Below are 107495 nucleotides of genomic sequence, written 5' to 3' on the forward strand. Positions count from 1 at the left end.
GCCCAGGCCACCGCCCGAGGAGGCACCGCCCGCTTGCCCGGCGCGCAACAGTTGTTCGAGTAGATCGCTGGTGTTCATGGTGTCACCCTCCGAGGGCGCAGTGTTGGCGTCTAACAACCATAGCCCGCGCCTGCCGGAACACCATGACCGCCGGGCGGGCACAGCTTATGATGGCGCCACCGCGCCTTCAGGGGAAAACCCACGTGAACCGGATCGAGCACATCGCGCTGATGGCCCGCTACAACCAGTGGATGAACCGCAAGCTCTACGATGCCGCTGGCACACTGAGTGCTGCGCAGCTGGCCGTGGATCGCCAGGCGTTTTTCGGCTCTATCCTCGGCACCCTCAACCACTTGGCCCTGGGCGACACGGTGTGGCTCAAGCGCTTTGCCCGGCACCCCGCACGCTACACAACCTTGGCGGCGCTGGACGGGGTAGCCACACCATGCGACCTGAAACAACTGGCCTTTGCTGATCTGCGCGAACTCACTGCTCGACGTCGCTGGCTGGATCAGATGATCATCGATTGGGCGCACACCGTGCGTGAGCCCGATCTCGATCACCGCCTGCATTACCACAACATGCGCGGCGTGGCAGCGGACAAGGATTTCTTCAGCCTGCTGCTGCACTTTTTCAATCACCAGACCCACCATCGCGGCCAGGCCACCACCTTGCTGTCCCAGGCCGGCGTAGATGTGGGCGACACCGACCTGTTGGCGTTGATTGACTAGCGTCAGCGCGCCTTGAACACCGCGTAGGCTTGCAACAATCGCGGGAAGTCCTGGGGCTCGGGCAATTGCGCAAAACTTTCGACGGCCGGGGTCGTTGCCCAGGCCAGCTTTTCGCAGGTCCAGGTCTCCATGAAGGGCGCGTAGCCACGGGTGTTATCCAACAAGGTCGCGCGCACGTTGACGAACTCGTCGATGCCATGGGGGCGTGTAAACAGCCAGCTCATGCAATGAGGGCAAAAGTAGTGGCGATCGACCCCGTGCAACCCACCAATGACCGGGCAACCCTGGGTTACGGTGAAGCCGCTGGCGGGAACCAAGGCACTCAGGGAAAACGCGCTGGAGGACATTTTCTGGCAACCGGTGCAGTGGCACGCCATGGTAATCACCGGTTCCAGGCCCAGGCTGAAACGCACGCGGCCACAGCGACAGCCGCCCTCTTGCGGCAGGGTTTCGACGCTCATCATTGCTTCCTTTTTATGATTGGGGGCGTGGCAGATTAACCCCATGCCCAAGGGTTGAACAGGCCTACCCGTGCGTATCGAGCGACCTTGGAGTCACGCCAAAAATCCTTTGTAGATCACTGATCTACCGAGGTTTTTTCTGGCCTCTCGGGTGTAACAAACCTGCTATTCGAACTTGCACCGAAGCGTCCGGAGCTATATATTCCCAACCCTGCTGCAACGCGCTACCGCCCGAATGGCGAAACTGGTAGACGCATGGGACTTAAAATCCCCCGCTCGTAAGGGCGTCCCGGTTCGATTCCGGGTTCGGGCACCATATATATCAAGGGCTTGCATGAGATACTTCATGCAGGCCCTTAGTGTTTTTGTTCCGCAATTTCTGAAGCTGTTCCGCAATTCCTGCCATCGGCGTCCTGCCGACGAACACCAACCCACAAACCTGACACATCCTGCGTTCGCTTGTAGAATCGCCCCGCTGTCGCAGGCAAGGCAGGCCGGCGGAAATAACCAAGCGCCATATAGAAGGCGCCAAAAGGACGGATCAACAATTGCTCAATAACATCCAGGTTCTGCGGTTTGTTGCGGCCGCGCTCGTTGTAATCGCCCACGGCGCCATTGCGCCATTTGGATTGCCAAACGAGTTTTTCAACGTCGGCCGATTTGGCGTAGACATCTTTTTCGTAATCAGCGGATTCATCATCCCGTACATTCTGTTCGGCGGTTCCCACACGGAAATGTCGAAGGTCAAGTTGTCCGGGTGGTCGTTCTTCCTGCGGCGGGTCGCCAGGATCTGGCCGATGTACTTCCTGGTCACAATGCTCGTATTCGTGTGCGTGTGGATCGTGGGCAGCGGATGGTTCAAGCCAAACCCCGACCTCGCATTTGCATTCAGCGCGGCCAAGCTGAACATGAAACTGCTTTTCGAGTCTCTGACCTTCACTCACTCATTCGTTGCGCCGACACTTAACGTTGGCTGGACGCTACAGTTTGAGTTCATGTTTTACACCATCATCGCGGTACTGATGGTGGCGGGCGTTAGACGGCTGGAGACGTTCATCATTTCCACCACCGCCATCATGCTTATCTCTCTGTTCATACTGAACTCAGCAGCAAAGCCTTACCTCGACTGGATCGCGCCGGTGAAGTTGATTGGCTCGTCCATGATGTTTGAGTTCTTGTTCGGGCTTGTTCTGTATCGGGTTCATTCCGCCGGTGTACACCTGGCAAAGGTTCCATCCATCCTGATTCTGGTATTGGCAATCCCGCTACTACTGGTTGTCCAGCTGAACAACCTGCTGCCGGGTTTCAATGGCCAGGCGTTCTATCGACCCGTCGTTTGGGGCAGCCTGGCATTTATGATGCTGTGGGCGGCGCTGAGCCTTGAAGGTATCTATTCGCCCCCTAAATTCTTGATACTGCTGGGTAACGCCTCATACAGCTTGTACTTGATCCATTGGATCTTGATGCCTTGGGTTGCTCACTTCTTCGACACTTACGGTCTGTACAAGTACGGCGTGATTTTCTTCTTCGTCATTTATCTTTCCATATGCATCGGGGCCTCAATTGTTTTGTTCAAGTACGTTGAAAACCCAATGAACACAGCAATAAAACGACGCCTACGTTGAGGAAGAAAGCCCGGCCTGAGCCGGGCTTTTTTCGTTAGAGCTTTCGGCTCTGCTCAAATCAAACTCCACCCGTTTGCAGTATCCTCAGATGCAACTCTGTATGCGCCCTTGGCGCTGCCCCTACTGACACGTGACTACGGCTGCCACTAACTGGCGCTCATAGCCCATCCGCTGCCGGCGCTCCGCCAGTAGTGCGCGCACCTTCACTTCCAGGCTGTCGGACTTCCTCAGGCCCTGCGCCGCCCACGGCGGCACCGCCACCGTCTTCGTCTTGCACGGAACCAGCACCGGCACATCAACCCGCACAGTCCGCACCTCGGGCTCCCTGGTCGCGCACCCGGCCAGCATCAGGGCCAGCATCATCAGCAGATACCTCATAAGCCCAACTCCTTGTCGATGATGTCCCCGGCCGCCTGGGCAGGGTCGCCCCCTGTCCGCTCCCGCAGCAATTGATTGGCTGCGGCATAGTCTGGCTGGGCCTCCTGGCTCGCTTTCTCCTGAGCCAAAGCGGCATTCCGCTCCCGCAAGTCGCCAGCCCGCGCCAGTTCGCCGAGCTTCCTGCCCTGCTCACCTGCCAGCGCTTCCAGGTTGTCGCGCGCTGCCTTGGTGCTGACCAGCTCGCCGTTGGCCGTGTCGAGCAGCGGCCTATAGTGAGCAGCGGTACGCCAGACCCCGATGCCAGCGCCCAGGACCAGCAGCAGCGCCACGGCCAGGCTCAGCCCGATCAACTTCCCCAGCGGAGTCATCATTCCTCGTCCTCCCAATCAGGTAGGTCAACGGTCTGACCTGCCAGCCTATGCGTGCAGTCGTCCAGGTACTGGATTCGACCGTTGGTTACGAATGAGTGGCAGACCTTGCCGAAGCGACTGGAAAAAACCGCCTCTCTTCCACCCTTGGCATATATGGCGTCGTATTCAGCCTCATCCTCAGGCGTCATTACACTGCGTCCGTCAGGGGCGCCCGTGGTTCGAGCCAGCACCGACGGCGTGAATGTAGGTGCCTCGGCATTGCCGTTGTAGCCCCAGCGTGGGCCAGGCCCATTTCCAGTGGAAATACCATGCACCATGTCGCAGCCTGGGCACTTGAAGAAGAGATCGCCCTCCTTGGCCTGGGCCAGCACCCGCGACAGCTTGGTGAATCCTGTGCCGCTCATGCCAGCACCTTCAGCGCCTTGTCGTACAGCGCTTGGCGGTCGTCCTGGCCGGTGAGTCCACCATTGATGCGCCGGGTGATCTTCACGAAATCGCCCTGGTCCGCCAACGTGTTCAACCCGCGAGTGGACCAGAACCAGGCCGCCGACATCGTGGCGTGCTGTGGCAGTTCCAGCAGTTCAGGCTGACTGATCAGGTCCAGGCCCAGCGCCTCCCCACACGTCGCATAGTTCGCCCGCCCGGTGATCTGGACCAGGCCACGGCCACGGTACTTGAATCCATCCCCCTTCTCGGTGTTGCCAAGATCGGCACGCCCCTCATACCCGGCCTGCGCGGCGGTGGGGCCCCAGATTTCACGCACATAACGCAACTGGCCAGACTCGTGGCCGATTTGGGCGATGAACGCAGCGATACGCAGACGGTTACACGTCGCTCGCCAACCCATGCGCGGGCATCAAGGGGAACAAGGAGACCGGCCGGGACACCTACGTCGAGGACGAAATGCTAGCGGCTGTATACCTGCACGCCGATCAACCGCTCAAAGACGCATTGGATCTGTTCTACCTCACCGCCCAACGCATTGGCGACACCCTGAAGATGGATGAGCGCCACTTGCTGGATGATCAACTGCTGATCACGCAGGGGAAGACCAGCATGAAACGACGAATCGAGGTTGTTGGGGAGCTGAAGGTCGTGATCGACCGCATACTGGAAAGGAAGAAGGGGCACAAGATTCGATCAACCAGGCTCGTTGTAATGGACAACGGCCAGCCGATGACAGCAAGCATGCTGAGGGGGAGATTTGACGCGGCCAGGATGAAGGCCGGGATTGAAAAGTCTGCGTTTCAGATGCGCGACCTTCGCGCTAAAGCTGCCACGGACAAAGAGGAATCGACAGGTAGCATTCGTGACGCTCGGGACCAATTGGGCCACACGACCGTCGGGATGACAGAGCAGTACATTCGGCGTCGCAAGGGCCTGAAAGTGCTCCCAACCAAGTGAAAATCCGTTCCGCAATAAAAATGGACCCCTTGAAAACAAAGGGCTACAAGCGAGCCATTGCAGAACTATTGCGGACCGGAAATAGCCATAAGCTATTGATTTAAAGCACTTTATGGCCGGACTTAAAATCCCCCGCTCGTAAGGGCGTCCCGGTTCGATTCCGGGTTCGGCACCATATATATCAAGGGCTTGCATGAGATACTTCATGCAGGCCCTTAGTGTTTCTGTTGCGCAATTTCTTAAGCTGCTCCGCAATTCCCCTTCCCCGGCGTCCCGAGCTTTCTGCCAACCGCCGGCGCGAATCGCTGCCTGATCGGCTGGATGCTGGCGGCACTGGTCTGTTCACACGCCCTCCTTGAAGATTCTCAAAACGCGCACGCCGGGCTATTGAGGCACCGTCTAGCGTCGGGCACACTTGCGTGGACTCATCGCCAAAAAAGGAATTTACGATGCCGTTTTCATCAGATGAAAGGACCGCTTTGCTCGCGCTCAAAGGCGTAGGACCAACCGTCATTACACGGCTTGAGCAAATGGGTATCGAATCGCTCGCAGAACTCCGAAAATCAGATGTTGGTGACATCCTGGCTCAAGCATCATCGGCATTAGGCTCGACCTGCTGGAAGAACAGCCCTCAAGCCAGAGCGGCCATCACCGCTGCAGTGGCGCTCGCGAGGCGCTCTGCAGAGCAAATCCCGGCCAGGTAGGTTCGTTCGATTGTCTCCCAGTCGGGTTGCTTGAATGGTCGAGCACGTGAACTCCCCCACTCTGATTGAATCCATTACAGCAATGGAAACTCAGACAACTGCAATCACGGAAGAACCGCCTTTGAAACTTCGTCTTTCAGTCCTCCTTTTCAGCATCGCTCTGTGTGCTGAGGTGCAGGCTGTGCCAAGCCCCGAAACCGAAGCTGTCTTTGAACACGCAATGCTGTTAGGTGATGCCATACAACAACGAGCCGATCAGCTGGTTGAAAGAGAACAGCAGGGAAAAATTGACAAGGGCACACTGAGCCAGTCAATACAGGAGGCAACCAAAGGGCTTGAGACTTATGAGGACGAGCTGCGTAAAGCTAGCGCCGGAGGGCACGGTGTAGCGACTTTCATGTTGGCGAATATGCAAGAGGTTAAAGCGGCAACCTTTTTAAGTGGCTATAAGGCTATGCATGTAGAGGCTTGCGCGCTTTACCAGAACGCCGCGGATCAAGGCTTGGTTGCCGGAGCGATAATGGTGTTGCGCGACTGTGACGAGGCATTCCTGCGATTCAAGCTCGATGACCCCGAGTCTCTTCGCAAGTATAGCCAGCTAGCCAGTGCTCTAGAGCAGCCGGATCTGTACGCTGAGCATTATCCACTGCCGGCAGTACGCTCGTACTGCTTCAAAGATTCACTGAAAGCCGAAGCCAACCGCGAACTACCGTTGACCACTATGAGGGAATTCCTCAAGCCGGTTTCTCTGAGCCTGGAACAGTTTCGCGCCGACGGGTATTACCTGTTAGCGCTCAAGGGCGATTTCGCGAACCCGAAAGTTCAGGCCTATTTCAAGCAGTCGCAGACGATAGCACCTGACTGCCTAGACCCTTCCAATCTCAAGGCACTGTTCAAAAATAGAGAGGGGAAAAACCACTGACGTTAGCCCTCTTTCAACACGATTTGGCACATTAGAAAACGTGGCGCTGATAAACGTAGCGGCCGGCAGCGACTCCTAGTCAGACGCCTCTGAATCCAAGGGTATCGGTGTAGGTATTTGCCATGCGGGCTTTGTGTGATCCTGACTGTCGAAAATACGCCGCGCTTCACGAAAATCCTCAACGTTCTCGACAACCCAAGTCCAGATAGGCGACGTGCGGGTCAACAGGCCCATCCCCAGTGGCGTCAGCTCATACTCGACCCGTGGTGGAACTTCCCCGAACTCGCGCCGAACCACGAGGCCATCGCGCTCCATGGAGCGTAAGGTCTTGGTCAACATCCGTTGAGTCACCCCGGTCATCTGCCTTTTTATTTCGGCATGACGCATGGTGCCGTACACCCCCAGGGCATGCAGGATACCCAACGACCAGCGGCTGCCTGCGTGAGCAAGCACTTCCCGCCTGACGCCATCATCGTCTTCCCTAAGCGTTCGGCAGATTGTCTCTGCCTGGCGGAGAGCCTCCTGAGCGGTCATTTCTATCTCTGGTATCACAGGTGTGCCTTCTTACGAGCGGTGCTGAATCGTGCAAGCATTTGGTCATCTTACAGGCAACAGATCTCAGGAGAAATCATGACCGAAGTGACCCAGTCCGCCCCCCAATCCATTCTCGTTCTAGGCGCCGGGGAGCTTGGGCTGCCGGTTTTGCGCAATCTTGCGCGAGTGGCAAAGCGCGCTCCCGGTTCCACCATCAGCGTGCTGCTCAGGGATTCGACCATCAATACTCAGGTGCCCGAGAAAAAGCGCGAAATCGATGAGCTTCGGGGCCTCGGCATCCAGATGGTGGCCGCAGACCTTGTGAATGACTCAATCGATCAGTTGGCTGCAGTATTCGCACGTTTTGATACCGTAATCGGCTGTGCAGGTATGGTGGCAGGTCGGGAAACCCCGATGAAGCTGGCTACCGCTGCACTGAAGTCCGGGGTGAAGCGCTACTTCCCGTGGCAGTTTGGCGTCGACTTCGAAGTCATCGGCCGGGGCAGTCCTCAGGATCTGTTCGATGCCCAGCTTGATGTGCGCGAATTGCTTCGGGCCCAGGATAAAACTGAATGGGTCATCATCTCGACGGGTATGTTCACCAGCTTCCTTTTCGAGCCTGTATTCGAGGTGGTGGACTTCGAAAACGATACCGTGAACGCGCTAGGCAGTCTTGAGACCAGCGTGACGCTGACGACTCCAGACGACATTGGCACGTTGACAGCACAAATCGTTTTCTTCGAGCCTCGCTTGCGCAATCAGATTGTGTACCTCTCGGGAGACACTGTGACGTACGAGGAGGTTGCGAGTCTCCTCGAACGTGTACTGGGCCGCCCATTCAAACGGAATGTCTGGACGGTGCCGTACTTGCTCGAAGAATTGCACAAAGACCCCACCCATCACATCAAGAAGTACCGCGCTGTGTTCGCTCAGGGCAGAGGTGTGGCCTGGCCTAAAGCAGATACCTTCAACGCGCAGCAGTCGATTCAGGTCACGACCGCTGAGCAATGGGCCCGGGCCAATCTGACCACCTCTGATGAATAACAACCGGTTATTCACCGGCCCGTTCAGCGCACCTCCTGATGAGTGAGCAAGAAACGATCGAGCACATTTTTAGTGATCATCACGGTGTAAGTGTCAGCTTGTATGAGCCCATGTACCCATTCGCACGTGGCGGCGGTAAAGACCTCACCTCGGCCCTTGTGGAAGTGCACCACCATACCGGCCCCACGGCTGTGTAAAGCGATGCTGGCGTCACTAAGGTCAGGCGCCAGGATGGAAGCCCGAAACCGGGCATCGCCATCGCCGAGCATGAATGAATAGGCATCTTCGCTGCGGCCATGCTCGGCATTGGTCGCCCAGCCCATTGCGAGGATTTGCAATCGGCAAGGCGCACCGTCTGTGCCGAGCGGTTCTGGGAGGCCATCGACGAACGTGTACTCGAGGCCATCGACTTCATAGCCAAAGATGTTGGCTTCGTCTCCGAACATGTCCGCGTAGCCGAGGCCTGTTCCCATAAACGCCCAGTGCTGAGGCCTGAAGACCGTGTATCCGCGCGGGTTGCGCGGTGCCATTGCGCCAAAGCTAGCGTATATCCCACGCAGAGCATTCACCCCGAACGTCGATGCTCCGGGGTGATTGACCCTCGGATCTTCCCAGGCCCCCGTTAGCCGATGAGGCTCGGTAGCCGCCACAGGATCGAGTGCACCGGCATCGTACTTGTAGGCCACCTGCCGCCGGCCCTCCTCCTCCAGGCGAATCTGCCACATGAAATTGCCGGCGAAGCGCGCGACCTTGCCGCCCTCCTCGACAAAGGCGTCGACGTGGTCGCGCATTTCTCGCGTCCAATACTCGTCGTGCCCGGCAAAGACGGCGCAGGCGTAGCCCTCCAGCGCGTGCGGGTCGTGATGCAAATCGTCCTGGGTCAGGATATGGACCCTATACCCCTGCTGTTCGGCCCAGACCACAAAAGGCCTCTCGAACGAAGCCCAACCCGCCAAGGCGTAGTACTTGGCATAGCCGTTAAGAGCGGCCCATTCGATGAACTCATAACGCGCCGGGCCTGGCTTGCGGGGCCGGGTCGTGTTGACGCAACGGGGTGCACCTTCCGGCAGCCAGACCTGCCCACGCGCCCAGGGCCGTTGTGCCGAGAGTAACGGTGAGCGGCCACGCGGCGTGCCGGGGTGAAGGCCAAAGTAATGATTGGCACCGCCCCAGTCGTTATAGGCGGCCCAGGTCGATGTGGCTGCAACGAGCACCAAGGCATCGGCGCGCTTGAGCAGCGCCTTGACGATGAACAGATGATGCCCCAGCACGCTGTCAGCGCCATCCCGTACTTCGACCATATAGCCACCCGGCTCGGCCTCCACCGGGATTGTCCATCGCATGAAGACTGGCCACTGGCAGCCATGCTCATAGGCACGTTCGGGTATGGGGTGGAAGCAAGCATCCAGGCTGTCGGTGGTATGCACCGTACAGGTGTTGGCTCCATCACGATAAATCCGCAGTCTTACTTGCGCGCAGTTCGACGACAGATACAGGCAAACCGTATCACCCGGGCTATAGGCACGGCGGTCCGAGTAGCACCAAGCGGCAGCCGGGCCCGACTCGCAAGGAACTTCCACCCAGGTCTCGCGTGCGGCCTGACGTGGGCCCGAAGCCTGGCTGACGGTCACATTGGCGCCCGGGCGTTCACCTCGGGCAGCGGCGTTTTGCGGGGCGGCTGAATTCATTGAGTCATACTCCTTGGTTCGGCGGATGCTGCGGATCGGGCAGCCAATGCATTTACGCGGACTCGCGCGCCAGGCGCCCCGATATGCGCAAGGTCAATGCCCGCCGTTTCTTCGATAAGAAACCCAGCCAGGACGGTGACAACGCCCAAGCCAATGACATAGCTGACATACAGGTAGCCAAGGTCGGCGCCGCTGAGATAGTTATGTAGATAGGGGGCGGTGCCGCCAAAGATCGCCACCGAGATCGAAGACACCAGGCCGACGCCCTGCGCCCGTGCCTGGGTCGGCACTTGTTCGGACAGCACCGCAGGGAAAATCGCCGCGATCAGCGACCAGGCGCCAAGCCCCAGAACCTGGGCCAAAAACAGCGTGTAGGGCTCAGTGGTCACCATTATCGAGATGGGATAGGTCAGCAGGATCACACCCAGGCCCCAGGCAATGACCATGGGCCGGCGCCCTACCCGATCAGACAACATTCCGCAGACCGGCAACCAGCACACACAGAGGACCTGCGCGAGAAGACTGGCCATGTAGGCACCCGTGGCGTCCATACCCTGGGCGATCGCGGTCGAAGCGCCGAACGTGACCCAGGCGTAGTAAGTGACATTGGCGGCCGCGGCCAGCATGACGATGTTACGCGCAACGCGCAGCATCTCCGCCGTGGACAGCTTGCGCGGCGGCCGCGCCTGCCCCTGCTGCGCTACAAATACATGAGATTCCTGCGCACCGCGGCGCAAGAACAGTGCGTAAAAACCAAGCACTCCCCCCATGGCAAAACCGATCCGCCAGCCATAGTCACCCATGGCCTGCGCGCCCAGCAGCCAGGTCAGCGCCGCCGCCACCGCCGTCGCAGCCATGACCCCTAGCGTCACGCCCACATAGACAGAACTCGACCACAAGCCACGGTGTTTGCTCGGGGCGATTTCGGCGACATAGGTGTAGGACACCCCGGTCTCGCCACCATGGGCGAGCCCCTGCATCAGGCGGAAAAACAGCAGCGCGACCGAGGCGTACAGGCCAATGCTCTGGTAGCTGGGAATCAGCGCGATGCCCAGGCTGCTGATCGCAAGCAGCAGCATGGTGATCACCATGATGGTCCGACGCCCCAGTCGGTCGCTCAGCCGGCCAAACAACCAGCCGCCGACCGGGCGTGCAACAAAGCCGACCGCAAACACAGCAAGGGTCGCGAGCATCGCCGAGCGCGCATCGGTCTTGTCGAACAGATTGCTTGCCAGGTACACCGAAAAGGTTGCGTACAGGGTCCAGTCAAACCATTCCAGCGCATTGCCGATACTTGCCGCGCGCAACGATTTGAGGCGTCCTTGGTGAGACGTCGTATTGTTCATGGAGTATCTCCTGGTTACGGAAGGGATCGCGGTTTGGCAAACCGGATCAAAGGTGCAACGCGGGCTTGGGCTGGCCTAAACCCTGGGCAACCGGGACGCGGACACGCAGCGCAATCAGCAACGCGGCCAGCAGCATGAGCACGGCCGCCGCGATGAATACGCCTGCGCTGCCACCGAGGTTGAACACGGCACCGCCAGCGGCGGCGCCGGTTGCGATAGCCGACTGCACAGATGCCACCACCATGCCCCCGGCGCTTTCGGCCTGATCAGGGACTGCGCTGGCAACCCAGTTCGACCACGCCACCGGCACACCACCAAAGGCCAAGCCCCAGATGCTCAGCAGTACTGCCTGCCCCGCAATCGAGGCCGGCAACAGCACCAACGCCAGTGCTGCAACGCCGACCAGCGCGGGCATCAACACCAGAGTGGCCAGCGGGTAGCGCTCCAGCAGCTTTCCGGCCAACAGCGTGCCAACGAAGTTCGCCACACCGAACCCCAACAGCATCAGCGACAGCCCCTGCGTACCGATGCCGGTCGTCCCCTCAAGAAATGGCCGAACATAGGTGAACATCGCGAAGTGCCCGCTGTGCACCAGCACACACCCGAACATCCCCATGGCGATGCCCGGGCGCTGCAGCACGTCGAGGATGGTGCGCAGACGTGCCGGCCGGCGCGGCGCCAGGCGCGGCAGAGTGAACGACTGGAACGCCAGAGTGGCCATGCCGACCGCTGCCGCCGCAAAGAATGCACTGCGCCAGCCATACAGCCCGCCCAGGTAGCTGCCCAGCGGCACTGCTACGACGGTGCCGATGGCAATGCCGCTGAAAATGATCGAAAGCGCCCGTGGCAACAACGCACTCGGTACCAAGCGCATCGCGACCGCCGCCGCCATGCTCCAGAACCCGCCAAGGGCAATGCCCAGCAAGATACGCATCAACAACAGCACCGCGAAGCTGGAGGAAACGGCGACCAACAGATTGGAGGCGACCATCAAGGTGGAAAACCCCAGCAACACCCAACGGCGGTCGATGCTGCGGGTCAGGCCCGGGACCAATAAGCCCGCGAACAGCGCCACTACCGCAGTCACTGTGACCGCTTGGCCCGCCAGCGCTTCGGACACTCCCAGGTCGTTCGCCATCAGCGTCAACAAGCTCGCCGGAAGGTACTCGGCGGTCAGTAATCCGAACACGCCCATTGCCAGCGAAAACACGGCCATCCACGCGGGGGTGGCAGGCTCCACGTCCGGGACGACGCCGGGATGGCGGTCGGATACGGAATTACACACACAGTCAGTCATTGCACGGATCTCCCAATCTTCATGGCGATCCGCAGTCTAGGCGCGGGAATCCGGATGATCTATGATCTAAAGTCTCTACTTTTTGACCAAAACACCTGAACAATGCCTACAGATCAGTTTGCGCTCTCCTCGGACCTCATCACCGAACTGTTACGCGGCATGCGCCTGCGCGGCGTCGAATACCGGCGTATTCAAGCGGGACCCACCTTCGGGTTGGGCTTTGCTGAAAAACCTGGGCATGCCTGGTTCCACTTCATGGCCGTCGGCAATGCGGTGCTGCGGATGGAGGACGGAACCACCTACGCGCTGGGTGCGGGCAACGCCGTGTTCATTTCCCATGGCGCGGCCCATCAACTGTTTTCCGATCCTCACGTGCCTGTTCAAGACATCGACCTTCTAGACGGCGCCCCCCTCGGCGAAGCCGTCAGCGCGGTGGATACCGGAACCGGTGGCAGCCCCACGCCGAGCACTATTGTGTTCAGTGGCTGCATGGAGTTTGAACTGGGCAGTCTCCACGGCCTTGGCCGGCTGATGCCGGGCCTGATGTTGATCGACGCCGGCGGCCAGCGTTACCCCGGACTGGTACCTATCCTGGCCACCATGGAACGCGAGGTCAGCGCTGCACGTATCGGCTTCGCCGGTATCCTCGCGCGCTTGGCCGACGTGGTGGCGGCCATGGTCGTGCGCGGCTGGGTGGAGTGCGCCTGCGGGAATGCCTCTGGCTTGGTCGCCGCCTTGCGCGATCCACGCTTGGCCGGCGCCCTGCTTGCACTGCACCAACAACCGGGCCGTGACTGGACCGTTGCGCAGTTGGCAGAACAATGCAATACCTCACGCTCGGTCTTCGCGGACCGCTTCCAGGTAACGATCGGCATGAGCCCGCTGCGCTATGTCACCGAACTGCGAATGCGCCTTGCAAGCCAGTGGCTGACCCTCGAACGGCTGCCGATTGAAGAGGTAGCGCAGCGTTTGGGCTACACCTCCCAGGCCGCGTTCAGTCGCGCCTTCAAACGCATTACGGGCAACACACCTGGCTTGAGTCGCAAGGTCAGGTAGGCGACTGCCCGTTGAAGCCGAGCGCACGCAGTCGCTGATCCGTGGCGCTGGCTTATTTACCACCCGTCACGTCGAGAAATGTGCCGGTGACGAATGATGCCTGCTCGCTGGCAAGCCATAGAATCGCCTGTGCCACTTCCTCCGGCTGGCCACCCCGCCCCATGGGGATCGAGTCCTTGACCCGATCGACCCGGCCCGGCTCGCCACCACTGGCATGCATGTCGGTGTAAATATGCCCGGGGCGAATACCGTTGACGCGTATGCCTTCCCGGGCCACTTCCTTTTCAAACCCAATGGTAAACGTCTCCAGGGCGCCCTTTGAGGCCGCATAGTCGATGTATTCATTAGGGCTGCCGAGACGCGCCGAGGCCGAAGAGACATTGATCACCACGCCGCCCGGGCCGTTGTGACGGTAAGACATGCGCTTCACCGCCTGCTGGGCACAGAGTATCGGCCCAATGGAATTGACCGCAAAAATGCGCTGCATCCGCTCGAAGCCAAGGCCTTCCAGGCGTGACTGAGGCGCCAGCATCCCGGCGTTGTTGACCAGTACGTCAATACGTCCGAACGAGCGGTCGATGGCTGCGAACAAATCGGCCACCTGTTGCGGGTCCGCACTGTCGGCGCGCACCGCCAACGCCCTGCGCCCCAGTGCTTCGACATCCGCAACCACTGCCAGCGCGGCGGCCTCGTGGGCGACGTAGCTGATGGCGACGTCATAACCGCGTGCGGCAGCCAACCGGGCGGTGGCCGCCCCCACGCCACGACTTCCTCCGGTGATCAGAATCAGCGGTGCCTTTGAGACGTTGATCATTGAACCTACCTCCTGGCCAGTCGGCCGTATCAGCCGATAATGAGGGTACCGCTGGCGATCACGACGCACGCCAGTATCCGGCGCGCTGTAAGCGTCTCGCCGAGGAACACATAACCGATCAACAACGCAAACAACACGCTGGTTTCGCGCAACGCGGAGACCGCGCCCAGGGGCGCTTCGTTCATGGCGTAGATGACCATTGCATACGCAAGCAAAGAGACCAGTCCGCCGCCCATGGCGGTAACCATTCCTGGCCGAACCGAGAACAAGCTGCGCGGACCACGCAGACCGATGTAAACCACCGGCATCAGCACGCCCCACAGGGCGCACATCCACACGGCGTAGGACAACGGTGCACCGGATAGCCTGGCGCCTATGCCGTCGACAACGCTGTAGGCCGCAATGAAGCAGCCTGTTCCCAGCGCATAGGGCAAGCTGGGAACCGACAGACTGCGCCCTTTGAAGGCCAGCGAAACAATCCCGCCTGACACCAGCGCCACACCGAGCAACTCGCCAGGGCTGATGCTTTCTCCGGCAAAAACCGCGGCCCCCAAGGTAATCAGCACCGGCGACGATCCGCGTGAAATCGGATAGATCTGCCCCAGGTCGCCAACTCGGTAACTGCGCACGAGGAACAAGTTGTATCCCACATGCAGTAACCCCGAAAGCAGCGCGTAGCTCCAGCTTTCCATGGCCGGTGGGACCATGAAGGCGGCGGCGACGGCACAGACTATTGCAATGGCAATGCACATCACCGTCATGGACCACAGGCGATCGTTACCACTGCGCAGCAGCGCATTCCAGCTTGCATGCAGGAGCGCGGCGAAAAGAACCAGCAAGACGATATGAATAGGCATGCGCCACTCTAGGCAATCCGTTTTCGAGACAAAAGCGAAGTATCCTCATTGCAGCATGAACGGATACTCATGCATTACGCTTGCACTCGTTGTACTTTCAGCGCTTCGCTGACTAGCCATTGGCGAAAGCTGGCGACATGCGGTTGCGATTCGATGCCCTTGGGGCAGACGAAGTAGTACGCAAGCGGCGATGGAAGCGGCACGTCGAACAGCCGAACCAAACGGCCATCGGCGATTTCGTTCTCGACATGCCCGCTGCGCACCAACGCCACGCCTTGGCCGAGCAAGGCCGCCTCGACCGTCATGTTGGTGTCGCCAAATCTGACGCTTTCCTTGAGCGGCAAATAGGCCAGCCCGACGGCTTGAAACCACGCCTCCCATTTAGGTACCAGCTCGGCACCATCACGCGTCAGCAGTGGAAAATCCAGCAACTGTGCAGGGCTCTGCGGTGTCCCGACGCGTCGCAGCAGTTCAGGGCTGGCCACAGGAAATACCTGCTCTCCAAACAAAAACTCCGAATACAGACCTGGGTAAGCACCCTTGCCGAGCCTGATCGCAACATCCGCCTGGCCGTGAGAGAAATGGATGATTTTGTCCGTGGTATCCAGCGAGACCAACAGCTCGGGGTGCTGGCGAGAGAGCAGCGGCAAGCGTGGCAGCAGCCATTTGAGCGCGAAGGAATAGGTGGTACTGACGCGCAGTCGAACCCGGCCTTTTTGCTCGCGCAGGTGGCCCAAAGTCGCCTCCAGGCTGATGAAGAATTCGCGCACGATGGGCGCCAGCGTTGCCCCCGCGGCCGTCAGGCGTAACGCCTTGCTACGTTCGAACAACTGCAGCCCCCAAAGCGCCTCAAGATGCTTGAGCTGGTGGCTGACGGCGCTCTGGGTCACATGCAGTTCCTGCGCGGCTGCGGTGAATGTCGGGTGGCGCGTGGCAACTTCGAACGCACGCAATGTCGCGGTGGGCGGCAAATCTCTCATAGGGGCGGTATCCGGCGAAGTATCAGAAAGACGCTTGCATGAACGCTAGCTCATAAGGGCGCTGAATTCACTCTAACCGTCGCCGCCCTGCCGTGACAGGGGTGCACCGGAAACTGGCAGCTCAACGACGCCCAGGCTTCTCGATGGGCTGGGTGGGTGAGTCGTTGCGCTTGGAAGCAGCGTCTTGCCGGGGAGCTGTCTGTTGCCGGTGTTGTTCTTTATGGAATGCCTCATGCCACCGCATCAGTGCTTCCGCGCCGTCAGAAGCCAAGGCCGAGAGTGGCGCGCAGGCTATCCACGCGGTTGCCATTACGAGTGTCAGTTTTTTCATTACGTATCACCTGGGTTGGTTGAAATCCAAATAGTCGGCGCGCAGAAGCCTACGGCGCCCGTGTGGTGCCATGCGGTCATGCCTGGGTGTATGACTCAGGGCGTGGAACGCGCGAGCTGCGCGTATTGCTCCAGCAGCCAGGCCAAGTCGTGGTAACAGGTCGCTAAAGCGTGCGCGCCAAGCCTTCTCATCGACCTTGATGTGCGGCGAGCCTGCGCCGCGCAGATCGCCGGGTCACCCGCCCAGCGAGCTATCCGCCGGGCGCCGCTTTGTGCGCAATGGGCGACGGGCGAGCCCGGCTCAACACGCTTCGCCTTAGCCTGTAACCGGCGCAATTGCTTACTCAATTGCAGGGACAAGTAGCCCGCCCGGTAATCGTGCCTGTTATCGGCGCCGAGCAAATTGATCAACGCGACGATTCGAGATTGCTGCCTGGCCTGCCATTTAGCGTGGTCGATCGTGCTTGCAAGACGAAGTAGCTGGCGTGTGTGCTTATGCAGTGAACGTTTCAACGCCCGAATATGTTTGACCGGATCTCTGGGCAAGATCTGGAACGCCAATAAGCAGATCAGCATTGCAACAATCCACGCCAGCGCCTGGTTCGCAAAGTCGGCGAAATCATAGGAGGCGATGGCACCCGTGCTCACCAGGGTGTTGAACCCGATCAGGTAGGCGATGCCTTGCAAAGCGTGACGCGGTTGGCTCGTCGCATGGATCCCGAACGACCAGAACGCCGCCAGCAGCATAAATAACAGCGGGAAACCGTTGATCTGTGGCATCAACAGGAACTTGCACAGCGCGGCAGCCACAATGGCGTAGAGCGTGCCACGTATAAAACTGGCCATACCCTGCGCCGGCGCCGCGGCCGTGGCCAGCAGCGTGCAACCTGGGCCCAAGACTGCCAGCAGCGTCGGCCCTTGATTCCAGCCGCTGAAGTACCAGACCGCCCCCGTGGCCAGGGTTGCGAGCACGGCCCGGATGCCGTTTCGTGCCGCGTCCGCGTAATGGCGGTGGTAGCCCACGGCGCGGACCTGCGCCGGGCGTCGCTGATCGAGGCTGGAGAAGTTCAGCAAGGCCTCAGTCAAATCTGTCAATTGCTCGTGCAAGCGTTCGCTGAACAACCGCGAGCCTTGAGTTGAGTCTGCATGCTCATCCGCCAAGCGACGCAGTTGCCCTACCGTATCGGCCGCCACCTGGAAGGTGCAGCGGCTGCCCGCCAGGCGCTCACTCAGTTGCAGTAGCGCGCTGGCATTGTCCGCCAGCAGCACGGGATCGGCGCCACGGGCGGCATCGTCCAGGTGCACGTCCAGCACCGCCGATTGCAAATGCGCCAGGCCTGCTTGAATCGCCAGTTGCCGGGAGCGAATCAACTGGGACTCCCCACGGGCGAGTCCCAGTTGATCGTCCACCTTGCCGATGTCCATCGCGAGCTGGTGACGTTGTGCCGTCAACGCCGCGATAGGCTCGCCGGTGAGTCGCGCGGCGAGCAGTCGGGCACTGCGGGCACAGATGCCGACCAGCGCGCTGCGCACCTTGTCCTCCATGGTCTTGGCACTGAACAGCGTGACCACCAGGCTCAAGCTCAGCACCCCCAATGCGACCGCCGTACCACGGGTGATGATGTGCTCAAACCCCAGTTGCGGCGCAACGATTGCAGGGCCCAGCGCCAGGCAGACGGTATAGCCCGCCACCACCGCCGCCGTGGCCTGATAATGGCGCAAAACGGTCATTGCACTGACGCACAGGCCCAGCCACAGAGCGATACCGAGCAGGAACAACAGCATCTGTTGTGCGAACAGGCCTGTCAGCACTACCGCCGCGACCAGGCCGACCAGGGTACCCAGCATCCGGTAGACACCCTTGCCACGAACCGCCCCCTGGATGGGCTGTAGCAACAACAACACGGTGGATGCGCCCGCGAACGGGGCGTCCAGATGCAGTTCAAAGCCAAGCCACAGCGCCAGACCTGCAGCCAAGATACTGCGCAACACGTAGAAGAACGTGACGGACGTCCAGGGCCGCGCAATGCTCGCGAAAAGGTGTGTCAGCCGGTTCGTCATCACAGGAACGCCTGCAGCCATTGGGTGAGCCGCCAGCGTGGCGCAGCGTTCGACTCCTTGACTTCGACACTGGCGGTCATGCCCGCCACCAATTCCACGCCCTCCGGCACCTGATCCAACTCAATGCGCACGGGTACGCGCTGGGCCAACCGAATCCAGCTGAAGGTCGGGCTCACCTCGGGCAAGCCGTTGGCATTACGCACTTCATTAACATCGGCGATCCCCCTGCCCATGCTTGCCACGTGCCCTTCCAATAGTGGGGCAAACCCCATCAGCTTGATGGAGACCGGGGAGCCGACCCGCACGGCCGGCAGCTTGGTCTCCTCAAAATAGGCCGTGACCCAGAAACTATGGCCATCGACGACGAACAGGTTGGTAATGCCAGCCTGTGCGTAGTCACCGGGTTGCAGGCGCAGTTGAGTGACGTAGCCGTCTACCGGCGAACGAATGGTCGTGCGCTCCACGTCGAGCTGCGCTTGGGCGACCTGGTGGGCAGCTGCGTCCAGGCGCGCTCGGGCAACGGCCAGGTCGCGGGCGGCGTTATCAATCTCTTCCTGGGCGATGGCCCCGGCCAACTGGGCTCGCCGCTTGAGTTGGGCGCTGCGTTGCTCGAACACGCTGCGCGCCTCGGCAAACTGCGCCGTGCGCTGCTGTAGGGCCAATTGATAAGCGCGCGCATCGATGCAATAGAGCAAATCGCCCTTTGCCACCCATTGATTGTCCCTGGCTGGCAACCGATCGACTTGGCCGGACACCTCGGGAGCGATACGGATAACCTGCGCACTGACCCTCCCGTCACGCGTCCACGGGGCCAGGACGTACGCCCGCCATAGTTGCAGGCAGAACACCAGGGCCAGCAAACCAAGCAACAGGGTAAGCGCCGGTTTGAGGATTTTGACGATAGACATGACCTGCCCCACTCAACAATTGACGACCATCGTCGACAGGACGATGAGCGAGACAAAAAAACGCGCCAGTGCCGGGTGCCAGGCCCAATCCAGCCAGCGGCGGGTCAGGTTCTCGATAAGCGTGTAGGCCAGGACCGACACGCCCAGGTAGATCAACAAAGGTGGGAAATACAGGTTGGCGATGGAGACTTCGCTAAACATGGCAAATACCGGGTTCAAGGGGCTGTAGCATCTCCCCTTCCTACAGGGGGCTTGTTGATGATGCTAAGCAATTACCACCACTGCCGATATTGAGTAGACTGCCAGAATATAATCAAATCCAGACAACCTCACGATTGCATGCCATGGCCGAAATCCAACCTTTACACGTCGATCAGTTCGAGTACGACACGCTTGTTCAACCTGCCGTCGCACTGAGGCTGGAAACACAACGCAACGACAGTGAGTCCGCGGTACACAAGCACCGCAAGGGGCAACTGGTCGTGGCGTATGGCGGTGGCATTGTGTGTACGGGCGAGGACGGCGTGTGGATGGTCCCGTCGGGTTTTGGCGTGTGGATACCAGGGGGCGTGGCCCACAGCAACCGTGTGACGGCCAACGGGCAGGTGTGCTTTCTGTTCGTAGAGCCCGGCGTTGCGTTACTGCCAGACCACTGCTGTACGCTGGCGCTGTCGCCCCTGATCCTCGAGCTGATCCTCCACCTCAGCGACCAGGCCCAGAATTACCCTCCACACTCGCGCACTGCGCGGCTGGCCAACGTGTTGCTGGAAGAGCTTGAGCTGGCCCCCACCGAACAGCTGTACCTGCCGTTGCCGGCATCAACCGCGCTTCGCACAATCGCTAGGGCGCTGGCGCAAGATCCAGCCAACCGCGCCACCATGGCGAGCTGGGCGCACCATGTGGCCATGAGTGAACGCTCGCTGTCGCGCCTGGTAAAAGGTGAAACGGGCCTGACCTTCGGCCAGTGGCGCAAGCAGTGGCAGATCATTGTCGCGCTGCAAAGCCTGGCCGAGGGGTTGTCGGTACAGAGGACGGCCGAAGCCCTCGGCTACGAGTCAGTCAGCTCGTTTATCTCCATGTTTCGTAAAACCCTGGGCACCTCTCCAGCACGCTACCTGCGCAACACTGCTCTTCCCGCCAAGAACTCCGGTCATCGCGCTTCTGCCGTTGCGTCGGTTCCCAGGTGATCAACCTTACGTCCCACTTTTGACCTTGCTCCAGACCCGCATACGCACGCGCGCTCATTTGAGGAGTGGAGAACGTGCACGAAGTCTAGGTTGCGAGGCAGCCGGTGACGATAACCCGCTGTTGTTACCCCGAAAGCGTTAAGCTACGCCCCCCGAGCGACGGAGCCCCCGGATGACACAATGGCGAAAACAAGGCACATCGAGCAAGGCGTGGACCTATGCACTCCTGGCCTGCGTGCTCCTGTTTACCTGCTTCACGGGGGCGATCTGGCCGGACGGCTACACGTCCAATCGCAAGCGGGTGTTCACCCCGGGCTTCCTGGTGGTCTGCACGATGGTGGCGGTGGTTGAGTTGTTAGTGCTGAACCACTTTTACGGCGTGCGTTAAAACCGCTGGGCCGAGCACTCTGATGAAATCCAGCCTCAGGCGGTGGTACTGACCAACGTACCCGACGTGTCGCTACCCTCAGCGGTCACTGCCTGCAACAACGCTGCGGTAGCGGTCTGCAATGCCGCCGTCGTCGCAGCAATCTGCACCTGGGCCGCGGCAACCGCAGCTGCCTTGGCCTCTTCACTTAGCTTGGCGGACTGGGCTTTTTGCAGCGCCTGCTGCTGGGCCTGAAGTTGCTTTTGCAACTGTTCAATCTGTTTTTTCAGTTGTTTGACGGTGTCGGACGTTTGCGTCGATGAACTGCCGGAAGCCCCGCCACCTGCAGCAGTTGCGCGTTTGCTGGCACTGGTGGCGGTAGTCGCGGTGGTGCTGCTCGACGACTCGGCAGTCGTGTCTGCGCTCGCGGGACTGGTGGCCGCTGGCGTGGTAGGGACTGCGCTTGGAACAGTGGCGACATTGACGATCATGTTGAGTACTCGGTTGCGACTGGAAGAGCTGCTGCGGATATTTCAATTTGTTTCTGGGCCCTGCAGGGCAACTTTATACGCCGCACTGCCATCATCACGCCAGCCCTGTTGGGCTGAACTTGGCGTAAGAAGGCCGTATCTCTGATTCAGATCAGATTCTTGCCCCGCCGGTGGCGTACAAAAGAAGCGTCTGCAGGGTGTGCTGTGCGCGCCCGTGTTTTAACCGAACAGAGGGTTTACTCATGCTTAGCGTCAAAGAGCACAACGAACGGGCCGCCACGATCTATGCCACGAGCACCGGCCAACACTGGATTGAAGCGCTCACGGACGGCCGCCACGTGCTGATCAGGCCCTTGAGCGAAAAGGATCGGGAGCGTGAATACGCTTTCATCAAACACTTGTCACCCGAATCGCGGCACATGCGTTTTCTGGGGCAGATCAGCGAGCCGTCCGGGACCTTGCTTAATCAATTGATGGACACCGATAACCGGCTGCGCATGGCCTACGTGGCGTTGGTGCATGACAATGGTCAACTGATCGAGATCGGTGTAAGCCGCTATGCCGCCACCGGCGAGCATGAATGTGAGTGTGCCGTGACCGTCGCGGATGAATGGACGCATCTGGGGTTGGGGACGTTGCTGATGAAGCACCTGATCAAGGCGGCGCACAACAATGGTATGCGCCGGATGTATTCAGTCGATGCCGCCAGCAATGCGCCCATGCGCGACCTGGCCCAGGCGCTGGGCTTTGCGCGGCACGCTGATCCTGCAGACCCCCACCAGGTGATTCACAGCCTACGCTTGTAACGTCTGGCCCCGACGAGCGTCGGGGCGCTCGCCGGCTGCGGCCGCTATAGCCCTCGGCCCGGCTTGATCGCCAACAGGCTACAAGGCGCACGGTGCAGGAGCTGTTCGGCAGTGGTGCCCAACAGTTTGCTCAGCCCTTTGTGTTGCACCGTACCCGCCACAATTACATCGACTTGGTGTTGTTCGACGAATTGGCAAATGACCGGCACCGGCACACCCTCGATGAAGTGACGGCAGTCGGCCGCAACGCCATGGCGCTCGGCTATCGCCGCGAACGCTTCACGCTGTGCCACGCCCTCGGCTTCGTAAATGCCGGTGGCCAGGGGTAAGGCGCCGAAGCCCATGTCCATCGTGTACGCAGCCGTCCAGTCGTACGCATGCAGCACTTCAACCTGAGCATTGCAGACCTCGGCCAGTTTCGACGCGGCGGCGAGAATCTGATCGTTGAATACCAGGTCCTGGTCTTCGCTGCGCAACACATCAATGATCGCCAGGATACGACGGGGGTGCGGGTTCTGGGCGTTGGTCACCAGGTGCACCGGGACCGGGCAATCCCGCAACAGTTGCCAGTCCAGTGGGGTGTAGAACACCCGTTTCAGCACCGACTCCTCGCGGGCATCCTTGATGATCATCGTCAGCGGCATTTCCTTGATGAAGTGCAGGATCTCCGCATACGGATCGCGCACCCACACCACCTCGCTGGTGACCGTGACACCGTATTCGCGCATCCGGCTCGCCTGTTCTTCAAGCCAGTGGCGGTGCTTTTCCAGATACGCATCGCGGACCGCGGCGATCTGTTCGGGCGCGAACAGGTCGGCCACCGCCAGCGCCTGTAAATAATCAAACGCCACGATATGCAGGGGTTGTCGCAAGGCTTGCGCCAACGCCGCTGCACGTTCGAAGGCCGGCGTATGGGTCATGGCTGACGGGGCGATCAAGAGTAAACGCGGTATCTGTGACATGGTGCACCTCGGCACTTGAGCGATGGCTGGGAATACTCCAAGGCTGATCCCCTCGCCCGACGACCCACTTGATCTTTGTCAGTCATCGGGCAAATCATCGTTCAATGCACCAGCAGCGCGACCCACATGGCCGAGGTCAGCAGAATCTGCCCGGGGATGACATACGTGGCAAAGCGTCGCCCACCGCTGATCCAGGCCAACAGGCATTTGCTCACCGCATTGCTGCTGACCGCCAACAGCACGGGCGGGGCAACGGCGCTATAGGCCAGGTGCCCGCCTTTGGCCAGCGAGGCAATCGAGGCCGTGGACGAATGGGCGTCGGCGAAGCCGCTGAAGATGGCCGTGAGCATCACGCCCGCCTGACCAAAACGATCAAGCATCAGTGACGATAAAAACGTCATTCCGGCCATGGTCAACGTGACCGCCAGCGCAAGTTTGAGGTTGAACGCACCGCCGACCTTGATCGGCCGGCTGGCGATACCCGCGGTTTTCGGGAAGAGCAGGCAAGCGCTGAACAGCAGCGTGACGCCAAGCCCGGCCAGCAGCGGCCCCCACACGTACGGCAACAAGGCGGTATCGACCGCGCCGAGGATCAGCGCAACCTGGGCCACCGTGGCCAGATTCGACAGAATGGCCGCCGCACTCAATACCTTGAGGTTATCCGGCTCTTTGCGCGCAATGTGCCCCATCGCCGCGATGGTCATGGTGCTGGAAGCAAAGCCGGAGGCGATGGCGCTGACGACATAGCCGTAGCGAACACCCAACGTGCGCACGGCGATATGGCCAATGGCCCCCACCGCCATCAGCATCACGGTCAATGTGCACAGGGTGCGCAAGTTGAGCGCCGAGTAGGGACCGATGAAGCGATCAGGAGTCAGCGGCAACACCACCAGCGCAGCGATCAGCAACACCAGGCCGTCGCGCATCTCGGCTTCGGTCAACTGGCTACGGGCAAAGTGATGGAGTTTCTCTCGGTAAGCCAGCAACCCAGCCATCACCACGCCAATGGCAATCGCCTGTTCCGGTGCTGTACCGCACAGTGCGCCAAGCAACAACACAGTGAGCAAGGCCACTTCGCTGGTCACGCCCGGATCGCTGCCCAGGCTGCGCCAATAGGCCACACTGACCAGCAATGCCAGGCAGCCGCCCACGATCCCCAGCAATAGCGCTCCGCCAACCTGCATCGCCACGTAACCCAGCAACGCTGTGATCGCAAACGTGCGCAACCCGGCACAGGCACGGCTGTCGCCCCGACCTTTATGCCGTTCACGCTCAAGACCGATCAACAGCCCGATCCCCAGCGCCGCGGCGGCGCCCGCCAGCCCCGGTGTTTCATGCATGGCGGCGCAACCCCGGCGGTTGCGTCGGGCCGGGCGTGGCATTGGCCGAAAACCGTCTGCGCGACGTCCTGGTTATCAACATTCACCTCCGGCTGATGCTCGTGTCTGGCCCATATTCAGGGCGCCCAAGACGTTTGCTGCAAGGCTATCCCGCTGATCCAGACTGCGCCGGGCGACGTTGCCGGGAGTTGATCATGATCAACAATCCGGGTGGGACACCCTCACGTCCTGGATGACGACGTGCGTCGCGGCGGCCCGAAAACACCGCGTGTTTACACTTTCTGACTTAAATCAAACGATGGCTGAGGGTTCACGGGGACATTGGAGCCAGCATTCACACCACCCTACGCGGTGAGTGTAGAAACCCTCGTTTCGTGGAGGCTTCTATGACTACGCACCTGCAAGACACCCACTCAACCCTTCCTCCCGCAGGGCAACCCATCGCAGGCAGTTTGCAAAGAGCCGACTCCCGGCGGCTCTCCCTGAGCCTGCTGGTGGCCCTCGTGATCGGTTCGATGATTGGCAGCGGCATTTTCAGCCTGCCGCAGAACATGGCCGCCCATGCGGGTGCCGGAGCGATCCTGATAGGTTGGGTGATCACCGGCATCGGCATGCTTTCGTTGGCGTTGGTTTATCAAACCTTGTCCAACCGCCAGCCGGCGCTGGACAACGGCGTATTCGCCTACGCCCGGGTCTTGGGGGGCGAGTTCCTCGGGTTCAATTCCGCCTGGGGCTACTGGATCAGTGCCTGGATCGGCAACGTCAGCTACCTGGTGATTCTGTTTGCAGCCTTGAGTTACTTCTTCCCGATGTTCGGCGAAGGCAATAACGCCGCCGCCGTTGCCGGCGCCTCGATACTGCTGTGGTCGCTGCATTGGATGATTTTACGAGGCATGCGCACCGCGGCCCGCGCCAATGCACTGACGACGCTGGCCAAAATCGTGCCCTTGTTGCTGTTCATCGGCCTGGTGATCGTGGCCTTCCGGCGTGAAACCTTCGCCGTCGGCTTCTGGGGCTCGCCTGATTTGGGCAGCACCCTCGATCAAGTCAAAAGCACCATGCTGGTGACCGTTTGGGTGTTCATCGGGATCGAAGGGGCCAACGTTTTCTCGGCGCGTGCGGCCGAACGCAAAAATGTCGGGCGTGCCACCGTGATCGGGTTCGTCATCACCTTGTTGCTGTTGATTGCGGTGTCCCTGTTGTCACTGGGCATCCTCAAGCAACCCGAGCTGGCGACCTTGAAGAACCCGTCCATGGCCGGTGTGCTTGAGGCTGCGACCGGCCCTTGGGGCGCGGTGTTGATCAGCATCGGCTTGATCATCTCGGTGGGAGGTGCACTGCTCGCCTGGACGCTGTTGGCCGCCGAGTCGGTCTTCACGCCGGCCAAAGAGAACGTCATGCCTGGGATGCTGGCAACGGAAAACGTGCACGGTGTGCCCAGCCATGCGCTGTGGATCACCAACGGCTGCATTCAGCTGTTTCTGTTGCTCACGCTTTACTCAAGCGCCAGCTATCTCGCGCTGATTTCCCTGGCGACCTCAATGATTCTGCTGCCGTACCTGTTCAGCGGCCTCTATGCCTTGAAACTGGCCTGGCAAGGCCTGACGTACGAGGGCCATCCTGGCCTGCGAGCCCGTGACGCGGGCATTGCCTTGGTAGCCACGGTGTATTGCGTGTGGCTGCTGTATGCCGCCGGCCCCAAATACATGCTGCTCAGTGCCTTGCTGTACGCGCCAGGCTCATTGATTTATCTGGCCAGCATGAAAGCCCGTCAGGGCCAACCCCTCAACGGCGCCGAAACGGGCCTGTTGATCATCATCTGGGCCGCCGCGGCCTTTGCCGGCCGCATGTTGTGGACGGGGGCACTGACCTTGTGAGGAGCGCGCTCACACCGTGTTTTTTTTCAGGGCGGCCTGGCGTACCGGGAGTGTGCCGCCTGCCCTTCACCCAAGAGGAGTCGTCAAGATGAGCAATTCCGAGAAAAAAATGCCGATCCCGACCGAGGCCAAGTCCAATCAGCATCCCTTGTCGTCAGACCTGTGGCAGCCCTTTGAAAAACTCCGGCAGCAGGTCGATCACCTGTTTGACGATTTCAATCGCGGTTCAGGGCTGTCGCCCTTCAGTCGCGGCTTGTTTGATCTCGAACCGCTGTGGCGGCACGAACGGATCGGCCAGCGCCGGCCCGCCGTGGACATCACCGAGAAGGACAAAAGCTTTGAAATCAGCGCCGAACTGCCCGGCATGGATCAGAAGAGCATCGAGCTCAAGCTGTCCAACGGCAACCTGATCATCAAGGGGGAAAAGAAAGCGCAGAAGGTTGAAAAAAACAAAGGCTACCACCTCAGCGAGCGTCACTACGGCGCCTTTGAACGGGTATTCAGCCTGCCCAAAGGCGTGGATGCCGAGAAGATCGAAGCCAGCTTCAGCAATGGCGTACTGAACATCTCGTTGCCCAAGAAGCCCGAAGCCATGAAGGCGGACAAGGTCGTACCCATCAAGGCCGACTGAGGCTTGGCCCACTTGCCCCTGCCGGAATAACGACAGGGGTTTTCTTTGATCACAGGGTTCACGTCATCATCGGAGGACCGTTCGTCGCTTTTTATTGAATTAAATTGAACCAAACGAACGTATAAACTTTTGCGCCGCTACTCTTAACTGACTTTTACAGGGGGGGCGCAAGGTCAGCCATGTCTGAAGTCAACTATCAGCGCCGCTCCGTCAAGGCGGCCTGCGCCAATTGCGGCGTGCTGGAGTTGTGCCTACCGCTCGGGCTTACAGGGCAAGAGGTCGAACGCCTGGACCAAATGATCTTGCAGCGCATCAAGGTCAAAAAAGGCAATGCACTGTATCGCACCGGCGACCCATTCAGTGCGCTGTACGCAGTGCGCATCGGCTCCTTCAAAACCACCGCACTCACGGTTGATGGTCGCGAGCAGGTCACGGGCTTCCAGATTTGCGGCGAGATGCTCGGCCTGGATGCCATCAGCAGTGGTGCACACGCCGGAAATGCCTTTGCCTTGGAGGACAGTGAGGTCTGCCCTATTCATTACCGGCATCTGGATGCGACTCGCGCGGGACCTGCCTTCGCTGCAACACAACCTGAACAAGATCTTCAGCCGTGAAATCGTTCGCGATCACGAGGTGCTGATGATGCTGGGCAACATGAGTTCAGATGAACGCCTCGGCGCTTTTCTGCTGAACCTGTCGCAACGCTTGAGTATGCGCGGGTACTCGTCCAGCCATTTTGTGCTGAAAATGTATCGGGAGGACATCGGTTCCTACCTGGGCCTGCGCCTCGAAACCATCTGCCGGAGCATCGCTCACCTGCGTGAACTGGGACTGGTGGAAATAAGCGGGCGCGAGGTCAATATCCAGAATATGGAGGGGCTCAGACAACTGATCACAGGCTGCCATCATCTGCGCTGACAGCCGATGCGGCTCACTCAACGACGCAATCGAGTGAACCGCACGTCGATGCCACGCCCCCGGTTCACGGCGTGATTGCAACTTTCATGACCCCGTCTCGCTGATGTGCAAACAGGTCGTAGGCCGCTTCAATGTCGTCGAGACGGAATCGGTGAGTGACCAGCGGCGACAGATCCACCAACCCGCTACGCACGACGGCCATCAAGCGGCGCATACGTTCCTTGCCGCCAGGGCACAGCGTCGTAACGATGCTGTAATCGCCCAGCCCTGCCGCAAAGGCATCGAGCGGTATGTGCAGGTCTTTGGAATACACGCCCAGGCTCGACAGGCGACCACCGGGACGCAACACGCGCAACGCCGATTCAAAGGTGCCCTGGGTACCGAGCGCTTCGATCGACACATCCACCCCGCGCCCGTCGGTCAGGGCCATGATCTGTTCGACCACATCGCCGTCCTTGAAGTTGACCACATGGGTAGCCCCCAATCCACGCGCCACCGTCATGCGCTCGGCCACGGCATCCACACCTATGATGGTACTGGCGCCTTTGAGCCGGGCACCGGCAATTGCACACAAGCCAATCGGCCCCAGGGCAAATACCGCTACGGTATCGCCGATCTTCACTTCACCTCGCTCGGCGCCGGAAAAGCCGGTGGACATGATGTCCGGGCACATAAGCACCTGTTCATCACTCAGGCCGTCGGGAATCGGACACAGGTTGGCCAACGCATCAGGCACCAGCACATATTCAGCCTGGCAGCCGTCGATGGTGTTGCCGAACTTCCAGCCGCCGATAGCCCGAAAACCATGGCGAGTATCCGGGCCATCCTGGGAACCACAGCCACACAGGCAGGCGTAACTCTGGCCGCTGGGGGTGATGGCGCCGGCAATCACGCGCTGCCCTTCCACAAACCCACGCACCTGGGACCCCAGCCGCTCGATGATGCCCACCGGCTCGTGACCCACCGTCAGGCCCTTGGCCACCGGGTATTCGCCTCGCAGGATATGCACATCCGTACCGCAGATGGTGGTGGTGGTTATTCGAATCAATGCGTCCAGCGGGCCGACTTCCGGAATCGGCTTGTCTTCGAGCACGATGCGATTGTTTTCGACGAATATCGCCGCTTTCATAGTGGCCATTACCTTCTCCTGGTGGGTTCGACGCTTGGCCCAGGCTGCACCGGACTGCGTGGCCCGGGTTTGATAATGATCAATAAAGCGTGACGTACCGCCGGGTGGACCACCTGTCAGGCCACCGGATGCGGGTATGCGTTGTTTGACAAACATCAAGCACCCGGATCGCGCCAGGCGCAGCCTGTTGGCATCGACTCGACACACCTTGCCAAGGGAGCTTCGCCATGTCCGGACAACCGCGTTTCATGCTGATCATCTCACCGCTGATGGAACACAGCCCCGCCTTGGATCGGGCCGCGGCACTCGCCAAGGCGTCGGATGCGGCCCTGCATATTGTGGCTTTCGACTACCTTGACGGGCTGGCGACAGCCGGTATGGTCAACGAGCAGGCACTGGAACAGATGCGCATCGGCTACGTCGAACGTCATCGCCAATGGTTGGAAGACCAGGCACGGCCACTGCGCAACATCGGTATCCCCGTCACCACCGAGGTGGTCTGGGTGGAACGAGCGCTGCAGGAAATTCTCACTCATCTGAGGGAGCAGCCCATGGCGGTGCTGATCAAGGCCTTGGTTCCGGAGTCGTTCATGTCGCGCCTGATGTTCACGCCGCTGGACATCCACTTGTTACGCGAATGCCCGGTGCCGCTGCATTTTGTCAGCCACGCCAAGCATGCCCTGCCGCGCAAGATCCTCGCCGCTGTGGACCCGTTTCACCGCGACGGCCAATACGCCGACCTCAACGACAGAATCCTGCACGAAGCGGTGAAACTGGCCAGCGCCTGCAATGCTGAGCTGGAGGTGCTCTACGCCCATGACCTGTCATCGAGCAGCGCCAATGAACTCGGCATCGATAAGGCCATGGCGTTTTTCTCCTCAGGTGCCGCCAAGTCACTGTTGGATGCCCAGGCCGATGCTTTGCGCACGCTGGCCGAACGCAACGGGATTCCAGAAGAACGCCGGCACCTGGTCATGGGCAACCCGGCCAAGGTGCTCTGCAACTACGCCGCCAGCTACGACATCGACATGGTGGTCATGGGTCGGGTCGGCCACCGGGGTATCAGCCAGTTGATCGGCAGCACGGTGGAACGTGTGTTGTACAAAATGCCGTGCAGCGTATGGGTAGTTTCACCGCAACCCCTGTCGGACTGAACATCCAGGCCCCTACTAAGAGCGCTCACGCCGACCCAGCATGCGGTCCAGGGTGTTGTCCCGCACCCAATAGTGATGCAGCAACCCTGCCGCCGCGTGCAGGCCGATCAGCCAATAGCCCGCACTGCCAAGCCATTCGTGCCACCCCTTGAGCTGCTTGGCCAGGTCGGGGTCGACCGCCACCAGCGCCGGCAGATGAAAGCCGAAGTACGGAAAGGCTTTGTCGCCGGCGGCGAGCATCAGCCAGGCCAGCACCGGGGTGACGATCATCAACACATACAGGGCCAGGTGCATCAGGTGCGCGAGTGCGGTCTGCCATGCCGGCGGTGTCGGCGTGATCGGCGGGCGCGGCGACAGGCGTGCGAGCAGGCGAACCCATACCAAGACGAAGATGCTCGCGCCAAACACCCCGTGCAATCCCATGAACAGGCTTCGCACCTCGCTGCCTCGGGGCAGCAAGCCCTTGATTTCAACGCAGGCATAGACACCGACAAACAACACCAGCATCAGCCAGTGCAAAGTGATCGACAGTTTTCCATAACGGGTGACAGCGGTGTCGCGGGTCATAATAGCCTCGTGATGATCGTAAGCGACGGCCGATTCGTTCGGCAGTCTCGAGTCGGTTGCCACCCTGCTCTGATAGTCTTAAGACAATCTGAAGATCGACGGTTACGTCGGTTTTTTTTACCTTCAGCCTTGGTTAAGAAATGGCCCGGATACTCCACGCGCCGCCTCCCTTGGGAGCGGCGTTGCGCCCATGGCCGGTGGGCGTGAACAACAATCCCGACTCAAAGGAGTCCGTGTGCGTCTATTACTGATCGAGGATGATGTGGCCCTCGGCGAGGGCGTTCAGCAGGCGCTGGGGCGCGAAGGCTATACCGTCGACTGGCTCAAGGATGGCGCCAGCGCGCTGCACGCCTTGCTCAGTGAAACCTTTGACCTGGCGGTACTCGATCTCGGCCTGCCGCGCATGGACGGTCTCGACGTATTACGCCGCCTGCGTGACAGCGGTTCAAACCTGCCGGTGCTGATCCTCACCGCCCGTGATGCCACCGAAGACCGCATCGCAGGGCTGGACGCCGGCGCCGACGACTACCTGATCAAGCCCTTCGACCTCGCCGAACTCAAGGCCCGCCTGCGCGCCTTGCTGCGACGCAGTGCAGGGCGCGCGCAGATGCTGATCGAACACGCCGGTATCAGCCTCAACCCCGGCACCCAGCAGGTCAGCTACCTCGGCCAGCCGGTGGTGCTCACGCCCAAGGAGTATCAACTGCTGCACGAGCTGCTGTCGCCACCGGGCCGGGTCATGACCCGCGATCAACTGACCCAGCTGCTCTACGGCTGGAACGAGGAAGCCGAAAGCAACACCCTGGAGGTGCACATCTACCACCTGCGCAAGAAATTTTGCGCCGACCTGATCCGTACCATTCGCGGCGTAGGCTACCTGGTGGAGGAGCGCCCATGAGCTCGATCCGCCGCCGTAGCCTGACCCTGGTCATCGGCCTGATGCTTGCCGGCCTGGCAGTGCTCAGCCTTTTCAGCCTGCACGACAGCAACCACGAAATCGCCGAGGTCTACGACGCGCAATTGGCGCAGAACGCGCGCCTGCTGCAAGGCGTCATGCGCATGCCGTTGGCCGGGCAGGAACGCGCCAACCTGTATCAAGCCTTCAACTCGGCGCTGGCTGAAGCCGTGCCTCGGGGTGATGGCCATCGCTACGAAAGAAAGATCGCCTTTGAGGTGTGGAGCCCCCAAGGCGAAGTCCTGGTGCGCACCGCCAGCGCACCTTCCTTCTCCACGCCACCCGCCCAGCCCGGCTTCAGTGATGCGCTAGACCTGAACAAGCACCACTGGCGGTCCTTCCTCCTGGAGGATAAACAGAACGGTTTGCGCATCTGGGCCGGCGAACGCTATGACGTGCGTGCGGAACTGGTCAGTCGCATCGTCCGCCATACGTTGTGGCTGAACCTGATCGGCAGCCTGGTGCTTGCCACAATGATCTGGTTCGCCATCGGCTGGGGCCTCAAACCCCTGGCCAACATGGCCGCGACCCTGCGCGCGCGGCACAGTGGCGCCCTTGAACCGCTGCAACTGACGCCGCTGCCCAGCGAGCTGGAGCCGATGCAGACCGCACTCAACCGCATGCTCGCGCAGATCCAGGAGGTGTTGGGGCGTGAACGGCGCTTCATCGCCGATGCCGCCCACGAAATGCGCACGCCCCTGGCGGTACTGCGGGTTCACGCGCAAAACCTGCTGGAGGCCGGCACCGAACAGGAGCGCCACGAGTCACTCGAATTTCTCATCGCCGGCGTCGATCGTACCAGCCGCCTGGTCAGTCAATTGCTGACCATGGCCCGACTCGAACCCCAGGCCACCGCGCCCGCCTACAAACCCATCGACCTCGGCGAAACCGTCCGCAACAGCCTGGTGCAGCTCACGCCATGGCTACTGAGCAGACACCTGGAACTGGCTTTTGACGTCAGCGACCACCCCTTCAACACCCTCTCCGATCCCATTGCCATCGACATCGCCCTGAACAACCTGATTAGCAACGCTGCCAACTTCTCCCCGGAACATGGCGTGATCACTGTGCAACTGACCCAGGCTGACGGGTTTTACCACTTGAGCGTCGACGATCAAGGTCCAGGTATCCATGAGGCGGACCGGGCGCGGTTGTTCGAACGCTTCTACAACCGGGGCAACCCTAAGGGCGCGGGGTTGGGGCTGACCATCGTCAACACCATCGCAACCCGATTGGGTGGGCGAATCGAGCTGGCTAACCGAGCAGAAGGCGGCCTGCGGGCGACACTGTCGATTCCGATCAACGCGTAAGCCGCCCCTACGCCGCTCAGGGAACAATACGCCAGCGCCGCTGGGGTGAACTTGGCATAAGAAAGCCTTAACATGCGGCGTTCGGCTATACACCCCAAGGAAGAAATCACTGATGAGCACGACCGTTTACTGGCTACGTCTATTGGCCTCCATCCCGGTTTATGGCTTATCCATCTTGGTGTGGGTCCAAACCCCCAGGTCTATCCTGGATGCCATCCGGCTATGGCGCCGGGGCTACCTGAGTTCGTACGAGATCGGCCTGACGATTGGCTATGTGGCCGGTAGCCTGTTGACTGCGGTGGTTGCCTACGGCATCTGGCGATTGGCGCGCTACTTGCGCACTGCCTACTTCAGGAAACAACCCAAACCCGCCCCAACCCCCTGGCCCTAAACCTCGTAGTGAGCGGGCTTGCCCGCGCCGGGGGGGCGAAGAGGTGTGAGTGTGGGCGACCTGTTGTAGTGAGCGGGCTTGCCCCGCGCTGGGGGGCGCAGCCGCCCCAAATCCAGGCACCTCGGTCTTTCTGATGCACCGCGGCGTACCGTTTGGGGCGGCTTCGCCGCCCAGCGCGGGCAAGCCCGCTCACTACATGGGGGTAGTGCTGACGATTCGTAAGGCCAAGCCTTCGTATGCATCCAGGGTAATGGTGAATTCACCCTCCTGCGTCAGATCCCCCTCGACCCGTTCATTGATAATGTCCACCACCGGCCCTGGCGCAATGCCGGGCAGGCGCAGGGTTTCGGTAAGCGGTGTGGCGCCGAAGTTGAGCGCGGTGATCTGGGTGCCTTTGCCCGCCGGCAGTTCGTGGACCATGATCAGCAACCCCGGGTGCTGCACATCCGGCACCAGGATCTGGCGGCTCGCGGCAATGTCGTAAGCGCGGCGCACCGCGAGGATTTTTTGCAACTGCGAGGCAAACGATTCAGGGTCCTGCAATTGGCTGTTCAGGCTGCCGTACAAGCTGTGCGCACGGGGCATGTGCCCGGCCGACTGTTCGGCGGCGGGGTTCAAGTCCACCAGGTCGTAGGCGCCACGGTGAATCCAGCGCGTATCACCATCGCCCATCAAATGCGCCACCTCATCCGCCGGCAACGGCAACGCCCCCACCAGATCCCAGCCGGACAAGGCAAACACCCCCGGCTGCATGGCGTTGTACATCACCAGCAGCAGATGGATCTGACGGATTTGCTCCACATCCTGCGGCGTAATCGCCGCCAAGTCGCGAATCCCCAGCGCCGCCGTGATGATGCTGGCCGTGGTGCAGGCCACGCCATTGGTGACGAACTTGAGGTTGTACGGCGCCTGTTCACCCGTCAGGCGTTCATACATCTGCTCGCGGATGTGTTCGCGCAGGCTGTTGCCGGGAAAGGTCTGGCCCTGGTAAACGAAGCTGTCGTGGGCATGCAACGTCCAGAAGTGCACCAGTTCCAAGGTCAGTTCATCGTGGTTTTGCAGCGCATGGATCAACGAACCGGGGTCTATGCCCAGGCTGTGCATCTGGCGCAGCATCAGGCGCAGGAACTCGGTGTCCCCCATCAGCAAGGCGTGCTGGTAGGCAGGCCGGGTAATGAAATCGTAGGACAGGTCCGCACCGCCATGGGACATCGCTGCAATGTCGTCCACGGTCAGGTTCAGCTCCTGGAAACTGAAACCACCGGCCTTGCGGATCGCGCCGCCGAGCAATTGGTTGCCGGTGATCGACAGCGGATGGCTTTCCGACCAGGCCGTGCCGTCGGCCTTGCGCTCCACGCCAAGGAAACCATTGGCGTCGAGGCGCAGGATCTTCGCGCCCATTACGTCGATGGCATGCAAGGCGTCGCCGATGATCATCTGCTGCGCGGCGAAACTGGGGTCCAGCCAGTTCAACGACGGCTGGCCTGCCTTGAAGTAATGCAGGTACACCCAGCGACGCGGTTTGCCGTCCACGCCGATGACCACGGGCGTGGCGCTCCAGTCGGTTTCCTTGACCCCAGGCTCGAAGAAAATCACCCGCTGCAACTGGCCGACGATGTAGTGCTTGTCGCGGAGTGCATCCACCTGCAGCGGGCTGAGGTTGTGCGCATCCTGGCCGTCGACGACCTCGGGCAGCAGTGGCCAGTCTTCTTCGCGGATCTCCACCATGTGGTACAGCCCGGGATAGTCCTCGTAGGCCATCTCGGCCAGGCGGAAGTCGGCGCCTTTACCGGTGTGGGACGGGATCACGTCGTCGATGATCACCGCATTGTGCGCAGCCGCCATGCGCGTCAGCGCCTGCAACTGCGCCTCGCTGCCCAGTTGCGGGTCGATCTGGAAACTGATGCGATCGAAATTGCCGTCGATGGTCGGCGTGTGCCGTGTGCCGCTCAAGCCGCCGGACATCTTCAGCGGGCCGTTATGGATGCCCTGGATGCCGATCTTCGACAGCGCCTGCCACAGGCTTTCATCGCCCAGCGCCTCGAGCACCGTGCCGCCCTCGCGCGTCACGATCGACGCCGGGTACGCGGTGAACCACACCGACGACAACGCTGATGCATCCCGTGGCCGGGTTTGTGCGTAGGGCTGTTGCCACAGGCGCCCGTGCCCGGAATAGAGCCGCGCACGCTGGCGTGCCGCGTGCAGCATCGACTGTTCAACCAGCCAGTTCACATGATCGTTGTCCGGCGCCGTCATAAGCTCAGTCCCTGTCGTGGTGAAATGTTGCTTGTAGACATATGAGGGGGCTGCGCGCCAATCGTTGCATTGCGATGCGCAGTTCGAAATCGGGCGGGTGTTGTTGCGATGCGCAATCACGCGCGGCGATCAGCCTGTAGCCAATACACACGGTCAACAACACCAATACGCATAGTCAACACACTGTAGTGAGCGGGCTTGCCCCGCGCTGGGTGGCGAAGCCGCCCCAAATCCAGGCAACTCGGTGCATCAGAAAGACCGAGGTGCCTGGGTTTGGGGCGGCTTCGCCACCCAGCGCGGGCAAGCCCGCTCACTACAAGCCGTCGCGGTACTGCCGTGGGGTGAATCCGGTGGATGCCTTGAACTGGCGGGTGAACGCGCTGTGGTCGGTGTAGCCGCACTGCAAGGCCACTTCGGTAATCGGCAGGTCGGTGTGCAACAAGCGGTGGGCGTGTTCCAGGCGCACTTTCTGGATCATCTGGCGGGGCGTGAGGTGGAACACGCGCTTGCAGTAGCGCTCCAGTTGCGCCACGGAAATCCCGGCGATCTGAGTCAGCTCACCCAGGGTTACGCGGCGGTTGAAGTGCGTGCGGATGTATTCGTCCACCGCAGCCAGGCGCTGATACGCCGGGTGGGTTTCACTCGCCGATTGCAGGTCCACCGAGATACCGCCAAGGCCGATGATCGCGCCCTCGTGGTTGTACAGCGGCCATTTGTGGGTCAGGCACCAACCCGGTTCGCGAGTGCCGTACAGGTGCAGTTCCAACTGGTCTTCGAGGACAAATCCCTGCTCCAGCACGCGGCGGTCCTGTTCGGTGTAGCCCGGCCCCAGTTGTGCGGGAAACACTTCGGCGCTGGTCTTGCCGAGCAGCGGTTGCAACTGCTTGAGGCCGCAACGTTGCACCAATGTACGGTTGGCGAGCACGTAGCGGGCCCTGGTGTCCTTGATGAAAATCGCCGCATTGGGGATCACATCCAGCATCGGCAACAGTTGCACCATGCCGGCCAATAACTGCTCGATGGTGTGGGGACGATTCACCTCACTGCCTTGGCAAAGGGTCGCAAACGCGGTCGGCATCATCTGTGTTTATCCCCTCGTTGAACCCCTCGACGCGTAGCAGATTGCACCATGCCTGGAGCGCTGTCGAGCGACGCCAACTGTGCCGATTTCGTCATTCATGCACGCAAAAAACATCAATCGCGCCGCCCCTCGTGAGTTCACGCTATGGCCACTGCATGCCTATCCAATAACTCACAAGAAGGCGACGCTATGTCAGGTCAAGGCAAGTTCAAGAAGCAACTTTCACTGATGGATCTCACCTTTATCGGCTTGGGGGCCATCTTCGGCTCCGGCTGGTTGTTTGCGGCCAGCCACGTGTCGGCCATCGCCGGTCCTGCCGGAATCATCTCCTGGCTGATCGGCGGTTTCGCGGTGCTGCTGTTGGGCATTGTGTACTGCGAACTCGGCGCCGCCCTGCCCCGCGCCGGTGGCGTGGTGCGTTACCCGGTGTATTCCCACGGCCCGTTGCTGGGCTACCTGATGGGCTTTATCACGCTGATCGCGTTTTCCAGCCTGGTGGCGATTGAAGTGGTCGCCTCGCGTCAATATGCGGCGGCGTGGTTTCCCGAGCTGACCAAAGCCGGTTCCAGCGACCCGACCACCCTCGGCTGGTTGGTGCAATTTGCCCTGCTGTGCGTGTTTTTCATCCTCAATTACCGAAGCGTGAAGACCTTCGCCATCGCCAACAACCTGGTCAGCGTATTCAAGTTCATCGTGCCGCTGTTGGTGATTGGCGTGCTGTTCACCTTCTTCAAGCCGGCGAATTTCCAGACGCATGGCTTCGCGCCGTTTGGCCTGTCGGGTATCGAGATGGCCGTGTCGGCCGGTGGGGTGATTTTCGCTTACCTGGGGCTGACGCCGATCATCTCGGTGGCCAGCGAAGTGAAGAACCCGCAACGCACGATTCCCATCGCGTTGATTCTCTCGGTGCTGCTGTCGACGGCGATCTACGTGCTGCTGCAAACCGCGTTCCTCGGCGGCGTGCCTACCGAGATGCTCGCCGATGGCTGGGCCGGGATCAGCAAGCAATTGGCCCTGCCGTACCGCGACATCGCCCTGGCCCTGGGTGTCGGTTGGCTGGCGTACCTGGTGGTGGCCGACGCGGTGATCTCCCCCAGCGGCTGCGGCAATATCTACATGAACGCCACGCCGCGGGTGGTCTACGGCTGGGCGCAGACCGGCACGTTTTTCAAGATCTTCACGCGTATCGATGAAAAGTCCGGCATCCCGCGCCCGGCGCTGTGGCTGACGTTCGGCTTGTCGGTGTTCTGGACCCTGCCGTTCCCCTCCTGGGAAGCGTTGATCAATGTGGTCTCCGCCGCGCTGATCCTCAGCTACGCCGTCGCCCCGGTGACCGTCGCCGCGCTGCGCCGCAATGCCCCCGATATGGCGCGTCCGTTCCGGGTCAAGGGCATGGCAGTGCTGAGCCCGCTGTCGTTCATCATCGCTGCGTTGATTGTGTACTGGTCCGGCTGGAGCACGGTGTCCTGGCTGCTGGGCCTGCAAATCCTGATGTTCGTGGTGTACCTGCTGTGCGCCCGCTGGGTGCCGACCGCGCACCTCAATCTCAAGCAGCAAGTGCGTTCTTCCGCGTGGCTGATCGGCTTTTACGCGGCCATGATCCTGCTCTCCAAACTCGGCAGTTTTGGCGGCATCGGCGCCATCGGTCACCCCCTCGACACCGTTGTGGTCGCCGTCTGCGCCCTGGGCATTTACTACTGGGGCGCGGCGACCGGCGTACCGGCGCATCTGGTGCACCTGGAGTCCGACGACGCTGAAAGCGAAACCGTCGGCGACGCTCACTACGCCACCCCGCTGGCCCCAGCCACTCACTGAATGGAGGCTTTTATGAAGCGCTTGCACGTCATCGACTCCCACACCGGCGGCGAACCCACGCGCCTGATCATGGACGGCTTCCCGGCCCTGAGCGGCAGCACCATCGCCGCGCAGTTGGACAACCTGCGCAGCGAGCACGATCAATGGCGTCGCGCCTGCCTGCTGGAACCGCGCGGCAATGATGTGCTGGTCGGCGCGCTGTATTGCGCGCCGGTCACACCCGGCGCGACCTGTGGTGTGATCTTCTTCAACAACGCCGGTTATCTGGGCATGTGCGGCCACGGCACCATCGGGCTGGTGGCGTCGTTGCATCACCTGGGGCGCATCGCCCCCGGCGTGCACACCATCGACACGCCGGTCGGCCCGGTCGCCGCCACGTTGCACGCGGACGGCGCCGTCACCCTGCGCAACGTACCGGCGTATCGGCATCGTCAGCAGGTGGCGGTCGATGTGCCGGGCCATGGCCGGGTCCTGGGCGACGTCGCCTGGGGCGGCAACTGGTTCTTCCTGGTCTCGGAACACGGCCAACGCTTGCAGATGGACAACGTCGACGCCCTCACCGACTACACCTGGGCGATGCTCAAGGCCCTCGAAGCCCAGGGCATCCACGGCGCCGACGGGGCGCTGATCGACCATATCGAACTGTTCGCCGATGACGCCACGGCCGACAGCCGCAATTTCGTGATGTGCCCCGGCAAGGCTTACGACCGCTCGCCCTGCGGCACCGGCACCAGCGCCAAGCTGGCATGCCTGGCCGCCGATGGAAAACTCGCACCCGGTGAAACCTGGCTGCAAGCGAGCATCACCGGCAGCCAATTCGAAGGCCGCTACGAATGGGACGGCGAACGTGTGCGCCCATTCATCACCGGCCGCGCCTACATGACCGCCGACAGCACCTTGCTGATCGACGCGCAAGACCCTTTCGCCTGGGGCATCTGAGGCCCCATCCACTTGAACGTTCCAAGGAGTTAGAACAATGAGCGACAACATCTTCACCGGCTGCATTCCCGCGCTGATGACCCCGTGCACCGCTGCGCGCAAGCCGGACTTCGACGCGCTGGTCGCCAAGGGCCGTGAGCTGATCGACGCTGGCATGAGCGCGGTGGTGTATTGCGGCTCGATGGGCGATTGGCCGCTGCTGACCGGGGCCGAGCGCCAGGAAGGCGTGGCGCGCCTGGTGGCCGCGGGCGTACCGACCATCGTCGGCACAGGTGCGGTGAACAGCCGTGAGGCAGTGGCCCATGCGGCCCACGCGGCCAAGGTCGGCGCCCACGGCTTGATGGTGATCCCGCGTGTGTTGTCCCGCGGCGCGTCCGCCACGGCGCAGAAAGCGCACTTCTCGGCGATCCTCAAGGCCGCGCCCAACCTGCCGGCAGTGATCTACAACAGCCCGTACTACGGTTTTGCGACCCGCGCCGAGCTGTTCTTCGAACTGCGTCGTGAACACCCGAACCTGATCGGCTTCAAGGAGTTCGGCGGTGGCGCGGACCTGCGCTACGCGGCGGAACACATCACCTCCCAGGATGACAGCGTGACCTTGATGGTCGGCGTCGACACCCAGGTGGTGCATGGTTTCGTCAACTGCAACGCCACTGGCGCCATCACCGGCATTGGCAACGCCCTGCCCCGCGAAGTCCTGCAACTGGTGGCCCTGAGCAAACAGGCGGCCAAGGGCGATGCCAAGGCCCGGCGCCTGGCCCGCGAGCTGGAGGCCGCACTGGCGGTGTTGTCATCCTTCGATGAAGGTTGCGACCTGGTGCTGTACTACAAGCACCTGATGGTGCTCAACGGTGACCAAGGCTACGCGCTGCACTTCAACGAGACGGACGTGTTGAGCGACGCCCAGCGCCGTTATGCCGAGAACCAGTACGCACTGTTCCGCCAGTGGTACGCCAACTGGTCGGTTGAGCAGAACTTCAACTGAAGCCTTGTGCGCCGCTGTGCTTTGCGCAGCGGCCAACCCTCTTTTTTTCAGGACGACCCCATGACTCTGACGGGCACGATGCTGATCGGTCAGCACTCCCTTTGCGGCAATCGCGATGCGATCCGGGCGATCAACCCCGCCACCGACACCCCCTTGGAGCCGGCCTATGCCGGTGGCAATGCTGAACAGGTGGCCCAGGCCTGCGCGTTGGCGTGGGCCGCCTTTGATGATTATCGCGAAACTTCACTGGAGGCGCGCGCCCGTTTTCTGGAAGCCATCGCCGCGCAAATCGAAGCGCTGGGCGATGCCTTGATCGAGCGCGCCATGGCCGAAACCGGCCTGCCGCAAGCGCGTATCAGCGGCGAACGCGGGCGCACTTGCGCGCAGCTGCGTACCTTCGCCCGCACCGTGCGTGCCGGGGAATGGCTGGATGTGCGGGTCGATAGCGCCCAGCCGCAACGCCAACCCCTGCCGCGCCCGGACCTGCGCCAGCGGCATATCGCGCTGGGCCCGGTGGCGGTGTTTGGCGCGAGCAATTTCCCCTTGGCCTTTTCGGTGGCGGGCGGCGATACCGCCTCGGCATTGGCCGCCGGTTGCCCGGTGATCGTCAAGGCCCACGGCGCCCACCCCGGCACCAGTGAGCTGGTGGGGCGTGCCGTGGCCCAGGCGGTCAAGGACTGCGGTTTGCCTGAGGGCGTGTTTTCGTTGCTGTACGGGGCCGGGCGCGAAGTGGGAATTGCGCTGGTCACCGACCCACGTATCAAGGCGGTGGGTTTTACCGGCTCGCGCAGCGCCGGCGTGGCGCTGACCCAGGCGGCCCAGGCGCGGCCCGAGCCGATTCCGGTGTATGCCGAGATGAGTTCGATCAACCCGGTGTACCTGTTTGCTGCGGCCCTTGAGGCACGGGCAGAGAACTTGGCCAAAGGGTTTGTGGCGTCGCTGACCCAGGGCGCCGGGCAGTTTTGTACCAATCCCGGCCTGGTGGTGGCCGTCCAGGGCCCGGCGCTCGAGCGCTTCGTCAGCACCGCGCGGGCCTTGCTCCCGCAATGCCCGGCGCAGACCATGCTCACGCCCGGTATTTTCCAGGCTTACGAGGCAGGTGTCGGCGCCCTGGCTGAACACGCCGAGGTGGTTGCCAGAGGTCTGGGGGCGACTGGGCCGAACCAAGGCCAGGCGCACCTGTTTGTGACCCAGGCGAGCGAGTTTTTGAGCAATGCGCAGTTGCAGGCCGAAGTGTTCGGTGCGGCGTCGCTGGTGGTGGTGTGTGCCGACGATGAGCAGGTGCACCAGGTCAGCGAACACCTGGAAGGCCAGCTCACCGCGACCTTGCACCTGGATGAGGCCGACCTGGCACGTGCCAAGGCCCTGCTGCCGGTACTTGAACGCAAGGCCGGGCGCCTGCTGGTCAATGGCTGGCCGACCGGCGTGGAGGTGTGCGACGCCATGGTCCACGGCGGGCCCTTCCCGGCTACATCGGATTCGCGCAGCACGTCGGTGGGCACCGCGGCGATCCAGCGGTTCCTGCGCCCGGTGTGCTACCAGGATTTTCCCGACGAGTTGCTGCCCAGCGCGCTCCAGGCAGGCAACCCGCTGCTGTTGCGCCGCCTGCTCGACGGTTCGAGGGAGGTCTAGGCCATGCCCGAACCCGACATCATAGTGGTCGGCGCCGGTATCGTCGGCGTCGCCTGTGCCCTGCAACTGGCGCGTCAGGGCCAGCGTGTGGTGGTGGTCGACCAGCAGGCACCGGGCATGGGCGCCTCGTGGGGCAACGCCGGCCACTTGGCGACCGAGCAAGTCTTCCCGATTGCCGACGTGTCGATCCTCAAGCGCCTGCCCGCGATGTTGCTGGACCCCATGGGCCCGCTGCGCCTGGACTGGAAATACCTGCCCCGCGCGCTGCCGTGGTTTATCCGCCTGCTGCTCAACCTGCGTCCGGCCAGCTACCGGCGCACCGTGGCGGGCATCCGCGCGCTGAACGAAGGCAGCCTGGGCGCCTGGCAGCGTTTGTTGCAGAGCATCGAACGCCCAGGGTTGTTGCATGAAAATGGCTCGTTGCTGGTATTTGAACGCGCCGAATCCCAAGCCGCCCTCGACGCGCTGCAACAGCGTATGCAACAGCAAGGCGTACCTGTGCAGGCGTGGACCGGCAGTGCCATACGCGAGGCTGCGCCGCAGTTGAGCGAGGGTATACGCGGCGGCTTGTTTTTCCCGGCGACCGGGCACTTTGTAGACCCTTATCGGGTGGTGTGCGAGTTGGTGGAGGCGGCCAAGGCCAGCGGTGTGACGTTTCTCCAGCAGCGTGTAATGGATGCCCGCCTTGAAGGCGCAGGCGTCGCGCTGCTGACCGACCAGGGCAAGCTGACGGCGCGCCAGGTGTTGATCGCCTGCGGTGCGCATTCGGCCAAACTGACCGCGGCCTTGACCGGAAAACACGTCCCGCTGGACACCGAGCGTGGCTATCACCTGATGCTGCCCCAGGAAGCGCAGCGCCTGCCGTTTGCGGTCACCTCGCTGGAACGCAAATTCATCATGACGCCGATGGCGGGCGGCTTGCGCCTGGCCGGCACGGTGGAATTCGCCGGGCTTGATCGCCCCGCGAACATGCAGCGCGCCTGGCAGTTGCATCGGTTGACTGACGGGTTGTTCCGCCAGCCACTGAGCGTGACGGATGCCACGCCGTGGATGGGTTTTCGGCCTTCGCTGCCGGATTCTCTACCGATTATTGATCGGGTGTGTGAGGGCAAAGTGCTGCTTGCGTTTGGGCATCAGCATTTGGGGCTGACGCAGGCGGCGGTGACGGCGGAGTGGATGGTGAAGCTGTGGAAAGGTGACTCAGCGCAGTGTGGGGCTTACCGGTTGGGGCGGTTCTGAGGGGGATGTATTACCTGATGCATCGCTTTCGCGGGCAAGCCCGCTCCCACAGTTGATTGGTGTTGCTGGGCTGTCAGCGCTCGGCTGGAGATCGCCCAGACACTGCTGGTCCTCTGTGGTGTCGAGCTTTAGCGAGGCTGCGAAGGCGGCGGTACCGTTGGTAAAGACATTTCCCTTCAACCATGGAAACTGCAACATCTGCTCTACTTGACCAGCCGCTTCTCCTTGGACGGGCGGTAGCCAAAGTAGGAGCTGTAGCACTTGCTGAAGTGGCTCGGCGATACAAACCCGCACGCCACCAACACTTCCACCTGGGACAACTCCGTGTGCTGCAGCAACCGCCGCGCCTCGGTGACGCGCAGTTCCATGTAGTAGCGCTGCGGCGTGGTGCCCAGTTGTTCCTTGAACAGGCGCTCCAGCTGGCGTCGCGAACGACCGGCGTAGACCGCCAACTGGTCGAGTTCCAGGGGCTCTTCGAGGTTGGCGTCCATCAGCTTGACCACCTCGCGCAACGGTGCGCTGACGCTGATGTTTTCAGTCGGCTTGATGCGCCGGTAGCGTGACTCTTCAAACGCCAGGATGTCCTCGATACCTTCGACCAGCGCTTTGCCGTGCAGGCTTTTGATCCAGTCCAGGGCCATGTGGAAGGCCCCCGAAGGGCTGGACGCGGTGAGCCGGTCGCGGTCGATCACAAAGGGTTCGCTGGTGACCTGCGCCGCTTTCGACACTTCCGCCAACGCGGGACGGTGCTCGGGGTGGATGGCGCAGTGATAGCCCTGCAGCAATCCCGCGCGGCCAAGGAACCACGAGCCATTCCACAGTCCCGCCAGACCCACCCCGTGTTCGGCAGCCGTGCGCAACACGTGGATGAAGTCCTCGCCAGCCTTGAGTTCGGTGCGAAAGCCACCGCAGATAACCAACAATTCCAGGTCGTGCAACGCCGCCACATCCAGGCGCGCATCCGGGCGGATCACCAGGCCCAGGTCGCTGATCACTTCGCCGTCGCCCCAGCCAAAGGTGCGTGAGGCAAACAAGTCGGGGCGCAGCAGGTTGGCGGTGACCAGGGTGTCGAGGGTCTGGGTGAAGGCCGGCAGGGAAAAATGTTCGAGCAGCAAAAAACCGACGCGGGTGACCGGCGACGGCTGTTGGGAGGGGTCATTCAGGTAGCGCAGGTTCTTGCCTTTCATGCCACCGCTGAACTGGCGTCTTTCCATCGAGGGTTAGCCCACTTTTATTGTTGATGCAGTGGGCGCCATCTTAGAGGATTGGCGCACCAAAACGGCGAAATCGTGGCATCCAGTGATCCAGGATCTGCGCGGACGCCAGGATAGGCTGCGCGCGGCCGATCAGCAATCGGCGCGGTACATACAACGATTTAAACAGCCGGTTTATGCCTGATCTTGAGAAAACCGCCTGCCCGCAAAACCCGAGGCCGAGCGCTCGCAAGTGCATCTGATACGGTTTTTTCTTTGCTATCTGCCTCTGTATCGAAAGCGCCTGCGAAGAGACAATGGCGCCACTCCCGACACCCTTGTCGAGCACGGCAGGACTCTTCCTGACGCCCCCTTCCCTTCGGAGGCCTTATGACCAAGATGGCAATTTTCCTGTTCGGCTTTTTAGTGCTGACCATCGGCATCGGCCTGTTGGCGACTATATCGCCGGTCTAATGCGCTCAGCTGGCAAACAGCATCGGGTACAACGACAGCACCAGCAGCCCGGCCATTGACCCGTTGAACACCCGCAACAGGCGCGGCTCGCGCAACACATTGCGCAGCCCGCTGCCGCAGACGACCCAGACGCACACACTGGGCAGGTTGACCACGGCAAACACCAGGGCAATCACCAGCACGTTGGTGACATAGCCCTCCGCTGGCGTGTAGGTGGTGATCGCGCCCAGCGCCATGATCCACGCCTTGGGATTGACCCACTGAAACGCCGCGGCGCCGAGAAAAGTCATAGGCTTGCCGTGCTCGTCATTGCTTTCGGACATGCCGCCGGACGTCGCAATCTTCCACGCCAGGTACAACAGGTACGCCGCGCCCACATAGCGCAGCAACGTGTACGCCCACGGCAACACCTTGAACACTTCCCCCAGCCCCAGGCCGACCGCGATCACCAGCAACATGAAGCCAATACTGATCCCCAGCGCATGGGGCATCGAGCGACGAAAGCCGAAGTTCACCCCCGACGCCAACAACATGGTGTTGTTGGGGCCGGGTGTAATCGAAGACACAAAGGCGAACAGCACAAAGGCTGACAGCAGGCTGGTAGACATGAACATGACAGAGCATCCAGGCGCGGGGTGACAGGCCTGTGACAGTAGAGGTTTGCAGCGCCGACCGCCCCGTACAGCTGGGGGTGGATCGGGGAATACACTTTGGTCACATGAAAAAGGGAGCAAGCCATGACAGCTTGCTCCCTTGACTGGCTACTTAACGCGGACCACCACCACCCCCAAAACCTGGGCCACCATGCCCACCACCTTGACCGTGCCCACCACCACCACCACCACCACCACCACCACCTGGTGGTGGCATGAACATCCAGCAACCCGATAACGTGGACAACAAGGCGACCACGACGGCGGCCTTGGTCAGGTAATTCAACTTCATGACAACACTCTCACTTGGCAATATTTGTTTCGCGAGTGTTATGACAACCGCAAGTCGAGGGCGTCACGGCTATCGTGTAACGCGTTGGTAGGGTTTGTATTTGAATGAATACAGGTGGTTCAGGGCTCCCTGTTCGGGGGTGGCTATGTTGCGGCGATAGAGCTTTATCCAAGGCAATAAAAAACCCCGTAGACGCTAATCTACGGGGTTTTCAAGAGTGGAGGCCGAGGTCGGAATCGAACCGGCGTAGGTGGATTTGCAATCCACTGCATAACCATTTTGCTACTCGGCCTCAAACGATCAATGCCCTGAACACTGGCACTCACCGCATGCAAACTTGAGTGGGCTAATGAAGCCTGCCTCTACTCTAACTCATTGAATACATTGAAGTTTTTAATGCTTCGTTGCGTTCGATGGGCGCCATTATGTACGTATTTACCAAAGCGTGCAACCCCTTGATTTCAAAAATATTTCGCAGCGCTATCAAGGGGTTGCGCGCCTGCCCTACTCCTGGATCAGTTGTTGCCGGTACTGCGGGTCGGCCTTGATCTGAGCGTCGGTGAACGGCAGCGGGCTGAGTTTTTTCTGCGAGAAAGCCTGGGTCTGGTCCTTGGCGTACGTGGATGCAGGGTCGCTGGACAGGGAGAACGCGAGCAAGCCCTGGGCATGGGGGCCGGTGTCGTCGAAGGTGACGATTTGCAGGTAGCTGCTGCCACTGACCACTTCCCGTTTGCCATCGGCGCGCGGCACGGTTTGCATGGCGTTGTAGATGCCCAGCACCTGGGGGCCGCCGTGGATCGGGGTCTGCCCGCTGACTTGCACATCGCCCCAGCGGCTGTTGGCCGTCAAACCGAGCTTGGCCACGTCGGCGGTGGACGCCAGCATCGCTTCGCGCAGCGCCGTGGCGACGGGTGCACGCTCGATGGCCACGCCGCGGGGCGTGGTCAACGGCTGCGTCGGGTCAAAGGCGACGCGCCAGGCGTCGGGGATCTGCTGCAGGTGTTCCATCAGGTTGATGAAGTGCACCAGGCCCACGCCGCTGTCGAGGTTGGCGTGCTGGTCCCAGTTTTTCAAGCTGGTGCACAGCGGCTGCAAGGCCACGGCATCGGCGCCCAGGTGTTTGGCGCAAAATGCCATCAGGTCGGGCATCACCTGGCCGGCCAGGTACACCTCATTGTCCATCACCATATGTTGCAGGTCAGCGACGCCGATGGGCTTGCTCTCCAGCGATTGCAGGCGTTGCACGGCGAAACGCGCACGCGGGCCGAGGCCGATGTGGTCCTGGCTGATCACTGGCGAAAAGCCGCTCAACGGCGCCTTGGGGTTGGCCAGCCAGGCCGAGTCATTGGAGTGCTGCACATAGTCGCTGCGTTCCAGTTGCGGCAGTTGATCGGCGGCGAAGATCCCGGCCTGGGCTGCACGCGGGTCGATGTCCCAGGCGCAGGCGCTGTGGGCACCGTCGAGCACGATCAGTTGCAGGCCGGCACGCGGATCGCTGCATTGGGCGAGCTTGGCCTGGCTGACGTTGGGTACTACCGACAGGTTCATGTACAGGCTCTGACCCTGGTCGTCCGCCGCCACCGTGTTGACCCACGGGATACCCTGCAGGGTATGCACCGAGGTTTGCAGTTCCTTGAGATTGGCGGCGCGGTTCATCGCGTACCACTGTTGCAGCACGCGATCATTGCCGAGGTTGGCATCACGCAGGCTAAAGGCGTGGTGCTGGTCCCAATCAAGCTTGCCGGGCCATTGCACCACCGGGCCGAACTGGGAACTGTAAAGCGTCTGGGACACGGCCTTAAGGCTGCCATCGGCCTGCCTGGCCTGCACGGTTACCGTCGTTTTATCCAGCGCGACCGATTTGCCATCCAGCAAATAGCGCGTCGAATCCTTGGGGTCCAGGGTCAGGCGATACAGGGTGAAGTGCTTGGACGTGTCGACCGTATGGGTCCAGGCCAGGTGCTGGTTGAAACCGATATTGATCAACGGCAGGCCGGGCAATGCTGCGCCCATCACGTCCAGTTGTCCGGGGATGGTCAGGTGCATCTCATAAAAACGCATGCCACCCACCCACGGAAAGTGCGGGTTGGCCAACAACATGCCGCGGCCATTGAACGAACGGTCACGGCCGACCGCTACCGCGTTGCTGCCACGGTCCAGGGCAAAGCGTTGTTGATTGGCGGCGACCCGCTCAAAGCCCAGGGCACGGGTCTGAATCCCGGCGGTCACGGCAGGCGGCGTGGCACCCGCCAACGCTTCGGCAAACTGCCCCACCCCACCTTCGACCAGCAAACGCCGGGTGAGCTTCACCACGTCTTGCGCGGTGATCGCCCGCACCCACGCCGCCTGGCACTGGGCCGGCGCACCGTGCTCTTTCAGATAACGGTTGTAGCCCGCCACGTACCCCTCGACCCGCTGCCGGATCTGCGGGGTTTGTGCGTTCCAGAAGGCCGCGACGGCCTCTGGCGTGTTCAGCCAGGTGAAAAACACATCGCTGGCCAGGTTGTTGCGTTCCTCCAGCGTCGCCTGGTCCGGGCCGAAGAAGCGTGACCGCTCGCCGTTCACCGTGACCACTTCGTTGGCCAGCAGGCACAGGTTGTCCTGGGCATACGCATAACCGATGCCGTAGCCCAGGCCACGTTCATCATTGGCACGGATATGGGGCACGCCGTACCCGGTACGCCGGATCTCTGCCGACGCCGGCGTCACCGCCTCCCGTGCCGATGCCGCCAGGCTCAACCCCAGCAACACCCCTGCCACACATACCCTGGACAACCCGTTGGACATAATCACGCCGACTCCACAGTCAAATTGAACACCCTCGCAAGGGGTAGTTACCCCACCGTAAGGACGCAAAAAACCCGTGACAATTTAGGCGACAACGAGGTTTATCGAAGAAGGCCGTAGTGTGACAAAAGCGATACCGACAAAATTTCTACATCTGGAACTTCATGATTTCTGTCGCTCGTACGTCTTATTAACCAAGAGCGCTCATTTTCCTGATCAGGCTCTGATAAGGAGTTTTATTGCATGTACAACTCGCAACTGCCCACGGATGGACATTCACCCGCCGCCGATGCCTCGTTCGGCCGCGGCGGCCAAGCGTTCGGCAAGGCGCCCGAACAGCACGGCAACCAGCGTATCCGCCACTTGCTCAAATATTTTGGCCTGCGTACCAGCCTGATCCGGCTGAAGGTCATCGACGCCCTGCTCACCGCTGCCGACAACCAGCGCACCCTCGGGGTACGCGGCGTGCACAGCCATTTGCTGGAGTTGGGCATTCCGCTGTCTTTTCTCAGCGTGCGTGAAGTGCTCAAGCGCCTATGCAGCGAGGGCGTGATCACCCTCAATGCGGACAAGAGCTACAGCCTCCATGAAGAGGCTGCCAAAGTACTCGAAGGCCGCGCCTGACTCAGAAGTTGGGCTTGACCTTGCGGCGCATGATGCCGTTGATCACCACCACGGTGACGGCCACGCCGATCGCGATGTACTGGAACGTCTTCTCGCTGATCACCCCAGTGTTCTGCAAGTAGGACAGGCCAAACATCGTCCCCAGCACCACCAGGGAAATCAGAATCGAATATTTCAAGCGTTGCTTTTGAGTCATGACAGTTCCTGAATCTTGAGAATGTATCCGCGGTGTATCACCACACATGCCCACTCGCGGGCATAGGCCGCAGTTAGCAGGACACCATGTTACAGGCGATGACAGGCTTTGGCATATCGGCTGCCTGATTGATGCACCTGAGAGCCCTTCAGCCTGCGCCCCCGCATCAAACATTCGAAACGCCTTCTGACCGTTTGCGCGGAACCGTCCTCCCTCCTGCACTCACCTAGCTAGAGCCCATCACGGAAAGAAGCTACACACTCCAATCCCACGGATGTTTGGGCACTACGCCATTGAGTCATCCACATGATCCTCTTTCCCCTCTCTCCGTACAGTCCGGGTGTTATGACGAACGCCGCAGCGTCAGCCCACCAACCGAACCGTGCACAGTCTCCCGTCCGCCACGCCGATACACCGACCCACATTCCGCCCGCAGAAGGCTTTAAAATCGCAGCCGCCGACCAGGAGAACCTGCGCCAACTGGCCAACCACATCCGTGGTATTGCGCTGCTGTGGACCGATTCAACCTCCGCGCAAACCATATCCAGTGCGTTGCACAATTGGACGATGCCGATTGCCCCCGACTCGTCCTATCCCGACAAACCGCTTTCCAACCCCAGCGTGGCGCAAGTCATCACCCGCCTGGGCTTCCAACTCCCGACCAGTCTGGCGCAGGCCATTGCCCTGCGAGACAGTTTGGATCAAAAAGCGCTGGCCCCCTTGGTAGGCAATGCCGGCGGCGGCCTGTCCTGGCCCGTGCCGCTGGATGCCGCCCAACAACAGGCGATCAGCGACACGATAGACCGCAACAGCGCCGGGCTTGCGGGCCTGCCCCTGGCCGACCGACGCAAAGGGGCGCTGGATTACTTGCTGGAGCAGACGCCGCTCTCCAGCCAGGAGCTGCAGGACCCGCACAACGCGATCGAAAAACTGCTCAAGTCACCAAGGGCCGAGGCGCTGGGCCTCGCGATCCAGACAAAGTTGGGGGGTATTGCCACCCCTGACAGCCTGTCCGAATACGTGCTGAGCGCTATCCAACTGGGGCTCGATCGCGAGTCTGTCCGCCAGCCCGACAGGACCCGCGTGGCCGGTTTCGACTGGGCACAAGAGCAACACTGGGGCAAGCCGGTCTCGAGCGTGCTTGAAGGCCTGAAAAACCACCTCGTTGCCACCGGCAAAGCCACCCCTGCCACGGCACCGTTGGCCGCACACCTGTTGCTCAGCCGCGTTGCGCCGGCATTTCTGGTCAAGGACATCCCCGATCAGATCGTATACGGCAGCCAAGCCCACGCCACGTTCTGCATGGCGGTGGCAAAGGTGGAGCAAGAAGCGCTTGGCGCGTCGGCAAAGATGACCTACGCGCAGGTCATGCAGCGCGCCGATCAAATTCCCGGGCCCGCCCCCGAGCATGCGCTGCAAGCGAACTTGATCGAGTGGGGAATAGTCAGCGGCGTGTTGCAAAAATCAGTCGATGGCGTTTACACCCCGCAGCAACTGGAGAGGGTCAGGGCCGCCTTCGATGACCAGCAAAACCAGCGCCTGGCCGCCAGTGAGTCAATCAATACCGACCTCCCCACGCGCAAAGGGGTCGCGCTGGCAAAGCTGAAGCAAGCGTTTCCCGAAATGGACCCGGCACTGTTTGAAAAACCGCTCCTGCAACTGGACGAAGCATACAAGCATGGCCCACAGCCACTTTATGACCCCAACCGGCGGCCCGTAGGCCTGTATTTTTCAATGCTCGATGTGGCTATGGGGCAAAGCCCCCTGGGCAAATGGAAGACCTCCGATAAGCGCATCCCGCTCGAAAAGTTCAACAATAGCCCGGCACGCAGTTCGTTCCAGGCGTTCGACAGCGAGTTCACCAAGGCCATCGACACGCGCAAAAGTGCGATTGCCACCACGGTACGCCACCTGATTTCACAACTGCCACTGGAAGACCGCAAGCGACTGGAGACGGGAAACATCAGGTTTTTCCACGAGTCCACCTACGACGGCAACAAGGTGACAGCCAAAAACCTGGTGCTGAGTTTCAAGGTCGAGCAAGAGGGCCAACGCTCGATTTACCAGTTGGACATCCAGAACCTCAAGATCACGCGCAAAGACAACTACATCGACTTGAAAGAGGTGACGTGGCAAGACGGCAACCGGCGAATCCGGCAAACCGAGTTCAAACCCAAAGCCGGCGGTGACGTCGCGCAAGCTGAACGCCCCTCGACAGGACCTGCACTGCCTGACAGTTTTTCCAGCGCCCGCAGCCACCTCATCGCCAATGCCTTTGTCGAGCACCTTGACTACGACAACCCCGCAATCAAACAGGAAGCGATGGGCACAACCCCCCACGAGCGGCAACTACAGGCACAAGACAACGCGCGCGAGTTCTTTCTGAACCTGATCCCGTTCAGGTCCGCGATCGTCAACTTTTCCCAGGGCAATATCGCCGACGGCGCATTGGATCTGGGCCTGGACCTCTTCAGTTTCTTGACCGCCGGTGCGGGCACTGTGGGCAAGTTAGGCAAGTTGGGGTCCGCCGCCGTGTCTGCCGGTACGAAATATATCAAGGGCGCGAAGGTGATCGGGGCCGCGGCCATCGGCGCCCTCAACCCGCTGGATGGCATGGGCGACCTGCTGATAGGTGCCGCACGAATAACCGGTAAAAGCGGCAAGCAGTTGTTCAAGGGCGCGCAAGCGCTGGGCAATGCCACCGGAGCATTGGCCGAAAAAACCATGAGCACACTCAAAGGCGCAAACGGCAGTTACGATTTGATCAAGGCCAGCCAGGCCCATGGCGCGGCCTCAATCGGCACGTTCAAGTCGGCCGACCGAACCATTGAAACCGTCGCGATTCACCGCAACGACAACTGGTACGCCTATGACCCAGTAAAAAACCAACCCTACGGCGGGCCGATCCAGGACTTCCAGCCCTCGTACACACTGGCGCCGTCGCCCGTCGCCTCTCCCCCATCGCGCAAACACCGCGTCACGCCGTACAGCTTCAGCCAACGCCCGCCGCGTGCCAGGAAGCCGTTACCTGTCGGGGAATACGCCACCGCCATGAAAGGCAAGCTGGAACCTGATCACTTCAAGCCCGATACCAAGTTCGAAACGATGAAAAAGTTCGTCGAGGAGCTGTTTGACCATTACGCCAAGATCGGCACCAACATGCCCCCGCGCCCGCCTATTCCAATGGTCACCAAGCCGATACCGCCGGCTGAGCTGCTCTCGCAAGCACTCAAGACCTCGAACGGCGTGGTACTGGGCGAACTGCATCACGAAATGGCCAGCTTCAAGACGCTGTTCGATAATGCGCAAACGTTGAAAAAAGAGGGCGTCAAGCGCGTGTATATGGAAGGGCTGCTGTCTCGGCCGAATTTTCCCGACGGCCTTCAGGATGACGGTATCAGCATGCTCGGACGCACAGGCAAGCCGCGTACATCGCCAAGCTTCAAGGAACTCAAGGCCAAGTTGGAGGCCAACGGCATCGAGATCGTGCCACTCGACCACTATTACCTCACCCGGCACAAGGATGTTAAGGCACTTTACGGCCCCACCCAGACCGGCTTCGGCTCTGAACAACGGCTTCGAGAGTTCAACTATTACGCGACCAAAACCATCGAAGCCACGTCCAACGGCGAAAAATGGGTGGCCCTGGTAGGCATGTCGCACATGAAGACATCCGAAGCGGTGCCGGGGCTGGCCGAAATGACGGGCAGTACGGCGATCGGCGTGTTCAATAACGTCAAACCCATGCCAAGCATGGGCTACGCCGCGAAGGTTCCAGCCCCTGACCCGAGCAAGCCGTTGGGCCACAAGGACTATCCAGGCGACTTGCGCATATTCGTGTAGCCGCCAGCGGCGCCGGAGTCATCGCCTCAGTCCAAGGCCTGGAGTGGCGCATAGCTCCACCAGCCAATCCACAAACACGCGTACCCGCAGCGACAGCTGGCGGTGCGGCGGATACAGCGCCGTCAGTGCCATTGCGGGTACCGTCAACCGGGGTAACACCTCGACCAGCCGCCCCTCGGCCAATTGGCGCAGGGCATGGTAATGCGGGGCCTGGATCAAGCCATACCCGGCCTCACATGCCGCAAAGTAACCGTCGGCGCTGTTAACCGAGACGCTCTTGGCCAGATTGATCGGGCGCAACTCGGTCCCCACTTCAAATTCCAGGCCATAGCGCTTGCCAGTGGTGCTCGATACGTACTCGACCATCTGGTGATGCATCAGGTCTTCAACGCACTCGGGCACGCCCATGCGCGCCAGATAAGCGGGGCTGGCCAGGGTTACCTGCTCGAGCATCGCCAAGGGCCGCGCCACCAGCGACTCATCCAGCGCCGGGCCACCGCGCAGCACACAGTCCACACCTTCACGGATCAGATCCACCGGGCGATCATTCAGGCCGATTTCCAGTTCGATACGCGGGTAGCGCGCCGTGAACGTCGGCAACGCGGGAATCACGATGCAGCGCCCAATGCCCGACGGCATGTCCACGTTCAAGGTGCCGCGTGGGTCTTGCCGACGGGTGGAAAATACCGCCTCGGTCTCCTCCAGGTCGGCCAGCAAACGCACGCAACGCTGGTAATACGCAGCGCCGTCCAGCGTGGGGCTGACCTGGCGCGTGGTGCGTTGCAACAGTTGCACCCCCAGATACGCCTCCAATTGCTTGATCAGCACCGTCACCGAAGCGCGCGGCATTTGCAGGCTGTCTGCGGCCTTGGCGAAGCCGCCCAGTTCGACAATCCGGGTAAACACGCGCATTGCATTAAAACGGTCCAAACCTGGGCCCCTCGCTGAGGATTATTTAGATAATCCGAATAGTGATAACTGTTTTAGCCGGTTTATCCCAATTCTGTCGAGGATAACAATGGAGCCCTTCCCACCCCAGGCGTTTAACACATGCACACACGTCAACTCGGTAAAAACGGCCCCCACGTCTCTGCCATCGGCCTCGGCTGCATGGGCATGACCGATTTCTACACCCCCGGCACCGACACTACAGAGGCCACCGCGACCCTGCATCGCGCCCTGGAGCTGGGGGTGAACTTCCTCGACACCGCCGACATGTACGGCCCGCACACCAACGAAGCGCTGATCGGCAAAGCCATCGTCGGCAAGCGCGACCAGGTGTTCCTGGCCAGCAAGTTCGGCATCGTGCGTGACCCGGCCAACCCGACGCTGCGCGGTGTCGACGGGCGCCCCGAGTACATCCGCAACGCCATCGATGGCACCTTGCGCCGCCTCGGCGTGGAGACCCTCGACCTCTACTACCAACACCGCATCGACCCCGAAGTGGCCATCGAAGAAACCGTCGGGGCCATGGCTGAACTGGTCAAGCAAGGCAAGGTGCGTTACCTGGGCCTGAGCGAAGCGTCGGCGGCCACCCTGGAGCGGGCGCACAAGGTCCACCCCATCAGCGCCCTGCAAAGCGAATATTCGCTGTGGAGCCGCGACCAGGAAGACAACGGCTGCCTCGCCGCCTGCCAGCGCCTGGGCGTTGCGTTTGTGCCCTACAGCCCGTTGGGCCGCGGCTTTCTCACCGGCGCACTGCAAAGCCCGGACGATTTCGACGCCGACGACTATCGCCGCCAAAGCCCGCGCTTCCAAGGCGAGAATTTCGCGAAGAACCTGCAACTGGTGACACAGGTGCAGGCCCTGGCGCGGGACAAGGGGGTCAGCGCCGGGCAGTTGGCGCTGGCCTGGGTGTTGGCGCAGGGCGACTACATCATCCCCATCCCGGGGACCAAGCGACGCAAGTACCTGGAAGAGAACGTCGCGGCGCTGTCGGTGCGCCTCAGCCCGAGTGAATTGGCGGCGCTGGAGGCGGTGTTTGCGGCCGATGCCACAGTCGGCCTGCGTTATCCCGAAACGGTGATGGCGATGCTGAACATCTGAACACCCCGGAGCGCCCAGAAGCGGCGCTCCAACTTTCTTGTACGAACGTACCTAAAGCTCTGGATCGCCAAGCCGATAGCCCGACGAAGCTCTAATAAAGCCGCGTGAATAACAAACGCTTCGTAAGGACGATCCCATGCCCCCACTGCGCTCTATCCAAGCCCGCTATACCGTGTTTCTGGTGCTGTTCGTCCTGGTGCTGTTTGTGTTGACCATCGTCGGCATCGGCCAACTGGTCGCACCCACGCTGCGCCATACCGAAGAACAAGTGGTGCTCAACCGCATCAGCGAAGTCGCCGAACAGATCCAGGGCGAGCTGAACAAGGTTCAGGCCCAACAACGCAGCATCACCCAAACCATTCCCCTGCTCGACAGCGATGCCATCGACAAGGTCCTGCCTGGCCTGGTCGACCAGTACGGCGAGCTGAAAGTCTTCGGTGGTGGCATTTGGCCGCTCCCCAACCAGCGCACCCCCGGGCGCAACAAACACAGTACGTTCTGGCACCGTGATGCTTCGGGCAAGCTGACGGTCAATACCTTCTGGAACAGCGACCCGGCGCCCAATTACTACGACCAGAGCTGGTACAAAGGCGGGCTCGCTTCACCTCGCGGCCAGTGCGCCTGGGCGGCGGCCTACAAGGATGATGCCAGCCAGGAGCCACGCACCAACTGTGCCATGGCGATCCAGCGCGACGGTGCCGCCTATGGCGTGGCGACCATCGATGTGACCCTGGGCTTCTTCAATGAGTTGGTCGCCAGCAAGGAAAAAGACATCGGTGGGCAAATGCTGATCGTTGAAGGCGACGGCAAGATCATCAGCAACAGCTCGCGCATCAGCGGCCCGGTGGTGTTGAAAAACATCAGCGAGCTGACTGGCACGTCGGCCTTCGCCGCCCAGGTCAGCAAAGCCCTGGCTCAGCGCAACCAAGCCTTGCAGCGCAGTGAGTTCGACAACGGCGGCGTCGCCAGCACCTTTTACATGCGCCCGATTGAAGGCACCCCGTGGTTCCTCGCCACCGCCCTGCCCACCTCGCTGATCACTGCCCAGCGCGATGATGTACTGGGCACCCTGGCCCTGCTGCAAATCCCTATGGTGTTGCTGCTGGTGCTGCTCGCGGTGTACGCGATCCGCCAATTGGTGCAGCGCATGACCACGCTGAAAAGCAATATCGATGCATTGTCTGCCGGCGACGCCGACCTGACCCGACGCATCACCATCCGCGCCGAAGACGAACTGGGCGCCATCGGCCACTCGGTCAACCGGTTTATCGTCTACCTGCAAAACATGATCGGCGAAGTCACCCAGGCCACGGGCGCCATGTCCTCGGGCCTGGAGCAATTGCAACAGACCTCGGTGCAGACCAACCAGATCCTGCTGCGACATGCCTCGGAGACCGACCAGACCGTCACCGCCATCACCGAAATGAGTTCCACCGCCGACACCGTCGCGCAAAACGCCGCCGAAACCGCGGCCTTTACCCAGCGTGCCAACGAACACGCCGACCGTTCCCGTGTGGTGGTGGGTGAGGCGTCCAACAGTGTCAGCGCGTTGATCGGCGAAGTTTCCAGTGCCACCCAGAGCGTGGAAAACATGCGCCAGGACGCCGCGCGTATCACCGAGACCCTGGGTGTGATCGGCGCGATTGCCGGCCAGACCAACCTGTTGGCGCTCAACGCCGCCATCGAGGCGGCGCGGGCTGGCGAGCAAGGCCGTGGGTTCGCGGTGGTCGCCGACGAAGTGCGCGCACTGGCGGCACGGACCCAGGCCAGCACGTCGCAGATCAACGAGATGCTGGTGCGCCTGACCACGGGGGTCAGCACGTCCGTCGCGGCCATGGAAAACACCCAGGCCAGTTGCCAGTCGGCCGCCGACGCCACGGCGCGGGTGAACACCGGCCTGGACGAAATGGCGGGCTCGGTCAGCCACATCAACAACCTCAGCACCCAGATCGCCACGGCCGCCGAGCAGCAAAGCGCAGTGACCGAGGAGATCAACCGAAGCATGGTGCACATTCGTCATATGGTCGAAGAGTTGGTGCAAAGTGGTCACGCCACCGAAGCCAATACCCAAAGCCTGCTCGACGCCAATGGCCGGGTTATTGCACTGATGAGTCGCTTCAAAGTCCGTTGATCAACTCGCCAAGGTCTCCCGTGCAAAGCGCGGGAGTCGGACTATTCTGACAGCTCAAGGTGTTTAGCCACGCCACACAGGAGGTGTGTCATGCGCGCTGTCGAGCAGTCGGTCCGGTTGGAGCGGATCAGTCAGGAACGCTTTATCCAGGCCCCGACCGAGGCCGTCTACGACTACGTGACCCAACCGGACCGCTGGCACGAATGGCACCCCACTTCCCTCGGCGCCGAGACCGGCACCTGCGGTTCCCTCCCCGTCGGCGCCCGCTTCACCGAATTCATCGACCTGTTGGGCATCCGCGTCCCTATGAGCTATCGCGTGCAGATCGCCCGACGCCCCGACGAATTCAAGACCGTGTTTACCTCCCTGGCCGTCGACGGCTCGATTCACTATTTCTTGCAGGCCCACCACGATGGCACGCTGTTCAAGCGTGTGCTGATCTACGAGACCGAGTTGCAGCTGGCCAGCCTGCATGAACGCATGATCGAGCTGTCGTCCGTTGCCCTGGACCAGCTCAAGCAACGACTGGAAAACCCACCCTCTGTATAATTTAGAAACATTATCGCCGCGTACCCTTGCAAAAAGCAGGGAAAATGCCGGGCTTACTGCTCGGAACCGGATGACAACCCATGAAGACCCCATTGCGCGTGGCCCTGCTTTCGGCCCTGTTCACCACCACCCTGGCCCAGGCGGCCGACCTGATCCCTATCGACGTGCACCGCGACGCCAATTGCGGCTGCTGCAAGAAGTGGATCAGCCACCTGGAAAGCAACGGTTTCAAGGTCAATGACCATGTGGAAACCGACATGAGCGCGGTCAAGCAACGCCTCGGCGTCGCCCCACGCCTGGGTTCGTGCCACACCGCCGTGATCGACGGCAAGTTCGTCGAAGGCCACGTGCCCGCCGAGCAGGTACTGGCTTTGCGCACACGCGACGACCTGCTCGGCGTCGCCGCACCGGGTATGCCCATGGGCTCGCCTGGCATGGAAGTCGAGGGTCGCAGCGAAGCCTTTGAAGTGATCGGTCTGACCCGTGATGGCAAGGACGTCGTGGTGGCTGAATACCCGGCGCAATGATCGCGGGTTACCTGGGACTGTTCGTCGCGGCGTTTGGCGCCGCGACCTTATTACCCCTGCAATCGGAAGCGGTGCTGGTCGGCCTGCTGCTCAGTGGGCATTACAGCCTGTGGCTGCTGCTGGGCGTCGCCACCCTCGGCAACGTGCTCGGTTCAGTGGTGAACTGGTGGCTGGGGCGCTGGGTGGAGCACTTCAAGGGGCGACGCTGGTTTCCGGTCAATGACCGGCAACTGGACAAGGCCCGGCGGCATTACCAGCGCTGGGGGCATTGGACGCTGCTGCTCAGTTGGCTGCCGGTCATCGGGGACCCGCTGACCCTGGTCGCCGGCGTGATGCGCGAGCCCCTGTGGCGTTTCTTGCTGTGGGTGACCGTGGCCAAAAGCCTGCGCTACGCCGTGCTCGCCGCGCTGACCTTGCACTGGGTGTGAATCCCTGTTTAATTTCTCGCCAACATTAAACGCCGTTTAATCCAACCTTTTTCGGGGCACTCGTTGATGTCGGTACAGATCGCAGTGATTGATGATTGGCAGAACGTGGCCAGTGGCGTGGTGGACTGGTCGCCGCTTGCAAGCGTCGGCCAGGTGCACTTCCTGCACGATTACCCGGCGGACACCGCCACCATGATCCAGCGCTTGCAGGGCTTCGAGGTCATTTGCGTGATGCGCGAACGCTCGACCTTCGACAAGGCCCTGCTCCAGGGCTTGCCCAGGCTCAAGCTGCTGGTGACCGGCGGCATGCGCAACGCGGCCATCGACATTCCCGCCGCCAAGGCACTGGGGATTCAGGTGTGTGGTACTGACAGCTATAAACAGGCAGCACCGGAATTGACCTGGGCATTGATCATGGCGTCTACCCGCAACCTGCTGGCCGAAGCCAACTCGCTGCGCGCCGGGGGCTGGCAGGTTGGCCTGGGGGGCGACCTGCATGGCAAGACCCTGGGGATTCTCGGGCTCGGCAGCATCGGTCAAAAGGTCGCCCAGTTCGCCCAGGTGTTCGGCATGCGCGTGATCGCCTGGAGTGAAAACCTCACGCCGGAGCGCGCGGCCGAGTCGGGGGTGACGTGGGTCAGCAAGCAGGCGCTGTTCGAACAGTCCGACATTCTCAGCGTGCACTTGGTGCTCAGCGAGCGCAGCCGAGGCCTGGTGGATGCCGAGGCGCTGGGCTGGATGAAACCGTCTGCGCGCCTGGTGAACACTGCCCGCGGGCCGATCGTGGATGAGACCGCGCTGGTGCAAGCGCTGGAAAGCGGGCGTCTGGCCGGGGCGGCACTGGATGTGTTCGCCGAGGAACCCTTGCCGCACGACCACGCGTTCCGGCGCCTGCCCAATGTATTGGCTACTCCGCACGTGGGTTATGTGAGCGAGCAGAATTACCGCCAGTTCTATCAGCAGATGATCGAAAACATCCTCGCGTGGGCCAACGGCACGCCCATTCGCGGGCTCGCCTGACGCACTTGTAGTGAGCGGGCTTGCCCCGCGCTGGGGGGCGAAGCCGCCCCAAATCCGCACACTGCGGTCTTCCTGATACACCGCGGCGGGCCATTTTGGGGCGGTTTGCCCCCCAGCGCGGGGCAAGCCCGCTCACTACAAACACCTATCCGCGTACTTTCTGGGCATGCTTTCAAAGCGGTATAGGGTTACAAGTTTTTTGTCCTACAAAAATTTCTCACAAACCCTACGGGCTCTGGGATCTGTCCTAGACTGATGACCGATGGGTCCGTTTCAAAACAAAAACCCCGCAAAAAATCGAAACTTTCCAACTCTGCCGTAGGTCCAGTTTTAAGGTGAGGCGAGCACGTGGAGTTCATCCCCAATGCCCGTCCATCCAATCTTTTCGAGCCAAATGTGCATCTGGCATACGCCTTGCCAGTTTGTACAGTGCTTGTGCGCCTGACCGCAGGAAGCGGTCATCGGAGCTGATGGCAGCGGGCCATTAGCCAACCAACATGTGGGAGTGAATTATGATCAATGCCGCTGTAGTTGTTCAGGGAGAGCGTGTCAGTCAGCCGGTAGGGGGGCCATCATTGGTCGACCTGCCCACCACTGTGCGGCAGGTCGTGAACGAAAATCCCAACCGCAAGAAAGTCTTGTTTGTCACCTCTGAATTCGCCGACCTGGTCAAGACCGGCGGCCTCGGCGACGTGTCCGCCGCCCTGCCCCGCGCCATGGCCCATCTGCACGATGTACGCGTGTTGATCCCCGGGTACCCACAGGTGATGGAAAGCGATAACCCGATTCATATCGTCGGCGAGCTGGGCGGCCACGCTGCGCTGCCGCCGTGCAAGATCGGGCGCATGGACCTCAAGGACGGCCTGGTCATCTATGTGCTGATCTGCCCCGAACTGTACGAACGTGAAGGCACGCCCTACGGCGCCAACAACGGTCGCGACTGGCCGGACAACCATATCCGCTTCGCCCGCCTCGGCCTGGCCGCCGCCGACATGGCCGCCAACCTTGCGCAGATCCACTGGTGCCCTGACCTGGTGCACGCCCACGACTGGCCCGCTGGCCTGGCGCCGGCCTATATGCACTGGCGTGGGTCACGCACGCCGACGCTGTTCACCATCCACAACCTGGCCTATCAAGGCGTGGTCAGCCTGGCCTCCACGCCGGAGTTGGGCATTCCGCCCCACGCCCTGCAACAGGAAGGCATGGAGTTCTACGGCAAGATGTCGTTCCTCAAGGCTGGCATGGCGTATTCCAGCCATATCACCACGGTGAGCGCAACGTACGCCCAAGAGATCACCACCCCCGAATTCGGCTGCGGCCTCGATGGTTTCCTGGCCAGCAAGACCCAGCAAGGCCTGCTCAGCGGCATCCCGAACGGCATCGATGAAAGTTGGGAAACCTCCACCGATACGCACCTGCAACATAATTTCAATATTGGCGACTGGAACGGCAAGGCCATCAACGCCGGCCACGTGCGCCGACTGTTCGGCCTGCACGACTCCAAAGGCCCGCTGTTCGCAGTGGTCTCGCGCCTGGTCTACCAGAAAGGCCTGGACCTCACCGAAGCCGTAGCCGGCTTTATCGTTGAAAACGGCGGCCAGATCGCGATCATCGGCCGTGGCGAGCCGGAAGAAGAACAGGCCATGCGCGAACTGGCGCTGCGCTTTCCCGGCCAGGTCGGCGTGCGCATCGGCTTCAACGAAACCGACGCCCGGCGCATGTTTGCCGGCAGCGATTTCCTGTTGATGCCCTCGCGCTATGAGCCGTGCGGCCTGAGCCAGATGTACGCGCAACGTTTCGGCTCGCTGCCGGTGGCGCGCAACACCGGCGGGCTCGCAGACACCATTGAAGATGGCGTCACCGGCTTCCTGTTCAATGAATCCAGCGTAGAAAGTTACCGCGAAGCCCTGAGCCGAGCGTTCAGGGTCTTCGCCTTCCCGGGCCTGCTCAATGCCATGCGTTCGCGCGCCATGACCCAACCCTTCAACTGGTGCCAGGCGGTGGAACCCTACGCCGAACTGTACGAACAGCTTGTGGCCAAGGCCCTGGGGAAATCCGCCAATAAATAGACATGGGAGGTCTCTGTAGATGCCGTCACGGACTCTGGAAACCTGGCCCCACGGCGCAATCATGCTGGACGCGCAACACACGCGTTTTGCCTTGTGGGCGCCAGACGCGTATTACGTCAGCGTTGAATTGGAACACGGTAAGTCCGTCGCCATGCTGCCCCAGGCAGATGGCTGGTTTGAAACTGAAATAGCCTGCCCGGCAGGCACGCGCTACCGCTTCAATATCGATGGGGAAAAGGATGTCCCCGACCCGGCGTCCCGGGCCCAGGCCACGGACGTGCATGGCTGGAGCCGGGTCGTCGACCCCCTCGCCTATCAATGGCGACACAGCCAGTGGCACGGCCGTCCGTGGCACGAAGCGGTGATCTATGAACTGCACGTCGGCGCGTTGGGCGGTTACGCCGCCGTAGAACAACACCTGCCGCGCCTGGCCGAGCTGGGCGTGACTGCGATCGAGCTGATGCCATTGGCGCAGTTCCCCGGCGAACGCAACTGGGGCTACGACGGGGTTTTGCCCTATGCGCCCCACGCCAGCTACGGCACGCCCGAGCAGCTCAAGCACCTGATCGACAGCGCCCATGAACACGGTCTGGCGGTGATCCTCGACGTGGTCTACAACCACTTCGGCCCCGACGGCAATTACTTGGGCCAATACGCCCAGGGTTTCTTTCGCGAAGAGGTGCACACGCCTTGGGGCGCCGGCATCGACTTCGAACGCCGTGAAGTGCGCAACTTCTTCCTCGACAACGCGCTGATGTGGCTACTTGAATACCGCTTCGACGGCCTGCGCCTGGACGCCGTGCACGCCATCGACAACCCGGGGTTCCTCAAGGAGCTGGCGCAACGGGTGCGCCAGCAAGTCGATACCGGCCGCCACGTGTGGTTGGTGCTGGAGAACGAATTCAACCAGGCCAACCTGCTCGAGCACGATTTCGACGCGCAGTGGAATGACGACGGCCACAACGCCCTGCACGTGTTGCTCACCGGCGAGACCGACGCCTATTACAGTGACTTCGCCACCGACACCACGGCCAAGCTCGCCCGCTGCCTGGGCGAAGGCTTCATCTACCAGGGCGATACCACCCGCCACGGCCACACACGCGGCGAACCCAGCGGCCATCTGCCGCCGACCGCGTTTGTGCTGTTCTTGCAGAACCATGACCAGATCGGCAACCGCGCCCTCGGTGAACGCTTGCATCAACTCTGCTCACCCCAGGCACTTCAGGCGGCAACCACGTTGCTGCTGCTGTCACCGATGATCCCGCAGCTGTTTATGGGCGATGAAGTCAACGCCAGCGAACCGTTTCTGTTTTTCACCGACCACCACGGCGAACTGGCCGAAGCGGTGCGCGAAGGCCGACGCAATGAATTTGCCGACTTCGCCGCATTCAACGAACCGGCGCTGCGCAAACGCATTCCCGACCCGAACGCCCTGCGCACCTTTGAACACTCGACACCGACCTTCACCGACCACCCCCAGGCCCGGCTCTATCGCCAGTTGCTCAGCCTGCGCCACCGCCACTTGGTGCCGCACCTGCCCGGCAGCGTCGCATTGGGCGCACAGGTGCTGGCCGAGGGCGCCGTCAGTGCACGTTGGCGCCTGGGCAACGGCAGCCTGCTGCAGATCGACCTCAATCTGAGCGCCACCGCACTCGCGTATCACCGCGCCGAACACCTGCTATTCGAAACGCCTGCCGACCAAGGCGCACAACTGCCGCCGTACAGCGCACGCGTCACCCTATCCCCTGTTGGAGAGCACTCTTGAGCGAAGCGAACCTGGAAATCCTCGCCAGCCGCGCGGGCCTGGCCGTCGATTGGATCGACGCCAACGGCCGCCCACAACGCGTCAAACCCGAGGCCCTGCGCGCCGTGCTCAAGGGCCTGGGCCACCCCGCCGACAGCGACGCCGAGGTCGACGCCAGCCTGCTGCAACTGGAGCACGCCCAACAGGACAGGCAATTGCCGCCCTTGATGACAGTCGACAGCGGCGACAGCCTCAACCTGGCGCATTACTTCGAACCCGACACCCTGTGCCGGGTCAGCCTTGAAGGCGGCGACACCCTGGAGCTGCGCCTCGACGGCAATGCGCTACTGCCCGGCGTCATCGCCGTCGGCTATCACCACGTGCACATCGCTGGCCAGACCTTCACCCTCGCCGTCGCGCCTACCCACTGCTACAGCGTGGCCGAAGCGGTGCATAGCCAACCCGCGCGTGCCTGGGGCATCAGCGCCCAACTCTATGCCCTGCGTCGCTTGGGCGACGGCGGCTTTGGCGACACCCTGGCCCTGGAACACCTGGCGCGCGCGGCCGCCGAACGCGGGGCCGATGCCTTGGCGATCAGCCCGATGCACGCGATGTTCAGCGCCGATACCGGGCGCTACAGTCCGTATTCGCCGTCCAGCCGCTTGTTCCTCAACAGCCTGTACGCCTCGCCCGCCTGCATCCTCGGCGAACGCGAAGTGCGCAGTGCCATCGAGGCCCTGGGCCTGACGGAAGAACTGCACGACCTGGAACAACACAGCCTGATCGACTGGCCCAGCGCAGCCAAAGCCAAGCAACGCCTGCTGCGCGCGCTGTATGAAGACTTCCGCCACGGCCATCACCCGCAACACGCCGACTTCCTCAGCTTCCGCCAGGCTGGCGGCGAAGCCCTCGAAAACCACTGCCGCTTCGAAGCCGTACAAGCCGCGCGCGCCGCAGCCGGTGAGGATCTCGACTGGCGCCACTGGCCCCAGGATTGGCGCGACCCACAAAGCCCGGCACTGGCACAATTCGCCGCAGAGCACGCCAGCGAGATCGGTTATTTCGCCTTCAGCCAATGGCTGATCGCCCGTTGCCTGGAACGCGCACAACAAGCCGCGCGGGGCAGTGGCATGGGCGTCGGCCTGATCGCTGACCTCGCCGTGGGCGCCGACGGCGGTGGCAGCCAGGCCTGGAGCCGTCAGGATGAACTGCTCGCCGACCTCACCGTCGGCGCACCACCGGACATCCTCAATCGTGCAGGCCAGGGCTGGGGGATTTCCGCGTTTTCTCCGGAGGGTCTGCAACGCAACGGCTTTCGCGCCTTCATCGAGATGCTGCGCGCCAACTTCGCCCACGCCGGCGGCTTGCGCATCGACCATGTGATGGGCCTGCAACGCCTGTGGGTGATCCCCATGGATGCCTCGCCACGGGACGGCGCTTACCTGTATTACCCGGTGGACGACCTGCTGCGCTTGCTCGCCCTCGAATCCCACCGCCACCAAGCCATTGTCCTCGGCGAAGACCTCGGCACCGTGCCCGATGGCCTGCGCGAAAAACTCATCGGGCGCTCGATCCTGGGCATGCGCGTGCTGCTGTTCGAACAGGGTCACGACGGCCAGTTCAAGCCGATCCTCGACTGGCCCGACAACGCCCTGGCCACCACCAGCACCCACGACCTGCCAACCCTCAACGGCTGGTGGCACAGCCGCGACATCGAGTGGAATATCCAGCTCGGCCTGGTCGACGCGCCCACTGTCGAGCAATGGAGCGAACACCGCCTGCGCGAGCGCCAGGCGCTGCGTCAGGCCTTGAGCCAGGACCCGCAGAATTTCGTCGATGAGATTCGCAACGAAACCGACCACATGATCGACGCCAGCGTGCGTTACCTGGGCCACACTCGTGCGCCGCTGGTGCTGCTGCCGCTGGAAGATGCCCTGGCCGTGGACGAGCAAGCCAACCTGCCGGGCACCATCGACACCCACCCCAATTGGCGCCGACGCTTGCCGGGCGAAGCCTCCAGCCTGCTCGACAACGCCGGTGCCGCACGCCGCCTGGAACTGCTGGCCGTGGCGCGCAACCAGGCCTACGAGCGTGACCGATGAAAACACTGCCGCTACGCGCGACCCAACGCCTGCAATTTCATCGCGGCTTTACCCTGGATGATGCGGTGCCGCTGGTGCCGTACTTCGCCGCGCTGGGAATCAGTCATCTGTATGCTTCGCCGCTGCTCAGCGCCCGCGCCGGCTCCATGCATGGCTACGATGTGGTCGACCCCACGCGTGTCAATCCCGAGCTGGGCGGTGAAGCGGCATTACGGCGCCTGGTGGCCGCTTTGCGCGAACACGACATGGGGCTGATCCTCGATATTGTCTCCAACCACATGGCCGTCGGCGGCGCCGATAACCCCTGGTGGCTGGACCTGCTGGAGTGGGGGCGCTTGAGCCCCTACAGCGAGTTTTTCGACATCCAGTGGCACTCGCCAGACCCGTTGCTCAAGGGCCAATTGCTCATGCCGTTCCTCGGCAGCGATTACGGCGAAGCTTTGCAGAGCGGCACTGTGACCCTGCAATTTGATGCGGCCCACGGCGCGTTTTACGTCGCGCATTACGAACACCACTTCCCGATCTGCCCACGGGATTACCCCGCGATCCTCGGCGCCGACCCATTGCTCCAGCCGCTGGCCGAGCGCTTCAGCGCCCTCGCCTATCAAGACGACGCCTACCACGAGGCCGCACGGCTCAAACAGTTACTGGCCGAACGCGCCAGCGAGGACCAGGTCCTGCGCGCCATCGAGCAACAGTTGGCCAGGTTCGACTTCGACCGCCTGCATCATCTGCTGGAACAACAAGCCTACCGCCTGGCCAGCTGGCGTACGGCGGCGGACGACATCAACTGGCGGCGCTTCTTCGACGTCAACGAGCTCGGCGGCCTGCGTGTCGAACGCAGTGCGGTGTTCGAAGCCACCCACGGCAAGATCTTCGAACTGATCAGCGAAGGCCTGGTGGACGGCCTGCGCATCGACCATATCGACGGCCTGGCCGACCCACGCGGCTACTGCCGCAAGCTGCGCCGACGCGTGGACTCGCTGGCGCCCGGACGGCACTTGCCGATCTTTGTCGAGAAGATCCTCGGCGACGGTGAAACCCTGCGTGAAGACTGGCAGGTGGACGGCACCACCGGCTACGAATTCATGAACCAACTGTCGTTGCTGCAACATCACCCGGACGGCTTCGCCCCACTGGCCGAGCTGTGGACGCGCCACAGCGAGCGCCCGTCGGCGTTCATCGAGGAAGCGCGCCTGGCCCGCCAGCAAATCCTCAACGGCTCCCTCGGCGGCGACTTTGAAAGCGTGGCCCAGGCCCTGCTGCAAGTGGCCCGCGACGACGTGATGACCCGCGACCTGACCCTTGGCGCAATCCGCCGTGCCTTGCAGGAATTGATCGTGCATTTCCCGGTGTACCGCACCTACATCAGCGCCCGCGGCCGCAGTGCCGCCGATGAGCGTGTGTTCCAGCAGGCCATGGACGGCGCCCGCAGCACCTTGGGCGAAGGCGACTGGCCGGTGCTTGACCACCTGGCCAACTGGCTAGGCGGCCAACCCTGGCGCGATCGCCCGCTGGGGCGTGAGCGCAAGATCCTCAAGCATGCCTGCGTACGGTTCCAGCAACTGACCTCGCCGGCGGCGGCCAAGGCGGTGGAAGACACAGCGTTCTATCGTTCGGCGGTGCTGTTGTCGCGCAACGATGTGGGCTTCAGCACCGAGCACTTCAGTGCGCCGCTGGCCGAGTTTCATGCCGTCAACCGGCAGCGCTTGCAGAGCTTCCCCGATAACCTGCTGGCCACCGCCACCCACGACCACAAGCGCGGCGAAGACAGCCGCGCACGCCTGGCGGTGCTGAGTGAATGCGCACCGTGGTTTGCCGAGCAAGTGGAACACTGGCGCAGCCTTGCCGCGCCGTTGCGCAGTGACACCAGCCCCGCCGCAGGCGATGAACTGATCCTCTATCAAGTGCTGCTGGGCAGTTGGCCACTGGACCTCGGTGCAGACCTCGAGGGTTACCAACAACGCCTCTGGCAGTGGCAACAAAAAGCCTTGCGCGAGGCCAAGTTGCACAGCAGTTGGAGCGCGCCCAACGAGGCCTACGAGCGCGGCGTCGAAACCTTTCTGTCGCGCTTGCTGCTGAGCGCTGAAGGCCACGCCTTGCGCAGCGCCATTGGCAACGCCGCCCAGGTCATCGCCCCGGCTGGCGCGATCAATGGGCTGGCGCAATCCTTGCTTCGCATCACCGTGCCGGGGGTGCCGGACCTGTACCAGGGCGCCGAGTTCTGGGACTTCAGCCTGGTGGACCCGGACAACCGTCGCCCGGTGGATTTCAACGCCCGGCAACAGGCGTTGCGCACCCCACCGGACATCGGCGAACTGTTGTTCCACTGGCGCGACGGGCGTATCAAACAGGCGGTGATCGCCCAGGCCTTGGCCCTGCGCAAGGCCTACCCCGAACTGTTCCACAGTGGCCGCTACACGCCGCTGCAAGTGCTGGGCAAACACGCCGCGCACGTTGTCGCGTTCGCCCGCGAACACCAGGGCAAATACCTCGTGGTGGTGGTGCCACGCTGGTCCCATTGCCTGCTTGAAAACGGTGTGTTTCCCCAGATCAATGCGCAGGTTTGGGGCGATACACGGGTCACACTACCGTTCGCCGCCACGACACAAAAATGGAAGGGACTTTTCCACACAGGCGCAGTCACACCAAACAAGGAGCTGCCGCTGAGCACTGCCCTGGGGGATTTCCCGGTCAACGTCTTTATTAATCCTGATGATCAAGAGAGCTGAACATTTTCTGTGAGGAGCATTGCGATGAGTACTGAAGACAAACGCATACGGGAACTGGCACACCAGATCTGGGAGTCGGAGGGCAAACCCCACGGCCAGGACACGCGCCATTGGGAGATGGCACGCAAGCTGGCGGAAGCCGAAGCTTTGACGCCGAGCAAGCCTAAGCCGGCAGCCAAACCGAAAGCGGCGGCCAAGCCCAAGCCAGCCGCCAAGCCGCCCGCCGAGAAAAAACCCAAGGCCCCGCGCAAACCGGCCAGTTGAGCGCACTTCCCTGTGGGAGCGGGCTTGCCCGCGAATGCGCTGGGTCAGCACCGATGCACTGACTGACACTCGGCATTCGCGGGCAAGCCCGCTTCCACAGGGGGCGCATTTCACTCTGAATTCAATGCTCACCTGACCACCGTCAGCACGGCCGCGTTCGTCCCGAAAAAATTCTGCAGGAGCAACTCAATGAGCAAACCCGACAACACCCCATCGACGCCTAAAAACGAGCCGTCGCGGATTCGTGAAGGTTTGCCCTTCCCCCTCGGCGCTACCTGGGACGGTCTGGGCGTCAACTTTGCGCTGTTCTCGGCCAACGCGACCAAGGTCGAGCTGTGCCTGTTCGACGACAGCGGCGAGGTGGAGCTGGAGCGCATCGAGCTGCCCGAATACACCGATGAAACCTTCCACGGCTACCTGCCTGACGCCCACCCGGGGCTTATCTACGGCTACCGCGTGTACGGCCCGTATGACCCGGCCAACGGTCACCGTTTCAACCATCACAAATTGCTGATCGACCCTTATGCCAAGCAATTGGTCGGGGCGCTCAAATGGTCCGAGGCGCTGTTCGGCTACACCATCGGCCACCCGGACGACGACCTCAGTTTCGACGAACGCGACAGCGCGCCCTTCGTGCCCAAGTGCAAGGTCATCGACCCGGCGCACACCTGGGGCAACGACCAGCCGGTGCGGGTGCCGTGGGACCGCACGATCATCTACGAAACCCACCTGCGCGGCATCAGCATGCGCCACCCCAGCGTCGGCGAATCCGTGCGTGGCACCTGCGCGGGGTTGATGGAAGATGATGTGCTCAAGCACATCCGCCAGCTCGGCGTGTCCTCCGTCGAACTGCTGCCAGTGCACGCGTTCGTCAACGACCAGCACCTGCTGCAAAAAGGCATGACCAACTATTGGGGCTACAACAGCATCGCGTTTTTTGCCCCCGACCCGCGTTACCTGGCCAGCGGCAAGATCGCCGAGTTCAAGGAAATGGTCGCGCACCTGCACGAGCAGAAGCTCGAAGTAATCCTCGACGTGGTCTACAACCACACCGCCGAGGGCAACGAGCGCGGCCCGACCCTGTCCATGCGCGGTATCGACAACGCCTCGTACTACCGCCTGATGCCGGATGACAAGCGCTTCTATATCAACGATTCCGGCACCGGCAACACCCTCGACCTGAGTCACCCGTGCGTGCTGCAAATGGTCACCGACTCGCTGCGCTACTGGGCCAACGAGATGCACGTCGACGGCTTCCGCTTCGACCTGGCGACGATCCTCGGGCGCTACCGCGAGGGGTTCGACGAGCGCCACAGTTTCCTCGTCGCCTGCCGCCAGGACCCGGTGTTGCGCCAGCTCAAGCTTATCGCCGAACCCTGGGACTGCGGCCCCGGCGGTTATCAAGTCGGCAACTTCCCGCCGGGCTGGGTGGAATGGAACGACCGTTTCCGCGACACCGTGCGCGCCTTCTGGAAAGGCGATGACGGCCAACTCGCCGACTTCGCCGCACGCATGACCGCCTCCGGCGAGATGTTCAACCATCGTGGCCGCCGGCCCTATGCCTCGGTGAACTTCATCACCGCCCACGACGGTTTCACCCTGCACGACCTGGTGTCGTACAACGACAAACACAACGAGGCCAACGACGAGAACAATCAGGACGGCAGTAACAACAACCTGTCCTGGAACCACGGCGTCGAAGGCCCCACCGACGACCCGGAAATCAACGAGCTGCGCCTGCGCCAGATGCGCAACTTCTTCGCCACGCTGCTGCTGGCCCAGGGCACGCCGATGATCGTCGCGGGTGACGAGTTCGCGCGTACGCAACATGGCAACAACAACGCTTATTGCCAGGACAGCGAAATCGGCTGGGTCAACTGGGACCTGGACGAAGACGGCAAGGCCCTGCTCAAGTTCGTCAAACGCCTGATCAAGCTGCGCCTGGCGTACCCGATCCTGCGCCGTGGGCGTTTCCTGGTGGGCGACTACAACGAAGACATCGGCGTCAAGGACGTCACCTGGCTCGCGCCGGATGGCAATGAGATGACCACCGAGCAGTGGCAGGACAGCCATGGCCGCTGCCTGGGCATGCTGATGGACGGCCGTGCCCAGGAAACCGGCATTCGTCGGCCAGGTGCCGATGCCACCTTGCTGCTGGTGGTGAATGCGCACCACGACATGGTCAACTTCCGCCTGCCGCCGGTGCCTGAAGGCGGCTTCTGGACGTGCATGGTCGACACCAACCAGACCGCCGTGCGCGGCCAGGAACGCTTCGAGTTCGATCACGAGTACGCGGCCACTGGGCGTTCGCTGCTGTTGTTTGAGCTGCAATACGAGGAGGAGGTGTGACCCAGCCACCAAGTCGGTAAAAAAACGACATCCCAAGATGTAAAAGCGACCAATCGTTGACTATGCTCAAGTCGCCTTGCCGGCACTCCAGGGTTGGAGTGCCGTGCAGTCACGCCAGCGGAGCCTGGAGTGAATAAAAGAGTGTCGTCCCGTCAACGGGGTACGACCCGCATCAATCGACAAGGATGTGACACCCATGAAGCCTGCCTCCTTAAGCGACGGCCGCCGCGGCCCGGCGCAAATCTGGAACAGCGCCCCGCAACTGGCGCAAATCCCCGTAATCAATCCGACTTCGCTGGTACCACGGGACACCCGCGTGGTGGTGGTCGCCCCGCATCCGGGCGATGAAGTGCTGGCTTGCGGCGGTCTGCTGCAACTGCTGAGCACCCTGGATCATCCGCTGCAACTGATCTCTGTGACCGACGGCAGCGCCAGCCACCCCGGCTCCAGCGTGTGGCCGGCAAGCCGCCTGAGCGTGGTGCGGCCCCAGGAAAGCGTCGAGGCGCTGCGCCGCCTGGGCATGCCATTGCATAGCCTGAAGTGGATTCGCGGCGGCTTTTGCGACAACGCCCTGGCCGCCCGCGAGCAACCGTTGGGCCAGTTCATTGCCCGCTACCTGCAGCCGGGGGATGTGGTCTTCACCACTTGGCGCAACGACGGCAACGACGACCATGATGCAGTCGGTCGCGCCACCGCCCATGCATGCAACCTGGTGGGGGCGCGCCTGTACGAGCTACCGATCTGGGCGTGGCACTGGCCAACGCGGGAGGCGTCTGTGATCCCCTGGCAACGGGCGCGCAAGGTACGCCTGGATACCTGGAGCGTGGCGCGCAAGCTGCACGCTGCCCACGCCTACGCCAGCCAGTTGGTGGGCGACCCCGAGATCGGCTTGGCGCCCATGCTTGCGCAAGTGTTGCTGGAACGCATGCGCGACCCGTATGAGATCGTGTTTGTCTAGGCACGCACTCGTCTATACCTGTCAATTCTCACAGTGGCGGGCGCTGGATTCTGCTACTAAGGTGGCAACAGCGCTGCACAGGTTGAGGTGCAGTCGAGAAAGCCATGCCAACCCCTTGCATTGGCCGGTGTTTTTGAGCAGGTACCCCGTATTCCCTGATCCATATCGCGCATCACGTTGTCATGGTTTGAGCCGCATTGCTCATTCATGAGGACGGATTATGCGTATACGCACTTGCCCCCCGCTGTACTTCGGCCTCGCCACGTCGGCGATCCTCGCGGCGTGGCCGCTGCTGTCCCAGGGCGCCTGTGTCGTCAGCGGCAGCCCTGCCACCGGCCAGGTGTTTACCTGTACCAGTGGCACCGACCCCGGCATCAACGCAGCGACCGGCGACAACCAAGTGTTGTTCCCCAGTGGCAACAGCGTGATCAATGGCAATGTGACCCTGGGCCCAGGCAACGATCTGGTGCAACTGGACGCACCGGACACGCAGATCAACGGCGCGGTGAACATGGGGGATGGCGCGAATATCTTTCGCTTGAACAAGGGCACGATCACCGGGGCTGTGAACCAGGGCTCGGGGACCGATGTTGCGCAGGTCAGCGGTGGCCAGGCAGGCGCGATCAACCAGGGGGCCGGCGTTGACGATTTCTCCATGAGTGGCGGCACGATTGACTCATTGGCCCAGGGCGACGGGCACGACAAGTTTTCCATGAGTGGCGGCACGATTACCCGTGCGTTCGAGGACGGTGATGATGCCAAGATGACCGGCGGCACGATCGGTCGGGTGGACATGAAGCTCGACAAGAACCTGTTCGACATGAGTGGCGGGACCATCATCAACAACCTGGTGACCGGCTTTGATGACGACACCATTTTGATCTCGGGCACCGCCTACATCGGCGGCAATGTCAGCACCAGCGGTGGCGTGGACACGATCACCGTCACTGGCGGCACCATCAACGGGCAAATCCTCGCCAGTACCGGCAACGATCGTTTCAGTTGGATCGGTGGCGGCAAAATCAACGGCTTCATTCTGCTCGGCCCCGACAACGATACGGCGCTGCTACAGAACTTGAATGAACCCCTTGTGTCTTCTACCTCACTGATTGACGGCGGTACGGGCACCGACACGCTGACATTCGACAACACCCAGGCCACCACTCCCGGACGCTATACCAACTGGGAACAGGTGACGCTGGACAACAACGCCACCTTCACCCTTAGAGGCACCTTTGTACTGGGCGATGCCGGTACGGGAACCGGCGCCATGACGCTCAACGGCAGCAGCAGACTGCTGGTCAACACCGGTGCCATCAGCGCATTTGACAGCAACCAGTTGGCAACCCTGACTAACCGCGGAACGATCGACATGACCACCGGCAGTACCACTGCCACGGACGTCCTGACCGTCAACGGCAATTACATCGGGACCGGCGGCACGCTCGCCCTGCAGACCGTATTGGGGCCGGATAACTCAGCCAGCGACAAGCTGGTGGTCAGCAAAGGCACGATCCAGGGCTCCAGCAAGATCGACATCACCAACCTCGGCGGCGCGGGCGCAGGCTCGTTGCAAGACGGGATACAGGTAGTGCAAGCCACCAACGGTGCGACCAGTAGCGCCGGTGCCTTTAGCCTGGCCCATTCCGTTTCCGCAGGGGCATTTAACTACTATCTGTTCAAGGGTGGCGTCACCGACGGCACCGCAGAAAACTACTACCTGCGCTCCACGGTACCGGTTATCCCACCACCGGACCCGGTGATCGTCACGCCGCTCCCGGAACCGGTGCCAGGTACACCGCCGCTGCCGCCCAACCCGGTCATCACCCCGATTCCAATCTACCGCTCCGAAGTATCGATCTACGCCGCACTGTTTCCGGCCGCCCAGCAAATTGTCCAAGGCATGCTTGGCACTTACCACGAACGCATGGGTGACCAGAACCAGCAACAGACCGACCTACCTCACGCGGGATGGGGCCGGGTCTACGGCAGTAGCAGCCGGCAAAGCTTCGCCGGCACGGTAAACCCCACGTTGGACAGCTCCACAACCGGGTTTCAAGTGGGCACCGACCTCTTTACCCTCGCCACCGACGACGGCAAGGTGCACCACGCCGGGTTCTTCGTCGGCCATAGCCGTTTGAAGGGCGACATCAAGGGTTTCAACGACGGCTGGCAGGATAAGGACGCCGGCAGCACCACCCTGCGCAGCGACAGCCTCGGTGTGTATTGGACACTGATCGGCGCCAACCGGGCTTATCTGGACCTGGTGTTGATGGGCTCGCGCCTCGACGGCCACAACGAGTCGGACCGTGGCGTGAAGATGAAAACCCGTGGGCATAACGTGTCTGCTTCGGCGGAAGTGGGTTGGTCTTTCCCGGTGGTAGCCAACTGGGTCGTCGAACCCCAGGCCCAACTAATCATCGGCAAGACCAAACTGGACAGCCAAAACGACGGTATCTCCGACGTTGCGTATAAAGCCGACACCACCGTCACCAGCCGCCTCGGCGCACGTCTGCGCGGTGATTACCAGGTCAGTGGCATGCCATTGCAACCCTATGCCCGTGCCAACATCTGGCACACCCGTGGAGGTAAAAACACGGTGACCTTTGCCGATGTCACCGACATCGATACCGAACAGAAATCCACTACGATGGGCGTCAGCCTCGGCGCCGACCTCACGGTGGCGCCGGGCATCAGCCTGTACAGCGAAGTGGGCTTCAACCGCAACCTGGACAGCAATGCCTTCAACGGTCGGCAAGGTACGCTGGGACTGAGAATGGCGTTCTGAGGTGCTGTGTTGTATCGCAGCGGATACGTGCGCCGCTGCGATACCCCCCGCTTGAAATGCACGTTCGCAGTGCCCCGCCAAATGTGAAAATTTTATTAACTATCTCTCTGCTAAGGCTTTTATTACAGGACGTAAGCTGCCAACCTAATGCGAATAATTATCAACCGTTTTATTATTTGCCAGGGACGGCATTTTGGGGAGAGCAACCTGCATGTCCATACAACCCTCCGTCAGCGGCCGTTTTTCACCCTGCCTGCTGACCCTGGCCATTTGTATCGCCAGCCCTCAAGCCGCGTTCGCGGCCGCCGCTGACACCCACGCAGCACCGCTGGAACTCGGCGCCACTGAAATCTCCGGGCAACAACTGGGTGAAACTACCGAAGGCACCCAGTCCTACACCACCGGCGAAATGGCCACAGCCACCAAGCTGAAGCTCACCCCGCGTGAAACCCCGCAAGCCAGCACCGTCATTACCCGCCAACGCATGGACGACCAAGCCATGACCAGCGTCAACGACGTGGTCAAGAACACCCCCGGCCTGTTCCTCAGCCAGGCCAGCGGCCCGGGCCGCCAGACCTACAGCTCGCGCGGCTTCGACATCGACAACATGATGTTCGACGGCCTGCCCAGCGCCTACTCCGGCTACAGCAACAGTGTGCAGCCCAACCTGGCAATGTTTGACCGCGTGGAAGTGATTCGCGGCGCCACCGGCCTGGTCACCGGCGCTGGCAACCCGTCGGCGGCGATCAACTTCGTGCGCAAGCGCCCCACCGCCACGCCGCAAGTGTCGATCACCGGGGCCGCCGGCAGCTGGGATGATTATCGCGGTGAACTCGATGCCTCCGGCCCGCTGAACGACAGCGGCACCTTGCGCGGGCGTATGGTCGGTTCGTACCGCGACGCCAACAGCTTCCGCGACGGTGAAGAGAGCAACCACGGTCTGTTCTACGGCATCACCGAAGCCGACCTGAGCGAAGACACCACCCTGACCCTCGGCCTGTCGCGCCAGGAAGACCAGACCAACCTCTTCTGGGGCGGCCTGCCCATCGGTACCGACGGCCATCACCTGAACCTGCCCCGCTCCACCAACCCCGGCACCGATTGGGAAAACAAGAAACTGACCATCGACACCGTATTCGGCGACGTCGAACAGCGCTTCGAAAACGGCTGGAAACTCAAGGTCGCCGGCTCCGCCTCGCAACTCGACGGTGTGTTCAGCGGCAGCTATCAGTCGCGCTACCAGACCACCCTGGCGCGCACCGTCTACCAATCGCACCAGGACGACCAGCAATACGCCTTTGACACCTCCGCCAGCGGCCCGGTCGAAGCGTTCGGCCGCACTCACGAAGTGGTGGTCGGCACCAGCAAGCGCATCTACGACGCCACTTCCAAGGAATACAGCCCGTATGACACCAACTACCCGCTCAATGGCGCCAAGCCCGACTTCGTACGCGACGGCAAGACCCACGCCATCACCACCCAGGACGGCGTCTACCTGACCACCCGCCTCAACCTTGCCGACCCACTCAAGGTGATCCTCGGCGCGCGCGTCGACTGGTATGACTACGACGACCGCCAGGGCGACGGCGACTACAAGGTCACCCGCAACCTCACGCGGTATGCCGGTGTGATCTACGACCTCGACGACCACCACTCGGTCTACGCCAGCTACACCGACATCTTCACCCCGCAAAGCAACAAGGATTTTTCCGGTAAGGTGCTGGAACCCATCGTTGGTGAAAACTACGAGATGGGCATCAAGGGCGAGTACTTCAACGGTGCGCTGAACGCCAGCCTGGCGGTGTTCCAGATCGACCAGAAAAACCGTGCGACCGATCCTGCGACCCAGGCAGGCTGCCCGCAACAGAGCTGCTCCGAAGCCTCCGGCCTGGTGCGCAGCCAAGGTATCGACCTGGAACTGCAAGGCGCCCTCACCGAAAACTGGCAAGTCGGCGGCGGCTTTACCTACACCCGTGCGCACTACGTCAAAGACAGCGCCAGCAACAAAAACCAGCGCTTCGACACCGATACCCCGGAACGCCTGTTCAAGCTGACCACCTCGTACCGCTTCCAGGGCCCCCTGGAAAAACTGCGGGTCGGCGGCAACCTCTACTGGCAGAGCCGCATGTACAACGATGTCGCCCTCGCAAACGGCAGCACCTATCGCCTGGAACAAGGCAGCTACGCCGTGGCCGACGTGATGGCCGCTTACCAGCTCAACAAGCACCTGGACCTGCAACTGAACGTGAACAACATCTTCGACCGCACCTACTATTCGGCCATTGCCACCAGTCCGACCTGGGGTTCCACCGACACCTACGGCAACCCGCGCAGCTTCGGCGTCACCGCCAAATACACCTTCTGACCGCGCTCCGACCTACGGCTACCCGCCCGGAAACGCATGCGTTGGAGCCATTGCAGTCCCAACGCACGCGTTTCTGAATAGCCCCTATACTGGCCACCCCAGGATGGAACCTCGCGTGCAACTATGCCTATCACCCCCAATCCCCCTGCCCTGTTAGTCCCTGCACAACACAGCGACCTGGACGATCTCGTTGCCATTCGCATTGAAGCCATGCGCGACAGCCTGGAGCAGGTCGGACGCTTCGATCCGGTGCGTGCCCGCGAGCGGTTTGTTGGCAGTTTTGAAGCCCGCGACACGCGCTATATCGAAGTGTCGGGAGAAAAGGTCGGCTTTGTAGTGGTCCGACAGCGTCCGAGCGAATGGTTGCTCGACCACTTGTATGTGCGACCCAACGCACAAGGGTCGGGCATCGGCTCTGCGGTACTTGCCCAGCTATTCAACGAAGCGGATGCCGTTGCACTACCGATTAAAGTCGGCGCGCTGAAACAGAGTGCCTCGAATCGTTTTTACACCCGCCACGGTTTCCAGTTCGTCGAAAGCGGCGAGTTCGACAATTACTACGTTCGTCTGCATGCGCCAGCGGGCTAGTTGGGTGCGAGCGCACAAGGACATTTGCATGTTGACCGGCCACCGCTTTGTGTTGCCAAGGAAGAGGAACGATTCATGAGTCTTGATCTGTGCCTGGAAGCTGACAGTACGCTCACCATTTCGACGCTGAGCAAAGCACTTGCGCAGGCTGGTGCTCTGGAAATCGAGGTCACAGAAAATGGGCTGTACGCTGAATTCACCTCGGGACTCAAATTGAGCACCCATGGCGTACGCGATGACCCAACGATTTATGCCGAGCATAAAATGGGGATCGACTTCCCTGTCGCTGTGCGTTGCACCATTAGAATCAAAGGGCCCGAACCAGAGGGGGAATCGGCAATGGAAGATTTGGATAAACTCGCTCAGTCCATATTCCAGTCGTGTTCGGCGCTCTTTCTCATTAGCTTTCAGTTCGAGCAAACCTTGTACTGGCGGGATGCGACAGGGTTGTATCGTCCTTGAGGTGGGTGCCTGCGCGCCCTCTTTCAGACATTTATGAATGGCGTTTTTTTCCGGACGAAAACGTCGCGGTATTGAGGGGCGGATTTCGGCCAGAAGCAGACGTTCACCAAGGCTCTATTTTGAGATTTGGAGGCCCCTACAGAGCCCGGGACAATTCATATAGATATGGCGATTATCGCACCGAGGCAGAAGCTCTTGAACCGGCGTACCACCAAGCACGCCGGCTCATGATCAAGCGACTCAGAATGGGATATCAGTACCCGAACCATCGGCCCCAGCTGAGAATGGCTTAGGAGACTGCGCTACAATGGGGATTACCAAGGACGCAGCAGTGCGCAATGGCTCGACAGCGCCTACGTCACCAGACTCCCCTGAAACAACGATAAGTGCATCCTCCCCAACTGCAGTGCCGCCAACATTTCCGAACAACGCCTCATCTTCTGGTTCATCCTCTACAGGATCTAAATCGACAAAGTCTCGGCCCATCATCATTTTATAATGAGGCATATGTTCCATAGCCTTAAAGACCTTGAAGAAGATCTTCATATAGCTGTGTGCCATACCATCGCTTATTGCCACGTAGAGATCATCTGGCGAATAGTGGGATCCGTCGTTCACCCAGCTAATTAATGATTGACATTGAACCTTCTCTTGCCCTTCGAACTTGTCGATGATGACATGCGTATCTATGTTTCCTAGAATCTTGAAGTAATTCTCCAAGATCCTACGCATGGTATTTTGAATGGTAAGCGCCGGCAATGGTTTTTTCGTCAACTCTGCCCACAGCAACTGGTAGGACGTCTTAATGGGATTATTCTCAAAGCACTCAATCTTCGAGAAATGATCGGGCTTGCGTACTACCCAAAACGTCTCATCCTTAATAGAAGCATCTCCAGTCCTCTGGGGATTAAAGGTAATTTCTTTATGAAAGTGGACGTTATGGGTCAGGATAAAGATCTGTTTTAGGTTATTGCCCTTCTGGCGAACCTCGTGAAAGAGCTTTTTGATCAAACTGCTCACGATGAACAGCACATCGCTATCCAGGCTTGAAACCGGGTCATCAATGACGACTATTCGATCAGTACTGATACCTGAGGTCGAGATACTTCCCCTAAGCAAGTGATAGAAGTACAGGAAAGTAACGAAGGTCTTTTCGCCTTCGCTGAGCGTTGCTTTAGCATCAGTTCCATCGCTTCTGATCAGGCGATATGAATTATCGGCACACGCAGGATCTAGGGAGAAGCTCCGAAACCCAAAGTCTTTCAGGATTTTATTGATCGCAATGACAGTAGGTTTCACACTTGTCAGCAAAGTTTCAATCTTTGCAATTTCTGCGTCAGCTGTGGATATATCTACCGTCGCTTTATCCACGCTTGCAGTGATGCCATCAATTGCTTTGCCGACACGACCCACATCTTTAGTGTAATCAGCAAGAGTGTCTTTAAGTTCAACATCAAGAAGATACCGCCATACTGCATCTGTTAACTTATTCTGCTCAACGGAGAACCCTGAAACAAGACGATTATGTTCAGATACCTTGAGGTTAGCTGAATTGATCAGCTCAGAAACTCTAAGTGGAATCTCTGCAAGACCTGCCAGCTCCACGGCAACACTGGGGCTAGCCACCTTGTGGTCGATGCGTTGCCTGTTCACCAACATGATTGCATTCAGGGCCTGCAATTCAAGATCAAGTTTCTCTTTATCTAGATGCGAACAATCCGTGGCCAGGATTATTTGAGCCTGGGCTAACAGACCATCTGCTATTGCGTAATAAGTATCCCGAAACTGCGAAAGAGCTCTAGTTTCAGCTTCGAATGTTTCGTCGAAATAATCCTCAAGGCTTTTTTCGAATTCATGCGGCAATTTCTGTTGACAGAAAGGACAGTCATCGTCGGTATGGCCCAAGTACTTCATACCTTGTCTAATCCAGTCACTGTTTCCCAAGTGCTGGATCATCGCAGATATATTGACATCCTCTTTGCCGACGACTTTCTTACCCAGGACAGTGTTTTGCTCAAGCGCGACCAAGCGAGACAGGTCAAGATCGGAGACAGCATTCATGGGTAATGGTGCGTCACCATAAAGTACGCTTGCGCGTTTGCGCAGGTCTTCGATATCAACCAACTGGGAGGTGTTACTTTTGCTCTCCTGCAAAACCCTATTTTTGAAGGCCTCCCGGTTATTTCTTAGGCCTTTAAAAGCCCCGTGAAACTCATCATCGTGCTTCTGCTTTTGTTCCCAACACCGTCCTACAAGCTTTTCTTCCAGGGCATTTTTTTCGGCGATCTTCCCGCTCTTACCGTCTGGGCCATTCAGGTTTTCTTGCGCTCTGGTTTTGAATAGCGCGTGGCGGTCTCTTTCCTTCTTGAGCTCTTCCAGGTGATCAAGTTGCGACTGCTCGGCCTGGCCCAGCGTAAACACACCTTTGAACTGCGTCGAGTCAGTGAAATTCGAAGCGATGAAATCGTTGTTGTAGACCATTGCCGGAATCGGATCGCCCTTCGCCCACGTGACCCTGGAGGTAGCTGAAAGCGCTGGGTTGTTTATCAGCCTGCTGATCGTCGTCTTGCCTGCTCCGTTTGCACCGTAGAAGTAGTTCACAGCCTTCAGGTTTTGAATCGTTTCGGGGGTTACAGGGCTGTAGGTTGCTATGCCGGAAAGGGTGATCGATTCAATCATGTCTCGCATCCGTGGAGAGGAAACGTTAGGGAACAAGCCAAGGGGCGGCCTTAGATATGGCGCACGTCATCCTAGAACCCTGAGTAGGCAGTGGCCTTTTGCCGCCTCAGCGTAGACCAATACACCAGCTTGTGAAGGCGGTAGCAATCGAAAACTCCCACCGCGAACCCAGCTGTTCTGTTTTTTGGCACTCTGGGGAGTGGTCAAGCGCGCCCTACGCACCTCGACAACAGCTAGCCATTCTGCATCCTCAACATGCGCATCATCTAAAAGGGAACCATCTCAGATTTATTTTTCAATCATTGTCCGCTTTTGGCCGATTGCAGACTGTCATGAACGACTGCAATCGACCCACAGTGTGTAAAAACGCTTTATTGCCAATGAGCGTTGTAGCCCTGGCGACTCGGCTTGCGCCTAGGCATGGGTGAGCCCGGTCAACGTATCCGCAATGGTTTTAGTGCGTTGCGCCGTACCCTCGGTCGCGCGGCTCGATGCCTCCAGTGCATCGAGCATTTCGCGCAACGCGCCGACGCCGGTGGATTGGTCTTCGATCTGTTGGGCAACGCGCTGGATCTCACTGGACAGCAGGTCAATATCCACGCCGATTTCCGCCGCATTCTTACGGGTGATTTCCGCCAGTTTGCGCACTTCATCCGCCACCACCGCAAAACCCCGGCCCAGGTCGCCCGCGCGCGCCGCTTCAATGGCGGCGTTAAGCGCCAGCAGGTTGGTCTGCCCGGCGATCTGCTGGATCACCTGCACAATCGACTGGATACGCAAACTCGACCCGGCCAGCGTGCGCGCACCTTCTACCGCCACATCCGCCTGGCTGGAAAGCCCTTCCACCGTTGTCCCGGCCTGGGCAGACACGGCGTTTTGCTGGTCGATCGTACCCACCAGTTCATCCATCGACGCGTGCAACTCACCCGAGTAATGTTTGAGCTGCGCGGCGATGTCCTCCTGCTGACGCTCGGCATGGGCCAACACCATGCCTAAGTCTGCCAAGCCTTCGAACACCGGCAGGATATTGCGGTCCAGCCCACGGGTATTGAGGGTATTGCTGAAGTCATTGTTCTTGAACGCGGTAATCTGCTTGACCACCACATGGTTCAACCCCGCCAACTTCTTCACCTGGCGCCGTAGGAAAAATGCCTTGAACTCGCCGTAATGGGCGATGAAATTGTCCACGTACTCATCACTGAAACTCGCACCCTTGGCCACCCGAAAGAAGAAAATCGCCGTCAACGTCTGGTTCAGGTTCAAGCCCAAAATCTCCCCAAAGGTCGAAAAACCCGCCAACGGTACATCACCAAAAATGCCGGCCATGCTGCCCAGCTCGGCGCCGTTGTTCAGCCGGCGCAAAATGCAGTCATTCAAAATCCCCGCCACCGGCTGGCCACCCTTGCCGCGCAGGAACTGCTCATAGTCCAGGCGCGTGGCCTCACGCAACGGCGTACGCCGCACCATCACCAATTCCTCCCCCGGCGCCACATCGCAAAACAACTGCACGATCTGCTGCTCATAATCGATACGCGCGATGGATCGTACAAACAACTCACTGCCCACCCGAATCGCAAACGAATAGTCCGCCAGCTTCGACTCCAGCGCCTGGGGCGCGCAACTGAAAGCATCACACAGTGCTTGCACCATGCTTTTGATATTGCCGTTGCTGTCGATCACCTGGTCAATCGTGCGGTCCTCAACCGACGCGGTCAGCACACTGAAGGTCAAATCCGCCGGTTTAAAGTTCTGGCTCTTGAACACCCCAAATCGCACATGCGCCGCCGTCTTCAGGAACACAATCTGTGCATGGTTCTGATAGCTGCGCTGACCGTCATGAATCAGCGTCTTCTGGAAATCCGACTTACCCCCGGCCGATCCCCCTACAAACAAACACGGAAACCGCCCCGACTCATAAAGCGCCTCCATAAAAAACGACTCCGACGCCGACAACCCGTCGAACACCACATACGCCAACGTATCGCGATGATCAATCGACGTGCGTACCTGCACTCGCTTGATATTGGACACCAACTTGGCAATTCGCTCCTGCATTCCCAACCGCTTACCGCCACCGCGAATGTCCTCACACTCCAACGGCACCATCGCCACCTCGGCCGAGGCGATCAGACTGTCGTCGAACAACTGCAACACGATCCGATCCCAGCGATCGCCGGTGGCGCAATACAACGAATTGGGCGCATTGCAGAGTTCGCCGGAGGTGGTGCAGAGGCTGATGGTGGATTGGGGGAAGCGGCGTTTGAGCTTGGCGGCGATTACGTCGATGTCCAGATGCGGCGAGATAAAGCCGGTGATCAGGGTGGGGGTGATGCGTAAGGCGGTGAGTGCGGCGTCCAGGTCGTTGGCAGTACTGGTGAGCGTGGCGGTGCCTTGACGATCGGCCCGGGCTTTTTTTAGAAGGGTAAGTGGGTTCATGTGGTCGACTCGATCAAGGGTGGGCAGGTATAGGCATGCGAATAGTAGGGTTATCGGCAGGTTGGGCCGGGGCTGAAGGTGGGATGTGACGGATGGATGCGGTTTTAGGGAGTTTCCCCGTTATTGACAGGCTGCTTTCAGCCGAGAGTGAATCGCCCCGGCTTTCGTAGACGCTGTTGGTGTCCGCTCTTGGCCGATTCTCGCCCGCCATGAGAGCCAGAACGCAGCCCAAAACGAACCCGTTCAACGGACCCCATCATCAATCAACATCCGTTAAAATCCGCAGCCTATTTCGACAACGCTTGCGACAACCGAGGAAAATTCATGGCAAGGATGGCCGCTGTTTTCACTGTGCTGAGTTGCATGGCGTCGGCCTCTGCATGGGCGGCGTCTGATTGTCCGTTTCCGCAGGGAATGCAGGCCTCCATCGGTGCGTCGAAACAAGCTATTGAGGCCAGGCAAGCGGGCGTCGCCAAGGATGAGCTGCTCTCCAGGATTTCCCCTGCGGCCAACGGGCCGATATCCCAGATGCTGAAGAGTATCGTCGACGAGGTTTACGACTACCCGGCCTTGCTGCCCGAGGTGTATGCCGCCTTCCGGTTCGAGCACTGTTTTGTTTCGCAGCAGCACCCCGAACAGGTGGCGGCTATGAAGTTTGCCGATGCCTATCCGTTGCTGAAGCAATGCGAGCAGGTCGAACCGCAAGGGGCGCGACCTCCTTGTGCAATGCGCGTAGTGCATACGGTGAGCGGAATTCCGGAGTAAGCGATCCGTCAATTCAATTGCGACCTGAGCAAACACGGCTAGGCACGGGCACGCCGATCTCGTCGACTCTACTGCCTACCGTATCTTCCGGAGCCTCCATCCAGTGCCTGACTTGCCGAGCAACGCCGCCTACACAAAACGCTTCGACCTGGTGCTCGCCTACATCGACGCCAATCTTGAAGGTGACTTGTCGGTGAACACGTTAAGCCAGGTCGCGAATTTTTCGGCGTTTCACTTCCACCGACAATTCACCGCGTTCGTTGGCGTGCCTGTTTCGCGTTATGTACAACTGATGCGACTACGACGCGCAGCGCATTGCTTGTCTTCCGGCGCGGACTACTCGGTGCTGGACGCCGCGTTCGGTGCGGGTTTCGAAAGCCCCGAAGCGTTTTCCAGGGCGTTCAGGCGCGCGTTCGGTACGACGCCGAGTGCCTTCAGGAAACAACCGAATTGGCAGGTCTGGAGTGCGGTGTTCACCATCCCTCACTTTTCCAGGAACATCATCATGCAGATACGAATCGTCGAGTTTTGCGCAGTCCGGGTTGCAGCCTTGGAGCATCGCGGAGCGCCCGCGCTCGTGGGAGAGAGCGTGCGTAAATTTATCGAATGGCGCATGCAGAGCAGGCAGTCGCCGGTGGCCTCCAGTCGCAGCTTTGGTATTCCGTTCGGCAACCCCGATACGACCCCGGCCGAAGAGTTCCGGTTTGCAATCTGCGGCGAGATTCACGAGGCCGTCGCCGCGAATGAGTTCGGCGTAACCGAGCGGGTTATCCCTGGCGGGCGTTGCGTGGTGGTGCGTCACGTGGGCTCGCCGGATCATATCGGCGAATCGATCTATCCGATCTATCGCGATTGGCTGCCTACCAGCGGCGAGGAGCTGCGGGACCAGCCGCTGTTCTTCGAGTATCTGAGTATTTTCCCCGAGACACCGCAGGATCAATGGCAGACCGATATTTATGTGCCTTTGCAGTAATGCGCGCAGCCTCTCGCCAAGGGGCAGCCATATCACACGCCTCTGAATGTGCTGGATGCGCTGCGCAGGTTTGCCCCACTCCTGGGTCAACCCCACGCCCGACATCACCACCAAACGCTGCCCCGCCCGATGCGTATGCCACGCCGAGCGGGCGCCCAATAGGTCTCGATGTGCGTGGCACCCTCGATCTTGAACAACTGTTTGTCCTGGGTACCGGTGGCCTTGGCGAAGGCTTGCTCAGACATGTAAAGGCTGTCGGCCTTGCTGCCTGCGATCATTAGCAGCGGTTTGTCGATCAACCCGATCTGGTCGGTGGCGTCGAAGCTCATCAGGTCCAGCAGACTGCTCAAGGTGTACTTGAAGGTTGAATTCGGGTGCGCGTGGGTCTTGCCGTACTACTCAAAGCCTTGGCGATACAGGTCATACGGCAGTTTGGCGACTTGTTCATCGGTCAATTTGACGTCGCCGGTGTACACCACTGCGCCACCGCCGGCTTCCTGGGCGCGGGCGGCCGAGGCTTGTTGCAGGCGCTCCTGGATAGTCGCGACTTGGGAGTCCTGGTAGCCGTTGCGCCGTACCAGGCCATTTCTTAGCCGCGTCATGGTTCGCCGGGGTGTAGACGTTGGCGGCTATCTACAGGCCATCTTGTAGTCTGCCGCCTGGAGTTCAGCGCCGGACATGCCGATCATCGCCGCCATGAGGCTGGTTTTCAGTGTGGATCTCATCGTGCGGAGTCACCCGAAAAATCAGTGCGTGATTGCTTTGAGAGCAAACTATCTGCTCACGCATTGATGGATAAACCGGGTGAATCGCATAGGACTGATACCAGAACCCCATAAGTGTGTGGCTGATTAACGGCATTTGGGCTGCTCGGGCAACAATTGTGACTCCACTCGTCGTGTCCGTCGTTTTGATCGCAGGCGTTATAGCAAGGCAACTCGATGGCTATGTGTTGCAGTCGCTGAACGACGGTGTCATTTGCGCGGACGCGGCATCACGCTTTACAGGACCGTGACGACCTATGCGGTGAATCAGTCGCTATAAAGGAGTGGTTTTGAAAAAACTTAAAGCGGCCTTGCAGGTTTCCTTGAGTTTTCCACCTTGAGGGTAGCGCAACTTGACCATGCCCTTTTCCGCGGTCGCACGGCGTTGAATGGATTGCAATGTGTCATCCGGCGTAACCGGTCTATCCAACAGAATGTTGGTATAGGTTGAAGTAAAGTAACGCGACTCTCCACCAAGCCTGGCCTTGGTATTGTTTTCGAACGCCCTGTCCCCAAAGGGGGTTTTCACGCCTGCGTACACGCCGTTACGCGTTAATTTGCTGACGCCGTTTTCTTTCATAGCGATGAACAGGACGGCGTCTGCCTCATCTTTAGTACAGGTTTGATCCCAATATAAATAGTCGTGAACGATTGCCGCCGCCATAGAGCGGTCTAAAGGTGACTCCCACCACCATAACGCTCGTGGAATGCTTGCCAAGTCCGTGATAAAACCACGTGGAACCTCTATCACATAGGCTGTTTGCTCAACGCGATAGCGCAGTGGATAGATCACAACAAATACATTGTCCGCTAGCCTCGCAATGCCTGGCGGCGGCATGGACACGCAAGACTGTATAAGCGCCGCCAGAGCAATAAAAGCTACCCAATACCAATAACGTAATACGCTCATTATTGCTCCTTGAAATAACAATCCTGCGCCATCCATTCAGACGAATCAGTAATAGACCATCAAATTCACACTTTCCACGCCAGTCGTGAAGAACGTATAACCTGCATGACTCGCCTGCTCCCTCCTAAAGTCCATTAAATCGCCAGGAATATCGGTCAAGAATTTAACTTTGCATGCAGTACTGGCCGTTCGACAAAGGACCAGAACCTTATGCGTCTGATCTGGGTCTCCCTGAACACTCTGGGTTCCCAGTGCCAGATATATAACAGTCAGAATAATCTGCATCAGCAATCCAGACGTTAGCCACGTCAATACAGCTATGCGTTAGCGAGATGAAATATATATAGCTCAGGCATTTCGATTTTGCCGCCTGTTAAAAAAATAATATCTGCATCTTGTCAATTGCACCTCTTCTGCATATGAATACAATCCAAACGTACTCATATGTTTTCGGACTTCGGATAACGGTTGACTCCTCTCATGTACAAACCGGTTAGGCATGACACCGGACAGTTCTCGCAGTTGCCTTCACACAGGAACGGTCAAGCGCATCTCTCAAGGCCTCAACGAAATTTTTCAGCTATTGCGCAATGCGCCTGCTTTCTTGTGGTCCCTACCCGGACTCCGCAAAAGGACAGGCTCCATGTCGTTACGCCCTACGCTCTGCCTGCTGGCCCTGCCGTTGTTTGCAGGCTGCCAGTATTTCCCCCACACCGCTTACTTCAAGGCACCTGAAAACGAACCGAACCCAGCCTGGATACGCATCGTCAACTTCACTCAGCATGCCGATCTGTACCAGTACGAAAACGGTGTACGTTCGGGTGGCGTCATTCGCAGTGGGCCGCTTCCGCTAATCCATACCCAGGATGAGGGGATGCCCAAAGCCGGGCAAAACCTCACGTCAGACTATTACGAAACCCGGATCCGGCCCGGCATCGAAACGCATGTGGGGATGTTCTGGGAGGGGGTGCGCACGCAGTCCTGCTACGTCACCACGACGTTCACGCCCCAGGCTGGGCGCTATTACCAATTCAGGCTGACATCGGGTTCAGCAGGCACCTGCACGCTGTACCCGTCGCTGATCGAGCGCGACAAGGAAGGCGACGGCTGGCATCTCACGCCAAACCTGCAGGTGACCTACAAGGGCGAAGGGCCGACGGCCAAAACCCATTACAACAACAGCCGCTTCGCGGATCCCGACTACCATCCCCCTGCCGATCTCTACCCCGGCGTAGACGTTCGATAAGGAGTTGCTGATTGAGTATCAGAACGTACTGGCTAACGCTCGGCGAACGAGCATCGGAGGATCTGTTCGCATGGGCAGCTTTTGTCGCGCAGACAGAATTCCTTTGGCAGGACACGGCTTTGGTCAAGGACGCCGTGGCTTGGCAGCGTCTCTGGTTCGAGCTGGAGATCATCAACGGACTGGCTTTGGCGCAATGGGAAGATCAGGGCAAGCCCGAAGACTGGTCATGCAGCTGGAACAAAGACTATCGACAAGAAGCAGCCACCCTGGCGACCGAACTGCTGGCAATGCTCTGAGATGCGGACTCATCTGACCGCAGCGGTCACGCCCCCCAACCCGGCCACCGCCAAGCGCGCTTTTGACGCGATGATGGGCATGACCAAGATCGACATTGCCGCGATTGAAGCCGCCGTCGCCGGGGCTTGACACATTCGTTCACATCCCCTGAAGATGAGCGCCTCATTCAGGGTGTGACAATTCATGTCTGCTAAGTCGCTGGTTAACCTTTCCGTCATTGGCTCCGTGGCCAAGGCGCAAGGTTGCGTGGCGCACGCCCTCAAATCGAAGAAACAGTCGCTCATGTGACCGGGGCGCGCTGTCCCGTCAGATGAGCTGACAGGACATTGAGCGCGACGGTCTCCCCCCTCTGCACAATTGCCTCTGCCCTTCTGACGGTGACTTGATCGGTCAATCATCAGGAGAAAGTGCATGTCAGCGTTTCAAGGTATCTGGGTTCCCGTGGTCACGCCGTTCCAGGACGGTGCCATCGACTTTATCGGCCTGCGCCGCCTGGTCAGCCATCTGCTGACAAAGCATGTGGCCGGGATCATGGTGTGCACCACCACCGGCGAAGCCGCCGCGCTAAGCCGCCAGGAACAATTGGCGGTGCTGGATGCGGTGTTGCAGTTGGTGCCCGCGCAGCGTGTGGTGATGGGGTTGTCGGGCAACAATCAGATTGAATTGCTGCAGTTCCAGCAGGCCATCCTCCAGCGTCCGGTCGCAGGTTTGCTGGTGCCGGCGCCCAGTTATATCCGCCCATCCCAGGCTGGGTTGGAGGCGTTTTTCCGCACGGTGGCGGATGCGTCCAGTGTGCCGATCATCTTGTACGACATTCCCTACCGTACCGGCGCGACCTTCGAACAAGCCACGTTGCTGAATATCGTCGCGCACGAGCGCATCGTCGCGATCAAGGATTGTGGCGGCAACCTGGCCAATACCCTGGCATTGCTGGCGAGCGGTCAGGTGGATGTGTTGTGCGGCGAAGACCTGCACATCTTCAACGCGCTGTGCCTGGGCGCCAGCGGCGCGATTGCGGCGTCGGCCCATGTGCACACCGAGCAATTCGTCGCGCTGTGGCAACAGGTGCGGGATAACCAGTTGGCCGAAGCCCGTGCGACCTTCTTCCAACTGCTGCCGCTGATCAACACGATGTTTATCGAGCCGAACCCGGCGCCGGTCAAGGCTGCGCTGGCCCTGGAAGGCTTGATCAGCCGCGAGCTGCGCGCGCCGATGCAAGCGGCCAGCGACGCGGTGGTCAGGCGCTTGCAGCAGGTGTGCAAGCTACCCGGCTGATGCGCCAAAAACAGACATGCGGCGGGCCGCCCGGTTGCGACCGGTGCGATCCCGGCCTATGGTCCAAGGCACGCTTTGCACTTTGTTGTCCCACCTACGTCAACCCGTAACAGGTGACACCATGCCCAGCCTCCCACGCCCCGCCGTGCTAGAACTGATCGGCAACACGCCGCTGGTTCGGGTCAGCCGTTTCGATACCGGCCCCTGCACACTGTTTCTCAAACTGGAGTCGCAAAACCCCGGCGGTTCGATCAAGGACCGCATCGGCCTGGCCATGATCGACGCCGCCGAGCGCGACGGCCGTCTGCGCCCCGGCGGCACCATCATCGAAGCCACCGCCGGCAATACCGGCCTGGGCCTGGCGCTGGTCGGCCGGGCCAAGGGCTACCGCGTGGTGCTGGTGGTGCCCGACAAGATGTCCACGGAAAAAGTGCTGCACCTCAAGGCCATGGGCGCCGAGGTGCATATCACCCGCTCCGACGTGGGCAAGGGCCACCCCGAGTATTACCAGGATGTCGCTGCGCGCCTGGCAGAGGACATCCCGGATTCGTTTTTCGCCGACCAGTTCAACAACCCGGCCAACCCGTTGGCCCACGAGACAGGCACCGCGCCGGAGATCTGGGCGCAAACCCAGCACGACGTCGACGCAATTGTGGTGGGCGTCGGCTCGGCCGGCACCCTCACCGGCCTGAGCCGTTTTTTCCAGCGCGTGCAACCTGCGCTTGAGATGGTGCTGGCCGATCCGGTGGGTTCGGTGATGGCTGAATATAGCCGCAGTGGCACGCTGCAGCCGCCGGGGTCGTGGGCGGTGGAAGGCATCGGTGAAGACTTCATCCCGTCGATTGCCGACCTCTCCAGCGTGCGCCACGCCTACTCCATCAGCGATGAAGAGAGCTTCGACCACGCCCGCCAGTTGCTCAAGGCCGAGGGCATCCTTGGCGGCTCATCTACTGGCACACTGTTCGCTGCCGCGCTGCGTTACTGTCGCGAACAGACCTCGCCCAAGCGTGTGGTCAGCTTTGTCTGCGACACCGGCACGCGCTACTTGTCGAAGGTCTACAACGACCAGTGGATGAAGGATGCGGGGCTGCTGCACTACACCCATTACGGCGACCTGCGCGACGTGATTGCCCGGCGCTTTGAAGACGGCCGCGTGATCAGCGTAGGCCCCGACGACACCCTGCTGACGGCCTTCCAGCGCATGCGCCTGGCGGATGTGTCGCAACTGCCGGTGCTGGTGGATGGCAAGCAACTGGTTGGTGTGATCGATGAGTCCGACATTCTGCTGGGCCTGCACCACGATGCGGCTGATTTCAACATGGTCGTCGCCAGCGCCATGACCGAAGCCCTCGAAACCCTGCCTCCCAGCGCCAGCCTCGCCGAACTCCAGGAAGAACTGGACCGCGGCCTGGTCGCGATCATCGCCGACGCCTCGGGCTTCCATGGCCTGATCACCCGCGTCGATCTGCTCAACCATTTGCGGAGATCCCTTGCATGAGCCTGCCCGATAAAAGCGCGTTCGCCACCCGTGTCATCCACGCCGGGCAAGCCCCCGACCCGACCACCGGCGCGCTGATGCCGCCGATCTACGCCAACTCCACCTACCTGCAAGACAGCCCCGGCGTGCACAAAGGCTTCGACTACGGGCGCTCGCACAACCCGACCCGCTTTGCCCTGGAACGCTGCGTGGCAGACCTGGAGGGCGGCACCCAGGCGTTCGCGTTCGCCTCGGGGCTGGCGGCGATCTCGACGGTGCTGGAACTGCTGGATGCGGGCGCGCACGTGGTCTCCGGCAATGACCTGTATGGCGGCACCTTCCGGCTGTTCGACAAGGTGCGCCAACGCAGCGCCGGGCACCGTTTCAGCTTTGTCGACCTGAGTGATGTGCGGGCGTTTGAAGCAAGCTTGCAGGACGACACGCGCATGGTCTGGGTCGAAACGCCGAGCAACCCGCTGCTGAGCCTCACCGACCTTGGCGCCATCGCGCGCATCTGCCGGGCGCGCGGGATTCTCTGCGTGGCCGACAACACCTTTGCCAGCCCCTGGGTCCAGCGACCGCTGGAACTGGGTTTTGATGTGGTGGTGCATTCCACCACCAAGTACCTCAATGGCCATTCGGATGTGATCGGCGGCATCGCGATTGTCGGGGATAACCCTGAACTGGCGCAGCGCCTGGGTTTCCTGCAGAACTCGGTGGGCGCCATCGCCGGCCCGTTCGACGCCTTTCTCACCCTGCGCGGCGTGAAAACCCTGGCGCTGCGCATGGAGCGTCATTGCAGCAACGCACTGGAGTTGGCCACCTGGCTGGAACAGCAACCGCAAGTCTCTCGGGTTTACTACCCAGGCCTCGCGTCCCACCCACAGCACGAACTGGCACGTCGGCAGATGCGCGGCTTTGGCGGGATGATTTCAGTGGACTTGAACAGTGACCTGGCTGGCGCCACACGCTTTCTGGAAAACGTGAAGATCTTCGCCCTGGCCGAAAGCCTGGGGGGTGTGGAAAGCCTGATCGAACACCCGGCGATCATGACCCACGCCAGCATCCCCGCCGCCACACGGGCCCAATTGGGCATTGGTGATGGGTTGGTGCGGCTGTCGGTGGGCGTCGAGGACGTGGAGGATTTGCGTGCGGACCTGGCGCGAGCCTTGGCCCACATCTAAGGCCTGCCTGGGAGCTGCTTGTTGTGGGAGCTGGCTTGCCTGCGATGCAGGCACCTAGGTGTATCAGGTCAACCGAAGTGATGCTATCGCAGGCAAGCAAGCTCCCACAGAAAAGCCAGCGCCTACACGTGTCGGGATCAGCTTGAGGTGATGTTGGCCCGCGCCGCGTGCAACTTCTTGTAGCTTTCGATCAGGCGCTGATGGCGATCCAGGCCTTCGAGCTTCATGCTGGTCGGCGTCAAACCGTAGAAACGCACACTGCCATTGACCGAACCAATCACCGCATCCATCCGCTCATCGCCAAACATGCGGCGGAAGTTGGCTTCGTAGTCCGCCAACTCCAGGTCGTCGTCCAGTTGCATCTCCAGCACCGCATTCATCGCCTGGTAGAACAAGCCACGATCGGCGGTGTTGTCGTTGTACTGCAGGAACATCTCCACGCACTCCTTGGCTTCCTCGTGCTGCTGCAAGGCGAGGAAGATCAGCAGTTTCAACTCCAGGATGGTCAACTGGCCCCAGGCCGTGTTGTCGTCGAACTCGATGCCGATCAAGGTGGTGATATCGGTGTAGTCGTCCAGCTCGCTTTCGATAAGACGCTCGACCAGGGCGTTGAGCTCGGCATCATCCAGGCTGTGCAGATTGAGGATGTCGGCGCGGAAAAACAGCGCCTTGTTGGTGTTGTCCCAGATCAGGTCGTCCACCGGGTAGATTTCCGAGTAGTCCGGCACCAGGATGCGGCAGGCGGTTGCGCCGAGGTGTTCGTACACCGCCATGTAGGACTCTTTGCCCATGCCTTCAAGAATGCCGAACAGCGTCGCGGCTTCCTCGGCGTTGGAATCTGCGCCTTTACCTGTGAAGTCCCACTCGACAAATTCGTAGTCCGACTGTGCGCTGAAGAAGCGCCACGACACCACACCGCTGGAGTCGATGAAGTGCTCGACGAAGTTGTTCGGCTCTGTCACCGCCTGGCCTTCGAAGGTCGGCGCCGGTAGGTCGTTCAAGCCTTCAAAACTGCGGCCTTGCAGCAGCTCGGTGAGGCTGCGTTCCAGCGCCACTTCCAGGCTCGGGTGGGCGCCGAAGGAAGCGAACACGCCGCCGGTGCGCGGGTTCATCAGGGTCACGCACATCACCGGGAATTCACCGCCCAGGGACGCGTCCTTGACCAGCACCGGAAAGCCCTGGGCTTCCAGGCCCTGGATACCGGCAAGAATTCCCGGGTACTTGGCCAACACCTCGGCCGGCACATCCGGCAGGGCGAATTCGCCTTCGATGATTTCCCGCTTCACCGCCCGCTCGAAAATCTCCGACAGGCACTGCACCTGGGCTTCGGCCAAGGTGTTGCCCGCGCTCATGCCGTTGCTCAGGTAAAGGTTTTCGATCAGGTTGGATGGGAAGTACACCACCTCACCGTCGGACTGGCGCACAAACGGCAGCGAAACAATACCGCGCGCTTCATTGCCCGAGTTGGTGTCGAACAGGTGCGAGCCACGCAACTCGCCGTCGCGGTTGTAGACCTTGAGGCAGTGGGCGTCGAGGATCTCAGGCGGCAGCTCATCGTTGGGCCCGGGCTGGAACCAGCGCTCATCCGGGTAATGCACGAACGGCGCGTTGGCCAGTTCTTCACCCCAGAATTGATCGTTATAGAAGAAGTTGCAGTTGAGCCGTTCGATGAACTCGCCCAACGCCGACGCCAGTGCGCCTTCCTTGGTGGCACCCTTGCCGTTGGTAAAGCACATCGGCGAGTGGGCATCGCGGATATGCAGCGACCACACGTTGGGCACGATATTGCGCCACGACGCGATCTCGATCTTCATGCCCAGCCCGGCCAGAATCCCGGACATATTGGCGATGGTCTGCTCCAGCGGCAGGTCTTTGCCGACGATGTAGGTGCCCGCCGCTGACGTCGAGTGGGGCATCAGCAAGGCCTGGGCGTCGGCATCGAGATTTTCGACTTCTTCGATGACGAACTCAGGGCCGGCCTGTACCACTTTTTTGACCGTGCAACGGTCGATGGAACGCAAGATGCCTTGGCGGTCTTTATCGGAAATATCCGCCGGCAACTCGACCTGGATCTTGAAGATCTGGTTGTAGCGGTTCTCCGGGTCAACGATGTTGTTCTGTGACAAACGGATATTGTCCGTGGGGATATTGCGGGTTGCGCAATACAACTTCACGAAGTACGCCGCACACAACGCCGACGAAGCCAGGAAGTAATCGAACGGCCCCGGCGCCGAGCCATCGCCTTTATAGCGGATGGGCTGGTCGGCAATGACCGTGAAGTCGTCGAATTTGGCTTCAAGTCGAAGGTTGTCGAGAAAGTTGACCTTGATTTCCATGCGGGCACACCAGAATAACGGGCTAAACAAAAATGGCCGCCATTATGAAGTCTTTCACCGAGAAGTTTCAGGCTTTTGACCAGCGGATGGCGAAATATCAAATGTGCATTAATCTTTTTGCTGCTGTGGCCGATTGGCTAAGTGCAACCAGGGAGTAGTCGGAATGCGCAATAACCAGCCTGTTACACAGCGTGAGATTTCACTCGCGCCGCAGCAAAAACTTATTTCCGCCACCGACGTTCAAGGTGTGATCACCTACTGCAACGACGCCTTTGTCGACATCAGCGGTTTCGAGCGGGCCGATCTGATCGGCGCACCGCAAAATATCGTGCGTCACCCCGATGTCCCACCTGCGGTCTTTGCCCATATGTGGAGCGCCCTCAAGCAGGGCCTGCCGTGGATGGGCATCGTCAAGAACCGCTCAAAGAACGGCGATCACTATTGGGTCAACGCTTACGTCACGCCGATCTTCGACGGCAGTACGGTGGTCGGCTTCGAGTCGGTACGGGTCAAGCCCAGTGCCGATGAAATCCGCCGTGCCCAGGCGCTGTACCGGCGCATCAGCGCAGGCAAGCCCGGCGTGCCGCGTCAGGATGCGTGGCTGCCGGCCGTAGTGAGCAGCGTGCCGTATATGGCCACCGCGGTGATCGGCGGCGTGGCGGGGCTGTTCTTCAGTGCACCGCTCGCCATCGCCGTGGCCGTCGCCGTCGCCTTGCCGGTGGGCGTGCTCTGCGCGCGCATGCGCCAGGGCAGCACGTTGGGTCTGTTGCAGGGGGTTGACCCGTCGACATCGGATGCCTTGATCGCGCAGATGTACAGCGACGCACGCGGCCCCCAAGGGCGCCTGGAAACGGCGTTCCTCAGCCAGGATGCGCGCCTCAAGACCTGCCTCACGCGCCTGCAGGACAGCGCCGAACAGCTCAGCGCCCTCGCCAGCCAATCCGACCAGTTGGCCAGCGCCAGCGCCCAGGGCCTGGACCGCCAGCGTGTGGAAACCGAACAAGTCTCAGCCGCCGTCAACCAGATGGCCGCCACCACTCAGGAAGTCGCCAGCCACGTACAGCGTACGGCCGATGCCACCCAGCAAGCCAATGCCCTTACCGGGCGCGGCCGTGAGGTGGCGCGCGATACCCGCGAAGCCATCGAGCGCCTGTCGGCGGTGGTCGGCGAAACCGGCGTGACCGTGGCGCAATTGGCCCGCGACAGCGACGAAATCGGCAGCGTGGTGGATGTGATCAAAGGCATCGCCGATCAAACCAACCTGCTGGCCCTCAACGCCGCCATCGAAGCCGCCCGCGCTGGCGAGCAAGGCCGAGGGTTCGCGGTGGTCGCCGACGAAGTGCGGCAACTGGCCCAGCGGACCTCGCAGTCGACCACCCAGATCCACGCGCTGATCACCCAGTTGCAAGCGTCGTCCAACAACGCCGTGCACAGCATGGAAAACGGCCAGCGCCAGGCCCAGGAAGGCGTGGCATGGGTACTGGAAGCCGACCAGGCCTTGGTCGGCATCAGCGAAGCGGTGTCCCATATCACCGAGATGACCACCCAGATCGCCGCCGCGACCGAGGAACAAAGCGCGGTCGCCGAAGAAATCAGCCGCAACATCACCACCATCGCTGGGCTCGCGGACCAAACCTCGATCCAGGCCCATCAGTCCACCGACCTGAGCAAAGAACTGACCAACACCGCCGCTACCCAATACGCGTTGGTTGAACGCTTCAACCGCTGACCCACCCTTCTCACGCGCCCTTTTACAGGGCGCCTCCGCTTGCGCTAACGTCCACCTTCGCATCAAGACGAGGGAATGTGATGGGATTTTTTGCTCGCTTGTTCGGGGGGCGCTTCACGATGCCACCGCCCGACGAAACCGACGCCAGCCATGCGGCGATCATGCGCGAGATGCGTTCGCCGCAATACGCCGCGCAGGAGCAGGCCCTCAAGCTGTTCACGCAAACCCTGCTGGCCCGTACGCCGGAAGAAGAAAGCGCGCGGCTCGTGCGCCGCGTCCTGCGTAAATATGCCGCCGACCAGGACCCCGCCAGCGCGTTGACCCAAGGGCTACTGGACAGTTCAAGAGGCCAGAAGCTGGCTGACTTGGCGCTGCTCGGTGTCGATTGGCGCGGCTTTGACGTATTCGAATACCACGCGCCCTACCTGGTCGCCGCGAGCGGCGTGCAAGCGCCCTATACCTATGAGCACACGGGCACCCGGCCGATGCAGGAGGTACTGGAGAGCTTCGACCAATGGCTGGCCGGGTTCGGCAAGCGCTACCTGCATCTGGATTCTGGCGATGACGACTACGTGGGGTTTATCGTCGACGCGCACAGCGTCGAATCGACCCTGGAGCTTGCGCAACAGGCAGGCTTGCACGTCACTGTGCAGAGCGCTGCTTGCGATACATCCCCGTGAAGTACTCCATGTTGTCCGGCGCCGAGTTGTGGCTGATCACCGCAAAGTCCCTGACCAGTTGGATGTGATATGGCCCGTTGCCCTTGGGCGCCAGGGGTTCACGCACGATGATCAGGTTGTCGGTTTCCATCGGCACGCGGTGGTGTGCGCTGAGGATCTGCTTGCCGGTCTTGGCGTCTTTGAGTGTCACGGTGAATTCCGCGACCTCCCTGCCCTCGGCGTCACGTTCGGGTAGCACGTTCACGTCCAGGTCACCATCGCGGCCGAGGAAGTCGTCTCGCATCTGGTAATGGCCGCTGCGCTGCTCGCGCGGGACGTCGCCGAGTTTGTCCAGGTCCGGCTCGCGGTCTGAGCGCCCCAGCTGAATCGCCAGTTCAGGGGTATTACCCTTGGCGCCGCTGACCCAGGTGCCGGAGAAGTCGTAGGGTTCGACACTTTCCCGGGTCATGCGCCAGATGCCGGTCTGGCGCCCATCGTCGGCATATTCATGCAGGTAAGTGAAGGGTTTGTCGTCGTAGTCGCTCTGGTCACCCACCAGCTTGATCGGCTTGCCGCTGCCACTTTTGCTGTAGCGCACTTCGCCGATCAACACCGCGCCCTGCTGCTGATACCAGATTTGCACCGGGATCTTGCCGTCGAGGGTGCCGTGGAGCATCTCCGGGTCTTCGGTAACCGGCCCTTCCAGACGTGGGGTTTCCTGCCATTGGCCGTCCTTCCATTCGCCGGTGGTGCGCAGCATATAGCCGCTGGGCATGCTGGAGTTTTCGCCGTCCTCGGTCGGTGGCACTTCTGCTTGGGTGTAGGAACCCAGCCGCACCAGCTCTGCGTCGCGCATTTGCCATTGCGACGAGCGCGTCCAGCAACAGCCACGATCGGTTTGCGAATGGATCACGCCGTCCCTGGGGTTGACCGAAAACATCCCGCCGCTGGATTCATTGGCCAGGTCGGTCAATGGGCGATTGAGCACCCACTGGGGCTTCTGCGGGTCTTGCAGGTAGACGTCATAGCTGGACTGGAAATTTGCATCGGCGCCATTGCCGTTGCGGATCGCCAGGTCGATACGGCCGTCGCGGTCGATATCGGCAAAGTACAACACGCCGTACTCGCCCACCAGGCGCCAATCGAGGGTTTTGCCGTCTGCGTTGAGCGGCACCTGCGCGGCGGGGGTTTGCAGTTGCTGGAGGATTTCCAGGGTGTGTTTGTCACGGATCGTGACCAGTGCCCGGGTCAATTCCTCAAGGTCTTGCGGCACCTGCGCAAACAAGACTTCGACCAGATAGTGACCACTGGGCTCATCGACCGAAAACGAGCGGGGTTCGGCCATGACCGGGGTGGCCAGGGCCAGAGAGATGAGCACACCGTTGAGGAGCGAACGCATCCAGCGCTTCCTTGCTGCAAATGGGGGCGCGCAGTGTATTCGAACAAATCGCTGTTTTGCCAACGGCAATGGCTGGTATGTTGCGCGGCTGCAACCGGCCACACCGCCAAGGACCATCACGCATCATGGAAGAAGCCGCCACACCGAAAGCCCGTCGCAACTATTTTATTCGCCACTGGCGAGGGGAGTTCCCGCTGGCGCACGCATTCTGGATCAATGAAGTATTGATCAGCCTGCTGTGCCTGCTCGCCACGACGCCGTTGTACGTGCTGTTGGTGCGTGACCCTCCAAGCCCCGCCACCCTGCTGCTGGCAGGCGTGCCGTTCATGCTTATCGCGCTCGCCGTCACAGTTTGGCAAGGCGTTGGCGTTTGGCGCTCGGCCAGGCATCACCGCCAACGCGGTGGCAAACACCGCTGGGTCATGGTGGTTCGCGTGCTGGTGGTGGTCGGGGCGGTGCAGACCGTTTACTCGGTGCTCGACGTGGTGCCGGCGTTCAAGTCTGCGCTGCGCCTGGCCATGAACCCCAACGCGATGCCGCCCTACCGGATCACTGCGCTCAGCGATACTGAGCTCCAATTCAATGGCGGCATCGGCTCCGGCAGTTTCTCTGCCTTCGAGCAGGCATTGGCCGCTCACCCCGCTGTCACCACGCTCCAGCTGGACAGCCCGGGCGGCCTGTTCGGCGAAGCCCGGGCCATCGCGCGGCTGATCGAAGAAAACGCGTTGACCACCTACACCAACAGCGCATGCATGAGTGCCTGCGCGCTGGTGTTCATGTCGGGCAAACAACGGTTGCTAGGCGTGGAAGGAAAGCTGGGGTTCCACGCCGCGACGTTGTTCGATTCGGACAATCAATCAACGCTAGTCGTCGCACAGTATCGCGAGGCACTGCTTAAGCACGGCGCGTCCAGACAATTCGTCGATAAAGTGCTGGCGACCGCACGCGAAGACATGTGGTTTCCGGACATCGCTGAACTCAAGCGTGAGCACATCGTGTCGGCCACCGTAGACGCCCGGGGCTTCACCGATGCACGCCTTGCGCGGCTACGGGAAGCGGGGCAACTGGATGTTTACTTGCGCACGTTTTTCCAGTTCAGAACGCTGGCCGAAGAGGTGCCTGCGCAGTACGAAGTGCACAAGGCCAAGGCACAAAAAGCCTTGGATGAGGCCACAGCCTACAGCGCGTTCGATAAGCTCACGCGCGAGCACGACACTTGGCTGATCCAGGACGCTTTGCGCAAGGCCCCGGCCCCGCAACTGTTGCGGTTCTGGCAAGCCCAGGCGTCGCTCGTGGACGCCGCGGTGCAAGGCGGCGAACAGGCCTGCGCGTTCTACCTTACAGGCGTTTACCCCGGGGGTTACGGCGCTATGCCAGACGTGTTGCAGGCGCTGTTCACAAACGCACGCGACAGCCGGCGCGAACTGGTCAAAGCAGCCGCCGAGGTCAACCAGAACATTGCCCCGACCGCCCAGGCCCGGGCCGACTTGAACCGTGTGTTCACGCACGTCCAGCCCGGCACCTACGAGCGCTATCGGTCCCCGAGCAAACACGCACCCGCACAGGTGTGCACTGCCCACCAGGAGTTGTACCGACGTGTGCTCGCACTGCCCAACCCAACGCGCGTCGCCGAGGCGTTTCGGTTGTTGCCGGGCTACACGCGCTGAGGGGCGTCAAACACCGGCGTCTAGCAGCATCTGGATCAGCGCTTCAGGCCAAACCGTATCGGCAGTGGTTTTCAGCTCGTTGACAGACCACCAATGGTGGTCGGCCATGACCTGGGTTTCTGCCAGGGTCCACTCGGCTTTGGAAAGCGCCTTGCTGTGCGCGTGAACGACAAAATACTGTTCGATGGCCATCACTGTTTCGCCGCTGGGCAGCATCAAGGCAAAGCGCCGATCCGCCACGCAGGCGCCAACGCTATCGCGCACAACGCCGGTCTCCTCGCGCAGTTCGCGTATCACCAGGCAGGCATCCGCAGCTTGTCATCCGGTTCCGAGGCATAGCGCGGAAAGATATGGCAATGCAGTTCCGGCTCAGAGTTGCCGAGGCGGGCCATGTCCAGCAGATAGGTGGCGCGGGCTTCAGCATCCAGGTCGTTAAGGCTGGCAACCACTGGATCGGCCCACACCTACACCGCGAACCAAGAGCAGATACCAGACAATCCATCTTTTCTGTTGTACACAAAAAAGCCCTAAAGATTCTCGACACCCCCGCCGACATAGCGGTGATAGCAAATCGCCGCTTCACACACAGAAGCGACGATTTGGCCGCCCTCCCCGCTGATGGTTGTCTCGATGAAAATAAAAAATAAGCTGGTCCTTGCTTTCGTTTCCGTCGCTTTTATCCCGGTCAGCCTGGTCGCGGTGATCTCCGTCATGAACACGCGGACCCAGGCAGTCGAACAGTTTATCGACGGCAGCACCCGTGAAATCCGCCAAATCGATGGCAACATCCGCCAGTTTTTCGATGGCACGACGCAGAACGTCGATCAAATGTCCGCCGATCCTGTATACACTTCCGTGAACACGCTCAAGGACTACCAGCCCGCCAATGCCGCCAGCCAGCCGATGCCGGCGCCGGCACAAGAGGTCATCGAGCACTTTGCGCGTTATGGTGCAACCCACCCCGCCGCTGCGATTCTGTCCATCGGCCTCGAAGATGGCACCTACGCCAAATGGCCGGATGACCCGCAACTGGCCAAATACGACCCGCGCGCGCGCCCATGGTACAAGGCCGCGATGGCGAGCCCCGGCAAGACCGTGCGCACCCCCGCGTATTACTACGACAAGGACGACGTGGCCCTGGTGGGCACTGCGCGCGCCTTGCTGGACAACGCCGGCAAACCCAAAGGCGTGTTCGTGGTCAGCGTCTCGCTGAAGAACCTCACCGAGCTGGTCAAGAGCATCAAACTGGGCGCCAGTGGCTATGTGATGTTGATCGAAGATGGCGTGGTGCTGGTTGACCCGCGTGACAATACGCACAACTTCAAGCCGCTCAAAGACCTCGGCGAACCCTACGCACAGCTGGCGAACACCGCCCAGGGCTCGACCGATGTGGTAATCAATGGCGTGCGCTACATGGCCAATATCTGGACCTCCCCCGGCCTCGGCTGGCGTTATGTCGGCCTGATCGAATACAACGAAGTGATGGCCGAAGCCACGCGCATGACCTATCTCACCAGTGCGATCGTCGCGGTGCTGGTGCTGATCTTCGGGTTGGTCGCGGCGGCGTTCTCCAAGGTCATCGTCAAGCCCATCGGCCAGGTTAGTACCGGCTTGCAATCCATCGCCCAGGGCGAAGGCGACTTGCGCCACGAACTGCACGTGCAGGGCAAGGACGAAACCGCCGAACTGGCCGGCTGGTTCAACAAGTTTCTCGCGGCGATCCGCCAGTTGATCCAACACATCGGCGCGGCCTCGGCCAATTTGCAGAACGCCTCGCGGGTCAACAGTGAAGTGGCCAACAACATGAACGAAGCCGCCGGGCGCCAGCGTGAGGCGGTGGAGTTGGTCTCCACCGCCTTCAACGAGATGGTCGCCACCGCCAACGAAGTCGCGCGCTCGTGCAGCGGTGCGGCAGAGTCGGCAGAGAACGGCCACCGCCGGGTCGCCGAGGGCAAGCAGCAAATCGAAGTGACCACCGACAATGTCAACCGCCTCGGCCGCCGCCTCACGGAATCGTCACAAGCCATGGTCGAACTGGAAGCCGGCAGCCGCAGCATCAACCAGATCCTCGGCACCATCCGCGCGATCGCCGAGCAGACCAACCTGCTGGCGCTCAACGCCGCCATCGAAGCCGCCCGCGCCGGCGATCAAGGCCGTGGTTTTGCCGTAGTGGCCGACGAAGTCCGGGCCTTGGCCAAACGCACCTCGGACTCCACCGGCGAGATCGAACACCTGCTCGGTACCCTGGAAAACAAGACCCAGGAAGTCACCCAGAAAATGGGCAGTTGCCTCGACCTGTCACGGGCCAGCGTGTCGTCCATTGAAAGCGCGCGGGACAGCTTTGAAGGCATCCAGTTGTCGGTGAACGAGATCCGCGACCAGAACCTGCAGATCTCCGCCGCAGCCGAGGAACAGCACAGCGTGGCGGAAGAGATCAACCGGCATATCCAGCAGATCTACGACGAGGCACGGTTGGTGGAAAGCCTGGCGAACTCCGCGCAGGATGACTCGGGACGGTTGTCGAACCTGTCGGATGAGTTGAATGGGTTGGTGGGACGGTTCAAGTCATAGGGTCACGAATGGGAGAGCGGTACCTGCTTTCTTTTCATGAAAGCAGGCACCACTCAACCGCTTGTTCACGCTGCGTGACGTTGTCGGAGAACGGCCACAGGCGGGACTGATAGCGTTCGACCCATACCGTCGGAAATACATCGCCTTGCTTGAAGTACCGTGCGTCGTTTCCGTCTCTCAGCGAATCACCCCAGGAGAGCAAACCGACCTCCCAATAGCCGCTCAATGGGCAAATTTGACCGCTGTAGCCGTTGGGCGCGGACAGATGGGATTGGCTGAATGCCGGCGAACCCGGAAGCCCCTGGCCGGTGGCGGGGTCTAGAAGTTTAGCCTTGGCCAGTTGGGTGATCAGTGCTTCGCTGGGCTTGGGGGGTGGAATGTTGGCCAGGTGAGCTTCCAACCATTGAAGTTTGCCGTCCCAGGCGGGCAGTTTGGCTGGGGGCAAGGGGAGGATTTCGTTGATTTCGGGGACTTTGGGGTTGGCGTAGGAGTAGTTGGCGAGAGTCCGCCAGATCTTTTCGTAGCGCTCGGCGCGTTCGAGGTCTGCCTGTTGGCCGAGATAATCCAGCCTATTGGAGGGAAGCGGGTCACGAAACGCGCCTTCCAAGCGACCAGCAGCACTCTCGTTCCCGGCCTCGACGCCCATCTGGAATATTTCTAGCGCGTCCTGATACAGACCCTTGTATTTAAGGCTGATGCCTAAAGCGATAGCCGCATCACCATTTCCCTGTTCAGCGGCGCAACGATACATCGCTTGCGCTATTTCTGGTGCGACGCCAGCCGGGTCGAGCTTATCGCCCACATAGTATTGAGCTTGGGCACTGCCTTGATCAGCCGCTTTGCGGAAGTAACGTAAGGCCATTTCTGTATCCTGCTTTAGCCCGGCAGAGCCATTGCTCAGGAAGACACCGATAAAGTAGTAACCCGTCGCTACGTTCACATCGATCAGTTGCTGACTCAGTCGCAAGTGCTCCCCCGCCCTGAGCTTAAAGTGACCGCGCATTGTGCCGTTCTGAAGGTTGATGTTCGCTTTGTGATGGCCGTTCTCTGCGGCGATGCGGTACAGCCTCTCAATCTCCTGGTCTACTGTTTTGTCCTGCTTGAGCAAGTTGTTTTTCTGCAACCAGCGAGCGTACTTGAACAGAACATCGGGTTCGGCCGGCAACGGAGGACTCTTTTCGTGCACACAGGTAAAGGCCAGCTTGGTTTTGGTTTCGGTCAACGGATTCATAGAAGCTTCCTGGGATAGCTGAGTCGAGTAACTGCCGCTATCGCAGGCAGCCAACAACAGATTTGTCAGCAACAAAAATCGGCGCATCAATCGAGGTCCCGCGGAGTCTTTTCGCCGTAGCAGAATCCGATGAGCGAGGCCTCCGGTGCGGCTCTATCTTTTTGCAGGTATCTGTTGTCATCGATGATTTTCTGCCAAGCCTTAAACGCCTGCGCCGCATCATCCTGATCCCCCCTCCCATCCGTATGCAGCCCCCACAACCGCCGCCTCAACCCCTGCGTCACACTCCCCCACTCATGCGCAATATTCAGTTCACTATCCACCTGCATACTCCGTGTATTGATATTCGCCGAGCCGTGGGTGGTGAACACGTCGTCAACGATCATCAGCTTCGAATGGATATACACCGGCATCCACGGCTTGCCCGCCGGCGAGTCCTTGGCCACCAGCGAACACACATGCACCTTCAGCCCCGGCCGTGGTTCCGGGGCCAGTGTGCTGTTCTCGATGGCCTGGATCTGTTGTTCGAGCGCGGCTTCGCGTAGCTCATTGCGCAGTTTGGCGTCGCGCTGCGCGTCCTCGGCTTTTTCGCTGATTGCGCCGCCGCTCAGCGCATCGGTCAGGCGCGTCAAGGCGATCAATGCTCGGCGTTCGAGCAGTTCACTCAAGGTCGGTGCCTGTGCACTCGTGTGGGCCTTGGCCTGTTCGATGCGCTGCAGCTTGGTGATCTGCGGGATGGCATCACCGCGCCCAAGGCTTTCGAGCATGCGGTAGGTGTTCAAGGCCCCAGGGCCTACGCCATCTTCGCTGGCGTTGGTGATCACGAACAGGTGCAGGCTGCCATGCAACCCCGGATCGCGTCCGGCGCGGGTCTGGACGGCGGCGGCCTTGCTGATCGCTTCGGCGAGGGGCGGCCAGCGGAAATACTGGTTCTCGATGTAGATGAACTGGGTCGCGTTGTTGACCGCTTTCAGGTAAAGCTTTTCGATGTCGCGCTTGCCGTCTTGCGCCTGGGTGCGCACCAGCTGGGCCAGTTGGCGCGTCGCGCCGGGGGTGCATTGCAGAGTGGGGCCGATCTGCTTGGCCTGGCGCAAGGCAAACAGGTCTTCAGCGGTCTCCCTGCGCCAGGCGGTCGCGAAGTTGTGGTGCAAGTGTTCAAGGATCGGCCCGCTGACCTGGCTGGAAATATCCTGACGCGGTGTATCACCACGCGGCCCGCGATTGGGTGCGGGTTTACTGCCTTCGGCGCGGTTCTGCGCCGTATGCTCGTCCGTGTCCCAGTACTCGTCGAGCATGTTGTGCCCCATCACAAAACCGACGGCATGCTCGGCCCGTTCATAGTCGACCAGTACGGTTTTTTGATGGTGGGTCACAGCCACTGCCAGCGCGCCCAGGGTGCCGACGCTGAGCTGTGGGTCGAGGCTTTTATATTTGGCTTGATGGGCGATTTCCGCGCGTTCAAACAGGCTGAAACCACGGCTGACAAACACCGGCACATTGCGCGCTACGCGCATGGCAGGCGCCAGATGATCGGCAAAGGCACAGCGGGAAAACCACTGCCGGTCGTAGGCATATTGATCATCCGTGGCCGGTTGCAGCGCCCGGTCCTGGATCCGGTACGGTCCTTTGCCAGGCAGATTGGCCTCGCCGGCTGCGCCAGCGCTATTAAACGGTGACTCCCAACCCAATATCCGGACCTCAACGCCTTCTCTTGCTTTTGCCATGAGCAGTTCGCCGATACTTGGGCTCTCGCCGTCGCGAATGAAATACATCGACGGCTGGAACCCCCAGCAAATGATATCGATGGTTCTCGTGGCGTTGGCGATTGCCAAATGCACGGCCTTGAACGCTTCTTCACCGTTGATCAGCGGCTGGTAGGTGGCCTCGACCGGGTGATACTCAGTGCACTGCAGGTACCAGGGCGCAGTGCAGGTTGCCTGTTGGGTGTGTTGCAGGGCCACGGGCACGACGGTGCAAAGGTCATTCATGGGGTTTTCCCTTCCTGGTCGTTGGACGTGCGGATCACCGCAGCGTATTTGGCGCGGTGCTCGGTATGCGAGGTGGGCTGGCTCAGCTCACTGCAAGGCAGCAGGTGATGGTTGTGCAAACCGCCATTGGCCAGCACCGCTTGCTCGGCGTTGCGATATTCACTGGGCACCGGTATCTCGTAGCTCACGCCATTGGCCATTTCGATTCGGTAGTGCTGGGTCACGACTTGATGATCGATGCGCACATGCCCGCTCTTGTCGAACACACCCTGCTCGATCGCAGCGTTGTCGGCGTAGAGGGTGTATGGCATGCCTGCCCAGCCCTTGCCGACGGTGTTGGGGGTTTGCGCTACCGTGAAGCGCAGCGGTTGCCTGTAGAGACTGCGCGGATACTCCGGGTGCGCGGCTTTCAGGCTGCCGGGGCCCAGGTAATCAAAGTTTGCCGATTTGATGTTGTGGTTACCTTGGGTGCCGGACTCGATGCAACTTGGATCAAGGGTGATGTAACTACCACCTGCATTCAGGCTGATTTTCTTTTTCGCGACGATGCGGATTTCATCTTCAGCACTGATGATTTCCAAGCCATTGCGCGCCATCAGTTCCAACGTGTCGTTCTGTGCCTGAATACGCACAGGGCCGGCGTTGGCGATCAACTTGATCCCCAACTTGCGCACAAACAGACTGACGCCCTGCCCCACACCGATAAACAAGCGCTTGACCACACTGACATCCGCCTCAGCCCCGGCGTTGATCATCACGTTGCCCTGCGCAGCCAGTTGCAGGTGCTCCCCGCTGCTCAGGGCAACGCCCTGGGGAGCGCTAAGTAGAAGCACGGACGACTTGAGTCGTTCCAGGTCTTGCTTGAGTAAATTCAACTGCGCCTGCACGTCCGCCGGATCGGCATTCGCCGCCAGAGCGTCAGTGGAGAGCGCGTCCAACTGCTCACTCGCTTGCTCCAAGCGGGCCATCGCCGCGCCCATTTCAAGCTGCTGCCCCTGCGCCTTACCCTGCTCATCCGCACTGATAAACACCCCCTTCCCACCCCGGATCGCGCCCCACCCATCCGTGCGCAACTCGAACCCTTCACCGCGCTGTTGCCTGTGCGCATCCACCAGATGCCCCAGGTTCAACTGGCTCTTGCCGCTGTGTTCCGTGCTCAGCTTGATGTGCTCCTGCCCCCGG

Annotated in this window: 89 protein-coding genes, 2 tRNA genes and 9 pseudogenes (1 of these 100 only partly in view); 56 read left to right on the forward strand and 44 right to left on the reverse strand. The window is 60.8% G+C overall.

Annotation, left to right across the window (positions count from 1 at the left end; genetic code table 11):
• Positions 1-78 carry the 5' portion of a tellurite resistance TerB family protein gene (locus LIY36_RS20440; RefSeq protein WP_226456868.1) on the reverse strand. The gene continues 564 nt to the left of window position 1, outside the view, so the window shows 78 of its 642 coding nt (coding positions 1-78); the start codon lies at positions 76-78; its stop codon lies beyond the left edge, outside the window.
• A 125-nt stretch (positions 79-203) separates the two neighbouring features.
• Here LIY36_RS20440 and LIY36_RS20445 point away from each other — a divergent pair, with 125 nt between their 5' ends.
• Positions 204-731, forward strand: a complete 528-nt coding sequence (locus LIY36_RS20445) for a DinB family protein (RefSeq protein WP_226456869.1) — start codon at positions 204-206, stop codon at positions 729-731.
• Between the two features lie 2 nt (positions 732-733).
• On the opposite strand, the gene LIY36_RS20450 is transcribed toward LIY36_RS20445, so the two are convergent.
• Positions 734-1192 carry a GFA family protein gene (locus LIY36_RS20450; RefSeq protein WP_226456870.1) on the reverse strand — a complete coding sequence of 153 codons (459 nt, stop codon included), beginning with the start codon at positions 1190-1192 and terminating at the stop codon, positions 734-736.
• Positions 1193-1421: 229 nt separating this feature from the next.
• Between LIY36_RS20450 and LIY36_RS20455 the strand changes: the two genes are divergently transcribed.
• Positions 1422-1508, forward strand: a tRNA-Leu gene (locus LIY36_RS20455).
• 40 nt (positions 1509-1548) lie between these two features.
• Here the strand turns inward: LIY36_RS20455 and LIY36_RS27735 are convergent.
• Positions 1549-1920 carry a hypothetical protein gene (locus tag LIY36_RS27735; protein WP_226456971.1) on the reverse strand — a complete coding sequence of 124 codons (372 nt, stop codon included), beginning with the start codon at positions 1918-1920 and terminating at the stop codon, positions 1549-1551.
• Here LIY36_RS27735 and LIY36_RS20465 point away from each other — a divergent pair.
• Positions 1807-2817, forward strand: a complete 1011-nt coding sequence (locus LIY36_RS20465) for an acyltransferase family protein (RefSeq protein ID WP_226456966.1) — start codon at positions 1807-1809, stop codon at positions 2815-2817. The two genes, LIY36_RS27735 and LIY36_RS20465, sit on opposite strands and share 114 nt — an antisense overlap.
• A 120-nt stretch (positions 2818-2937) precedes the next feature.
• On the opposite strand, the gene LIY36_RS20470 is transcribed toward LIY36_RS20465, so the two are convergent.
• The 4 genes from LIY36_RS20470 to LIY36_RS20485 are packed head-to-tail and all read right to left on the reverse strand — an operon-like array spanning position 2938 to position 4413.
• Positions 2938-3195, reverse strand: a complete 258-nt coding sequence (locus tag LIY36_RS20470) for a hypothetical protein (RefSeq protein WP_226456871.1) — start codon at positions 3193-3195, stop codon at positions 2938-2940.
• The gene (locus LIY36_RS20475) at positions 3192-3566 is read right to left on the reverse strand and encodes a hypothetical protein (RefSeq protein ID WP_329959616.1); all 375 of its coding nucleotides are present in this window, start codon (positions 3564-3566) and stop codon (positions 3192-3194) included. Before LIY36_RS20475 ends, LIY36_RS20470 begins: the two co-directional genes overlap by 4 nt.
• The gene (locus tag LIY36_RS20480) at positions 3563-3970 is read right to left on the reverse strand and encodes a DUF6527 family protein (protein ID WP_226456872.1); all 408 of its coding nucleotides are present in this window, start codon (positions 3968-3970) and stop codon (positions 3563-3565) included. The genes LIY36_RS20475 and LIY36_RS20480 overlap by 4 nt, the downstream gene beginning before the upstream one ends.
• The gene (locus tag LIY36_RS20485) at positions 3967-4413 is read right to left on the reverse strand and encodes a glycoside hydrolase family 19 protein (RefSeq protein ID WP_226456873.1); all 447 of its coding nucleotides are present in this window, start codon (positions 4411-4413) and stop codon (positions 3967-3969) included. Before LIY36_RS20485 ends, LIY36_RS20480 begins: the two co-directional genes overlap by 4 nt.
• Here LIY36_RS20485 and LIY36_RS20490 point away from each other — a divergent pair.
• The 3 genes and pseudogenes from LIY36_RS20490 to LIY36_RS20500 form a co-directional block, all read left to right on the forward strand.
• A pseudogene (locus LIY36_RS20490) lies at positions 4389-4970 on the forward strand (tyrosine-type recombinase/integrase); the annotation flags it as partial. The gene LIY36_RS20485 and the pseudogene LIY36_RS20490 sit on opposite strands and share 25 nt — an antisense overlap.
• A 449-nt stretch (positions 4971-5419) precedes the next feature.
• Positions 5420-5674, forward strand: a complete 255-nt coding sequence (locus LIY36_RS20495; protein ID WP_226456875.1) for a helix-hairpin-helix domain-containing protein — start codon at positions 5420-5422, stop codon at positions 5672-5674.
• 34 nt (positions 5675-5708) lie between these two features.
• Positions 5709-6596: a hypothetical protein gene (locus tag LIY36_RS20500; RefSeq protein ID WP_226456876.1), complete on the forward strand. Its 888-nt coding sequence runs from the start codon at positions 5709-5711 to the stop codon at positions 6594-6596.
• 75 nt (positions 6597-6671) lie between these two features.
• On the opposite strand, the gene LIY36_RS20505 is transcribed toward LIY36_RS20500, so the two are convergent.
• Positions 6672-7130 carry a winged helix-turn-helix transcriptional regulator gene (locus LIY36_RS20505; protein WP_226456877.1) on the reverse strand — a complete coding sequence of 153 codons (459 nt, stop codon included), beginning with the start codon at positions 7128-7130 and terminating at the stop codon, positions 6672-6674.
• A 96-nt stretch (positions 7131-7226) separates the two neighbouring features.
• Here LIY36_RS20505 and LIY36_RS20510 point away from each other — a divergent pair, with 96 nt between their 5' ends.
• On the forward strand, positions 7227-8174 hold the full coding sequence (locus LIY36_RS20510; RefSeq protein ID WP_226456878.1) for an aromatic alcohol reductase: 948 nt from the start codon (positions 7227-7229) through the stop codon (positions 8172-8174).
• A gap of 23 nt (positions 8175-8197) precedes the next feature.
• Here the strand turns inward: LIY36_RS20510 and LIY36_RS20515 are convergent, their stop codons facing one another.
• The 3 genes from LIY36_RS20515 to LIY36_RS20525 are packed head-to-tail and all read right to left on the reverse strand — an operon-like array spanning position 8198 to position 12505.
• Positions 8198-9862, reverse strand: a complete 1665-nt coding sequence (locus LIY36_RS20515; RefSeq protein WP_226456879.1) for a N,N-dimethylformamidase beta subunit family domain-containing protein — start codon at positions 9860-9862, stop codon at positions 8198-8200.
• Positions 9859-11208: an MFS transporter gene (locus LIY36_RS20520; RefSeq protein ID WP_226456880.1), complete on the reverse strand. Its 1350-nt coding sequence runs from the start codon at positions 11206-11208 to the stop codon at positions 9859-9861. The genes LIY36_RS20515 and LIY36_RS20520 overlap by 4 nt, the downstream gene beginning before the upstream one ends.
• Before the next feature lie 46 nt (positions 11209-11254).
• Positions 11255-12505 carry an MFS transporter gene (locus tag LIY36_RS20525; RefSeq protein WP_226456881.1) on the reverse strand — a complete coding sequence of 417 codons (1251 nt, stop codon included), beginning with the start codon at positions 12503-12505 and terminating at the stop codon, positions 11255-11257.
• A gap of 102 nt (positions 12506-12607) precedes the next feature.
• Between LIY36_RS20525 and LIY36_RS20530 the strand changes: the two genes are divergently transcribed.
• Positions 12608-13561 (forward strand): AraC family transcriptional regulator, encoded by a 954-nt coding sequence (locus LIY36_RS20530; RefSeq protein ID WP_226456882.1) that lies wholly within the window; start codon positions 12608-12610, stop codon positions 13559-13561.
• A gap of 52 nt (positions 13562-13613) precedes the next feature.
• Here the strand turns inward: LIY36_RS20530 and LIY36_RS20535 are convergent, their stop codons facing one another.
• The 6 genes from LIY36_RS20535 to LIY36_RS20560 all read right to left on the reverse strand — a co-directional run bounded on the left by LIY36_RS20535 (position 13614) and on the right by LIY36_RS20560 (position 19712).
• Positions 13614-14375, reverse strand: a complete 762-nt coding sequence (locus LIY36_RS20535; RefSeq protein WP_226456883.1) for an SDR family oxidoreductase — start codon at positions 14373-14375, stop codon at positions 13614-13616.
• Between the two features lie 29 nt (positions 14376-14404).
• Positions 14405-15232 (reverse strand): DMT family transporter, encoded by an 828-nt coding sequence (locus LIY36_RS20540; protein ID WP_226456884.1) that lies wholly within the window; start codon positions 15230-15232, stop codon positions 14405-14407.
• Positions 15233-15306: 74 nt separating this feature from the next.
• Positions 15307-16212: a transcriptional regulator GcvA gene (gene gcvA, locus LIY36_RS20545; RefSeq protein WP_226456885.1), complete on the reverse strand. Its 906-nt coding sequence runs from the start codon at positions 16210-16212 to the stop codon at positions 15307-15309.
• A 426-nt stretch (positions 16213-16638) separates the two neighbouring features.
• Complete coding sequence (locus LIY36_RS20550) at positions 16639-18603, reverse strand: FUSC family protein (protein ID WP_226456887.1); 1965 nt, start codon at positions 18601-18603, stop codon at positions 16639-16641.
• On the reverse strand, positions 18603-19511 hold the full coding sequence (locus tag LIY36_RS20555; RefSeq protein WP_226456889.1) for an efflux RND transporter periplasmic adaptor subunit: 909 nt from the start codon (positions 19509-19511) through the stop codon (positions 18603-18605). Before LIY36_RS20555 ends, LIY36_RS20550 begins: the two co-directional genes overlap by 1 nt.
• Before the next feature lie 12 nt (positions 19512-19523).
• Positions 19524-19712, reverse strand: coding sequence for a DUF1656 domain-containing protein (locus LIY36_RS20560; protein ID WP_192299975.1), 189 nt, complete (start codon positions 19710-19712; stop codon positions 19524-19526).
• Between the two features lie 143 nt (positions 19713-19855).
• On the opposite strand from LIY36_RS20560, the gene LIY36_RS20565 reads away from it, so the two are divergent.
• Both LIY36_RS20565 and LIY36_RS20570 read left to right on the forward strand, forming a co-directional pair.
• Positions 19856-20698 (forward strand): AraC family transcriptional regulator, encoded by an 843-nt coding sequence (locus tag LIY36_RS20565; RefSeq protein ID WP_192299974.1) that lies wholly within the window; start codon positions 19856-19858, stop codon positions 20696-20698.
• A 172-nt stretch (positions 20699-20870) separates the two neighbouring features.
• Positions 20871-21086: a hypothetical protein gene (locus LIY36_RS20570; RefSeq protein WP_226456890.1), complete on the forward strand. Its 216-nt coding sequence runs from the start codon at positions 20871-20873 to the stop codon at positions 21084-21086.
• A 35-nt stretch (positions 21087-21121) separates the two neighbouring features.
• Here LIY36_RS20570 and LIY36_RS20575 read toward each other — a convergent pair whose 3' ends face one another.
• On the reverse strand, positions 21122-21556 hold the full coding sequence (locus LIY36_RS20575; protein WP_226456891.1) for a hypothetical protein: 435 nt from the start codon (positions 21554-21556) through the stop codon (positions 21122-21124).
• Positions 21557-21798: 242 nt separating this feature from the next.
• Between LIY36_RS20575 and LIY36_RS20580 the strand changes: the two genes are divergently transcribed.
• Positions 21799-22362 (forward strand): GNAT family N-acetyltransferase, encoded by a 564-nt coding sequence (locus LIY36_RS20580; protein ID WP_226456892.1) that lies wholly within the window; start codon positions 21799-21801, stop codon positions 22360-22362.
• 44 nt (positions 22363-22406) lie between these two features.
• Here the strand turns inward: LIY36_RS20580 and LIY36_RS20585 are convergent, their stop codons facing one another.
• The gene (locus LIY36_RS20585) at positions 22407-23324 is read right to left on the reverse strand and encodes a universal stress protein (RefSeq protein WP_226456893.1); all 918 of its coding nucleotides are present in this window, start codon (positions 23322-23324) and stop codon (positions 22407-22409) included.
• A gap of 101 nt (positions 23325-23425) precedes the next feature.
• On the reverse strand, positions 23426-24664 hold the full coding sequence (locus LIY36_RS20590) for an MgtC/SapB family protein (RefSeq protein ID WP_226456969.1): 1239 nt from the start codon (positions 24662-24664) through the stop codon (positions 23426-23428).
• Between the two features lie 386 nt (positions 24665-25050).
• Here LIY36_RS20590 and arcD point away from each other — a divergent pair, with 386 nt between their 5' ends.
• The 3 genes and pseudogenes from arcD to LIY36_RS20605 all read left to right on the forward strand — a co-directional run bounded on the left by arcD (position 25051) and on the right by LIY36_RS20605 (position 28090).
• Positions 25051-26541 (forward strand): arginine-ornithine antiporter, encoded by a 1491-nt coding sequence (arcD, locus tag LIY36_RS20595; protein WP_226456894.1) that lies wholly within the window; start codon positions 25051-25053, stop codon positions 26539-26541.
• A gap of 88 nt (positions 26542-26629) precedes the next feature.
• Complete coding sequence (locus tag LIY36_RS20600; RefSeq protein WP_226456895.1) at positions 26630-27172, forward strand: Hsp20/alpha crystallin family protein; 543 nt, start codon at positions 26630-26632, stop codon at positions 27170-27172.
• 179 nt (positions 27173-27351) lie between these two features.
• Positions 27352-28090: pseudogene (locus tag LIY36_RS20605) on the forward strand (helix-turn-helix domain-containing protein).
• Between the two features lie 64 nt (positions 28091-28154).
• Here LIY36_RS20605 and LIY36_RS20610 read toward each other — a convergent pair.
• Positions 28155-29228: an NAD(P)-dependent alcohol dehydrogenase gene (locus tag LIY36_RS20610; protein WP_226456897.1), complete on the reverse strand. Its 1074-nt coding sequence runs from the start codon at positions 29226-29228 to the stop codon at positions 28155-28157.
• A 218-nt stretch (positions 29229-29446) separates the two neighbouring features.
• Here LIY36_RS20610 and LIY36_RS20615 point away from each other — a divergent pair, with 218 nt between their 5' ends.
• Positions 29447-30373: a universal stress protein gene (locus LIY36_RS20615; RefSeq protein WP_226456898.1), complete on the forward strand. Its 927-nt coding sequence runs from the start codon at positions 29447-29449 to the stop codon at positions 30371-30373.
• A 15-nt stretch (positions 30374-30388) separates the two neighbouring features.
• Here LIY36_RS20615 and LIY36_RS20620 read toward each other — a convergent pair whose 3' ends face one another.
• On the reverse strand, positions 30389-30940 hold the full coding sequence (locus LIY36_RS20620; RefSeq protein ID WP_226456899.1) for a cytochrome b: 552 nt from the start codon (positions 30938-30940) through the stop codon (positions 30389-30391).
• Between the two features lie 235 nt (positions 30941-31175).
• Between LIY36_RS20620 and LIY36_RS20625 the strand changes: the two genes are divergently transcribed.
• The 3 genes from LIY36_RS20625 to LIY36_RS20635 all read left to right on the forward strand — a co-directional run bounded on the left by LIY36_RS20625 (position 31176) and on the right by LIY36_RS20635 (position 33596).
• Positions 31176-31838: a response regulator gene (locus tag LIY36_RS20625; protein ID WP_192299963.1), complete on the forward strand. Its 663-nt coding sequence runs from the start codon at positions 31176-31178 to the stop codon at positions 31836-31838.
• Positions 31835-33205, forward strand: a complete 1371-nt coding sequence (locus LIY36_RS20630; protein WP_226456900.1) for an ATP-binding protein — start codon at positions 31835-31837, stop codon at positions 33203-33205. Before LIY36_RS20625 ends, LIY36_RS20630 begins: the two co-directional genes overlap by 4 nt.
• Before the next feature lie 112 nt (positions 33206-33317).
• On the forward strand, positions 33318-33596 hold the full coding sequence (locus LIY36_RS20635; protein WP_226456902.1) for a hypothetical protein: 279 nt from the start codon (positions 33318-33320) through the stop codon (positions 33594-33596).
• 192 nt (positions 33597-33788) lie between these two features.
• Here the strand turns inward: LIY36_RS20635 and treS are convergent, their stop codons facing one another.
• Complete coding sequence (gene treS, locus LIY36_RS20640; protein WP_226456904.1) at positions 33789-35852, reverse strand: maltose alpha-D-glucosyltransferase; 2064 nt, start codon at positions 35850-35852, stop codon at positions 33789-33791.
• Between the two features lie 313 nt (positions 35853-36165).
• Positions 36166-36933: an AraC family transcriptional regulator gene (locus tag LIY36_RS20645; RefSeq protein ID WP_192300430.1), complete on the reverse strand. Its 768-nt coding sequence runs from the start codon at positions 36931-36933 to the stop codon at positions 36166-36168.
• A 189-nt stretch (positions 36934-37122) separates the two neighbouring features.
• Here LIY36_RS20645 and LIY36_RS20650 point away from each other — a divergent pair, with 189 nt between their 5' ends.
• Genes LIY36_RS20650 through LIY36_RS20670 form a run of 5 tightly spaced genes read left to right on the forward strand, consistent with a single transcriptional unit; the run spans position 37123 to position 43543 of the window.
• Entirely contained in the window at positions 37123-38748 is a 1626-nt protein-coding gene (locus tag LIY36_RS20650; protein WP_226456905.1) for an APC family permease, read from the forward strand.
• 12 nt (positions 38749-38760) lie between these two features.
• Positions 38761-39687 (forward strand): 4-hydroxyproline epimerase, encoded by a 927-nt coding sequence (locus LIY36_RS20655; protein WP_226456906.1) that lies wholly within the window; start codon positions 38761-38763, stop codon positions 39685-39687.
• A 37-nt stretch (positions 39688-39724) separates the two neighbouring features.
• Positions 39725-40672: a dihydrodipicolinate synthase family protein gene (locus LIY36_RS20660; protein ID WP_226456907.1), complete on the forward strand. Its 948-nt coding sequence runs from the start codon at positions 39725-39727 to the stop codon at positions 40670-40672.
• A gap of 60 nt (positions 40673-40732) precedes the next feature.
• Positions 40733-42304 carry an aldehyde dehydrogenase (NADP(+)) gene (locus LIY36_RS20665; RefSeq protein ID WP_226456908.1) on the forward strand — a complete coding sequence of 524 codons (1572 nt, stop codon included), beginning with the start codon at positions 40733-40735 and terminating at the stop codon, positions 42302-42304.
• Positions 42305-42307: 3 nt separating this feature from the next.
• On the forward strand, positions 42308-43543 hold the full coding sequence (locus LIY36_RS20670) for an NAD(P)/FAD-dependent oxidoreductase (protein ID WP_226456909.1): 1236 nt from the start codon (positions 42308-42310) through the stop codon (positions 43541-43543).
• Between the two features lie 203 nt (positions 43544-43746).
• Here the strand turns inward: LIY36_RS20670 and LIY36_RS20675 are convergent, their stop codons facing one another.
• The 6 genes and pseudogenes from LIY36_RS20675 to pvdQ form a co-directional block, all read right to left on the reverse strand.
• Positions 43747-44730: a GlxA family transcriptional regulator gene (locus tag LIY36_RS20675; RefSeq protein WP_192300540.1), complete on the reverse strand. Its 984-nt coding sequence runs from the start codon at positions 44728-44730 to the stop codon at positions 43747-43749.
• 70 nt (positions 44731-44800) lie between these two features.
• Positions 44801-44911: pseudogene (locus LIY36_RS20680) on the reverse strand (signal peptidase I); the annotation flags it as partial.
• Between the two features lie 304 nt (positions 44912-45215).
• A complete protein-coding gene (locus LIY36_RS20685) occupies positions 45216-45824 on the reverse strand; it encodes a LysE family translocator (RefSeq protein ID WP_192300436.1) in 609 nt (202 codons plus the stop codon).
• A gap of 151 nt (positions 45825-45975) precedes the next feature.
• Positions 45976-46155: a hypothetical protein gene (locus LIY36_RS20690; RefSeq protein WP_192300437.1), complete on the reverse strand. Its 180-nt coding sequence runs from the start codon at positions 46153-46155 to the stop codon at positions 45976-45978.
• A gap of 218 nt (positions 46156-46373) precedes the next feature.
• Positions 46374-46447 (reverse strand) — tRNA-Cys (locus LIY36_RS20695).
• 212 nt (positions 46448-46659) lie between these two features.
• Entirely contained in the window at positions 46660-48948 is a 2289-nt protein-coding gene (gene pvdQ, locus LIY36_RS20700) for a bifunctional acylase PvdQ (protein ID WP_226456910.1), read from the reverse strand.
• Positions 48949-49185: 237 nt separating this feature from the next.
• On the opposite strand from pvdQ, the gene LIY36_RS20705 reads away from it, so the two are divergent.
• The gene (locus tag LIY36_RS20705; RefSeq protein WP_192300439.1) at positions 49186-49566 is read left to right on the forward strand and encodes a fe2+ zn2+ uptake regulation protein; all 381 of its coding nucleotides are present in this window, start codon (positions 49186-49188) and stop codon (positions 49564-49566) included.
• Position 49567: 1 nt separating this feature from the next.
• Here LIY36_RS20705 and LIY36_RS20710 read toward each other — a convergent pair whose 3' ends face one another.
• The gene (locus tag LIY36_RS20710; protein ID WP_192300440.1) at positions 49568-49762 is read right to left on the reverse strand and encodes a hypothetical protein; all 195 of its coding nucleotides are present in this window, start codon (positions 49760-49762) and stop codon (positions 49568-49570) included.
• A gap of 345 nt (positions 49763-50107) precedes the next feature.
• Between LIY36_RS20710 and LIY36_RS20715 the strand changes: the two genes are divergently transcribed.
• The gene (locus LIY36_RS20715) at positions 50108-53605 is read left to right on the forward strand and encodes a membrane-targeted effector domain-containing toxin (RefSeq protein ID WP_226456911.1); all 3498 of its coding nucleotides are present in this window, start codon (positions 50108-50110) and stop codon (positions 53603-53605) included.
• Between the two features lie 18 nt (positions 53606-53623).
• Here LIY36_RS20715 and LIY36_RS20720 read toward each other — a convergent pair whose 3' ends face one another.
• Positions 53624-54535, reverse strand: a complete 912-nt coding sequence (locus LIY36_RS20720) for a LysR family transcriptional regulator (protein ID WP_226456912.1) — start codon at positions 54533-54535, stop codon at positions 53624-53626.
• A 120-nt stretch (positions 54536-54655) separates the two neighbouring features.
• Between LIY36_RS20720 and LIY36_RS20725 the strand changes: the two genes are divergently transcribed.
• From LIY36_RS20725 to LIY36_RS20805, 17 genes are all read left to right on the forward strand, one after another.
• On the forward strand, positions 54656-55651 hold the full coding sequence (locus LIY36_RS20725) for an aldo/keto reductase (protein WP_226456913.1): 996 nt from the start codon (positions 54656-54658) through the stop codon (positions 55649-55651).
• Between the two features lie 136 nt (positions 55652-55787).
• Positions 55788-57782: a methyl-accepting chemotaxis protein gene (locus LIY36_RS20730; protein ID WP_226456914.1), complete on the forward strand. Its 1995-nt coding sequence runs from the start codon at positions 55788-55790 to the stop codon at positions 57780-57782.
• 90 nt (positions 57783-57872) lie between these two features.
• Complete coding sequence (locus LIY36_RS20735; protein WP_226456916.1) at positions 57873-58331, forward strand: SRPBCC family protein; 459 nt, start codon at positions 57873-57875, stop codon at positions 58329-58331.
• Between the two features lie 80 nt (positions 58332-58411).
• Positions 58412-58858, forward strand: coding sequence for a DUF411 domain-containing protein (locus LIY36_RS20740; protein WP_226456917.1), 447 nt, complete (start codon positions 58412-58414; stop codon positions 58856-58858).
• On the forward strand, positions 58855-59286 hold the full coding sequence (locus LIY36_RS20745; RefSeq protein WP_192300447.1) for a YqaA family protein: 432 nt from the start codon (positions 58855-58857) through the stop codon (positions 59284-59286). The genes LIY36_RS20740 and LIY36_RS20745 overlap by 4 nt, the downstream gene beginning before the upstream one ends.
• A 66-nt stretch (positions 59287-59352) precedes the next feature.
• Positions 59353-60306 carry a D-2-hydroxyacid dehydrogenase family protein gene (locus LIY36_RS20750; RefSeq protein ID WP_226456919.1) on the forward strand — a complete coding sequence of 318 codons (954 nt, stop codon included), beginning with the start codon at positions 59353-59355 and terminating at the stop codon, positions 60304-60306.
• 512 nt (positions 60307-60818) lie between these two features.
• The gene (gene glgA / locus LIY36_RS20755; RefSeq protein ID WP_226456920.1) at positions 60819-62375 is read left to right on the forward strand and encodes a glycogen synthase GlgA; all 1557 of its coding nucleotides are present in this window, start codon (positions 60819-60821) and stop codon (positions 62373-62375) included.
• A 19-nt stretch (positions 62376-62394) separates the two neighbouring features.
• Positions 62395-64140, forward strand: a complete 1746-nt coding sequence (gene treZ / locus LIY36_RS20760; protein WP_226456922.1) for a malto-oligosyltrehalose trehalohydrolase — start codon at positions 62395-62397, stop codon at positions 64138-64140.
• On the forward strand, positions 64137-66221 hold the full coding sequence (malQ, locus tag LIY36_RS20765; RefSeq protein ID WP_226456923.1) for a 4-alpha-glucanotransferase: 2085 nt from the start codon (positions 64137-64139) through the stop codon (positions 66219-66221). The genes treZ and malQ overlap by 4 nt, the downstream gene beginning before the upstream one ends.
• Complete coding sequence (locus LIY36_RS20770) at positions 66218-68953, forward strand: malto-oligosyltrehalose synthase (RefSeq protein WP_226456924.1); 2736 nt, start codon at positions 66218-66220, stop codon at positions 68951-68953. The genes malQ and LIY36_RS20770 overlap by 4 nt, the downstream gene beginning before the upstream one ends.
• A gap of 24 nt (positions 68954-68977) precedes the next feature.
• Positions 68978-69217 (forward strand): DUF2934 domain-containing protein, encoded by a 240-nt coding sequence (locus LIY36_RS20775; RefSeq protein ID WP_192300453.1) that lies wholly within the window; start codon positions 68978-68980, stop codon positions 69215-69217.
• A 189-nt stretch (positions 69218-69406) separates the two neighbouring features.
• Positions 69407-71566 (forward strand): glycogen debranching protein GlgX, encoded by a 2160-nt coding sequence (glgX, locus tag LIY36_RS20780; protein WP_226456925.1) that lies wholly within the window; start codon positions 69407-69409, stop codon positions 71564-71566.
• Between the two features lie 196 nt (positions 71567-71762).
• Positions 71763-72524: a PIG-L deacetylase family protein gene (locus LIY36_RS20785; protein ID WP_226456926.1), complete on the forward strand. Its 762-nt coding sequence runs from the start codon at positions 71763-71765 to the stop codon at positions 72522-72524.
• A gap of 220 nt (positions 72525-72744) precedes the next feature.
• Positions 72745-75312: an autotransporter family protein gene (locus LIY36_RS20790; RefSeq protein WP_226456927.1), complete on the forward strand. Its 2568-nt coding sequence runs from the start codon at positions 72745-72747 to the stop codon at positions 75310-75312.
• Positions 75313-75523: 211 nt separating this feature from the next.
• Positions 75524-77677, forward strand: a complete 2154-nt coding sequence (locus LIY36_RS20795) for a TonB-dependent siderophore receptor (RefSeq protein WP_226456928.1) — start codon at positions 75524-75526, stop codon at positions 77675-77677.
• Between the two features lie 123 nt (positions 77678-77800).
• A complete protein-coding gene (locus LIY36_RS20800; RefSeq protein ID WP_226456930.1) occupies positions 77801-78265 on the forward strand; it encodes a GNAT family N-acetyltransferase in 465 nt (154 codons plus the stop codon).
• A gap of 75 nt (positions 78266-78340) precedes the next feature.
• The gene (locus LIY36_RS20805) at positions 78341-78727 is read left to right on the forward strand and encodes a hypothetical protein (RefSeq protein WP_226456932.1); all 387 of its coding nucleotides are present in this window, start codon (positions 78341-78343) and stop codon (positions 78725-78727) included.
• 240 nt (positions 78728-78967) lie between these two features.
• Here LIY36_RS20805 and LIY36_RS20810 read toward each other — a convergent pair whose 3' ends face one another.
• Both LIY36_RS20810 and LIY36_RS27740 read right to left on the reverse strand, forming a co-directional pair.
• Positions 78968-81406, reverse strand: coding sequence for an AAA family ATPase (locus tag LIY36_RS20810; RefSeq protein ID WP_226456934.1), 2439 nt, complete (start codon positions 81404-81406; stop codon positions 78968-78970).
• 414 nt (positions 81407-81820) lie between these two features.
• Positions 81821-83842, reverse strand: coding sequence for a methyl-accepting chemotaxis protein (locus LIY36_RS27740; RefSeq protein WP_226456935.1), 2022 nt, complete (start codon positions 83840-83842; stop codon positions 81821-81823).
• A 324-nt stretch (positions 83843-84166) separates the two neighbouring features.
• Between LIY36_RS27740 and LIY36_RS20820 the strand changes: the two genes are divergently transcribed.
• Both LIY36_RS20820 and LIY36_RS20825 read left to right on the forward strand, forming a co-directional pair.
• Positions 84167-84607: a hypothetical protein gene (locus LIY36_RS20820; protein ID WP_226456937.1), complete on the forward strand. Its 441-nt coding sequence runs from the start codon at positions 84167-84169 to the stop codon at positions 84605-84607.
• A 103-nt stretch (positions 84608-84710) separates the two neighbouring features.
• Positions 84711-85580, forward strand: coding sequence for an AraC family transcriptional regulator (locus LIY36_RS20825; protein WP_226456939.1), 870 nt, complete (start codon positions 84711-84713; stop codon positions 85578-85580).
• Positions 85581-85634: 54 nt separating this feature from the next.
• On the opposite strand, the pseudogene LIY36_RS27745 reads toward LIY36_RS20825, so the two are convergent.
• The 3 genes and pseudogenes from LIY36_RS27745 to LIY36_RS20835 form a co-directional block, all read right to left on the reverse strand.
• A pseudogene (locus LIY36_RS27745) lies at positions 85635-85736 on the reverse strand ((R)-mandelonitrile lyase); the annotation flags it as partial.
• Positions 85703-86164, reverse strand: a pseudogene (locus LIY36_RS20830) (alpha/beta hydrolase); the annotation flags it as partial. The pseudogenes LIY36_RS20830 and LIY36_RS27745, both read right to left, overlap by 34 nt.
• A 454-nt stretch (positions 86165-86618) precedes the next feature.
• Complete coding sequence (locus LIY36_RS20835) at positions 86619-87254, reverse strand: DUF1353 domain-containing protein (protein ID WP_226456940.1); 636 nt, start codon at positions 87252-87254, stop codon at positions 86619-86621.
• 643 nt (positions 87255-87897) lie between these two features.
• Between LIY36_RS20835 and LIY36_RS20840 the strand changes: the two genes are divergently transcribed.
• The 6 genes and pseudogenes from LIY36_RS20840 to LIY36_RS20865 all read left to right on the forward strand — a co-directional run bounded on the left by LIY36_RS20840 (position 87898) and on the right by LIY36_RS20865 (position 92733).
• The gene (locus LIY36_RS20840) at positions 87898-88500 is read left to right on the forward strand and encodes a hypothetical protein (RefSeq protein WP_226456941.1); all 603 of its coding nucleotides are present in this window, start codon (positions 87898-87900) and stop codon (positions 88498-88500) included.
• Positions 88501-88511: 11 nt separating this feature from the next.
• Positions 88512-88796, forward strand: a complete 285-nt coding sequence (locus tag LIY36_RS20845) for a hypothetical protein (RefSeq protein WP_226456942.1) — start codon at positions 88512-88514, stop codon at positions 88794-88796.
• 13 nt (positions 88797-88809) lie between these two features.
• A pseudogene (locus LIY36_RS20850) lies at positions 88810-88926 on the forward strand (VOC family protein); the annotation flags it as partial.
• Between the two features lie 282 nt (positions 88927-89208).
• A complete protein-coding gene (gene dapA, locus LIY36_RS20855) occupies positions 89209-90072 on the forward strand; it encodes a 4-hydroxy-tetrahydrodipicolinate synthase (RefSeq protein WP_226456943.1) in 864 nt (287 codons plus the stop codon).
• A gap of 121 nt (positions 90073-90193) precedes the next feature.
• Positions 90194-91570, forward strand: coding sequence for a pyridoxal-phosphate dependent enzyme (locus LIY36_RS20860; protein ID WP_226456944.1), 1377 nt, complete (start codon positions 90194-90196; stop codon positions 91568-91570).
• Entirely contained in the window at positions 91567-92733 is a 1167-nt protein-coding gene (locus tag LIY36_RS20865; RefSeq protein ID WP_226456946.1) for a cystathionine gamma-synthase, read from the forward strand. Before LIY36_RS20860 ends, LIY36_RS20865 begins: the two co-directional genes overlap by 4 nt.
• A 137-nt stretch (positions 92734-92870) precedes the next feature.
• On the opposite strand, the gene LIY36_RS20870 is transcribed toward LIY36_RS20865, so the two are convergent.
• Entirely contained in the window at positions 92871-95069 is a 2199-nt protein-coding gene (locus LIY36_RS20870; protein ID WP_226456947.1) for an OsmC domain/YcaO domain-containing protein, read from the reverse strand.
• 163 nt (positions 95070-95232) lie between these two features.
• Here LIY36_RS20870 and LIY36_RS27915 point away from each other — a divergent pair.
• The 3 genes and pseudogenes from LIY36_RS27915 to LIY36_RS20880 form a co-directional block, all read left to right on the forward strand.
• Positions 95233-95505: pseudogene (locus LIY36_RS27915) on the forward strand (PAS domain-containing protein); the annotation flags it as partial.
• Between the two features lie 348 nt (positions 95506-95853).
• A pseudogene (locus LIY36_RS27920) lies at positions 95854-96798 on the forward strand (methyl-accepting chemotaxis protein); the annotation flags it as partial.
• An 80-nt stretch (positions 96799-96878) separates the two neighbouring features.
• Positions 96879-97478 (forward strand): DUF6630 family protein, encoded by a 600-nt coding sequence (locus tag LIY36_RS20880; protein ID WP_226456950.1) that lies wholly within the window; start codon positions 96879-96881, stop codon positions 97476-97478.
• Here LIY36_RS20880 and LIY36_RS20885 read toward each other — a convergent pair.
• On the reverse strand, positions 97441-98856 hold the full coding sequence (locus LIY36_RS20885) for an XAC2610-related protein (RefSeq protein ID WP_226456952.1): 1416 nt from the start codon (positions 98854-98856) through the stop codon (positions 97441-97443). The two genes, LIY36_RS20880 and LIY36_RS20885, sit on opposite strands and share 38 nt — an antisense overlap.
• 125 nt (positions 98857-98981) lie before the next feature.
• On the opposite strand from LIY36_RS20885, the gene LIY36_RS20890 reads away from it, so the two are divergent.
• The gene (locus LIY36_RS20890; RefSeq protein ID WP_226456954.1) at positions 98982-100523 is read left to right on the forward strand and encodes a hypothetical protein; all 1542 of its coding nucleotides are present in this window, start codon (positions 98982-98984) and stop codon (positions 100521-100523) included.
• Between the two features lie 6 nt (positions 100524-100529).
• On the opposite strand, the gene LIY36_RS20895 is transcribed toward LIY36_RS20890, so the two are convergent.
• Positions 100530-100787, reverse strand: coding sequence for a hypothetical protein (locus LIY36_RS20895; RefSeq protein WP_226456955.1), 258 nt, complete (start codon positions 100785-100787; stop codon positions 100530-100532).
• 29 nt (positions 100788-100816) lie between these two features.
• Positions 100817-100972, reverse strand: a complete 156-nt coding sequence (locus tag LIY36_RS20900) for a hypothetical protein (RefSeq protein ID WP_226456973.1) — start codon at positions 100970-100972, stop codon at positions 100817-100819.
• A gap of 262 nt (positions 100973-101234) precedes the next feature.
• Between LIY36_RS20900 and LIY36_RS27925 the strand changes: the two are divergent.
• Positions 101235-102191 (forward strand): annotated as a pseudogene (locus LIY36_RS27925) (cache domain-containing protein); the annotation flags it as partial.
• A 198-nt stretch (positions 102192-102389) separates the two neighbouring features.
• Complete coding sequence (locus LIY36_RS27930; protein WP_370694919.1) at positions 102390-103094, forward strand: methyl-accepting chemotaxis protein; 705 nt, start codon at positions 102390-102392, stop codon at positions 103092-103094.
• 34 nt (positions 103095-103128) lie between these two features.
• On the opposite strand, the gene LIY36_RS20910 is transcribed toward LIY36_RS27930, so the two are convergent.
• From LIY36_RS20910 to LIY36_RS20920, 3 genes are all read right to left on the reverse strand, one after another.
• Positions 103129-104412, reverse strand: coding sequence for an SEL1-like repeat protein (locus tag LIY36_RS20910; protein ID WP_226456959.1), 1284 nt, complete (start codon positions 104410-104412; stop codon positions 103129-103131).
• Positions 104412-106313, reverse strand: coding sequence for a phospholipase D-like domain-containing protein (locus LIY36_RS20915; RefSeq protein WP_226456961.1), 1902 nt, complete (start codon positions 106311-106313; stop codon positions 104412-104414). Before LIY36_RS20915 ends, LIY36_RS20910 begins: the two co-directional genes overlap by 1 nt.
• Positions 106310-107495, reverse strand: a 1186-nt coding sequence (locus LIY36_RS20920) for a DUF2345 domain-containing protein (RefSeq protein ID WP_226456962.1), incomplete at its 5' end; no start/stop codon positions are given. The genes LIY36_RS20915 and LIY36_RS20920, both read right to left, overlap by 4 nt.

The organism is Pseudomonas sp. AF03-9 (assembly GCF_020515815.1).
Classification (GTDB): domain Bacteria; phylum Pseudomonadota; class Gammaproteobacteria; order Pseudomonadales; family Pseudomonadaceae; genus Aquipseudomonas.

What these genes read in the sequence shown, in the direction of transcription:
- LIY36_RS20450 (WP_226456870.1), bottom strand. Translation starts at nt 1,192, where the DNA reads ATGAGCGTCGAAACCCTGCCGCAAGAGGGCGGCTGTCGCTGTGGCCGC.
- LIY36_RS20570 (WP_226456890.1), top strand. Translation starts at nt 20,871, where the DNA reads ATGACACAATGGCGAAAACAAGGCACATCGAGCAAGGCGTGGACCTAT.
- LIY36_RS20635 (WP_226456902.1), top strand. Translation starts at nt 33,318, where the DNA reads ATGAGCACGACCGTTTACTGGCTACGTCTATTGGCCTCCATCCCGGTT.
- LIY36_RS20610 (WP_226456897.1), bottom strand. Translation starts at nt 29,228, where the DNA reads ATGGCCACTATGAAAGCGGCGATATTCGTCGAAAACAATCGCATCGTG.
- LIY36_RS20655 (WP_226456906.1), top strand. Translation starts at nt 38,761, where the DNA reads ATGAAGCGCTTGCACGTCATCGACTCCCACACCGGCGGCGAACCCACG.
- LIY36_RS20865 (WP_226456946.1), top strand. Translation starts at nt 91,567, where the DNA reads ATGAGCCTGCCCGATAAAAGCGCGTTCGCCACCCGTGTCATCCACGCC.
- LIY36_RS20835 (WP_226456940.1), bottom strand. Translation starts at nt 87,254, where the DNA reads ATGAGCGTATTACGTTATTGGTATTGGGTAGCTTTTATTGCTCTGGCG.
- LIY36_RS20820 (WP_226456937.1), top strand. Translation starts at nt 84,167, where the DNA reads ATGGCAAGGATGGCCGCTGTTTTCACTGTGCTGAGTTGCATGGCGTCG.
- LIY36_RS20630 (WP_226456900.1), top strand. Translation starts at nt 31,835, where the DNA reads ATGAGCTCGATCCGCCGCCGTAGCCTGACCCTGGTCATCGGCCTGATG.
- LIY36_RS20775 (WP_192300453.1), top strand. Translation starts at nt 68,978, where the DNA reads ATGAGTACTGAAGACAAACGCATACGGGAACTGGCACACCAGATCTGG.
- LIY36_RS20470 (WP_226456871.1), bottom strand. Translation starts at nt 3,195, where the DNA reads ATGAGGTATCTGCTGATGATGCTGGCCCTGATGCTGGCCGGGTGCGCG.
- LIY36_RS20485 (WP_226456873.1), bottom strand. Translation starts at nt 4,413, where the DNA reads ATGGGTTGGCGAGCGACGTGTAACCGTCTGCGTATCGCTGCGTTCATC.
- arcD (WP_226456894.1), top strand. Translation starts at nt 25,051, where the DNA reads ATGACTACGCACCTGCAAGACACCCACTCAACCCTTCCTCCCGCAGGG.
- LIY36_RS20840 (WP_226456941.1), top strand. Translation starts at nt 87,898, where the DNA reads ATGTCGTTACGCCCTACGCTCTGCCTGCTGGCCCTGCCGTTGTTTGCA.
- LIY36_RS20650 (WP_226456905.1), top strand. Translation starts at nt 37,123, where the DNA reads ATGTCAGGTCAAGGCAAGTTCAAGAAGCAACTTTCACTGATGGATCTC.
- LIY36_RS20730 (WP_226456914.1), top strand. Translation starts at nt 55,788, where the DNA reads ATGCCCCCACTGCGCTCTATCCAAGCCCGCTATACCGTGTTTCTGGTG.
- LIY36_RS20745 (WP_192300447.1), top strand. Translation starts at nt 58,855, where the DNA reads ATGATCGCGGGTTACCTGGGACTGTTCGTCGCGGCGTTTGGCGCCGCG.
- LIY36_RS20560 (WP_192299975.1), bottom strand. Translation starts at nt 19,712, where the DNA reads ATGTTTAGCGAAGTCTCCATCGCCAACCTGTATTTCCCACCTTTGTTG.
- LIY36_RS20540 (WP_226456884.1), bottom strand. Translation starts at nt 15,232, where the DNA reads ATGCCTATTCATATCGTCTTGCTGGTTCTTTTCGCCGCGCTCCTGCAT.
- LIY36_RS20915 (WP_226456961.1), bottom strand. Translation starts at nt 106,313, where the DNA reads ATGAATGACCTTTGCACCGTCGTGCCCGTGGCCCTGCAACACACCCAA.
- LIY36_RS20715 (WP_226456911.1), top strand. Translation starts at nt 50,108, where the DNA reads ATGACGAACGCCGCAGCGTCAGCCCACCAACCGAACCGTGCACAGTCT.
- glgX (WP_226456925.1), top strand. Translation starts at nt 69,407, where the DNA reads ATGAGCAAACCCGACAACACCCCATCGACGCCTAAAAACGAGCCGTCG.
- LIY36_RS20615 (WP_226456898.1), top strand. Translation starts at nt 29,447, where the DNA reads ATGTCCGGACAACCGCGTTTCATGCTGATCATCTCACCGCTGATGGAA.
- gcvA (WP_226456885.1), bottom strand. Translation starts at nt 16,212, where the DNA reads ATGAGAGATTTGCCGCCCACCGCGACATTGCGTGCGTTCGAAGTTGCC.
- LIY36_RS20525 (WP_226456881.1), bottom strand. Translation starts at nt 12,505, where the DNA reads ATGACTGACTGTGTGTGTAATTCCGTATCCGACCGCCATCCCGGCGTC.
- LIY36_RS20710 (WP_192300440.1), bottom strand. Translation starts at nt 49,762, where the DNA reads ATGACTCAAAAGCAACGCTTGAAATATTCGATTCTGATTTCCCTGGTG.
- LIY36_RS20500 (WP_226456876.1), top strand. Translation starts at nt 5,709, where the DNA reads ATGGTCGAGCACGTGAACTCCCCCACTCTGATTGAATCCATTACAGCA.
- LIY36_RS20705 (WP_192300439.1), top strand. Translation starts at nt 49,186, where the DNA reads ATGTACAACTCGCAACTGCCCACGGATGGACATTCACCCGCCGCCGAT.
- LIY36_RS20660 (WP_226456907.1), top strand. Translation starts at nt 39,725, where the DNA reads ATGAGCGACAACATCTTCACCGGCTGCATTCCCGCGCTGATGACCCCG.
- LIY36_RS20860 (WP_226456944.1), top strand. Translation starts at nt 90,194, where the DNA reads ATGCCCAGCCTCCCACGCCCCGCCGTGCTAGAACTGATCGGCAACACG.
- LIY36_RS27930 (WP_370694919.1), top strand. Translation starts at nt 102,390, where the DNA reads ATGGTCGCCACCGCCAACGAAGTCGCGCGCTCGTGCAGCGGTGCGGCA.
- LIY36_RS20475 (WP_329959616.1), bottom strand. Translation starts at nt 3,566, where the DNA reads ATGATGACTCCGCTGGGGAAGTTGATCGGGCTGAGCCTGGCCGTGGCG.
- LIY36_RS20510 (WP_226456878.1), top strand. Translation starts at nt 7,227, where the DNA reads ATGACCGAAGTGACCCAGTCCGCCCCCCAATCCATTCTCGTTCTAGGC.
- LIY36_RS20890 (WP_226456954.1), top strand. Translation starts at nt 98,982, where the DNA reads ATGGAAGAAGCCGCCACACCGAAAGCCCGTCGCAACTATTTTATTCGC.
- LIY36_RS20795 (WP_226456928.1), top strand. Translation starts at nt 75,524, where the DNA reads ATGTCCATACAACCCTCCGTCAGCGGCCGTTTTTCACCCTGCCTGCTG.
- LIY36_RS20685 (WP_192300436.1), bottom strand. Translation starts at nt 45,824, where the DNA reads ATGTTCATGTCTACCAGCCTGCTGTCAGCCTTTGTGCTGTTCGCCTTT.
- LIY36_RS20555 (WP_226456889.1), bottom strand. Translation starts at nt 19,511, where the DNA reads ATGTCTATCGTCAAAATCCTCAAACCGGCGCTTACCCTGTTGCTTGGT.
- treS (WP_226456904.1), bottom strand. Translation starts at nt 35,852, where the DNA reads ATGACGGCGCCGGACAACGATCATGTGAACTGGCTGGTTGAACAGTCG.
- LIY36_RS20550 (WP_226456887.1), bottom strand. Translation starts at nt 18,603, where the DNA reads ATGACGAACCGGCTGACACACCTTTTCGCGAGCATTGCGCGGCCCTGG.
- LIY36_RS20665 (WP_226456908.1), top strand. Translation starts at nt 40,733, where the DNA reads ATGACTCTGACGGGCACGATGCTGATCGGTCAGCACTCCCTTTGCGGC.
- dapA (WP_226456943.1), top strand. Translation starts at nt 89,209, where the DNA reads ATGTCAGCGTTTCAAGGTATCTGGGTTCCCGTGGTCACGCCGTTCCAG.
- LIY36_RS20725 (WP_226456913.1), top strand. Translation starts at nt 54,656, where the DNA reads ATGCACACACGTCAACTCGGTAAAAACGGCCCCCACGTCTCTGCCATC.
- LIY36_RS20600 (WP_226456895.1), top strand. Translation starts at nt 26,630, where the DNA reads ATGAGCAATTCCGAGAAAAAAATGCCGATCCCGACCGAGGCCAAGTCC.
- LIY36_RS20585 (WP_226456893.1), bottom strand. Translation starts at nt 23,324, where the DNA reads ATGTCACAGATACCGCGTTTACTCTTGATCGCCCCGTCAGCCATGACC.
- LIY36_RS20790 (WP_226456927.1), top strand. Translation starts at nt 72,745, where the DNA reads ATGCGTATACGCACTTGCCCCCCGCTGTACTTCGGCCTCGCCACGTCG.
- LIY36_RS20735 (WP_226456916.1), top strand. Translation starts at nt 57,873, where the DNA reads ATGCGCGCTGTCGAGCAGTCGGTCCGGTTGGAGCGGATCAGTCAGGAA.
- LIY36_RS20495 (WP_226456875.1), top strand. Translation starts at nt 5,420, where the DNA reads ATGCCGTTTTCATCAGATGAAAGGACCGCTTTGCTCGCGCTCAAAGGC.
- LIY36_RS20740 (WP_226456917.1), top strand. Translation starts at nt 58,412, where the DNA reads ATGAAGACCCCATTGCGCGTGGCCCTGCTTTCGGCCCTGTTCACCACC.
- LIY36_RS20670 (WP_226456909.1), top strand. Translation starts at nt 42,308, where the DNA reads ATGCCCGAACCCGACATCATAGTGGTCGGCGCCGGTATCGTCGGCGTC.
- LIY36_RS20770 (WP_226456924.1), top strand. Translation starts at nt 66,218, where the DNA reads ATGAAAACACTGCCGCTACGCGCGACCCAACGCCTGCAATTTCATCGC.
- LIY36_RS20785 (WP_226456926.1), top strand. Translation starts at nt 71,763, where the DNA reads ATGAAGCCTGCCTCCTTAAGCGACGGCCGCCGCGGCCCGGCGCAAATC.
- LIY36_RS20590 (WP_226456969.1), bottom strand. Translation starts at nt 24,664, where the DNA reads ATGCATGAAACACCGGGGCTGGCGGGCGCCGCCGCGGCGCTGGGGATC.
- LIY36_RS20530 (WP_226456882.1), top strand. Translation starts at nt 12,608, where the DNA reads ATGCCTACAGATCAGTTTGCGCTCTCCTCGGACCTCATCACCGAACTG.
- LIY36_RS20620 (WP_226456899.1), bottom strand. Translation starts at nt 30,940, where the DNA reads ATGACCCGCGACACCGCTGTCACCCGTTATGGAAAACTGTCGATCACT.
- LIY36_RS20805 (WP_226456932.1), top strand. Translation starts at nt 78,341, where the DNA reads ATGAGTCTTGATCTGTGCCTGGAAGCTGACAGTACGCTCACCATTTCG.
- LIY36_RS20480 (WP_226456872.1), bottom strand. Translation starts at nt 3,970, where the DNA reads ATGAGCGGCACAGGATTCACCAAGCTGTCGCGGGTGCTGGCCCAGGCC.
- LIY36_RS20810 (WP_226456934.1), bottom strand. Translation starts at nt 81,406, where the DNA reads ATGATTGAATCGATCACCCTTTCCGGCATAGCAACCTACAGCCCTGTA.
- glgA (WP_226456920.1), top strand. Translation starts at nt 60,819, where the DNA reads ATGATCAATGCCGCTGTAGTTGTTCAGGGAGAGCGTGTCAGTCAGCCG.
- LIY36_RS20800 (WP_226456930.1), top strand. Translation starts at nt 77,801, where the DNA reads ATGCCTATCACCCCCAATCCCCCTGCCCTGTTAGTCCCTGCACAACAC.
- treZ (WP_226456922.1), top strand. Translation starts at nt 62,395, where the DNA reads ATGCCGTCACGGACTCTGGAAACCTGGCCCCACGGCGCAATCATGCTG.
- LIY36_RS20885 (WP_226456952.1), bottom strand. Translation starts at nt 98,856, where the DNA reads ATGCGTTCGCTCCTCAACGGTGTGCTCATCTCTCTGGCCCTGGCCACC.
- LIY36_RS20520 (WP_226456880.1), bottom strand. Translation starts at nt 11,208, where the DNA reads ATGAACAATACGACGTCTCACCAAGGACGCCTCAAATCGTTGCGCGCG.
- LIY36_RS20515 (WP_226456879.1), bottom strand. Translation starts at nt 9,862, where the DNA reads ATGAATTCAGCCGCCCCGCAAAACGCCGCTGCCCGAGGTGAACGCCCG.
- LIY36_RS20750 (WP_226456919.1), top strand. Translation starts at nt 59,353, where the DNA reads ATGTCGGTACAGATCGCAGTGATTGATGATTGGCAGAACGTGGCCAGT.
- LIY36_RS20535 (WP_226456883.1), bottom strand. Translation starts at nt 14,375, where the DNA reads ATGATCAACGTCTCAAAGGCACCGCTGATTCTGATCACCGGAGGAAGT.
- LIY36_RS20910 (WP_226456959.1), bottom strand. Translation starts at nt 104,412, where the DNA reads ATGCGCCGATTTTTGTTGCTGACAAATCTGTTGTTGGCTGCCTGCGAT.
- LIY36_RS20675 (WP_192300540.1), bottom strand. Translation starts at nt 44,730, where the DNA reads ATGAAAGGCAAGAACCTGCGCTACCTGAATGACCCCTCCCAACAGCCG.
- LIY36_RS20505 (WP_226456877.1), bottom strand. Translation starts at nt 7,130, where the DNA reads ATGACCGCTCAGGAGGCTCTCCGCCAGGCAGAGACAATCTGCCGAACG.
- LIY36_RS20870 (WP_226456947.1), bottom strand. Translation starts at nt 95,069, where the DNA reads ATGGAAATCAAGGTCAACTTTCTCGACAACCTTCGACTTGAAGCCAAA.
- LIY36_RS20565 (WP_192299974.1), top strand. Translation starts at nt 19,856, where the DNA reads ATGGCCGAAATCCAACCTTTACACGTCGATCAGTTCGAGTACGACACG.
- LIY36_RS20880 (WP_226456950.1), top strand. Translation starts at nt 96,879, where the DNA reads ATGGGATTTTTTGCTCGCTTGTTCGGGGGGCGCTTCACGATGCCACCG.
- LIY36_RS20645 (WP_192300430.1), bottom strand. Translation starts at nt 36,933, where the DNA reads ATGATGCCGACCGCGTTTGCGACCCTTTGCCAAGGCAGTGAGGTGAAT.
- LIY36_RS20575 (WP_226456891.1), bottom strand. Translation starts at nt 21,556, where the DNA reads ATGATCGTCAATGTCGCCACTGTTCCAAGCGCAGTCCCTACCACGCCA.
- LIY36_RS20580 (WP_226456892.1), top strand. Translation starts at nt 21,799, where the DNA reads ATGCTTAGCGTCAAAGAGCACAACGAACGGGCCGCCACGATCTATGCC.
- LIY36_RS27740 (WP_226456935.1), bottom strand. Translation starts at nt 83,842, where the DNA reads ATGAACCCACTTACCCTTCTAAAAAAAGCCCGGGCCGATCGTCAAGGC.
- LIY36_RS20690 (WP_192300437.1), bottom strand. Translation starts at nt 46,155, where the DNA reads ATGAAGTTGAATTACCTGACCAAGGCCGCCGTCGTGGTCGCCTTGTTG.